The organism is Acinetobacter sp. BSP-28, assembly GCF_044130285.1.
Lineage (GTDB): Bacteria > Pseudomonadota > Gammaproteobacteria > Pseudomonadales > Moraxellaceae > Acinetobacter.
In genome coordinates this window covers 1-115,343 of the sequence record NZ_JBIQOB010000009.1, presented here as the reverse complement: position 1 = coordinate 115,343, position 115,343 = coordinate 1, and the positions used below count along the sequence as shown (strand labels likewise).

Sequence of the window (115,343 nt, the reverse complement as noted above, 5' to 3'; positions counted from 1 at the left end):
TTGATTAAAGTCCGTTAAATTGGCATATTTTTGATCATGATTGAAATTAATTAACGCATTTGCGGCATAGAGTTGTTTGGATGAATGGGTAGTAATGAATAAGTAACAGAGTGCTATGAAAAAGGAAACTACAATTGCAAAAAGAATAGTTTTCCATTGAGAAGCTAAGATGTAAAATAATTCTTTTAAATCAATAGTATCTTCGGTTGGAGTTGTTGGGTTCATGTTGCTCTTAAAATAATAAAAAAATTTTTCATATTGTCTATGAAAATATTGTTCATATCAATTGTAATAAAATCAAAACCTATTTAATTAGAGCCTGTCATCAATTAGGTTGAGAAAATCTAACCTGTCTTCATTATTTTTTATGACTAAACGCTATGCATTAAGAGATGATCAGTGGGAACAGATTAAGGATCTGTTACCCGGACGAGCGAGTACTGTTGGCGTAACTGCCAAAGACAATAGGCTATTTGTTGAAGCAGTATTGTATCGGTATCGTTCAGGTATTCCGTGGCGAGACTTACCAGAACGCTTCGGGGATTTTAGAGTCGTACACACTATTCATGCCCGTACTGATGCTTTAGGCAACCCAACAGGATTTTATCTCACTGCTGGGCAGACTCATGACTTAAATGGTGCTGACGTGCTGCTGGACTTATCGTTATGTCAGACTTGGCTCATGGATAAAGCCTACAATTCCAAGGATCGGGTGATTGATCCTATCCATAAGATCAATGGTCAGATCGTGATGCCGTCTAAAAGTAACGCGATTGATCAGCGTGATTATGATCAACATCTTTATAAGGCAAGACATCTGATCGAGAACTTTTTCGCCAAGCTCAAGCAGTATCGTGCTATTGCCACACGTTATGATAAATTGGCTCAAAACTTCCTGTCAGCGATCTACCTTGCCTCAATCATGATAGGGCTTAATTGATGACATGCCCTAATTTCATTGAAATAATGGTAACTTGAGTTTAGGTAGGGGCTGTCATGAATTAGGTTGATAAAATCTGATGAGCTATCATTTCCTTTTATGACTAAACGTTATGTATTAAGAGACGATTTGTAGGAAAAAAATGAAAGATCGGTTACCTGCTCGAGCGGGTATTGTTGGAGTAACTACCAAAGAAAACCGAATATTTTTTAAAGCAGTATTGTATCGATATCGTTCAAGTATCACTTGGCGAGACTTACCCGATGCTTTGGTGATTTTAGAGTCGTGTACACTCGCTTTAGCCATTGGGCTAAAGTGGACTGCTCCTCATATTCTAGACGTAAGGACAGTCGATCCCATAAAAAATAGCTAAACATACCGTTCATGATTTTATGCATTTAAGTAGGATTCGAGTTCTGTAAATTAATAACAGAAAGAATTTGATTTTCTGCTATAATATAAGCCGTTTTATTCATAGATTATACAAATAAGCAAGGCTCAAAATGCTAACTCTGTCAGAACTCAAGATTGCCGTTATTGGTCTAGGATATGTAGGTTTACCCTTAGCTGTAGAGTTTGGAAAACAGGTTTCTGTTGTTGGTTTCGATATTCATCAAAAGCGTATTGATGAATTAAAAAGCGGTCAAGACCATACCTTAGAGGTCTCGCCTGAAGAATTAAAACAATCTACTCATTTAACCTATACTGCAAATTTAGAGGATCTAAAAGACTGCAACTTCTTTATTGTGACGGTGCCGACCCCGATTGATGAATATAAGCAGCCGGATCTGACACCATTGGTCAAAGCCTCGAAAAGTATCGGTAAAGTGCTAAAAGACGGCGATATTGTTGTTTATGAATCAACGGTTTATCCGGGAGCCACTGAAGAGGTGTGCATTCCTGAACTGGAAAAAGTTTCAGGCTTGAAATTTAATCAGGATTTCTTTGCCGGTTATAGTCCAGAGCGTATTAATCCGGGTGACAAATTGCACCGCGTGACCAATATTCTCAAAATCACTTCAGGTTCTACTTCAGAAGTCGCTGATTTTGTTGATCAGGTTTATAACCTGATTATTGAAGCCGGAACCCATAAAGCGTCTAGCATTAAAGTTGCTGAAGCGGCAAAGGTGATTGAAAATACCCAGCGTGATGTCAATATTGCGCTGATTAACGAGCTGGCCTTGATCTTCAATAAAATGGGGATTGATACCGAAGCGGTGCTTGAGGCTGCAGGCACGAAATGGAACTTCCTGCCGTTCCGTCCGGGTCTGGTCGGCGGACACTGTATCGGGGTGGATCCGTACTATCTCACCCATAAAGCACAAGCGATTGGTTATCACCCTGAAATTATTTTGGCCGGCCGCCGTCTGAATGATGGCATGGGTGCCTATGTGGTGACTCAGTTGGTGAAAGGCATGCTGAAAAAACGCATTCAGGTGGAAGATGCCAAGGTGCTGATTCTGGGTTTAAGTTTTAAAGAAAACTGTCCCGATATCCGTAACACCCGCATTATTGATATCGTCAATGAACTGAAAGAATATCACGTGAATGTGGATGTTTATGATCCATGGGTAGATTGTGCCGAAGCCGAGCATGAATATGGGATTGATCCTGTTTCGACATTAACAGACCACAGCTATGACGCCATCATTTTGGCGGTGGCACATCATCAGTTTAAAGAGATGGGCGTAGAGAAAATTCGTGCCTTGGGCAAAGCAGAACATGTTTTATATGATTTGAAATATGTACTTGCACAGTCTGAATCTGATCTTCGTTTATAATTGATAAGGATATTATAAAGATGAGCCAATATCAGACAGTATGCGAGCAATTAAAGCAGAGCCCTAAAATCTGGCTAGTGACGGGGGTTGCCGGTTTTATTGGCTCCAATCTGTTAGAAACACTGTTGAAACTCGATCAAACGGTTGTCGGTCTGGATAACTTCGCTACCGGTCATCAACATAACTTAGATGAAGTACAGTCATTGGTCAGTGCGGCGCAATGGGCAAAATTCACCTTTTATGAAGGCGATATCCGCAATCTGGAAGATTGCCAAAAAGCCTGTGCCGGTGTGGATTATGTCTTGCATGAAGCTGCGTTGGGCTCAGTGCCACGATCAATCGCAGATCCAATACTAACCAATAGTGCAAATATTACTGGTTTTTTAAATATGTTGGTGGCTGCACGTGATGCCAAAGTCTCCAGCTTTACCTATGCAGCCAGCAGCTCAACATATGGCGACCATCCGGCATTGCCGAAAGTGGAAGAAAACATTGGCAAGCCTTTGTCGCCTTATGCCGTGACCAAGTATGTCAATGAGCTCTATGCCGATGTTTTTGCTAAAACTTATGGCTTTAAAGCGATTGGTTTGCGCTATTTTAATGTTTTTGGCCAGCGTCAGGATCCGAACGGAGCCTATGCCGCGGTGATTCCGAAATGGACCGCAGCCATGATTGCCGGTGATGATGTCTTTATTAATGGTGATGGCGAAACCAGCCGTGATTTCTGCTTTATCGAAAACACGGTGCAAGCCAACATTCTGGCAGCAACCACAGTCGATGATGCCGCAAAAAATCAGGTCTATAACGTCGCAGTGGGTGACCGCACCACATTAAACGATTTGTATCGTGCGATTCAGGCTGCACTGGCTGAAAATGGCGTGAACTATACGAAAGATGCCGTATACCGTGACTTCCGTGCCGGAGATGTACGCCACTCCCAAGCCAGCATTGCCAAAATTGAGCGAGCCTTGGGTTATGCACCTGAGTTTCGAATTGATGCCGGCATTCAGTTGGCTATGCGTTGGTACGTTAAAAATCTGACATGATTGCGCGTATTTTCGCCAAATATCAGTCGATTGGCTTAATCACGTCGAGTTTATTGGTAGGTGCGATAATTACATTTATCGCACTTCCTTTTTTAACGCGTCTTTATTCGGTGCAGGATTTTGGTGAATATGGCATCGCATTGGCTGTGGTCAGCGTTTTATCGACCATTGCCAATTTGCGTCTCGATCAAGCCTTACTGGTCGCGGAAGAGCAGGATAAAAAAAGCCTGATCTTTGAAGGAGCGATGTTCTCTACAGGTATTGTGGCGGTCAGTGCCATCATCTTAAGTTTTATTTTTGATGTTGCTGTGGTCGCTGCCATTTGCAGTGGTGTGTTGGCCAATACCCTGATTCAAACTATCTATAATTATAAATTTGCCGCGCATGCCGAATATTTCTGTGCCGGACTGAATATTTTGCGTAGCCTGATTGTGGTGCTGGTACAGCTGGGCTTGCCCTTGTTGATGAGCATCAGCCTGGTCAACAGTTACAGTGTCAGTTCAGTGCTGATGCTGCTGTTTATATTGATTTATATTGTAAAAAATCAGCTCTATCAGGTCAGTTGGCAGGCGTTTAAGCACTATCAAGATTTTATTTATTCCAATACCCCGCACGCCTTGCTGAACAGCTTTTCGCATAACTTGCCTTATTATGTGGTCTCGCATTTTGTCGGTGTGCAGGCGATGGGCTTCTATGCCATTGTGGAGCGGACTTTGCGGGTGCCGATTAATTTAATGTCGCAAACCATTCGCCAGTTCTTTATCCGCAAATTTAAACATCTGGAAAATAGTCAGGAAGCCCTGAAAAGCAGTGTACTGCTCAGCCTGCTGTCTTTGCCCTTATTTGCTGCATTCTTTGTGCTGCCAGAGTCGCTGTATTTATGGGTGTTTGGCAAAGACTGGGTCGGCATCTCTACCTATTTCCAGATTTTGGCCTTGGGCTATTGGGCCATTTTTTGTAATCCGCCCAGTTCGGCCTTCCTGATTGCACAGCGTAGTAGCCATGTGCTGTTTAGATTGCAGATTATTGAGTTATTGATTAAATTCGTTTTATTTTTCGGCCTGTATCTACTGGTAGAAGATAAAATCTATATGCTGCTTGCCGTGCCGGTTGCCCTGATTTTTTATAACTTTGCCATTTTATTCTCTGTGTGGAGTAGCAAAAAGTGATGTTTTTTAAAGCTTTAAAACTCATGAACTGGTTCACTGCACAATGCCGCAAGGTGCTTTATAATCAGGCCTTTGCTACCCGGTTTAAATATTTTGGCAAAAGCACTACGCTTGAAATTGCAGGTCAGGTGCGTATGGGTAAAAATGTCTATATCGGCGATCAGGTCAGCCTGATTGTGGAACCAGGCGCAACGCTCAGCATTGCCGACAACAGCTTTATTGGTGAAAGTTGTTATATCAAATGTTTTGGTGGCAATATCAGTATTGGTCAGGATGTCAGCATCAATTCCAAGTCATTTATCAATGGCTGTGGTGGAGTCAGTATTGGCGACAATACCCGTATTGGCACGCAAAGTATCATTATTGCCAGTAACCATAAATTTGATGATCCGGATATCTTGGTGAAAGACCAGATTACCAAGCAGGGAGTCAGCCTGGGGGAAAATATCTGGTTGGGTGCCCGGGTGACGGTTCTGGATGGCGTCAATATTCCGGACAATAGTGTAATTGGAGCGTGCAGTCTGGTTTCCAAAACGCTTGCCGAGCCGGGAATATATGTCGGCATTCCTGCCAGAAAAATCAAATAAGCCTGGCAATGCAATTATATGCCTGAAGCCAATTTAGGCGTAAAATAGCCCACTTCTCGCATTTTTTGTTTTGCTGCTCTAAAGGTCATGCGCATGGCATTGATAAAATCCGTCTTCAATACACTCTTTGACCTGGTCTATTTTATGGCCAAAGGCAGTGTGGCTTATGCGCGGAAAAAAGGGGTCAGCGTAGGTGAACATTGCCGCATTTATATTAAAAGCTGGGGCTCGGAACCCTTTCTGATTGCTATTGGCGATCATGTTACCGTAACTTCCGGGGTGAAATTTATTACCCATGATGGCAGTACCTGTCTGGTTAAAGACCAGCAAGGCAAACGCTATCAACGCTTTGCCTCGATTCAGGTCGGTTCGCATGTGTTTATCGGGGTCAATACGATTGTTATGCCGGGGGTGAAGATTGGTTCCAATGTCGTCATTGGTGCCGGTTCGGTAGTGACCAAAGATATTCCGGATAACAGTGTGGCGATTGGTGTGCCCGCCAAGGTGGTTTCAAGTTTTGCGGACTACGCTGCCAAGATTCAAGCCAGCTGTGCCAGCGATTCGGAACTGGCCGGCATCCATGATTATCAGCAGCGTGTGCAACGTGCAATGGCTCTGCAAGCTTCTAAAAGCACCGATTAATTTTTTCCATTTTTAGGTATTGTTATGCTCAATAAAATCATGTTTTTTTTGCCGAGCTTAGGGGGTGGTGGGGCAGAACGTACCGTGATTCAATTGGCCAATAACCTGGTCCAGCTGGGACGCAAAGTGGATGTGGTGGTTTGTGACATCAGTGGGGTAAAAGGCAAACTCCTATCCGAGGTTGATCCGCAGATTCAATTGATTGATTTAAACTGTGGCCGTGTTGCCAATGCCATTTTCCCACTGAAAAAACTGTTGCAGGCGGTGGATTATGATGTGCTGGTGGCGACCCAGACCCATACGAATATTATTGCTGCCTTGGCCAGAGGTTTAGCCAAAAGTCAGGTCCGGTTGATTTTACGCGAGGTTTCCACCCCTTCAAAAAATTTGAAATTGCAGGGCATGGCAAAGTGGCTGCTGAAAACCCTGGTCAAAATGACCTACCCATCTGCCAGTCAGGTGGTCTGTGTGTCCAATGGCGTGCTGGATGATTTTCGTGAATATTACGCCTATTCCAAGAACAATTTAGTCACCATTTATAACCCGGTGATTGACGAGACCTATGCTAAAAAACTGCAAGTGCCCGTTCAGCATCGTTTCTTCCAGCCAGAACATACAGTCATTCTGGCAGTCGGGCGTTTAACCGAAGCGAAAAATTTCGGCTTCCTGATTCGTTCTTTTCATGCCTTGTATCAACAGCACCCGGAAACCCGCTTGATTATTCTGGGAGAAGGGGAATTACGCGGTGAACTAGAGCAATTGGTTCATGACTTAAGCTTAAGCAATGTGGTCGATCTGCCCGGCTTTGATCCCAATCCCTATGCCTATTTTAAATATGCCGAGCTGTTTGTCTTGAGTTCCAACTGGGAAGGCTTGCCCGGGGTGCTGATTCAGGCTTTGGCCTCGAAAATTAAAGTGGTGAGCACCAATTGCCCCAGCGGTCCAAAGGAAATTTTGGCGGATGCTAAATTTGGCTTGCTGGTGGAATGTAATGATCAGGCGGGCATGACTGCGGCAATGCAACAGGCAATTTTCGGTGAATATGTCACGTATGATGATACGGAGTTAACCGAACATTGTATGCAATTTCATAAACATACCGTGCAACAGCGTTATCTGCAGCTGATGGAGCCCTCCGCATGAATCAGCCGAAACCAGTCATGGTACATGTGATTACCAACTTTGCCGGAGTGGGCGGGGCAGAGATGATGTTGGCACGCCTGATTCAGCAGACCCGCGACCAGTATGCGCATGTGATTATCGCATTGATGAAAACATCAAAAGTGTATGCCGAAACCCTGGCGCAGTGCCAATCCTATTATGCATTGGGCTGGAATGGACTGAATACGCTGGGGACGATTGCTAAGCTGCGGCATTTGCTCAAGTCTATCGCGCCAAAAACGGTGCAATGCTGGATGTACCATGCCAATGTATTGACTAGTTTAAGTTGCATCGGTCTCAGCCCAAAAACCGAGATTTTTTGGGGCATTCATCATTCGCTGGCCTCTCCCAAAGAAGAATCGCTGAGTACCAAAGTCGCCCTGGTCATGAGCAAAGTTCTCGCTGCGCAGCCCCAAGGCGTGATTTATTGTGCGCATTCATCTTTGCAACAGCATCAAAGCTTTGGCCTGAAAAATAACAATGCTCAGGTGATTGCCAATGGCGTGTTTCTGGACAAGTTCCAGCCCAATCCTGATTTACATGAGCCGTTGGTGATTGGTTTTGCAGGGCGTTATCACACCGCAAAAGGCTATCCCTATTTATTTGCGACTCTGGCAAAACTGAATGATCAGCCGATTATTTTTAAAATTGCCGGCAGTGGGGCAAGCTTGAATAATCCCGAAGTAAAAGTTTTATTCGAGCAATATCAACTGGATAAAAATAAAGTCCATTTGTTGGATCAGGTTTCTGACATGCCGGCATTTTATCAGTCGGTGGATGCCTTTTTGATGACCTCGATTACCGAAGGCTTTCCCAATGTGCTGGTCGAAGCCATGGCATCCGGTCTGCCCTGTATCAGTACCGATGTCGGCGATGCCAAATATATAGTCGATGAGCTGGGTGCCATTGTGCCGCCACGTGATCCGGGGGCGCTGGCCAATGCCATTTTGGATTATGTCCATTCCAGCCAGGCGGAAAAATTACAGTTGAAACAAGCCAGCCGTGCACGGGTGGAACAACATTTTAGTATTGAGAGCGTGAGTCAGCAGTATCTGGACATGTGGAGACAAGGTGCATGAAGTTTTTGATGATTTGTAGCTATCTGCCTTCAGCCCTGAACTTTAGGGGTAAACTGTTGGAAGCGATTCATGCTCAGGGTTATGAAATTCATGTGTTTGCACCGGACCTGACGGATTTTCCCGATGAATTAAAGCAGTTGCAGCAGTTGGGCTATCAGGTGCATGGCATTCCCATGCAGCGAGCAGGCACCAATCCATTGGCCGATCTTAAGCTGCTGCAAACCCTGTATCAGATGATCCGCCAGATTCAGCCGGATATGGTGCTGAGCTATACCATTAAACCTGTGATTTACGGTACTTTGGCGGCATGGCTGGCGCGGGTACCGCAGCGTTTTGCCTTAATCACCGGACTGGGTTATGCCTTTCAAAATATTGAATCGGGCAAACGCAGTTTTTTTCAAAAACTGGTGCATGGCTTGTATACCCAGGCTTTAAAACATGCCCATAAAGTGTTTTTCCAGAATCCGGACGATTTAAAGCTGTTCCAGCAGATGCATTTGCTTGATTCAAGCAAGCCGACTGTGGTGGTCAATGGTTCAGGGGTGAATGTGCAGGATTTTGAGCTCATGCCTTTACCGCTCAATGAAGACGGGCAGGTAAAAGCTTCTTTCTTGCTGATTGCCCGATTGCTCGGTGATAAAGGCGTGCGTGAATATGCCGAAGCGGCACGCATTGTCAAAGCGCAATATCCTGAAACGGAATTTCATCTGGTTGGCTGGATTGATGACAATCCTTCTGCAATTTCACAAGCCGAGCTGGATCGCTGGGTAGCGGATCATACCCTCAAGTTTTGGGGTAAACTGAGTGATGTACGTCCGGCCATCGCGGCAAGTTCGGTCTATGTATTGCCTTCTTACCGGGAAGGAACCCCGCGTACGGTCCTGGAGGCCATGGCGATGGGGCGAGCCATTATTACCACCGATGCCCCGGGCTGCCGTGAAACGGTGAGCAATGGCGTAAATGGCTATCTGGTGGCGGCCAAATCGGTCGAAGATCTGGTGCAGAGCATGCAGTACTTTATTGAAGATCCCCAGCTGATTGTCTATATGGGACAGCGTTCCCGTGAAATGGCACTCAATAAATATGATGTGCATCAAGTGAATAAACACATGATGACGGAAATGCAGATCATTACTAAGCCATGACCGAGATGAATCGGCTGGACAGGATAAATCATTCAGAGATGGTCTTATGATCGTGAAATACATTAAAAGTGACTTGTATCGCTATACCGGAAAGATCAGCTTTAAGCTCTTTTTAAAAAACTATTTGTTTAATCGCGGTTTTAACTTTTCAGTCTGGTTGCGACTCGCCAGCGCAAAATCCATTTGGGCAAAATTTGCCTATCCCATTTATTATTACAAGAAAAAGCAATACGGCATTGATATTCACATCACCACAAAGATTGGCTATGGCTTGTATATCGGTCATGGTGGGCCATTGGTGGTCAATCCTTCAACCGTCATTGGGAATAATGTAAATTTATCGCAATTTAGTACCATTGGTGCGAATGGGGGACGTCAGGCTGCCGAAATCGGCGATAATGTTTATATTGGTCCTCAGGTCTGTATTGTGAACCAGGTTAAAATTGGCTCTAATGCAACGATTGGCGCGGGCAGTGTCGTCACCAAAGATATTCCAGAAGGTGCCACCGCTGCAGGCAATTATGCAAAAGTGTTGCATATGAACAATCCGGGTGGATTAGTGAATAGACGTTGGACTGATCTTTAATATATATATAATGAGTGAAATGAATGTTAAAGCGTGTTCTGGATGTGGTGATTGCTTCGACGGCCTTGCTGCTGCTGTCTCCAATCTATTTTTTTGTGGCCTATAAGGTGCGTAAAAACTTAGGCTCACCGGTCCTGTTCCGTCAGCTGCGTCCGGGTCTGCATGGCAAACCCTTTGAAATGATCAAGTTTCGCAGCATGAAAGATGCAGTGGATAAAAACGGAAATCCATTACCCGACAGTGAACGTTTAACGCCCTTTGGTCAAATGCTGCGTGCCACCAGTCTGGATGAAATGCCGGAACTGTGGAATGTGATTAAAGGTGAGATGAGTATCGTTGGACCACGGCCACTGTTAATGGAATATCTGCCTTTATACAATAGCCAACAGGCCAAGCGCCATAACGTACGTCCCGGCATGACCGGACATGCACAGGTGAATGGGCGTAATGCCATCAGCTGGGAAGAAAAATTCAAGCTGGATACCTGGTATGTGGAAAATCAGTCGCTGTGGCTGGACTTTAAAATTATGCTGAAAACCGTAAAAAGAGTGCTTGCCAAGGATGACATCAGTGCCGAAGGCGAGGCAACCATGACAAAATTTACCGGCACACCGGAACAGAAAAATGACTAAACTCTATGCCATATATGGGGCTTCGGGCTGTGGGCGTAGCCTGATGCCGGTGGCGCGGCAGCAACTGGTCCGTGAACAGGACCGATCTGAAATTGTCTTTATTGATGATGCACAGACTGCCATCACCACGGTCAATGCTCATCGTGCCATGAACTATGCCAGCTTTCTGGCTGAACCCGCTGCGCAAAAACAGGTGCTGATTGCAATTGCCAATAGCCAGGTGCGTGAAAAAATCGCCAATCGCCTAGAAGCGGATGGTATTCAGCTCTGGTCGGTTATGGCAGATAATGTGGTGCTGATGGATGATGCCCAGATTGCAGCTGGCGCAGCGCTGAGTCCATTTGTGACTATTACCTCGAATATTAAAATTGGAAAATGCTTCCATGCCAATTTATACAGCTATGTCGAGCATGATTGCGTGATTGGGGATTTCGTTACCTTTGCGCCAGGGGTAAAATGCAACGGCAATATTCATATTCAAGACCACGCCTACATTGGTGCCGGTGCCATGATCAAGCAGGGCACCCCTGAACAACCTCTGGTTATCGGTCGAGGTGCGATTGTCGGTATGGGTGCCGTGGTGACCAAAAGTGTGCCGGCTGGCGTTACCGTGGTGGGCAATCCGGCGCGTATCGTTGAATCCAGATAGAATTTAAAGCTAGGAAAATTCCATGTTAAACAGTGCATTTGAGCCGTGGCCAAGTTTCACGCAAGCAGAGGCAGATGCGGTTTCAAAAGTCCTTTTATCCAATAAAGTGAATTACTGGACCGGTCAGGAATGTCGTGAATTTGAAAAGGAATTTGCACAATTTGCCGGAACGGATTATGCCGTGGCTGTGGCGAATGGCACCGTAGCGCTGGATCTGGCTTTAAAAGCACTGGGCATTGGTCAAGGTGATGATGTGATTGTCACCTCACGCACCTTTTTAGCTTCGGCAAGTTCAATTGTGACAGCCGGGGCCAATCCGGTTTTTGCCGATGTTGAACTGGATTCACAAAACATTTCACGCCGTAGCATTGAAGCCGTATTAACCCCAAAGACCAAAGCGATTATCTGCGTGCATCTGGCCGGTTGGATGTGTGATATGGACCCGATCATGCAATTGGCCGAGGAAAAAGGCCTTTATGTAATTGAAGATTGTGCCCAGGCGCATGGCGCAATGTACAAAGGCAAATCTGCCGGCTCGATTGGCCATATTGGCGCATGGTCCTTCTGTCAGGACAAGATTATGACCACGGGCGGTGAAGGCGGTATGGTCACCACCAATGACGAAACGCTTTGGAAAAAAATGTGGTCATACAAAGATCACGGAAAAAACTTTGACAGCGTCTATAACACGCAACATCCACCGGGCTTCCGTTGGTTGCACGATTCCTTCGGCACTAACTGGCGCATGATGGAAATGCAAGCGGTGATTGGTCGTTTGCAGCTGCAACAAATGCCGGAATGGACGGCAAAACGTAATGCCCATATGGCACGCATCCAAGCGGAATTTGAAAAGAGTCCATATTTTACTGTACCAAAAGCATCTAACGATTATGTACATGCTGCTTATAAATGCTATGTACAGGTCAATGTTGATGCCTTACCTGAAGGCTGGTCACGTGATCGCATCATGGCAGAAATTAGCGCACAGAATGTTCCATGTTTTAGCGGTTCATGCTCAGAAGTCTATTTAGAAAAAGCCTTTGAGGGTACACCATGGCGTCCAAATGAACGTTTAGCCAATGCAAAAGCTTTAGGTGAAAGCAGTCTGATGTTCTTGGTGCATCCAACTTTATCTGAACAAAGTCTGCAAAAAACCGTCGATGCCATTCAAAGCGTGATTATGCAGATTCAAACTGAAAACAGCGTATAATCACGCCGTGCTATTTCAGCAGATATAACCGAGCTTCAATGAAAGATTTTATTCGTTCCATTGCCTCCTTACCGCGTCGCCAAAAACAAGTGGTTTTGGTGACCATGGATGTGTGCATGTTGCCACTGATGATGTGGCTTGCCTACGCCATTCGTTTGGCACGTCCAAATGTCACGGTGATGCAAGGGCTTGAGGCTTGGTATATCTATGTGGCGATCTTTGGCGTATCGGTTTTTACTGTGCTGGGGATTTACCGTGCCATTGTGCGCTCATTTAACGAAGATTACTTACTGCGTATTTCAATTGGGACATTCGTTCAAATTGTCGCTTTGTATGCCATTAAAAAGTTAGATATAGCGTTTATTCCCATGAGTATTCCGCTCATGTATGGCTTTATGCTGTTTTCATACATGTGGTGGAGTCGAGCAGTCATTCGCTATGCGACCTTAAAAACTTTTGCCAAAAAACAAATCCGTAAACGTGTGGCAATTTATGGGGCAGGGCTAGCAGGACAGCAAATTTCAGCGGCTTTAAATCGTTCCGATGATTATCTGCCGATTTGTTTTATTGATGATAAAGCCTCGCTGCACGGTCAGTCTCTCAGCGGTTTAAAAATTTATGCGCCGAAAAAAGCCTTGGGTAAATTAGGCAAATTTCATATTGAAGAAATCTTGCTGGCCATGCCTTCGGTCAGCCGGGCACGTAAAAAAGAGATCATCGAATCTTTTGAGCTGGCTGATGTCAAAATTATGGAATTGCCGGGCGTGACCCAACTGGTCGGGGGGCAGGTACAGGTTTCCGATATCCGAGAGGTGGATATTATTGACTTGCTGGGTCGTGATCCTGTACCGCCAAAGCCTGAGCTTTTAGAAAAAAACATTAAAAATAAAGTGGTGATGGTGACTGGGGCAGGGGGCTCGATTGGTTCGGAACTATGTCGTCAGATTGTCAAGCATCAGCCGAAGTTGTTAATTTTATTTGAAATGTCAGAGTTTGCGCTGTATTCGATTGACCGTGAGCTACAAAATTCCGGTATTCAGGTTGTTCCTGTTCTGGGGGCTGTCACCCATCAGGCCAAATTAGAACGTATTATTGCTGAATATCAGGTACAAACAGTCTATCATGCCGCAGCCTACAAACATGTACCATTGGTGGAAGCCAATCCGTTTGAAGGTATTTATAACACCTCGATTGGCACTGCACGCAGTGTGGATGCAGCGGTGAATCAGGGTGTGGAAACTTTTGTTTTGATTTCCACCGATAAAGCGGTGCGCCCGACGAATGTTATGGGGGCGTCTAAACGGATGGCAGAACTGTACTGTCAGGGGTTGGCTGCAACAAAACCGCAAACACAAATCAGTATTGTACGTTTTGGTAATGTATTGGGATCTTCGGGTTCAGTGGTTCCCTTGTTTAAAAAGCAGATTGCCCAAGGTGGACCGGTTACGGTGACCCATCCGGAAGTGACACGCTACTTTATGACCATTCCTGAAGCAGCCCAGCTGGTGATTCAGGCAGGGGCCATGGGTACAGGCGGTGACGTATTTTTATTGGATATGGGTGAACCGGTAAAAATTGTCGATTTGGCCAAGCAAATGATTCGCTTAAGCGGTTTCCGTCCCATCGATGAAAATGGCCTAGGTGATATTGAAATTCAGTTTACCGGATTGCGTCCCGGTGAGAAATTGTATGAAGAGTTGTTGATTGATCAGGAAAATGTAGAGAAGACCGATCATGAGAGGATATTAAAATCTTATGAAAAATATTGGAATTTTGAAGAGATATCTGAAATTTTTATAAATTTGGTAAACATTAAATCTAATGCTGATGATTTATTGAAGTTATCTAATATATTAGTTAAATATGTAGATGGATATAGAGTAAAGATATAGAATAGGCGTCTTTCATAATTGTTGATACCCTCTTTATTTTCTTCTATATGGAGCAATAAAAGGAAATTATGAAAGAAATTTAATATAGAAAACTTATTGTAAAAAGTAAATATATATTAATTGGTGCAAAGTCAAAATACGATTGTGAGCTCAACTTTGTGATGAATTTTTCAAAAATTTCAAATTTTATAACAGAATATAAAAAAGTAATTGAAAATTATTTTTTTATGACTTTTTTGCAGTTTTTGAATTCATTTTTTTATTTAGCAATTTATCCATATTTAATTCTAAAATTAGGTGTAGTTCAATATGGTGTTTATGTATTTTGCCTTTCTATCGTAACTTTTTTCATTTTCTTGGTTAATTTTGGATTTGATATTCCTGCTTTAAAAATAATCGCAGAAAACTCTCAAGATAGTCGAGTTAAATCTAAAATAATGTCAGAAGTATTTTTTTCTAAATTATATTTAGCATTATTATCTTCAGTTATATTTTTATTGATTATATCTGCAATATCAATATTTAGAATTCATTTTAATATGATGTTGATGACTTATTTACAAGTAATCGGTGCAGTATTCTTGCCATTATGGTATTTTCAAGCGTTACAAAAGATGAAAATTCTTACTATTATTCAAGTTTTGATTAAAGTTTTGACTTTGCCTTTTATCTTTCTTTTTGTACAAGATAAATCAGATGTATGGGTATTCTCGCTGATATCATCTTTAGGTGTCTTATTTAGTTCTTTTATAGCACTAATTTACATTTTAAGGTGGGATAAAATCAAAATTGAGTATAAAAAAATAAAAGAAGTATTTCATTTATACAAAGAAAGCTTACCTTACTTTTTTAGTGTGATTGCTGGGGTTACTAAAGAGCAATGTGTTGTTGTACTATTGGGTACTTTTTTTGGTATGAAAGAAGTTGCTTTGTATGATTTGGCAATGAAAATTATTTCTATACCAAGAACTATATTTGTAAGTTTAAATACTGCGATTTTCCCAAAAATAATTAATTCGCTGAATAATAAAATAATAAAAAGAATTATTAAACTAGAATTTTTAATGGGTATTATAGCGGTTTTTACTGTAGCTATCCTGGGAGAGCATGTTATAAAATTATTAGGTGGAACTGCTATGCTACAAGCATATGATTTAATTTTGATTCTAAGCTTAACTACAATTGTGTGGTTGGTGGTTGGTTGTTTTATCTATTTTATATTTGTACCAAACAATAAGAGTGATTTTGTTTTTAAAAATCAACTTATTGCTTTATTTTCACTGTTAATATTTTTAGTAATTGGTTTATTTTTTATTAAAGATATAAGAGTATTTGCGTGGGCAATTAGTTTGTCTGGGCTTTGTGAAATTATGTATTGTTATTATATTTCTAAAAAACTAAGGTTATTATGAGTTATTTAGTTTTAATTAATTTTCCTATGTATAGTGTTGAAAAATTTGCTGATTCATTATTTTTGAAAACTTATAAAAATATTGAATATTTGTTAATTGATGGTTGTTCACCAGATCAACCAGTTGATATTGGGCGAAAAATAGTTTCTAAATATAATTTATCATATCCGCAGTTTAGAATAATTCGACATGAACTTAATAAGAATAAAATTGACTACTTTGAAACTATTTTTATTTCTTTAACTGGTATATGGAAAAATAAATGAATAATGTATTTTTTAATAATAAATTAATTTATTCTTTATTTTTTATAACTTATAATTTAATTTGTTTTATTATTTATTATTTGGGATTAGGTGAAGGATATGTTGATAATATTTACTTAAAGTTATGTGAGTTTTTATATGTCATTAATTTCATTTTATCCTTTTTTTTATTGAGAATTTATCGGATTGATCTATTTTCACCTCAGGGATTATTTTTAATTTCTTTTTCTATTTTTACCTTGGGGCGTGTTTTTTTAAGCCTATTTGATTTATATCATAATTATTATGAATTAATTTGGGGGGAATTATTTTATTTTAAAAGTGATGATTATTTTTTGAGTTTTTTGTTTTGGCAAATATCGCTATCATCATTTTTATATGGAAGTGTTTTATTTTCTTCTTTAAAAACTTTTAATTTTAGCAATAGGTATTATAATGTTTATAAATTTATAAATTTATTTTGTATTTTGGTTTTACTTTTAATTTTTTATCCTATTTCATTTGACTTGATTTCGATTTTTTTTAAATATGGTTATGAGGGTTTATATACAGGGCAAATTAATTATGATTTTGGGTACACAAGGATAGCTAGTTTGCTTTTGCCAATCATGATAGCAAGTTCTGTTGTATTAAATAATAAAAAAATAATATATATTTCTCTTTTTGTTTTAGGTTTATATATTTTAATAAATTTATTAGTAGGGCAACGTGCTTTACTGTTTATGTGGGTATTAATTTTATTGTGGCTATATAGTGTAATTCATGGAAAGACATTACCTGTATTTAGAATTGTATTGTTAGGAACAGTGCTAATATTTTTTGCACAATTTTTAGAAAGCTTTAGAGGGGGGAGAGATGATTTTCTTCAAGACAATCCATTAATTAAATTTATTTATGTGCAGAGCTTAACTTATACTTTACCTTCAATAGTTATTAATAATTTTGGCACTAGTTGGCCTATACTAACTTATATTACAATGTTCATTCCTATTGCTGGTTTATCATCTATTTTAGGTTTAGTGAATGGTACTCATAATTTTAGCAGTGGTTCTTTTTTTGCATATAGTTTGAATAAAAATTTATTTGAAGAGGGTTATGGTTTAGGTTGGTCTATTTTTTTAGATTTACTAATATTAGGCAACATGAATTATTTTATTTTATCTATTTTTTCATTTATACTAGGCGTTTTTTATTGTTTTTTGATTGAGAAAGCAAAAAACAATATAATATATTTCTATGTATTAATTGCTTCTTTGCCAGCATTCATGTTTGGTCCAAGGAGTTTATTATATTCGATTTCATCTAGCATCATATATTCATTGATAGTTTTTTTTCTTTTTCTTTTTCTTTTTTATAAAAAAAGGATGTAATACATGTTGTCTAACCCATTAATAAGTATTGTAATACCGGTCTTTAATGTAGAGAAATATGTGGAAAAGTCTATTTTATCTATAGTAAATCAAACATATAAAAATTTACAAATTATAGTTGTAGATGATTATTCAACGGATCAAACATTTAAAATTGTTGAAGAGTTAGCAAAAATAGATTCTAGAATTTTAGTATTAAGAAATAATGTGAACTCTAAAATTGTTAAAACATTGAATTTAGGGCTAAAATATGCAGTAGGTGATTATATTGCAAGAATGGACGGGGATGATATTAGTTCTCCAGAACGTATAGAAAAGCAATTGGATTTTCTAATCAATAATCCTGAATATAGCTTAGTAGGAAGTCATGTTTATACAATTAATGAAAATGATAAAGTTATTGGAAAACTTGAGTTACCAAATAATTTTTTTAAAATTAAAAAAATTATAAAGTATTCCTCACCAGTACTTCATATTTGGTTAGCTAAAGCTGAAGTTTACAAAAAATTAAATGGTTATCGAGAAATTCCTGGCGCTGAAGATTATGATTTTTTATTGAGAATGTATTCTAAGGGGATGTTATTTACAAATATTGATAGTTATGAATATTCTGTACGGATTCGTAATGGTAACACAACGTCAACGATTGGATTTAATCAAAGACTAATGTCTAATTATGTGATCGAACTCTATAATATGCGAAAAAAAAGTCAATTTGATAATTATAGTTTAGAAAATGTAAAAAATTATATAGTCAATCATGAAAAGTATAAGGTGAATTTTGATAAATCAAATGAATTTTTAAGAATTGCTTTTATGGCTAAAGCTCAAAAAAATTTTTTTAAAATGTCGGTATTTATTTTTTTATCAATCTTTAAGTCAAAGTTTCAATTTCAATATCTTGTTAAACGTTTATTTTTTAAAATGCTTTCAAAAGGTTAATTAGCTTGAAAATCGCTTTTATTATCAACTCCTTAAAGAGTAAATCCGGATCAGAGCGTGTTGCAATTGAGTTGGCAAATAAATTATCTGCTATTAAAATTTATGATGTTTCTATAATTAATAGAGAGTCTTCAAGATTAAATTGTGCCTATCCATTAGCTCCTGATGTTAATGTTATTACACTAAAGGGAAATATTTTTTCATTCATTTCTCAATTAAGTCAAAGTTTTATTAAAGAAAATTATGATGTTGTTATTATTCATAATATGGGTAAATTATCCCTATTAGTTAGCCTTTTACCTAAAGTGAAAAAATTAGTCTCTCTTGAACATGTATCTTTTGTTAGTAGACCTAAAATTATTCAAAATTTAAGTAAATTTTTATATAAAAAAATTGACCAAATTATTTGTCTAACAAATAATGATAAAAAACAATTTTCTGAATTTCATTCAAATGTTTTAACTATACCAAATTTTTCACCATTTACAATCGTTTCTTCACCTCGTAATAGGAATAAAAAAATTGTAACCATTGGGCGTCTAACTGATCAAAAAAATTATATTCATCTGCTACAAGCATGGAAGAAAATATATCAATCTATTCCTGACTGGCAGCTCAATATTTATGGTGACGGTGAGTACAAAAAATTACTACATGATTATATTGAGCAAAACTCACTAAAAAATGTGAGTTTGAAAGGCACTACTTCAAATGTAAAACAGGTCTATGAGCAATCTAGTTTTTTCGTGATGTGTTCGAAATATGAGGGCTTGCCAATGGTATTAATAGAGGCTCAAAGTTTCGGTTTACCTATTGTGTCATATGATTGCCCCTATGGTCCAAGTGATATCATACAAGATCATAAAAATGGATTATTAGTAAGTAACCAAAATGTTAATGAATTGGCTGCAGCAATTCTAAAATTGACTTTATTTCCTGATTTATTGGATGAATTCGCTAAAAACTCATTGTTAAGTGCTCAAAAATATCAGCCTGAACAGATTTTAAAAATCTGGATTGAAAAAGTTTTATAAGGATCAAATTTCATGTTTTCTGTTTTAAGTTCTATTTATCATAAAGAAAATCCATTACATTTTAATGCTTGTATGGAAAGCATTTGGGATAGACAAACTTTAAAGCCTACAGAAATTATTTTAGTTGAAGATGGCCCTTTAACGCCTGAATTAGATCAGGTTATTATACATTGGAAAAATAAGCTTAGAAATATTTTAAAGATTATAAAACTTGAAAAAAATGTTGGTACTGGAAAAGCAAAAAATATAGGCTTGCAGCAATGCAGTAATGAAATTGTATGTATTGTTGATACTGATGATATTAGTGTATCAGGTCGGTTTGAAAAGCAAATCAGGGTTTTGTCTGAGGATCCCGATTTGGTGATCCTCGGAGGGCAAATTACAGAATTTATTGATAATATAAAATCACCTACTGGAATGAGAAAAGTTCCGTTAGAAAATTTAGATTTAAGAAATTATGCTAAACGTCAAAGCCCATTCAATAATATGACAATTGCTTATAGAAAAACAAAAATTTTAGAAGTTGGTGGTTACAAACATCATTTATTGATGGAAGATTATAATTTATTCTTAAGAGTAATTGCTAAAGGTTATAAGATTCAAAATTTGCAAGATATATTAGTGTATGCACGTATTGATAATGGTATGCATGCGCGACGTAGAGGTTTAAAATATATTAGAAGTGAAAAACAGTTACTTGATTTAAAAAAAGAACTTAAGTTACAAAATCCAATTTATGCTAATATGCTGTTTCTTATAAGGTCAGTATGTAGACTTATGCCTAGGTCTTTATTGGGTAAGGTTTACAATACTTTTCTTCGAAAAAAAAATCATAGATAGCTTGGGAAACTTGGCGATGAAACGTTTCATAGACATCATTATATCACTTATTGCATTAATAATTTTGTCACCTGTTTTCTTGTTTGTTGCCTATAAGGTTCGTAAAAATTTAGGATCTCCTATCTTTTTCTTACAAGAGAGGCCGGGTAAAAACGGTAAACTTTTTAAAATGATCAAGTTTCGTTCTATGAAGAATGGCTTTGATAAAGAAGGGAATTCTTTACCAGATGATCAACGTATTACACCTTTTGGTCAAAAACTTAGATCTACCAGCTTAGATGAAATGCCACAATTAATTAATGTGCTTAAAGGCGAAATGAGTATTGTTGGACCCCGTCCTATGCTAAAAGAATTTGTAGAACTATATTCACCCGAGCAGGCTCGCCGTCTTGAAGTACGCCCAGGTATGACTGGCTTAGCACAGGTAAGTGGTCGTAACGAATTGGATTATGAAGAGCGCTTTAAATGTGATGTATGGTATGTCGATAATCACTCATTATTGGTTGATTTTAAGATCATGTTCAAAACAGTATCTGTTATGACCAATAAAGAAGGTATTAATGCTCCTGGTCATGTCGGTCCATCATTATTTAAAGGTAATGACCCTCAAGTTCAGTCTGAAAAAGTAGAATCTTAAACTTCACATCAAAAGTTATATTTAAAATTATGATCAAAAAAGCCATTCTCCCAGTCGCAGGCCTAGGCACACGTTTTTTACCGGCCAGTAAATCTATTCCTAAAGAAATGGTCACTGTGGTTGACCGTCCAGCCATTGAATATGTGGTACGTGAGGCTGTTGCAGCAGGCATTGAACAAATTATCCTGGTGACCCATTCATCTAAAGCATCGATTGAAAACTATTTCGACCGGAACTTTGAGCTGGAAACGACGCTTGAAAACAAAAAGAAATTCGATTTGCTGAAAGAAATTACTGAAGTTCTCCCTCCCCATATCAGTGTGATCAGCGTACGCCAGCCACAACCCTTGGGTTTGGGTCATGCCGTGCTTTGTGCCAAAGATGTTATTGGTGATGATGACTTTGCAGTCTTACTGCCCGATGTACTGGTAAAAGATTCTGATCCGGTCAATGACCTAAGTTTGATGATTCAACGTTTTAAGGCATCTCAAGCTTCACAAATTATGGTGGAAGCTGTGCCGGATCATCTGGTCGATCAATACGGTATTGTAGATGTTGCAAGCTCACCTTTAGAAGGTGAAAGTAGCGTGATGCAAGGGATCGTTGAAAAACCGGCAGTCGGTACGGCACCTTCCAATCTTTCCGTCGTAGGGCGTTATGTGTTACCTGCCAAGATTATGCAGTTATTGGAAAATACCCCCAAAGGTGCAGGCAACGAAATTCAGCTCACCGATGCGATTGCGGAATTACAAAAGACCGAAACAGTTGAAGCCTATCGCATGAAAGGTCAAACCTTTGACTGCGGCAGCAAACTGGGTTATCTCAAAGCCGTGTTACATTATGGTGTAGATCATCCTAAATTGGGTGAGGACTTTAAAGCACTCATCCGGGAAATTGCATTATAAGGCGGTGAATGATGAAGGTTACAGTATTTGGACAAACCCTGTATTCAGGTGTTCTTTCAGCATTGTTGGCCGAATGCGGTCATCAGGTGTACTGGTGTGATTTTTTAAAAAAAAGTGCTTTAGAACACGCCTATGCCCAAGATGATGCGGTCAAACAGTTACTGGATAAACAGGAAAAAAATGGGTTTTTAAAATACTGTCACCTGAATGATATTGCTCTGGATATCGATGCCTATTTCTTTAGTTTTAATCCGACTGAAGAAAATTTAGGCATTGAAATATTAAAAGAAATCGGTCAGCGTCAAATTATTCATCCTAAACTGATGATTAATGCGTCCACGCTAGGCTTGCATGGTACGGACAAATTGCAAAAGTATTTACCTGAAGATGACTGGGTGTATTTACCCGATATTATTCAGGAGGGGAATGCTTTGGCCAGCATGACTCAAGCCGAACAGTTGATTGTGGGCTGTGAGCAAAGCAAGGTTCAACACAAAATCCAGGAATTATTGCGGCCACTATTTCCGCGCCATCAGCAATATTTATTTATGCCCATTTTAGATGCTGAATTTACCAAACTCAGCATTTCAGGCATGTTGGCGACACGCATTAGTTATATCAATGATTTGGCTGTCGTGGCTGAAAAACTGGGGATTGATATCGAGCATGTGCGGCAGGGCATGGCAGCGGATAGCCGGATCGGGTCGTCGTATCTGTATCCAGGTGCAGGTTTTGGGGGAGAGAACTTCTCACATGATATTCTCACTTTGGCCAATACCGTTTCCGGTACAGGGGCGAAAAGTCAGCTATTGGCGCAGGTCTGGGAAATCAATGAACAGCAAAAAGAGCTGCTGTTTAGAAAACTATGGAATTATTACCATGGTGATTTAAAAGCTAAAACGGTGGCAATTTGGGGTGCCTCTTTTAAAGAAAATACGGCACGTATCCAGCAATCCCCCATTCATACCATGCTGAAAGCCTTATGGGCGCAAGGCGTGACGGTCAAACTGCATGATCCGCAAGCATTGGCGGAAATTGAGAAAGTCTATGGACATCGTGCGGACCTGATTTATTGTACAGACCAGTATGAAGCCGTAAACGGCGCACATGCCTTATGCCTGTTAACTGCCTGGAAACAATATTGGAGTCCCGATTACCCGACTTTATTAAAAATCATGCAGCATCCGCTGATTCTGGATGGTCGAAATATTTATAATCCAGATTATGTGAAAGCGCAGGGATTTGCCTATATGGGGGTAGGACGTTAAATGATGACTCAAGCACAACCTTATCCAGTAGAAGAGATTGATAGTGTTCTAAACAAGCTGCTGAACTTGAAAAATGAATTGAAAAATAAACATTTAAGCGATTACTTTGCAGAAGATCATGAGCGTTTTCAAAAATTCTCTGTAAATTTAGACAATGTGATTTTTGATTTTAGCAAGCATCGGATCAATCAGGCGGTACTTGACCATTTGGTTGAATGGGCTAATGCACAAGAGCTCAAGCCCTGGATTAAACGGCTATTTTCCAGTGAAGCCATTAACTATACCGAACAGCGTGCGGCGATGCACTGGGCATTGCGTTTGCCTCCGTATGATCAACAGCATGCTGAAGTTACAGCACAGGTTCATCAGCAACTTCAGCGCATGTATGCCCTGGTGGAAAAAATTCATGCCGGTCAGTTTCGCGGTGCAACCGGGGAAGTGATTCAGGATGTGGTCAATATTGGTGTTGGAGGGTCAGATCTTGGGCCATTAATGGTTAGTCATGCGCTATCTGATTTTAAAAAACAGACCACCAAGCCTTTAGATGTGCACTTTGTCTCGACCATAGATGGCAGCCAGCTTTCAGCATTGCTGCATCAGCTGCGCCCCGAGACCACTTTATTTATTATCTCATCCAAGTCTTTTGGTACCATTGATACTTTATCCAATGCGCAAACCGTGCGTTTGTGGCTGGAAAAAGCACTTGGTCAGCATCCGCATATTCTCAAGCACCATTTTATCGGAGTATCCACCAAACCCGAGAAAATGACCGAATGGGGCATTGCGCCTGAAAATCAGTTGTTGCTCTGGGACTGGGTCGGCGGGCGCTATTCGCTCTGGTCGTGTATTGGCTTGCCGATTGCATTAACCATTGGGGTTGAAGGCTTCAAGCAGCTGCTGGCCGGGGCTTATGCCATGGATCAGCATTTCCGGAATGCCCCTTTTGCACAGAATATTCCGGTGTTGATGGGTTTGCTGGGTGCCTGGAATACCAACTTTCTAGATATCCAGACCCATGCCATTTTGCCTTATGATGGCCGTTTAAAATATTTTGCTTCGTATTTACAACAACTGGAAATGGAATCGAATGGCAAATCGATTCAACGTACAGGTGAGCATGTTGAAACCAATACTTGCCCGATTGTGTGGGGCGAGGTTGGACCGAATGCCCAGCATGCTTTCTACCAGTTATTGCATCAAGGCACACAAGCGGTCAGCTGTGATTTCATTGCTCCGGTAAAACGCTATAATGCCCAGGCCTTGATTGAGCAGCATCATTTGGCACTGTCCAACTGTCTGGCACAGTCGCGCTTGCTGGCATTTGGCAATCAGGCTTTGGATCAGGCTGAACTCAATGATTTACCTGCCTATAAACAATATGCAGGCAATCAGCCCAGTAGCACCATTTTACTCAAAGAGCTGACACCCTATAGCCTGGGGATGCTGATTGCCATGTATGAACATAAAGTGTTTGTGCAGTCTGTACTGTGGAATATCAATCCCTTTGACCAGTGGGGTGTTGAAAAGGGCAAGGAAATTGCCAATCAGCTGTTGCCGATTTTAAGTGGCGAAAGTCAGAATATTTCAGAGCTGGATGCCTCGACTCAAGGTTTATTAAAGATACTATTAGGAAAAACCCATGGCTAAAATTTTGGTGACTGGCGGTGCAGGCTATATTGGCTCGCATACCTGTGTGGAGCTGTTAAATTCAGAGCATAATGTCATTGTGCTGGATAATCTCTGCAATAGTTCGGAAGAATCTTTAAACCGTGTACAACAGATCTGCGGAAAAACCCTGACTTTTGTGCAAGGTGACATTCGCGATGCCCAGGTTCTAGATCAGGTTTTTCAGCAGCACCACATTGATGCGGTGATTCATTTTGCCGGGCTAAAAGCGGTAGGGGAAAGCCAGCAAATTCCACTGGCATATTTTGACAATAATATTTCTGGCTCCATTCAACTGGTACAGGCCATGCAGCGCGCAGGGGTATTTAATCTGGTCTTCAGTTCATCGGCCACCGTGTATGATGAGGCCAATGTATCGCCTTTAAATGAAGACATGCCTACAGGTATGCCAAGTAATAACTATGGTTATACCAAACTGATGGTTGAACAGCTTTTACAGAAATTGTCCCTGGCAGATGAGCGCTGGTCGATTGCTTTGTTACGTTATTTCAATCCGGTCGGTGCGCATAAAAGTGGCCGTATTGGGGAAGACCCGCAAGGCATTCCGAATAACCTGATGCCATTTGTTACTCAGGTGGCAGTGGGCCGCCGTGAAAAACTGGCGATCTTCGGCAATGATTACGATACCGTTGACGGAACTGGGGTGCGCGATTATATCCATGTGGTAGATTTGGCGAATGCGCATTTGTGTGCCTTGAATAATCGCCTTATGGCAAAAGGCTGTCGTGCCTGGAATATTGGAACCGGTCAGGGCTCATCGGTTCTGGAAGTGGTCAAGACGTTCGAACGGGTCAACCATGTGCCGGTCGCCTATAGCATTGAGCCGCGTCGTGAAGGCGATGTAGCGACTTCATTTGCAGACAATAGCCGTGCTGTGCAAGAGTTAAGCTGGAAACCGCAATATACTCTGGAAGATATGCTGGCAGACAGCTGGAACTGGCAAAAGCAGAATCCGAATGGTTATCGCAACCAGTAGATATAAAAAAGGAGCTTTCGATCAAGCTCCTTTTTAATACCAGCGATCCTTAGCCTTGAATCAATTGGGTCAGCTCATCGACATAGTCCTGCATCGGTCGTGGATTTTGGTCACGACGGCTTTCAATATTCAGGCGTAATAATGGTTCGGTATTGGATGCACGAACATTGACACGCCATGCGCCAAAATCCAGGCTCACACCGTCCGTTTGATCAATGGCGGGATTTTGATCGGCATAGTGATCAAAAATCTTTTGAATGGTCGTTTGGGTATCTGCCACTTTGAAGTTGATTTCACCTGAGCATGGGAATTTTGCAATCATTTCTTCTACTAGGTCAGACAACGGTTTTTGGGTTTCAGACAATACTGACACCGCTAACAGCCATGGAATCATGCCGCTGTCGCAATAAGCAAAGTCACGGAAATAATGGTGTGCACTCATTTCTCCGCCATACACGGCATTATGCTCACGCATTTTTTCTTTAATGAAAGAATGACCGGATTTGGACTGGATCGCTTCACCCTGGTATTGTTCAACAATGTCAAAGGTATTCCAGACCAGGCGAGGGTCATGCACAATTTTCTCACCTGACTGTTTCAGCAAGAACGCTTGTGCCAATAAACCGACAATATAATAGCCTTCAATAAACTGGCCTTTTTCATCAAACAGGAAGCAGCGGTCAAAGTCGCCATCCCAGGCAAGGCCCATGTCAGCCCCATGCTCAATAACGGCTTTACGTGTACTGTCACGGTTTTCAACGAGCAGCGGGTTAGGAATACCATTCGGGAAGGTGCCATCGGCTTCATGGTGAATTTTAATAAATTCTACCGGTACATTCAGGACTTTGAATTTTTCTTCAATCGCATCAATCACATGACCCGCTGCACCATTACCCGCGTTTACCACCAATTTCATTGGTGCAATTTTTGAGGGTTCGATGTAAGTCATGAGATGATCTACGAATTCAGGCAGGATATTATATTTTTCGGTCGTCCCTTTTTGCTCGACCTCTTTAAATACTCCCGATTCTGCTAAAAGCTGAATGTCTTTTAGACCGGTATCTGCACTGATTGGACGTGCATTTTCACGCACCAGTTTCATGCCGTTGTAATCCATCGGATTATGACTGGCAGTGACTTCAATACCGCCTTGAACGTCCAGGTGGAATGCTCCAAAATAAACTTCTTCCGTACCGGTCATGCCTAAATCCAAGACATTCACACCTGCATCATTTAAACCGCAAATAATGGCCTGTTTCAGGCCCTCACTGCTGAGACGGATATCACAACCGATGACCACTGTTTTAGGTTGATAAATTTGGCCATAAGCCCGGCCAATTTTATAAGCAATTTCTTCATTTAGTTCAGTGCCGAGTTTGCCGCGAATATCATAAGCTTTAAAACAATTGAGTTCTGTCATCTGAATTCTCGAAATAATTCCTGAGAAGTAAGGGATGTATAATTATAGGAGGAAAATAGTTCCTATATGCTAAGTTACTGTTTAACTTTTATATCTTCTGTAAAAAAGAGATGTTTAAGCGGATAGAGTGCTTTTTAATCTAATTTTTAAAGTTTAGTATTCTAGCATGCTGTTTTATATGTCAGCTCTTAATAAAATTTATATCGATTTTACCTTTTCTAAGATCCGTTGAGCCCAGTCAGTGTAATAATTCAGTTCTTCTACCTGTTCCTTTTTTGAAGGATGATTAATTGTAGTAAACATAGTAATACCTCTTACTTCAGATAGAAATTTTTTAGGCCAACTTAGTGATTGAGAAAGTATAGAATTATTTAATTTTTCCAACTCTGTTTCGATTAATAATCGAGTTTTTTCCTCATATTTAAGTAATAGCGTAGATATGTTCTTTTTGCCATCTGACGTATCAATTTCACATAGATAGAATTGCTCATCATTTTGTATATTTAGAATTTTATATACATAAAAGTATCGTGGTTGAGTATTGGCAAACTTGTGTCCTCTAAAAAGCTTATATTTTTTAAAAGGTGAATTTTTGATCTCTTGAACTTTGTATCCCTTTTTCTTGATTTCCTCTAGTACCTTAATCAGATCTTCATGAGTAATTCGCTCTAGTTGAATTTCTGATTCTGTTGTAAATCCAGGCACCGTACCCTCTATATCTCCTTCGCCTCCAGCAAATCCTTCTTCTTGATTTTGATCTTTATCCATTTGTTTTCGTCTTTTCCGTACTACAGTTTCAGCAGGAGGTGTCTCTAAAGAAATTTTTAATTCTTCTATCGTATAAATTTCTCCAGGTAGGTTTCTTAGCTTGGTCAGTAATTTATCAGTATCAGCCTCAGCATTTTTATTCAATTTCTCTTTAGGTTGACTCGCTGGTTTTGGTTTATTTGAACCTGATCCTTGAGCATTTTTGATCTGTTGTATAATTTTTTTTGAAGTGAAATGAAATTGAATAGGGCGGTTGATTGCTGTATCAAGATTTTTGAAAGATGTTATGCGCTCAATTCTGTAAATACCTGTTTCTTTATCATAAATTCCATCTACTGTTAGATCAATATTTTTGATCTCAGGAGCCTCCATGTCAAAATTAAAATCTTTAGTATTGTTTTGATCAGTAATTGTTTTCTGATAAATGCTAAGGAAGGCTTTATTTAAATCAGGTTGTAATAGAATTAAAGCCAATTTTTTCAAAAAATGAGGATCAGAAATATCTGCTTTCATAATTTTTTTGTTTTGTGCGACAGTAATATGGATAGCCTTTTCATCATTTGTATCCACTAAAATATCTGTGGAATAGTTTTCTGCAAAAAGTGCTGCACGTAAAAGATAGGGGTGTGAAAAAAATAGATCCCGAGCAAGAATGAGCTTAGGTAAAAGAATCGTAATACTTTTATTTAATATCGGTGAATCATAATTAAATTTAAAGCATAACCGATCGGTATGAATTTTCTGATTACTGTTCTCTGATAAATCCAAAGCGTTGAGTGCTGAAAAATCTATTGCTTTCAGTGTATGGTTAAATAATTTCTTTGGATAGTAATCAGCAATTGGAGTGTTATAGTAATAAAGAAGAATACTCTCAATCGGTAATTTAAGCTGAATAGAGCGCTTAATAATAGGGTTAAACAAACGAGTATCAATATCAAACCGAGTTTGACCACGTCTACTAATTTTTGTCGCAGTATAATAAATTATATCATCCGGTAAATACTCAATTGGACAATCACTCATTCTTTATTTCCCCATAATATTATCAAAAAATCGACGTGCTTCTGGCGTTAAGCGTTCTGGGCTTAATCCGGATAGGCGTAGAAAGACACTCGGTGAATAGTACTTATTCTCAGTCTGTTGATGAATAAATGTCCGAGTAAGACGACGTATTTGATAACAGTCGACTGACTCAGCGTAGCGCTCCAAAAATGTTTTGGTCAACGGCATAAGATGCCAGTTTTTTTCAATCAGGCTGACATGACCTAGTTGTTTGATCAAAAATTTTTTAGTCCATTGTGGTGAGTCGATGTCTTCTAATAATTCATCACGTATCTTAATCAGTTGTTTCATAAACTGACGATCCCGAGTATTCCAGTCCACACGTGGCTTGGGTGGGGAGAGTGGTGCCATGACAGCGGTTTGATTGATCTTTAATAGCCATTCTTTTTGGCTACGATACAAACGAGCATACAGTGCACCATTTTTTTGGCGGGCTGATTTGACTGGTAATTCCTGAATTAACTGTATCCATTTGATTTGATCATCCGAAAATATTTGATTAGTCTCAGATTTCACATTGACTGGGATGGTTTGTTCTTCTATAGCTGTGGCCGCCATATCAAGGTATTGTTGATACGTGTGAATTGGGCTGCATGTGGGAACCAGAGCCCTTATCAGGATCAAATGTTCGAGATATGAAAAAGCTTTTCGGTGTTTTCTGCAGATATTCTTGAGCCAGCAATTCTCAGACCGCAGATCACCTAGGTGATAGTATTGAAGAAAACTTTCACCCCAATAATCGACAACAAGTTGACGGACTTTTTCATAGTTGACATTTTTTTGACCTGATAGTAAATCCCTGTCTTTCAAGAGATTGAAATAGGCATTCGATAAAGTCGAAAAATCTTGTACAGTGATGCAGGTTGAATGAGTGAGTAGCTCTTCGATTAGTTCTGCAAGCTCGATATGGTGATGTAAGTCCTGTGGATTAAATTCGAACTGTGAAGAATCCTTAAGAGCATTTAAATGAGCAACATAGTACCTTCGGTCTAGTCCATTACACGAGACAGAGCTTACAAAAAGGGGAGACGTATGCCTTGTACAATATTCATATCCTGTAATCTGCCAGCTACGTTTCCAATAAACTTCACCATGTTGTTCCATCTGCTCTTGCCAGCAATGAGGGCAGAACCGAAAAAAATTTACGGATTTGATTCGTGACGCATTTTTTCCCAGCTTGGTATGCAGTGATTGGTTCTCTTCACCTTGTAATACCTGTACAGCATAAGTCATCACAGCTTTAGGTTGAAACGGTTGATAAATTGGCAGCAATGTGTGCTGGTTAATTAAACGGAGTGCATCAAAGTAATCTGGTAAATAACTAGCCAATCTGCCTAGATGACATGGTAAATCGTAAGTTGGTGTTAAGTTCCTATTGTCGAATAATTCTTCTGTGAGATATTTTGGACTCAGAATTCCATGGTGAACGGCATAACGTGCAATCACACTGTAAATTAATTCATCCTGATATGGGGTGGGAAAATTCGAAATCATGATGCCTTGGTCTCCCCACTTTTCACTTAATGTAGAATTGGTTGTATAGGATTAAACAGGTAGTTAGATGATTTTAATAGCTCATAGACATCTACTTCCTGTTCCTGTGCTTGACTGAAAAAATTCCGTAAATCACAGGCTTCTGTATTTTTCCACTCGTCTTCTTTCATGACTTTGCGTGATTTTCTTGGCTTTTTGATAAGAATGGAATTCTGATGGTGCTCACGCAGATCTTCAGTTAAAGAGCTATCTAATATCTCCAAAATATGCTGGAGTAATACCTGTAAGTTTTCGTTCGGATATTGTTTTAGTGTAGAAGTGACATGTGGCTCAATTACAGTAGGAGAGTGACCTAAGGCTGTCAGCATACCAATGAGGGTAGAATAATGCGGTCCTAAATCTTTATGCTGTTTTTTCATTTTTAATTCAGATTTAAAACGTTGTTTTTCAACATATTCTTCAATTTGAACTTGAGGGATGGTTAGGTCAGAATACCGTGCAATACGTGTGGGATTACCTGAACGCAGTGCATCTAAAATGTCATGGACTGGCTGTAATTGTTCTTCATAGACCTTTTTAAATAATTCTGAGGTGATTTTTTCCAGGCCGATGGTGATGGCGTGAATTTGTACTAGACAGAACAGCTTAACCACTAGATCTGGAATACCCTGCGTATAATAATACCAAGTGTTTCTTAATTCATTGGTCAGTTCAGCTGGTTGTTGAACCCATTGATATTGCCACAGCTTGTTGGTAAAGGCATACCATTCAGAAATGATCATTTGATCAGGGTCGCCAGGATCGGGAATAGGCGCTTCATTTCGCATAGGTTCCCAGATTAAAGAGCCTAATCCTGCACTGCGTCTAGCTGACCTTAAGTCTTCTTGCAGGATTTCATTGGCTTTAGGTGTCCCAATCATCACGATAGGGATGGATGCCACATTCACCAGCGTGACAAAGAAATTAAGAATGATCTCAGCCCCGCCAGATTTTTTTGTATTCAAATGCTGGATTTCATCAATGATTAAAAGTCCAATAGAATAATTATTTGCGATAATTTTCATCTGTTGCAGCATGGCATTCACATTTAAGCGGCTTCTGGTGAAACGATGCTCAAAGTTAGTATCTCCTAACGCTAAATCTACTGCTCTAAAAAAGTTTGAACATAAGTTTTTTAAAGAGCTGTCATGCGGGCAATCAATTTTAAGGAAAACAATTTGTTTTAATCCTAGCTCTTTATGCCCAATCACTTGCGGGTAATAACGCAAAATCTTGTTCATCGTCGTTGTTTTGCCGCTTCCTGAGCATCCTATAATTGACATGCTGGTCGCAGTTGATTCTGGAGGTGCATATCGGTAAGAACTTTCATTTGATGGTTCAAGTTGTTGAAAAGCGGCGTGCAAATGCCTTTGTCTATCACCATTATTGATGTTTCTACTCACGTAACCTTGCCGGATCATGATAGAAATTTTTTGTTCCAGTGATAGATGTTTGGTCAGTGGTTGAAAAAAATCATGAGGCAGCTGAGCAATCAGATGGATTCTTTCTGGTTGAGGTAAGAAACGCTGCTCCGGAATAAATTTCAGTTTTCCTCGTAGGTGTTTAATGACTGACTTCGTATCAAGGATAGGCGGTAATTTAGTAATGAGAGGATTATCCCCATAGATGTCTTGTATCGATGTATTAACTACTATTTCATTATTATTCATTCTTCATCGTCCTCTTCAAATAATTGTCTCATTAAGTCTGGTTGACTGGTTAAATCCAGATTACTGCTGTCAGATTGGGATATTTGAGAATTGTCTTGGTTGGGATGGATAGTCCGGATAGAATTGCTGGGTCTGTTCTGGAGATGTTCCGCACGTTCCACTTGGATAGCTTCTTGTTTATTCTGACGGATATCCCGAGTACGTTGTGCTTTAGAAAGTTGGTGAACTCCTACTTGAGCCTGCCGACTCTGTGCTGCATGAATGATTTTGTCAGTAAAATCCTGCAATTCACTGATGGCTACAGACTTTAGTTGCGAATGCTGTTTTTCAACAGTTTTGATCGCTTTTTGAATTTGTTCAGCTTCCCACCAGGTCAGATGCTGATATTGACGTGAGGCATCACTTAAGTGGGCTTCCCAGTATTCCAATTTATTTTCATCAAAGAAAACATAAATGGTATTTACTGAGTATGGGTCAAAACCAATCCGCAACTTTTTCGGGCGGGATTTGGTCGTGTTACGAATAAACCAGCCTTGTTGATGCATTTCCAGACATTGATAGACTAATCCTTTGACTTTAAGTCCTTTATCACTTAAGGAGGCATCGATCCTAGGTAGCAAGCCAACATATAGTGATTTGTTATCCACTTGTCTCAACATCCCAGTACGGTGCTGTAGGCCCCACTGCCAGAGTTTAAGAGGGATAGAAGGCAGGTCAGTCGGCATATCGGCACTGCGATCATATTTCGTCAAAACATCAAAATTATTGCGTAATAAGACGCAACTTAATATGATTTTTCTGAACTCTTCCAGAGTCAGACAAGCTTCTAGCCGATAATCATGTCCACCTTTCTTTTTTTCCTTGAATCCAGAAACAACACCGATATTCTCGTAGGATTTAAAGCGTGACTGAATGATTCCGAAAGCCCTCTCCACAATACCTTTGGCATCGCTTCGATACGGTGGAGCATTTTCAATTCGAACAGAAAAGTTTTTTTCAAGAAGTTCAATTTGATATCCAATTAGTTCACCTCGGTCTGCAAGTATGGCACCAGGTAAACCATAAATAGGCCAGTCTTCCGATTGTATTTGCAAGCCGTAACTCTGACAGAACGTCACTTTATCTTGGATTGCGACGCTGAGGCATTGTATGGCTGTGTTAAATGAACTATTTTCCATACCGACATAAAGCCCGGTAATCATCCGGCTGAATACATCGATAACAATATATACAGTAGGTCTGCCAATAATCTGTGATGGATCTCGTGATGATACAAGGTAGATATCAGCAATTGTTGAATCTATTTCATAACGCGCACCAGGACCATTTGCTTGCTTGGTTGCTGTTGAAGTCAGAGGTTTGTGATCTTTCAGGGTTTTCTGATTCGTCAGAATTTCCTTGGAGTTGTTCTTATTTCTGTATCGCGTATTATAAAAATAATAGAATTGAGCATACGTTGGAATATCTGCAGCTTGCACTTGATGAAAGTGCTTAGAAAATGAATTTTTAAACCGAAGATAAGTTTCGTTAATGGATTGTTTTTTGATAGGGATTAAATACTCTTCGATGGCTTTCTTAAAATACAATTCAACCTGTTCAGTGACATTCTTACCTTCACTTGATTCATAGATTCGTGGTCTGCCAATCTTTTTATTACCTATAACTCTTTTTTGGCCTTTTCCACCTGAGTTTTCATAGTCAGGTACCAAAGCATTTATAGTTTGCCCACGTTGCCAGTAACGTCTTAGTAGTCGTAGAATTTTATTAATTGATACCTCTTTTTCCAGATGTATCATTTTAACTTTTGCTGTTCTTATTTTTGCATTGATAAGAACTTGTTCATCATTAATTAGCTCTTGAATAATTGAAAAGTTTTCCTCTCTTTTTTTGAGTTGAATAGAATCTTTACTCAAGTTTAATCGTTTTAAGTATTCATAAGGATCTTGTGCTGGTATCAGGCTTTGATCATCTGAGAGAGTTTGAAGCTCCTTGGACAAAATGAGTTCAGGGAATGCATTTTTATTATCAATAGAAATCCATACCGTATACTGCGGTAGGAATTTGAGTATTCGGTATTGTGTTGAATTCAAGATGTAAACTGAATTAATTAGTTGCATGGACTGTATTCTCATTCTGGAGCAAATTACTTGCATGAATATCAGAGAGTTTAAGCTCCAAGTACGAAATTTCTAGATTAAATTGCAGTATTCGCAGTGCAAATAGTTTTCTGAACAATGCGAGCGTCGTTCCGATATCCAGTTTTTGAGTTTGATCAATATGCTTGCAGAAGGTGATTAAGGAGCTTTGAGGATACTGGCTAATTTCTTCCATAAAATAAACTGCTTGATCAATCATGTGATTCGTTATTTCAAGATCATTTTTTTCTACATACAGCCATTTAATGTTCTCTAGTACCGTCGCAGGAATGTCTTTTTCAGTAATCAGCTTGAACGGAGTATTGTGTTCTTCTTCCCAGTAACGACGTTTAATTTCTAATGACTCAATAATATGGGCTTTATTCAGATCCTTGCTGTAAAGAGTGTCAAGTGCTATAGAAAACTTGCCAAAATCAACTAAAAAATCTGAAGATAGGGTAAACGGTATATAATCAACCGATACCTTTTTCATCCGATAACGAGAACATATAGAGTTAAGATCATAAATATCTAAAGGATAATGTTCGCGAATATCTGTAACTTTCTGATTCCAATCAAGTAGTAAAAAAGTGGATAGCTCTAGATCAGAAAATAAGTGATGAAGACGTTTACTGACACGACCTTGTACTCTGTGAGAGCGACCAATTGAACTGAAGTTTTGAACAGTTTTGCAAGGTTTATAATCGCGTCCATGGCCTTGGCCATATCCTGCTGTTACTAATTCTTCATAGTTTTTTATAATTTTTGCCATACAGAAGACCTGTGAATTTTGGTTGATAATTCATCATATCTGAAGGTAGCTAATTTTGTATTTGGCAAAAATATACAAACTTAAATATATTCATATACAAACAAAATTCTATAATTTTAACTATATTATTCATATAATTTAATAGCTTAAGTTTTAATTGAGTATTTTAATACTCAATTAATAGACTTTGGAAACATTATTGATAGGCTAAATCATTCATAACACGTCTTAGTGAGCATAGTTCCTTCCTAATCTAATACTTTTATGACTAAATACTATGCCTAATTATGGGAATTTAATTAAGTTTGTTTTATTTTTTACCCTAAGTTATTGATATTTTGAATTCATTATTTTTTAATTTTAAAATTAAGTTTGTATGTAAATTTTATATATTAAATTATGAGCAAAATTAAGTTTGTTTGCAGATTTCCATCATTTGAAACACTATTTTTTGCTCAGAAAGGCAAAGATCAGCTTAAATAAGAATGATATTTTCAAGATAAATTTAAAAAATTGATACTTATTGAATGTTAAATAAGAGTTTTATGTAGATATATACTATTGAATATATTGTATTTTAATAAAAACTTATTTTTGTAGTATGGGTTTTAATTTAGATTGCATTATATTAAAAAACCCTTTAGATTTGGCAGAGAACTACCATACCTAAAGGGTTCGATTTGCTGTTTGCTTACTTTATCAATATACAAACTAAAATAATTAAATCTAAACTTAATTATTTGATACAAACTTAATTATACAAACACAGCCTTTTTATGCATCTCTATCTTTATTCAACAGTGACCGACTTCGCCAGATTACGTGGCTGATCGACATCGGTACCTCGTAATACTGCTACGTGGTAAGACAGGAGCTGCACAGGAATGCTGTAAACAATCGGAGCAAGGATCGGACTGATTTCTGGTATATGAACCACATGTTGACGGTCTTTGCCTTTAATGCCGCTGTTTTCATCGGCAAAGACAAACAGTTCACCACCACGGGCCTGAACTTCTTCCATATTGGATTTGAGCTTGTCGAGCATGTCGTCTTGCGGAGCAAGAATCACCACAGGCATGTCATTGTCTACCAGTGCCAATGGACCATGTTTCAGTTCACCAGCTGCATAACCTTCGGCATGAATATATGAAATTTCTTTCAGTTTCAACGCACCTTCAAGGGCAATCGGAAACTCGGTACCACGACCTAAAAACAGGCAGTGCTGCTTTTCTACAAACAGTTCAGATAAACGTAAAATGTCTTTATCATGTTGCAAAGTATCTAAAATGACTTTCGGGGTATGCCATAAATCAGCAATAATCGCTGTCATCTGTTCAGCAGAGATACTTTGCTTCACTTGACCAATCTTGAGTACCAACAGCATGAGTGCTGCAAGCTGGGTGGTGAAAGCTTTGGTTGAAGCAACGCCAATCTCAGGTCCAGCCAAGGTTAACAGGCTATGATTGGTTTCACGTACCATAGAAGATGTTGCTACATTACAAATGGTCATGGTTGTAATGTTTAAATTTTTTGCGGCAGCGCGTTTTTGGGTATCACGCAGCGCAGCCAAGGTATCGGCAGTCTCGCCTGATTGAGAAATACATACATAAAGTGTGTTATTGACAATCACAGGGGTGCGGTAACGGAATTCGCTGGCAATTTCGACCTGGCAAGGCAGATCAATCAGTTGCTCAAACCAGTATTTTGCAATCATGCCGGCATGATAACTGGTACCACAGGCAATAATTTGCACCTGTTGAATTTTTTCAAAATCAACAACCGCATTTTGCAAGAAATCTTCACGTAGATCGTTGCCGTTCAATGCCTGTGAAATGGTCTGCTGAATCGCTTCAGGTTGCTCATAAATTTCTTTGAGCATGTAGTGCTTATATTCACCTTTAGACGCAGTGCTGACTGTTGCATCCAGTTCTTTTACTGGACGATTCACCAATTGTCCATCCACAAACACTTCAATGCTGTTGCGTGTTAAACGCGCAATATCACCTTCTTCCAGGTAAATAAAACGGTTGGTGATTGGAAGCAGGGCCAATTGATCCGAACTGATAAAGTTCTCGCCAATGCCTACGCCAATCACTAAAGGCGAACCTTCACGCACAGTAATCAGTTCATCAGGATGATCTGTATGTACGATACCCAGTGCATAAGCCCCTTTGAGCTGAGGAACAACCTGTTGAACCGCTTCTAGAAGGCTAGAGGTAGATTTCAATGCATCATTCACCAGATGCGCAACCACTTCGGTATCCGTTTGTGAAGTAAACACATAGCCCAGTGCTTCAAGATCATCTTTCAGTTCTTGATAGTTTTCAATAATACCGTTATGCACTACAGCAACCGTACCAGAAACATGCGGGTGAGCATTATTTTCAGTCGGTTTGCCATGTGTTGCCCAACGGGTATGTGCAATACCCAGTGAACCTTGGATATTCGACTCATTCACCGCCTGTTCCAGATTGATCACTTTACCCACGCGACGTTCGCGTAGTACATGACCGCCATTGATCAGCGCAACACCTGCTGAATCATAGCCACGGTATTCCAGGCGCTTTAGGCCTTCAATTAAAATATTGCTAATATTACGTTCTGCAACGCCACCGACAATTCCGCACATATTTATAATCCTCTTATTTTTTCAATTTTTGGGGGCGTTGATAGTTTTCTTTAGCCACTTGTTTTGATCGCTCAAAGGCCAAACTATTTTCTGCTACATCGCGTGTGATGACTGAGCCAGCACCCACAGTCGCACCATTGCCGATACAGACCGGGGCAACCAGTGAACTATTGGATCCGATAAAGGCGGAATCACCAATAATGGTTTTAAATTTATTCGCGCCATCATAGTTACAGGTAATGGTGCCGGCACCAATATTTGAACCTGCGCCAACTTCGGCATCACCTAAATAAGTAAAGTGATTGGCTTTAGAACCGAGTCCAATACTTGAATTTTTAACTTCAACAAAGTTGCCAATATGGACTTCATTGGCCAGTTTGGCACCTGGACGTAAACGGGCAAATGGTCCAATTTGCGTATCTTCACCCACCACGGCATTGTCAAAGATACTGTAGGGTTGTACTTTGGTGCCTGCGGCAATCTTGGTATTCTTAATTACGCAACCCGCACCAATTTCAACATTGTTGCCGAGTTCGCAGTTACCTTCGATGATCACGTTGATATCAATCCGCACATCTTGACCGACTGTAAGATTGCCACGCAGGTCAAAACGGCTTGGATCAATGATATGCACACCTTGCTGCATCAGCAGTTTGGCCTGGTAGGCCTGGAATTCGCGTTCTAAAGCAGCCAATTGGATGCGGTCATTTACCCCTTCAACTTCAAAGGCACGTTCCGGTTCAACTGAAGCCACTTCAAGACCATCGGCAATCGCCATGGCCACGATGTCGGTCAGGTAATATTCGCCTTGGGCATTGTTGTTGCTTAATTTTGGCAACCATTGATGCAGTTTGGCATTGCTGACACAGTAAATACCGGTATTAATTTCCTGAATTTGACGCTGTGTATCATTTGCGTCTTTATGCTCGACAATAGCTTGAATTTTCTTGTTTTCACGCACGATACGGCCATAACCTGTTGCATCGGCCAAGGTTAAGGTTACCAGACCAATTTCCGTTTCACGTGAAACAGCCAATAGTTTTTCTAAGGTTTCTTGGCTAATGCAAGGTACGTCACCGGAAAGGATCAGTGAAACGCCATCAGTAGGTAGCACCGGTAAAGTCACTTTTACCGCATGACCGGTACCGAGCTGCTCGGCTTGTTCAACCCATTGTACATTTTCCTGTGCAAAAGCTTGTTGAACTAGATCACCGCCGTGTCCAAAAATAGTAATAATATTTTTGGCATTTAATTTTTTAGCAGTTTCAATGACATGACCGAGTAGAGGGCGTCCTGCGAGCGGCTGCAATACTTTGGGTAAGCTCGAACGCATTCGAGTTCCTTTACCTGCAGCAAGAATAATCACAGAAGTTGACATAATACACCTTAAAAACTTGGCTTAAGCCATTGAAATGTTGAGGTACACGAGAATACAGATTGCGGCCCAAATGCCGGCAATAATATCGTCAAACATAATGCCGAAACCGCCACCGACTTGACGGTCGATGACATGAATAGGCCAGGGTTTCCAGACATCGAATAAGCGGAACAGGGCAAATCCAATCAGTACCCAAAGCCAGCTCATTTGTCCGAAGTAAATCAGTGGCAGGAAGGTAATCGATTGTCCGGCAAACTCATCCCAAACAATACGGCCATCGTCATGCACACCCATGACTTTAGCGGTTTGCCCGCAAATATAAATGCCTATAAGTGACATTAAAACCATGGCAATAATGGAGTTGGTAAAGCCAATTGCAAGCCAGGCAGGAATAAACAGCAATGCAAAGGCTGAACCAAAAGTGCCTGGTGCTTTGGGTGCCAACCCAGAACCAAATCCGACACCGCAAAAAACGATAAAGCGGTTGTACCAGGACATGTCTTTAAAGTGAATCGCAGGTTTATGCAAAGTGTTGATATCCATGAAATTGCAGCGAATGATCTACGCCATTCTGCACAAAAGTTAATTCAGTTTGTTGGGTAATTTGTCCAAGCTTGCTAATGTTGACATCTAATTGTTGTTGCAAAAGCTTTTCATAATTTTGCGGGCTTATTGTAAAGCATAACTCATAGTCATCGCCACCCGCGAGGGCATATTGCCATTGCTGTTGTTGAGTTAAATTTTGTAAATCTGGACTGATCGGTAACTGACTTAATTCAAGTATTGCACCTACTTTTGATGCTTTTAAAATATGGCCTAAATCTTGGGCTAAACCATCAGACACATCAATCATGCTCGAAGCTAAGCCTTTCAGCTGTTGTCCTAGCTGACAACGGGGCGTTGGATAATCCAGACGTTTTTGTAGCGGATGTCCTAAGTTTTGCAAAGCAAATGCAGCATCACCGACTGTTCCGCTGACGCAGACATAATCGTCGACTTGTGCGCCTGAACGTGTGACGGCTTTGCCTGTTTCTATCCAGCCAAGCGCAGTGACAGAAATGGTCAGATGAGGACTTTGGGTGGTGTCACCACCAATTAAACTCACACCAAATTGATCGCAACAATCATATAAACCCTGACTAAAGCCTTGCAGCCAGTCATGATCAATTTGGGGTAGGCTCAATGCCAGTAAAATGCTGTGCGGTTTGGCACCCATGGCCGCAATGTCAGATAAATTGACCGCGACAGATTTCCAGCCGATGGCATGGGGATTTGTATCTAAGGGGAAATGTCGTCCGGCAACTAGCGTATCGGTACAGATAACCAGTTGTTGCTGTGGAGGAGGGGTGAGCAAGGCTGAATCGTCACCGACGCCTAAATCGACAGAATTGGCATTCTTGCGATTGAAATAGGTGTCGATAATCGAAAATTCAGCCATACAACAAATCTACTTTATTTAGTTGGCTTGTTGCTTTTCTGCTGCACGCAAAGTTGTCGCTAAACGATCCAATACACCGTTGATGTATTTATGGCTGTCTGCACCGCCAAAATGTTTAGCCAGCTCGATCGCTTCATCTAAAACGACGCGATATGGAATTTCAAGATGTTCTTTCAATTCATAAGCACCAAGACGAAGGGTTGCGAGTTCAACGCCGTCAAGCGCATCAATTTCGCGATCAAGGACAGGGATTAGGAGCGCATCCAATGCTTCATGATTGGCAACCACTTGAGTCAACAATTCATGATAATAGCCGAGATCCACTTTGTGCATGGCATTTTCCACACGTGTACGTGCTTCAATCTCATGTACCGGATTGTGGCTCATCTGCCATTCATAAATTCCTTGTACAGCAAAACGACGTGCTTTGCGTTTTGCTGCATAAGTTGCTTGAAGTGTTTGCGACATAGCGTTAAATAGCCTTTAACAAGTTAACCATTTCAATTGCAGTAAGGGCAGCTTCACCACCTTTATTACCTGCTTTTGTTCCAGAGCGTTCAATCGCTTGTTCAATACTATCCGTAGTTAATACACCGTTGATCACTGGCAAGCCTGTGTCTAGACCAACTACGCCTAAACCTTTAGCACATTCACCAGCAACGAAATCAAAGTGAGGCGTGCTACCACGAATCACCGCGCCAAGGGCAATAATCGCATCAAAACCATTTGAAGCAGCCAATTTTTTAGCAACCACTGGTAGTTCCCAAGCGCCAGGTGCGTGAACAACAGTAATATTATCCTCTGATACACCATGACGTTTCAATGTATCAATTGCACCTTCTAATAGATGTTCGACAACAAAACTATTAAAACGACCCACTAAAATCGCGTAACGGCCTTCGCTCGCGAGATGTAACATACCTTCAATACGGCGAACTGCCATAGCAACCTCGATTATTTCTCTGTTGTTTGATGTGCGGTGATGTATTCCACCACTTCTAAATTAAAACCTGATAATGCATTAAAACGTAATGGAGAGCTGAGCAGTTTCATTTTCTCAACCCCTAAATCACGTAAAATCTGTGCGCCCACACCAATGGTTTGATACTGCTGAGACAGTGCAGCACTTGATTTGGTTGGTTTGGGTGCAGTCAAGCTTTCGAGAGCAGGACCTAAATCTTGTAAATGACGTTGACCAATCCAGACTAAAACACCACGCTCGCTAGATGCAATTTCTTTCAGCGCTTTGTCCAGATTCCAGGCAGGTTCGCCATCCTGCTTGTTAATTTTCAGCAAGTCTCGTGCCGGGCTAAAACCATGTACACGCACGGTAGTGATGCCGTCTTTAGGCTCACCTTTGACCAGTGCCAAGTGAATGTCCGGATTACCAATTTCACGGTAACGGAACAGTTCAAAGGTACCATATTCAGTGTTGATGGTTTGTTGATCCAGACGCTCAACGGTTTGTTCATTGGTCATGCGGTAATGAATCAGGTCTGCAATGGTACCAATTTTCAGGCCATGCTTTTCTGCAAAAACTTCAAGATCAGGACGGCGCGCCATGGTACCGTCTTCATTAATAATTTCACAAATCACGGAAGCAGGTTCGAGTCCTGCAAGACGTGATAAATCACAGCCGGCTTCGGTATGGCCGGCACGATGCAATACACCACCTGGCTGAGCCATCAACGGGAAAATATGACCCGGTTGTACAATGTCTGCAGGTTTGGCATGCGCTGCCACGGCCGTCTGAATGGTATGTGCTCGTTCAGCCGCAGAAATACCTGTGGTAATACCGTTGGCGGCTTCAATTGAAAGCGTAAAGTTAGTCCCATGTTGGGCGCCGTTGGCATCTACCATGAGGGGAAGATTTAACTGTTGGCAACGGTCACGGCTTAAGGTTAGGCAAACAAGACCACGAGCATGCGTAATCATGAAGTTGATGTCTTCAGGACGCACGTGTGTTGCAGCAATGACCAAGTCGCCTTCATTTTCACGATCTTCATCATCCATCAGGATAACCATTTTTCCTGCACGGATATCTGCTACAAGCTCTTCAACTGTATTGAGCGGCATCAGCCTTCACCTTCTTGTTTGTCTCAAATGACATTCTGATTGCATTGATTGTTGCATAGTCTACCGTTTTTTTACGATGTTTGCCTATGCTTATTGGTTTCCCTTACCGGTTCATTGTTATACACAGTCACCGTAAACTTGAAAAGAGGACTTTATTTTAAAAAGTAGCGATTATGATGAATGTTTAAACAGTTGAAATACATAAATAATGACAAGCTTATGCAAAATGCTGCTGATTTATGCGGTTTTTAACAGGAATGGTATAAAAAAAGCCCCATCTTTCGATGAGGGCTTTTTGAATCTGGAGCGGGAAAGGAGACTCGAACTCCCGACCCCAACCTTGGCAAGGTCACCGACATAAATTACATTAAATGTATTAAAATGATATTAATTTAAATATATATAAAACATATATTTATGGTTTTAATATTTTGGGTTGTCATTTAAGGTAGGGTAAGAAGAAGTTGGTCACTTTGAAAGTTATATAGATTCAACAATAATTACCAACATAAATATTTTACTATTTTTATTTTTACTGATTGATAAATTAAATTTGATTGTATTGTACTTTGAGTAATGGACTGCCACCACTCTCCTGGACAAATTTAGTCTTTTGGACATCATGTTTATGGCCTTAGATACTTTTATAGACACTAAACAAAGTAATACGCTGGTCAATTTACCTTATGTCATTACGGGATTGGCAGAAACATTGTCGATGCCAGAATCTGAATTGTCGGCAACTCTCTGGCAAAATTCCCTGGCAGCCCTGCATTTAACTGCCTAGCGCAATCCGATAATAAATAATAACAAACCCGCCGCGCAGTTGGCATACAGTAAGTAAAGAAGTGGTTGACTGTGATCATAAAAATAACATCTCACGCCGGAGGGAAACTAGATGGCTAAGTATAGTGATATCAATAGTTTTAATACCTTAGAAACATTAACCGTCGGTTCAGAACACTATCAGATTTTCAACCTGTCCAAATTGCAAGTGCAGTTGGGAGACCTGTCCCGGCTGCCAAAATCCTTAAAAGTCTTGCTGGAAAATTTACTGCGTTTTGAAGATCAGCTCACGGTGAAAACCGAGCATATTCATGCGTTGGCAGAGTGGCTAAACAACCGAACCTCAGAACAGGAAATCCAGTATCGTCCGGCACGGGTACTGATGCAGGATTTTACCGGTGTTCCCGCTGTGGTTGATCTTGCCGCAATGCGTGCAGCTGTGGCTAAAGCCGGCGGTGATCCGGAAAAAATTAATCCGTTGTCACCGGTGGATTTAGTCATCGATCACTCGGTGATGGTCGATTACTTTGCCAGCCCGCAAGCTTTTGAGCAGAATGTCGCAATTGAGATGCAACGCAATGGCGAGCGCTACCAGTTTCTGCGTTGGGGACAGGCGGCGCTCAATCAGTTTCGCGTGGTGCCGCCAGGAACCGGGATTTGCCACCAAGTCAATCTGGAATATCTGGCACAAGTGGTCTGGAGCAATGAGGTCGATGGGCAGCGCTTTGCCTTTCCTGATACATTAGTCGGGACCGATTCACATACCACCATGATCAATGGCTTAGGCGTGTTAGGTTGGGGAGTAGGCGGCATTGAAGCGGAAGCGGCTATGCTGGGCCAACCGATCTCCATGCTGATTCCGGAAGTGATCGGCTTTAAGCTCACCGGGAAACTCAAAGAAGGTATTACAGCAACTGATCTGGTGCTGACCATTACCCAGATGCTTCGCCAAAAAGGCGTAGTTGGAAAATTTGTCGAATTTTATGGCGATGGCCTGGCCGATTTACCCTTGGCTGACCGTGCCACTATTGCCAATATGGCACCCGAATATGGCGCTACCTGTGGCTTTTTCCCGGTTGATGAGGTGACGCTTTCCTATTTACGTTTAACTGGACGTCAGCCCGAAAGAATTGCCTTGGTAGAGGCCTATAGCAAGTTGCAAGGATTGTGGCGCAATCCGGGGGATGAACCCGTCTTTACCGACACTCTGGCTTTAGATATGTCGACGGTAGAAGCCAGTCTGGCGGGTCCGAAACGTCCGCAGGATCGTGTGCTATTGTCGCAAGTGCCAAAAACCTTTCATGCCTTCATGGATCTGACCTTGAAACCGGTCAAAGAAGAAAAAGAGCGTCTGGAAAATGAAGGGGGAGGAGGCACAGCTGTTGAAGCGAAACAGGCCAACCTGCCACATGAAAATGCTTTTTGTATGATTGAGGGTAAAAAATATCCGTTGCAGCATGGTGATGTGGTGATTTCAGCCATTACCTCCTGTACCAACACCTCGAATCCCAGTGTCATGTTGGCAGCAGGGCTATTGGCTAAAAAAGCACTCGAAAAAGGTTTGCAGCGGAAACCTTGGGTGAAAAGTTCACTGGCTCCAGGTTCCAAAGTAGTTACCGATTATCTCAATGCAGCAGGGTTGACGCCTTATTTGAATCAACTGGGTTATAACCTGGTGGGTTATGGTTGTACCACCTGTATTGGTAATTCGGGACCTTTACCTGAAGCGATTGAAGAAGCGGTGCAATGTTTCGATTTGAATGTAGCCTCAGTGCTTTCCGGAAACCGTAACTTTGAAGGACGGGTGCATCCTTTGGTGAAAACCAATTGGTTAGCATCTCCACCCTTGGTTGTTGCCTATGGTTTGGTCGGGAATATTCGAACTGATCTCACTGCTGAGCCGATAGGTGAAGGCTTTAATGGCCAAGCGGTTTATTTAAAAGATATCTGGCCGACACAGGTGGAAATCGATGCCGCACTGCAGAACGTGAATACCGAGATGTTTCATAAAGAATATGCGGAAGTGTTTGAAGGCGATGCCAAGTGGAAAGCGATCCAGATTCCACAAAGTCAAACCTATGCTTGGGATGAACAATCGACCTATATCCGACATCCACCCTTTTTTGCAGAAATTGATCAGCCGGTGCGACCAATTCAGCAGATCAAATTGGCACGGATTTTGGCTGTATTGGGAGATTCAGTCACGACGGACCATATTTCCCCTGCAGGCAATATCAAAAAAGATAGTCCTGCCGGACGATATTTGCAGCAACAGGGGGTTGATGCAAAAGACTTTAACTCTTATGGATCCCGCCGTGGCAACCATGAGGTGATGATGCGAGGCACCTTTGCCAATATCCGCATCAAAAACGAAATGCTGGGTGGGGAGGAAGGTGGCAATACTCTGCATATTCCAAGTGCAGAAAAACTCTCGATTTATGATGCGGCAATGCGCTATCAGGCAGAACAAACCCCGCTAGTGATTATTGCCGGGAAAGAATATGGCACTGGTTCTTCACGTGACTGGGCGGCCAAAGGCACCAACCTATTGGGGGTGAAAGCGGTGATTGCTGAAAGTTTTGAGCGGATTCACCGTTCCAATCTGGTCGGCATGGGGGTGTTACCTTTACAGTTTGTGGAGGGTCAGAACCGGCAGATCTTGAATCTAACCGGACATGAAACACTGTCAATTTTAGGCTTGTCGGATGATATTTATCCACATCAAATGCTGGAAGTAGATGTGCAACATACCGATGGTACGTGTAACCATTTTCAAGTGTTGTGTCGCATTGATACCTTGAATGAGGTGGAATACTTTAAGGCGGGTGGTATCTTGCACTATGTCTTGCGCAATTTGCTCGCTTCCTAAATTTAATCATGAAAAAGCCCGACACCTGCCGGGTTTTTTGTGTCTGTAAAGACAAGATGGCTGCGGAGAAAAATTGCATTGAAGAAAAGCAAAAGAGAGATTTTCAAAAATTATAATAAAATCAATAATAAAAAAAGCCCCCATCTTTCGATGAGGGCTTTTTGAATCTGGAGCGGGAAAGGAGACTCGAACTCCCGACCCCAACCTTGGCAAGGTTATGCTCTACCAACTGAGCTATTCCCGCGGAGTCTATAAAGTTTTTTAAGTGAAAAAACTAAATGAAAAAATTTTGAGCGGGAAAGGAGACTCGAACTCCCGACCCCAACCTTGGCAAGGTTATGCTCTACCAACTGAGCTATTCCCGCATGCCGTGTATAATACAGTATGCAAAAATAGGGTCAATAACTTTGTGAAAAAACTTGTATCGATTGCATAAAATAAAAGCATTTTTGGCCAAAGTGACGCTTTTATAAACAGGAATAATCTTTGAAAAGAAAAAATGCTGTGGAATCCAATAAAGGATTTATAGGATATGCACAAAAGATTGAACAGGAACACGGTATACTGAAGCCAGAGATTGAGCGATTTGGGAGCATCTTCATGAATTTAGAACAACAGTTGATTCAACGCCTGCAAGAGTTATCACCAGTTCATTTAGAAGTGGTAAACGAATCATCAGGTCATGGGGGCTATTTCCCGGGTAAAGAATCGCATTTTAAAGTGATTGTGGTCAGTGACGCGTTTGACGGCTTACGTTTGGTGCAACGTCATCAAAAAATATATGCGGCTGCCGGCGATTTGCTTGCACCAAGCCGTATTCATGCTCTCGCTATTCATGCTTTTGTTCCTTCAGAATGGCAAGGCCAAGCGACTCCAAGCCCTGAATGTGCACATGCGCCAAAAGCTGAATAAAAGGAAGATTAAACAATGGATATGCAGCTGACGGTAAAAATTGTGCATATGATTGCAGTGACCCTGTTGATGGGGGCAGTCATTGCACGTGGGTTTACTTTATTTGTTGGGGTGAAGGGCAATCAGCCCAATCCGGTCGCACGGAAATTTTTGGTGGCGTGGCAGCATCTTGCCATGACGATTATTATTTTGACCGGGTTGACCTCATTAGTGATCAAAAATTTTGAAGTACAATCGTGGTTTTATGCCAAGATCATCTTGTTTCTGGTGTTATTTTCTTCCTTGATCAAAGCCTATAAAAAAGATGACAGTATTTTATTGGCCCAACGTCGCGCGGGTCTGGTCATTGCTGTGGTGGCACTGATTGCCATTATTGGATTGGTAATGATTAAGCCGAATTTTGGTTGATTGTTAGACATAATTATTCTGGATGCAAGGCATGTAGGTTAAACTGCTCATAGATAACTATAAATGATAGGGGGTTCCCATGTTGATACGTGTGGTTTTTAATCAAAAAGGTGGGGTCGGCAAGTCCAGTATTGCGGTCAATTTGGCTGCAATTAGCGCACATCAGGGTTTGAAAACCTTGCTGATTGATCTCGATCCACAAGCCAATTCCAGTCAATATCTATTGGGGGATGATGCGACGTATACGGTGGATAAACCTGCGTTGGAACCCAATATTGAAAACTATTTTCAAGAAGTGCTGGGTGCAACCCAAAGCAAAGGACTGTTAAGCAATGCCATTGGTTCCATTTTGAAGAGCCGTGATAAAGGTCTGGAGCGTTATGTACATCAATCCCCTTTTAAAAATCTGGATGTGATTCCTGCAAGTCCCACTTTGGGGGCGCTGGCACATGCCTTAGAGTCAAAACATAAGATTTATAAATTGCGTGATGCCCTGCAACAACTGGAAGGGCAGTATGATCGGGTGTATATCGATACACCGCCTGCGTTTAACTTCTTTACCTTATCGGCGCTGATTGCAGCCAGTCGCGTGCTGATTCCTTTTGATTGTGACGTATTTTCAAAACGTGCATTGCAGACGCTAATAGAAAATGTCATCGAAACTCAGGATGATCATAATGGCCGTCTGGAAATTGAAGGAATTGTGGTCAATCAGTTTCAGGCACAGGCTAAATTACCGCGTGAAGTGGTACAACAGTTAAAAGATGAAAGCTTGCCTGTATTAGACAGTATGCTGCCGCCGTCGATTTTAATGAAGGAGTCCCATCTGAAAAATCAGCCTTTAATTCATTTGGCAACCGATCATAAATTGACGCAAGCCTATCAATCGTTGTTCAATGAAATTGAGCATATATAAGTATTGAGATTTCTCATGAAAACGATTTATTTAAGCCTCCTTTTGGGAAGTACGGTTTTATTGGGTGCATGTGCAACGACGGTGAAACCGAGTTATGTTTCTCCGACCCAGTATCAAGCGCTCAATTGCCAGCAATTGCAAAGTGAATATAACCGTATTCAGCAATATATCGACAATGGTGTGCAGGCACCAAAACGCACTGGCGTCGGTGTGGGTGTCGGTGTTGGCGGTGGTTGGGGTAGTCATGGCGGCTGGGGAATTGGACCTAGTGTTTCAGTCAATATGGGACAATCTTCAAATACTAAAAAAACTGAATTATCACGTTTATTGGGTGAACAGGAAGCGGTGGTTCAGGCGGCAAAATTCAAAAGCTGCCCAATTATTGTTCGTAATAAAGCTCAATAATTCATCAATTTATCACCCTGTTGTTGTGCTGTACCTGACAGCAGGGGGATAAAATATTAGCAAAATGTTTCAAGTTAAATAATTTTAATATCAACTAGTTATTGTTTTTTAATGTAATCTTTAAACGCATCAGGTGATGTTTTTTTATCGAGAAATACTTGTTATTTTTTATCGGTTTCATATAAGGTGTGCCCCATCAGGATGGTGATATCAGGTATGTATGATCGAGAGTTGGCTTTTTGTATTGGCAGTGATTGCGGTATTGATGATTCCGGGTCCAACCAATGCATTACTTGCAAGCTCGGCTTATCAACAAGGCATTGCTAAAACCAGCCTGTTTATTCCGGCAAAAATGCTTGGCTATTTTTATGCCATTAATTTGTGGGCATTACTTATTCATTTGTGTGATCCAGTATGGCCGAACTTTATTCATATCCTGCATTTTTGCAGCGCTATTTATGTGGGCTGGATGGCCTTCCATTTATGGAAAGCTTCAGATTTAGAAAAGCATAATCAACATCATCGTTCTATCCGACCGCGCCAACTGTTCTTTTCTACCTTTAAGAATCCTAAAGCCTTATTATTTGCTGCGGGTGTTTTACCGATTGAAACCTGGAGCAATCCCACCAATTTTATTTTAGTATTTGCAATGTTCAGTCTGGTCCTGTTACCTGCGGTGGTGTTCTGGATGTTTTTTGGGCGGGCAATGCTGGCGGGTCAGTCCAGGCAAATAAAAGCCGATCTGTTATATAAAGGATCGGCCATGTTACTGATTATGTGTATGTTACCCGTTGTTATTCGCTTCTTTTAAGGCGCCTTTTTGAGTTTCTGGCGAATAAAACCAATGATACCCGGCAAAACACTAATAATAATGATACCAAAAATCAGATGGGTAAAATTGTCTTTAACAATCGGCATATTGCCAAATAAATAGCCCAAAATTACAAAAGAACCCACCCAGCAAATGGCACCAATGACATTAAAACTTAGGAAATATTTATAATTCATGTGACCTGCACCTGCGACAAATGGGGCAAAGGTACGGGCAAAAGGAACAAAACGTGCGAAAATAATGGTTTTACCGCCATGTTTTTCAAAGAATTTTTGCGTATAGGTTAAATGCTTTTTATTAATGAAACGTGATTCAATTTCAAATACACGCGGACCAATAAATTTACCAATATGATAATTCAGCGTGTCGCCCAATACTGCCGCAGTAAACAGCAAAATGATCAGAATATAAGGATTCATTGCGCCTGTGGAAGCTGCTAACGCGCCTGCTGCAAACAGCAAGCTGTCACCCGGCAGAAAAGGCATCACCACCAAACCGGTTTCCACAAAAATAATCAAGAAAAGAATGGCATAAATCCACACGCCGTAATCGGTGATAAATTCGAGCAGATGGGCATCAACGTGTAAGATAAAATCAAGCAGTTCCATGGCGCTACAGACAGCAAAAATGTGCTGAAATCCTAGCAGTCTGGGGCATGAAAGTCAGTATCAAAAATAAAATTAATTGCGTTTTCATCTTTTCCTTTTTTTGCCACGATTTATCTTACAAATTATTTATTGATCCTGATTAAAACAGGCTTAGGATGAAAAGGTCATTAAAACAAAAAATCAAAAGGTGACCTCATGTTTAATCCGAATACTTCTATAAAAAATCTGCTGCAAGGTCCGCAGACCGATGCTTTTATTGCTCTGGTTGCACGTGTATTGATGGCTTATATTTTTCTGATGTCTGGCTGGATGAAAATCAATGCTTATGCTGCAACGGCCGGCTATATGGAATCTAAAGGTGTACCGGGCAGCCTGCTGCCTTTGAGTATCCTGGTCGTCGCTGGTGGTGGTCTGGCCTTGTTCTTTGGTTTCCAGGCCCGCTTGGCTGCCTTGGGACTGGCTATTTTTACCTTTATTTGCGGCTTTATTTTCCACGGTACTGGAACTCCAGATGATGCCATTCACCTGATGAAAAATATTGCCATGACTGGTGGACTATTGTTCCTGATGCTGCACGGTGCAGGAAAATTCAGTGTGGATGACATGCTAGAGAGACCCTCACCAGAATTGAGGAAAATAGAAGGCTGATTTTAGTCAGTACAAGTTTTTTTGTAATTACATAAAACCTGTGCACACTACATAAAAGCTGCGTACAAATTGCCCGTATTTTGTTTCAATAAAGATTGATGAAGCTACCATAGTGGAGTCATTCATGAAAAAAATGTTATGGGTAATTTTTGTCTCTGGTTCAATGTTTTCTACAGCATCCTGGGCGGGTAAAAGTGATCAGATGATCGTGAATGAAGCTGCCCAAAACGCGGTAACAATTGCAGAAGCAAAACAACTGGCAGATGAAACTGCAGTGACCTTGTCCGGAGTCATTGTCAAACGAATACGGGGCGATCATTTCGAACTGAAAGATGGTTCCGGTTCAATTGACATTGATGTAGATGATGATTTTTGGAAACCGATGGGCTTAAAGGCTGGTGATCAGGTGAAGGTGATGGGTGAAGTGGATACTCAAAGTGATCAATCCAGCAACATCGATGTCGTTAAAATAGAAAAACTGGTAAATCCAAAGGATAAATGGCTTTGGTATCATCAGAATTAAGCTGCAAGATTTGACTTAATAACCAAAGTCCTAGAGAGCATACGACAAGGTCTAGACAGATGAAGCAGGTTGATATCCATCATGATGAAATTGAAGGATATTCAAATCGTTAAAATAGAAAAATGGCAACATAAACAAGGCATCCGGATGGATGCCTTGTGGTGCCAGAAATATAATGCAATCAACGAATTGAAAGCCTTGTGCGAATAGTGTGCTTAATGCGCCGAAAAATGATAGAATGCAGCGCTTATTTCGTTTGCCTTGCATAGTTGTTTGTCATGACTACCAATACTCAAATCACTGAAGACCGCATCCTGATCCTGGATTTCGGTTCTCAATACAGTCAGCTTATTGCACGTCGTGTACGTGAAGCTGGTGTATATTCTGAAATGTATGCCTATGACATGTCTGAAGAAGACATTCGCGCATTTAAACCAAACGGTATCATCTTGTCGGGTGGTCCGGAAAGTGTTCATGAAGAAGGTAGTCCACGCGCACCTGAAGTTGTATTCAACTTGGGCGTACCTGTACTGGGTATTTGCTACGGCTTGCAAACCATGTCTGAACAGCTTGGCGGTAAAGTAGAGCCAGGTACCGTGCATGAATTTGGTTATGCTGCGGTTGATGTTTTAGTCCGTGACCAGCTTCTTGGTGATTTAAACGATGGCGAAAACAAACTCAATGTTTGGATGAGCCATGGTGATAAAGTCAGTGCAATTCCTGAAGGTTTCCAAGTGACTGCAAGTACACCAAGCTGTCCATTTGCAGCTGTAAGCGATGAAAAACGTCGTTTCTACGGTGTACAGTTCCATCCAGAAGTGACCCACACTGCTAAAGGTGCCGAGTTATTATCTAACTTTGTCCACAGCATTTGTGGATGTCGTAATCTTTGGAACTCTGAAAATATTATCGACTTGCGTGTTGAACAGTTACGTGAACAAATTGGCGATCAAAAAGTATTGCTTGGTCTTTCAGGTGGCGTAGATTCATCTGTAGTGGCAGCTTTGCTACATAAAGCGATTGGCGATCAATTGACTTGCGTATTTGTAGACAACGGTTTACTTCGTTTGAATGAAGGCGAGCAAGTGATGGACATGTTTGCCAAAAACATGGGTATCCGCGTGATTCGTGCCGATGCTGAAGATCGTTTCTTGTCTGCGCTTGCAGGTGAAGTTGATCCTGAGAAAAAACGTAAAATCATTGGTCGTGAATTCATTGAAGTCTTTGCTGAAGAAGCACGTAAGCTTGATGGCGTAAACTTCCTTGCTCAAGGTACGATTTACCCAGACGTGATTGAATCTGCTGCAACCAAAAATGGTAAGGCACACGTAATTAAATCACACCACAACGTGGGTGGTTTACCGGAAGATTTAGCCTTTGAATTGGTTGAGCCAATTCGTGACTTGTTTAAAGATGAAGTACGTCGTTTAGGTACCACTTTAGGTTTGCCACACGAAATGCTTTATCGTCATCCATTCCCGGGTCCAGGTTTGGGCGTGCGTATTTTGGGTGAAGTGAAAAAAGAATATGCCGATATTCTTCGTTTGGCTGATGACATTTTCATGCAAGAACTTCGTGCCAGCGGTTGGTATGACAAAACTGCGCAAGCCTTCGCTGTATTCCAACCGGTTAAATCTGTAGGTGTGGTAGGTGATGGCCGTCGTTATGCATGGGTGATTGCACTTCGTGCCGTTGAAACTGTTGACTTTATGACAGCACGTTTTGCGCATCTTCCATATGAATTGGTAGACAAGATTTCGACTCGTATCATGAACGAAATCAAAGATGTTTCACGTGTGGTTTATGACGTGTCATCTAAGCCACCAGCAACGATTGAATGGGAGTAACTTTCAGCATAGCTGAAAGTCTTGCGAGGTGACAAAGCAGTGCTTTGTTATTTCACCTCTCAGGGTTTCAGGAAGCATTGCTTCCTGCCTAAATTACGCCATGAGCAAAATTAAAAGCATTGCTTTGAATTTTGTGCAAGATGCGCACGGCAGTTTAGGAACCTAGAATTATTCAAATAAAAAAAGAGCGCTTAGGCGCTCTTTTTTTATATTTAAAAAAATTAATCTTTGGAGAATAGGCATAAATATTTTGAGCCACTAAATTCGGCTTGAGTGTGCAAGTCGAGTGAAGTTTTCATATTTATAAAATCGCCCAAAATCGTTTCGATGAGGATAATTTTTAATTATTCATGGGTATAAATCGCCACCTGATTGCGTCCATTTTTCTTGGCTTGGTAGAGTGCAATATCGGCATTTTTAATCAGCAGGTTTAAATCACTTTGATTCGGCTGCAGTTGAGATACTCCAATCGACACACTGAAATTAAAGAAGCACTTATCTTTAACACAAATTTGATGGCTTTCAATTTTTTGACATAAGCGGTTGGCAATGTTCATCGCATCTTCCAGTGTGGTATCGGGTAGCAAAGCAATAAATTCTTCCCCCCCAAAACGGGCCAGTACATCGCTATGACGCATTTCCCGGCGAGTAATATCAGCTAGTACCTTCAGCACTTCATCTCCCACATCATGACCATAGGTATCATTAATATTCTTAAAAAAGTCGATATCAAACATCAACAAGCAGGTCAAATTATATTTGGGCCATTGCTGTATGCTCTGTTCGGCCAATTGTAAAAATTGTCGGCGGTTATACAGCTGGGTCAGTTCATCCGTATGCGCCATTTCAGTTAAGGTGTAATAGTTCCAGTCATTGAGTAACACCCGCAAAAAATTACGTTTTGAATTTAATGTGTTATTCCAGCTGATATACATGCTGAGCAATAAAACCGGCGCGTAAATGAGTGAAAATAAAATCAGTTCCTGGACGCTGACTAACCTGAATACGCCATTAAAAATCACCGCACTAATCAGCAGGGAACTAAAAATGGAATTACGAAAAGATACTTGTATGCATAAATTGCCCAATAAAATAAAAATGATGCTGGCGTAGAGATACGTATTCACAACGGGACTATGTGATAAATACAGTAGTTCAAGCCATATTGCTGCTGCAGCTGCAACAGAAGCCGGTAGCAGGCTATCCAGAATTTTAATATTCTTGCAGTAGCGGAAAGCCAGCCAGTTGACCAATATGGCCAAGACCACAAGACTGAGCCTTGCAATACCGGAAAGCATGCCAATCTCGGGTAATAAAATCCAATCGACAAAGAAATAGCTTAAAAAAGTCAGTTGACCAATAAAATTGACACATTTTAAAAATTGGCGTTGGTGCTTATTTTGATAGTCCAGATAGTATTGTTGAAATTGCTCCGGAATACAGGTTCTAGGATGTTCTAATTGTTGTTTTATCTGTTTTTTATTGTCGAGTGTACACAGCTGCTTGGGTAAAATTGCAGATCCGACATTTGAATATGTATTTTCATTGTCCCCAATATGATTATGTTCTTGATTGTCGGGGTAATGATAATTTTCCTGCTGTCCTTGGGACATGATTATCCTCTTCTATAGCAAGATTGGTCAGAAGGAAATAGTAAGCTGAGGAAAAATATCTGTATACAGAAGACTCGGTAAGTCGTCGTTATAATTGTGACAAAAAATTTTTTTCCTATAAAATTCATATGAATAGGGTGCAAATAGCCAATAACTTATCGCGTTTAAGCCTTGTTTTATGAAGAAAATTTCAAAAATAATATTGTCCTATACTTGGTATTCAGCGTATTAACTTAGCTATAGGCTGAATGACGAAGAATCTATATGATTTATGACAATAGCTTAAAACTTACAACAACAGTCGAGTTCATGAAATTCAGGATAGTCATATGACCAATAGCAGCTATACAGAGCTTTCCAATTCGGACGATTGTGAAAAATACATAAATCAGTTTATTCAGGAATTCCCTTTGCGTAGTGCAGAAATTGGACAGGGCACCGTGATTAAGCGCGCCTTGCCCAGTCGGCATAAGCGTTTAATTGGGGCCTGGTGCTTTCTGGATCATGCCGGTCCGGTAGTTTTCCCTCAAGGTGATGGACTAGATGTCGGACCGCATCCACATATCGGTTTGCAGACTTTTACCTGGATGATTGAAGGCACCATGATGCATACCGACAGTCTGGGCACAAAGCAGCTGATTCGCCCCAAACAGGTCAATTTAATGACTGCAGGTTATGGGATATCGCATACTGAAGTGGCACCGGAAAGTGAAACCCATATGCATGCTGCCCAGCTCTGGATTGCTTTGCCGGATGACAAGATCAATATGGCGCCGCGTTTCGATCATTATCCCGAATTGCCAGTGGTGGAAAGAGATCAGGTTGAATTTACCGTATTGGTGGGGGAGTTCTTACAAACCCGGTCGCCGGTTGCAGTCCATAGCGAGTTGCTGGGTGTAGATTTAACTGCACAGGAATCCACGACTACCCGAATTCAACTGAATCCAAAATTTGAATATGGTTTTATGACACTTGGGGGTGCTGCTGAAGTCAATGGTCATGAACTGACTGAAGACAATATGGTCGTGCTGGAGCCTGGCATGACTGAAATCGAAATCCGGTTGCATAAAGGCAGTCGTGTACTGCTGTTGGGTGGTGAACCTTTTGAGTCACCGATATTACTGTGGTGGAACTTTGTCGGGCGGACTCAGGAAGAGCTTTGCCAAGCCCGTGACCACTGGATAAATCAGGATGACCGTTTTGGTACGATTCCTGACTATCCGGGACCCCGCCTGGAAGCACCCGCATTTCCCGATAAAATGCGTGCCTCAAAATAACAATAAAATTTAGGATTTTTGAATATGGCAATTATTGCAAATGCAGAAGTACAGAGCCTGGCTGAACCCTGGTCAGGCGAAGTGAAAAGCGGAAAACACCAGTTTATTACCGACAAACCCGAATTTTTTGGCGGGCAGGATCTGGGTCCTGCACCTTATGATTTGATTTGTTCAGGCCTGATTTCTTGCACCATGATTACCTTGCGCATGTATGCCAGTCATAAAGGCATAGAGCTCGGTCAATTTTCCGTAGAAGCCGATTTTAATGCCAATAAGGAAGGCAAAGAATGGATGGAGCGTCGCTTGTCCTTTGCACAGCCATTATCGGATGAACTAAAACAAAAAATTTTAGACATCAGCAGTAAAACGCCAGTCACCAAGACACTGTTACGCAGTCTGGAAATTAACACGGTTCTGCTTTAAATATATGACCCGATAGCCATGACATTGTGTGCAAAGCAAAATGTCATTTTTCAAGCCGCTCGGTCATGATCAAAATATAAAAATAGAGGTCAAAAAATAATGATTACATTGCACCATTTAGATCAGTCTCGTTCTTTTAGAGTTTTATGGGCTTTGGAAGAACTGGCTCAAGATTATCAGGTGAAGTTTTATAAACGTTTACCTACTTTGGCTGCACCGCCTGAATTAAAATTGGTTCATCCTTTAGCTAAAGCACCGATCTTGACTGATGAGGAACAAACCATTGTTGAATCGGCAGTGATTTTGCAACATCTGCAGGAAAGCTATGATACAGCGCAGAAATTTAAACCGAAGGCCAAAAAAGATCAGCAACAATACCGTTACTGGATGCACTATGCCGAAGGTTCATTAATGCCGTTATTGCTGATGCAACTGGTGATGAACAATGTCCCGAAACGTGTGCCTTGGCTGATTAAACCAGTCGCACACAAAATTACTGCGGGCGTGAAGGCGGGATTTATTCATCCGCGTTTAAAAGAGCATATTGCTTATCTGGAAGATTACTTATCCAAGCATGAATATTTTGCCGGAACATTTTCTTTTGCCGATATTCAGATGTGGTTTCCACTCGATGCCATTCAATCCAGAACATCCGGTTCATATCCACATATAACCAAGTATCTGAAACGTCTTGAGGAACGACCTGCCTTTCAGAGAGCCAGGTTTAAAGAACAAAACCTGATTTAATATAGACAGGTGGACTGCTTTAAATCAGGGTAGAACGGGGATATTTAGTTGGGTTTGTAAAGGCGCTCTTTAGGGAAAATGACTTTAAAGGTGGAGCCTTCGTTCTCTTTGGATTCAATTTCCAGATGGGCGCCGTGTTGCATTAACACATGTTTGACAATCGCCAGACCTAAGCCGGTGCCACCGGTTTGACGGCTACGCGCGCTATCAACACGATAAAAACGCTCGGTTAAACGTGGCAAGTGTTTGGGGTCAATCCCGATCCCGGTATCTTGCACAGTAAAGATGCCGTGTTCGCCATCATCATGCCATCCTATAGTGATGGTTCCGCCTTTAGGAGTGTACTTAATGGCATTGGTAATCAGGTTGCTAAAGGCACTGGATAGCTCAGTCTCGGAACCGATCAGGTCACAATGGCTGTCAATGTCGAGGTTGAGCGCATGGTGATAGTCGACATTATAGGCCTGCGCATCATCAAACAGCTGGTTCATCAGACTTGGCATTTCAATAATCTGGTTTTTAGCGATTTTTTTGTCATTTTCCAAACGCGACAATAGCAATAAATCATTCACCAGGGCATTCATGCGTTTGGTTTGCGCCTGCATCTGGTCGAAGGCACGTTTCCAGCGCGGATTTAAATCTTCCTGATCGGTAAAGGTTTCAATATAACCGCTAAGGACCGTAAGCGGCGTACGTAATTCATGGGAAATATTGTCGACAAAATCTGTGCGCATTTGTTCCAGATTATGCATGCGGGTCACGTCATAAGCGACCAAGAGGCGGCTTTCCCCACCAAAGCGGGTCATTTTGACTTGTACATAATGGTCTTCAAAGGCGGAAGATTTCATTTTCAGGCCATCGGGTGCCTCGTCAATATGGTTAAAATATTCAATAAAACTGGGCTGGCGCAGAATGGTTAAAATATTGCGACCGCGATCCAGCGGCTGAATACCGAGTAATTTTTCTGCAGCCGGATTCCACCATTCAATTTGGTGCAGTTCATCAATCAGCACCACCGCTTCAGCTAGCGCCACCAGTGAAGATTGTGCCCGATCAATCAGGCCGACCATTTCTGCCTGGACAATACGCTCCTGACGCTGGGAACGGTACACATTAAACAGCAAGGCTCCCCAGATGCCATTTAAACTGGGCGGAACATCATAAGGACGGTTGGAAATCCATTCATTGACTAGATACAGCGAACGCAATTGCAAGGCAAAAAATACTGCAAAGGCGATGAGAATAAAAATCCAGAAATACCCAATCCCTAAACCGATTAAACCCGCAATCAGCAATAAAAAGGTGAGCTGACGTAAATCTTGCTTGGCAAAAGTCCATAGACTGCTGTAACGAAAATGTTTATGTTCTCGTGCAAGTTCCGGGACGGGGTAGGGTTCATACATATAATTCAGTTGACCTAAACGACGACTAACCTAAAGCGACATCTGCGCGGGTAGAAAAACGGTAACCTGTACCACGAACCGTTTGTACATAACGGTCTGCGCCAAACGGTTCCAGTACTTTACGCAAGCGACGGATATGTACATCAATGGTACGGTCTTCAATATATACGTTACCACCCCAGACCTGGTCCAGCAATTGAGCACGGGTATAGGCGCGTTCCGGATGCGTCATGAAAAAGGCCAATAAACGGTATTCTGTAGGTCCCATCTCTAAAATATTCTGACCATGACTGACCCGCTGACTCACCGGATCCAGCACCAGACCATTGGCATCAATGGTTTTTTCACCGCTGAGGGCATTGGCACGGCGTAACACGGCTTTAATGCGGGAAACCAGTTCACGAGTAGAAAATGGTTTGGTCATGTAGTCATCTGCACCGGCATCCAGACCTTGTACCTTATGGTCTTCTTCAGCGCGGGCTGTGAGCATGATCACGGGAATTTCTGACAAGGTTTCATCACGTTTCAGACGGCGGCACAGATCTACACCGCTGACGCCACCCGGTAACATCCAATCGAGTAAAATAAGCACAGGACGTTGGTCCACAATCATTTGATGGGCCTGTTTGGCATCTTCAGCCTGTAGGCATTGGAAGCCCGCCATATCCAGCGAGGTATGGATCATCTCCCGGATCGGAAGCTCATCATCGACGATTAATATATAGTCATCTTTCACAGCGCAATACCCTATTTCACGTAAACGGTGGACCGTTTTATATTTATGACAGGCTTATTACAAAGATTAATTATGACAGTATCATTGCAGAATAGGTAGTCCGGCTGAATTTCGCAAAAAATTGTCACATTTTTGATAAGATACAATCAAGAATTTAAAATAAATCAGTTAGATAAATATATTAAATTCAAGGTGTTGAGTATTTTTTTGACAGTTTGGTGGCAAGGGCTGTGCTGGAATCATATTTTTTCTTTTTTCGAAAAAGTATCAAGCAGCGATAAAAAAACGATACTGCAAGAAGACAGTACCTCCTCTATGGAGAGCTTGAAACCACTGACCACCCAGCGGATGGCGATTTGCGTGACATAGCCATTTAAACCGGTCGAAATCATCGAAATTTCACGTTCAGAGCGGTTGATGTTCGGCATCATCAGCATTACAAAGGCATGAATCATACGGTCAAAACGCGACATGGTTTCATGGATGGTGGCCTGGTTATGCAGTTCCTGAACCAGCATGGCATCAATATAAATAATCCGCGCCATACCCGGATTGTCTTTCAAGGTGGTGAGTAGGGCAGTTAAACCGGCTTCGATCATTTTTCGTGGATCGGTCGAGGCCTGCATAATCGCCTGTGTGACATTGTGCTGCAACTGATCAATCAGCTTTAAGAAGATGGTCTGAAAGAGTTCATCACTTTTCTTAAAGGATTCATAGAAATAGCGTTCGGTTAATTTGGCTTCATTACAAATATCTTTCACAGTTACCGCAAAAAAACCATGCGTGCCATAAGCCTCAATCCCGGCTTCAATCAGTTTTTCACGACGTGCCTGTTTACGTTCGGTTAAAGACATGCCTTTAAATTGACGTTCTTTGATTTTTGCCGGTTTATTTTGATTTTCTTCGAGATTTTTGTGCTGATCAGTCATAAATGTCGTGTGCCGAATGAAATCGAGATTTTGCCTTATATTAACAATAATTTATCTTTAGACCTATGTTTAAAACAAAGCTGCAGCTTTTCCAGTACAGGGAGGAATAGACGATATATTATATTGACAATGGTTATTGTCAAAATTATATTAAATGGATGAACTGCAATCTTCCAGACAGAAAAACAATCGAGATGTTTAGATGGATGATTCAGCAAGCTGAATAAGGATAGCTCATGAAAAATTTTAAAAATAAAGTCGCAGCCATTACTGGTGCAGGGTCGGGTATTGGGCAGCAATTGGCCGTACTTTTGGCCAAGCAAGGCTGCCATTTGTCTTTAAGTGATGTCAATGAACAGGGTTTGGCGAAAACAGTTGAACTGGTCAAAGACAGTCATGTCCGTGTGACAATAAAAAAAGTCAATGTGGCCAAACTGGAAGAAGTGCGCGCCTGGGCTGCTGAAACTGTTCAGGATCATGGTTCAGTCAACATGATTTTTAACAATGCCGGTGTGGCATTGGGTTCAACAGTGGAAGGGGCGAGTTACGAAGAACTGGAATGGATTGTGAATATTAATTTCTGGGGCGTGGTGTATGGCACCAAAGAGTTCCTGCCTTTAATCAAACAATCGGGTGAAGGTCATATTATCAATATTTCCAGCCTGTTTGGTCTAACCGCACAGCCGACCCAGTCTGCCTATAACGCGACCAAGTTTGCGGTGCGCGGTTTTACTGAATCCTTGCGGCAGGAACTGGACCTGGAAAACTGTGGCGTGAGTGCACTCTGTGTACATCCGGGCGGTATTCGTACCAATATTGCCAATGCGGCAAAAATGAATGACAGTATTCGAAGCTTAGGCATGCATCCGGAAAAATCGGCCAGGTCATTCAATAAATTATTACGTTGCCCACCTGAAGAAGCTGCCCGCCAAATTTTGGAAGCGGTACAAAAAGACAAGCGCCGTCTACTGATTGGCAACGATGCCAAAACCCTGGATTTAATCCAGCGCATTTTGCCAACCGGTTATCAGCGTGTTACAGCATTTGCTACCAAATTTAGCAATAAAGGCAAAAAATCTGCTTAAAACAACACGCTTTAAAAAACCCGCGATTGGCGGGTTTTTTTATGTCTTAAAATTCAAGTTTTCGAATATCCAAAAAAATTTTTGTTAAGTTTTAACCCATCAATTGAAGTGATAGGAGAGACTCAGAAATAACTTTATATCTAAAAATAAGAAATAAAAATAAAAAAACCAGCTGAATTTAAATAAGCAAGTGTTGAATTATCAACACACATATCGCGTTAAAACCAACATATTTGGTTGGGATAATTTTAATAAATATTTATAAAACAATAACTTAAAATGTTGGCACGCTTGTTGTAATAACAGGGAGGTGTAATGATAAGAAATTAGGGAATCCTCATGACAGTTTTAAAAGATTTAAAGGCAAAACAATCGCGTGCTGCTCAAGTGCGTTCTCAGCTTGATTATCCGGTGATTGATACGGATATCCATACCAATGCCTACAGTCCTGCACTTGAAGACTATATTGCGCAGTATGGTGGTTCACGTGTGGTCGATGTATTTCGTAGCCATTTAAAAAGTAATGGTTTAAACGCATTAGCTGCAGAGTGGTACAACGCCAGCCCAGAAGAACGTAAAAACCGTCGTCTATTCCGTCCGCCATTTTGGGCACTCCCTTCAGAAAATACCTATGACTTGGCAACGGTTGCCTTACCGGGCTTATTGTATGAGCGTCTAGAAGAACTCGGTACGGACTATGCTGTGCTCTATCCAAACCTGTCTTTATTTCCAATTAATTCATCTAATGATGACCTGCGTTTGTCCTTAACTCGTGCGATTAACCATTTCCATGCCGACATCTATAAGCCTTATGCCGACCGTCTGACGCCAGTGGCTGCGATTCCGCTGAATACGCCACAAGAAGGGATTGAGGAACTGGAGTTTGCACAAAAGTTGGGATTAAAAGCTGCACTCATTCCGGGAGTCGTCCGTCGTCCAATTAAAGCCGTGGCAGATCGTTATCCTGAAGATACAGACCTGCGTCGTTATGCTTACTGGTTAGATTTCTTCGGCATTGACAGTGAATATGACTACGACCCGTTCTGGCAAAAGAGTGTGGATTTGGGGATTAACCTGTCGACGCACTCGGGCAGTCAAAGCTGGGTGGCACGTAATTCACCAAGCAATTATATGTTCAACCACATTAACCACTTTGCCGATGCCTCTGAAGCATTGGCCAAAGCCTTGTTTTTTGGCGGTGTCACTGAACGTATTCCACAGCTTCGTATTGCCTTGTTAGAAGCGGGCGCTGCCTGGGGGCAAAACGTCTTGACCCATCTGGTTGACCGTTTTGAAAAACGCGGTAATGAACATGTGCAACAGTACAACCCGGAACGACTAAATCGGGAATTGGCGCTAGAGCTGTATCGTCAGTATGGGCATACCTTATATCAAGGTCGTGAACTGAATGAAGCCGAGATTATCGAGAGTTTATTTGGTGTGGCTTCAACTTCACGTTTCCAGACGCAAAATCCAGCTGAAATAAATGATTTTGCCTTGGCCAAAATACAAAACAAACAAGACATCTGGGATCGTTGGGTACCGAACTTCTACTTTGGCAATGAAGCGGATGACCGCACGATCGTGGGTGCATTGAATCCAAAGGGCAATCCATTTGGTCAGAAAATTAATGCCCTGTATTCCTCAGATTCTGGCCATTGGGATGTGCCGGAATTAACTGAGCCTTTGGCAGAAACTTGGGACTTGGTCCAAGAGGGTGCGATTACGGCAGAAGACTTTAAGGCCCTGGTGTTTACCAACCCATACCAATTCTATACCGCCAATAATCCGGACTTCTTCAAGGGCACGCAAGTTGAACACAAACTGAAAAACAATCAGGCCGCTTAAACCTAACTACTCGGAAAATTGAAACAACCTCATGCCTTTGGCATGGGGTAGGGGAAATTTTGTATTTAAAACAATAGATGAAGTGAATGTAACAATGAGAAAGACGAGTTTAACTGTTGCGATTGGATTTATTCTGACGACGACATCGAGTTTTAGCTTTGCCCAGGATGCCACTCTCAACAAGCAATTGGAGGGACTCAAAAAGCAGATTGAAGTTTTACAACAGCGTTTAAATGCAGTGGAAGTGCAAAGTTCGACATCCACAAAAAAAGCAGTTGTTCCAACCACTGTGAATGCAGATAACAGCGAAGTGCCGACGGATCAAGACAGCGCAACTGGTGAAGAGACCGTAACGGCTGAAGCGACCCCCGCAACATCCGACGATATTGAAGGTTTGCGTGCCGATATTGAAAACTATAAATATGACCAGTCTCGTCAGTACGAACGTCAAACCGTGAAGTCGACCCGCGATACAACTTTATTCGGTACGGTGCAACTGCGTGCCAATGTGCAGGACAATAACACTGCACCCAATACGCCTAAATCGAGCTTTGATGTGGGTACGGCATTGCTGGGCGTGCGCGGTAACTTATTTAAAGATTATAACGAAGGAAAAAACCTCGATTACCAGGCTTCTTTTGGTTATTCAAAACGTAATGATGGCAGCAACAACAGTAACTTTAACTTGCTGGATGCCTACCTGCGCTATCACGTATTTTCCACCAATGGCGGTGCAGAAGTTCCCAGGCTGAACCTGACTTTGGGTCAACAACTCTTGCCATTCGGCTTGGATGTGCAATCTCCGGAAGATTTACGCCCCACCATCAGCACTGCAACTGCACCGACGTATTTGGGGTTGTTTACCCGTCAAAATGGCTTGATTGTGCGTGGCGATGTCAAGCCATTCGTGGACTATGGCGCGAACTATCGTGCACCGTTGTTTGAATACGCGCTTGGGGTGACCAACGGTAATGGCAGTAACAAGACCGATGACAACAATAGCAAAGATTATATCGGTCGCGTGGCATTTACCTTACCTGTGGATTATGCCAGCTGGCTTCGCGAGCTGAAATTCGGTGCTTCCTATATTAAAGGCGAAGCAAAGTTATCCGGTTCAGGCATTAGCGACAACAAAGCCAAACGAGATCGTCTGGGTTTTGACCTGTATTACAACCACGCACCCTTTGGCGTGACTTATGAGTATCTGCAAGGCAAAACCGATTACATCGATACGACTGTACCTGCCATAAAAGAAGCCAAAGCAGAAGGTCATACCGTCACTGCATTCTATACCTTGGGTGACCAGTTCTATAACAGCATTAAATCCAATGCCAAGTTTGATGATTTCTGGCCGAAATCGGTTCAGGGTTACTACCGTTACGACAGCTATAACCCGAATAAAAATCAGAAAGATTATCTCGATAGTGCAAGTGGCCGTATAGGTGAATATGACATTCATTCACTTGGCTTAAACCTGTTTTTTGCCCAGACCACCAAATTCCAGTTACAGCTCAATCATTACATCTATGACATTGAGACTGCCACACAAAAAGACACCAACGAATTGCAGGCGCAATTCCAGTACACCTTTTAATTTTGATTGTTAAGGAACAGATTTAATGAAACTTTTTTCTAAAAAAATTGCGGCAACATTTCTAGCCCTCTCCGCATTCGGTTTAAGTTTACACATCCATGCCGCCAACCCGAAAGAAATCCGCATTTCTATGTCGGGTGCCGGTGAAGGCGGTAAGCCAAAAACAGGCGGGAGCTTTGTTGCTTCAGCGCATTTACGTGGTGTGTTGGAACAGGAATTTAAGAAAGATGGCATTGCAGTGAAATGGTTATTCTTTCCGGGTGCAGGACCTGCCACCAATGAAGCCTTAGCCAACGGTAAAGTCGATTTTGCTTTACATGGGGACTTGCCGTCATTGGTGGGTCGTTCAACGGGCCTTAAAACCAAGGTGCTATTTTCAACTGGCCGCTTTGGCCCAACCTATGTGGTTGTTCCAGCAGGTTCAAATGCCAAGTCATTTGCAGACTTAAAGGGCAAGAAGTTTTCAATCTTTAAAGGGACAAACCAACAGATCGTTTTTAACCGTGTTCTGGCTAAATATGGCTTTACTGAGCGTGACTTACGCGTGATTTCACAAGATGGCTACTCCGCACGTACAGCACTGGCCACCGGAGATATTGATGCCGCGATTACTTCACCCTTTAGTCTGGTTTCACGTGGAGTCGCAAAGAACTTAATTGAAATTAAAGATCCGAAAGTTGCCCCACTGGCACATTTTTGGGTAACTGAAAGTTTTGAAAAACAGTATCCAGAAGTGACGCAACGTGTAGTCACCACGCTGATCAAACAGGCGAAATGGAGCTCTGAAGAAGCCAACCGTGTCAGCCAATATAAGCTGTGGTCACAAAGCGGTATTCCACTGGTCGATTACAAAAAAACCTGGGATGGCTGGAACCTGAAAGACCGTACTTCGCCATTACTGGACGAGTTTCATCGTGCACAAATTGACAGCGCATTAAAAATTGCCAAAGATGCAAAACTCATCCGCCGCGATGTCGATACCAAAACCTGGTATGAGCCTAAGTATTTAAACAATGCCTTGAAAGAACTGAATTTACAGAACTATTGGCGTGCATTTAATGCCAATGGTCAGCCGAAATAATTCAGGAACCTGGTTATGAATCCGATTGAAAGCAATGTTGTCCTTAGCCCCCTGAGTGCAAAATTCATGGGCAGTTTTGTACTTTTGACCATTATTGCCGGTTTGGGCGTCGGTGTTGCCCGTATTTTGATCTCATTGTACGCCGTGCAGCTCGAAGCAACAGAGCTTCAGTTGGGACTGATTGCAGCAGCGCAAAGTGCAGGTATTCTGCTGATGGCGCTGCCCATTGGGGTCATGGTGCAACGTCTCGGTTCACTGAAAGTTTTTAGTCTTGGCAGTGTCATGGGGGCAGTTTTATATGCTCTCACCCCACTGCAGGAGAGTGCCTGGTATTTACTGGCATTGACTGCCTTGGTGAGCTTTATTTTACCGATGCGCTTTGTCTCGATTAATACCGTTTTCCTGAGTAATTTAAAGCGTCTTGGGCCAGCCAAAGCAGGCTGGTTCCGAGGTTCACACATGATGGGATTTTTCCTGATCGCCCCGGCTTTAACCGTCTTGCTGATTCAGCAGTTTGGTTATAGCAGCAGTTTTTACTGTGTTGCCTTGATGTTTCTTGCCACGCTATTTTTTGCCCCGTTTTGCTTTCAGCAAGTGCCTCAGACTGCCACCAATGCGCCTCACTTTCAATGGCGAGATGTGGTTGCCCCACTGGCATTACTGAAAACCCATGCTGCCTTACGTATGGTCTGCGCTTTAGAGTTTTTAAGCAGTCTGGCGAATAACTATTTTGGCTTTTTTATTGTCGTTATCGCCATTCAAAGCTTCTCTATGGCTGAATCGGCGGCAGTCATGTTGTTGACGACCCAAGGCCTGGTTTTTGTCGGTTCCTTATTTACCCTGGGCGGTTGGGCCGAACTGATTGGCTACCCGAAATTTTACTGGATCGGACTGAGCTTAATGGGCAGTGCCTTACTGATTTTGGCCATCACGCCGATTACATTCTGGATGTGGCCGGCATCGCTGATGCTGGGTCTCGGTTTGGGCATGCTGCACATTGCCAACTTTATGGCATTTGCCAGGGTGGGCGAACAAACCGCAATGGCAAAAATTTCGCCGATTGTGGCGCTGGTTGGCCCAGCCGGTGGCTTGTTTGGCGGCTTTTTAGGGGCTGCATTGGGTGCCAGTGTAGGCTTGCAAAACCTGTTTTTCCCGATTGGTCTGGCCTTTATCGGACTGATTTTATTGATCTCTCGTGATCAGGCATTTATCTCTTTTTTAAAGCCTGATGATTCACAACAACCAGCAGAAGGACAAGAATCATGAGCCTTACGAATGTAAGCACACATTCGGTACAGTGGCAAAGTTACCGTAGTGCATTTGAATTTTTTAAGAAATACCTGAAAGTAACCTTGCAATTGGCTTGTGGTCTGCTGCTACCGGTGTTGTTTTTGGCGGTATGGCATGTGGCAACCGTGCAGCAGTGGTTGCCAGAGCAAATTTTGCCCGCGCCACAATTGGTGTGGAGTACCAGCGTTGAACTTTGGCAGTCTGGCGATTTGCAATTCCACTTTGCCACCAGTGCCAAACGTATTTTCTGGAGCGTGGCTTTAGGGGTGAGCGTAGGCTTAAGTTTGGGGATCTGGTTTGCATTATCACAGCGTGCGCAGCGTTTTGTCTTGCCGAGTATTCATTTACTGACGCAATTCCCGATTATTGGCTGGATTCCACTGCTGATGATTTTCCTGGGCATTGATGAAGCCTTGAAGATCGTTGCGATCTCATTAGCCGTGGTTTCACCGGTACTGATTGCGACCTTTAAAGGCATTCAACATGTGCCAAGCCGTTTACTGGAAGTGGCACAGGTCTATCAATTTTCCAAACTTCAGACTTTTTCAAAAGTGATTTTACCTGCCAGCCTCCCTGCGATTATTAGTGGTCTACGCCAAGGCGTGATGCAGGCCTGGTTGGCCTTGGTGTTTGTGGAATTACTGGCAAGCAGTGAAGGCATTGGCTTCCTGATGGTGTGGGGACGTCAACTGATGCAGATGGATATTATTTTCATGGGCATTATTTTAATTGGCATCACCGGTTTTGTTCTGGACAGTGGTTTGGCTGCCTTTGAACGCCTTGCTCGTTTTTATGCAACACGGGTAGGGGGTTAATCATGTCAGAACTCAGTCTTGAAAAATCAGCCATCCGTGTAAATTCGGGTGTAGAAAAAAGCATTAAAGTGTTGCAAGCCTTGATTTTACCCCTCGCCTTTATTGCACTCTGGGCTGTGGCGTCCGCTTTACAGTGGCTGGATGCCAAACTGATTCCATCCCCCTTGACGGTATTCAACGGGGCAATTCAGAGCTTTAGCCAAGCCGAATTTTGGCAGGGTTTTGTGGCGAGTTTAAGTCGTAATTTTGTCGGCTATGCCATTGGTGCAATACTCGGTGTTGCCTTTGGTGTGGCTTTAGGGACTACACGCTGGATCAACTGGTTATTTGCACCCGGTTTTAACGTATTGCGTCAGGTTTCACTGTTTGCCTGGTTACCATTGATCTCGACCTTTTTGGGTTATGGCAACGGCGCGAAAATTTTATTTATCAGCCTTTCGGTGTTCTATCCCGTGGCACTGCATAGCCTTGAAGGCGTGAGCAGCATCAGTGCGAAATACAGTGAAGTGGCAAGAGTCTATCAATTTCCAAAACTGTATACCTACCGCAAGCTGATTTTACCGGCAGCCAGTCCACAGATTTTTGTCGGTCTGCAACTGGGCTTGATTTTTGCCTGGCTGGCAACCGTAGGTTCAGAATTTCTTTTGGCAAATTATGGCGTTGGACTGGGTAATCTGGTCATTCGTGGTCGTGAGCAGTTTAATGTGTCCTTGATTATTTTAGGCATGCTGAGCATTGGTTTTATCGGGGTGATTTTAAACAGCATCCTTGTCCGCATAGAACGAAAAGTCCTGCGCTGGCAGCAGCGCAGTTAGGAGAAATAACAATGAAAATACTTCCTAAATTTTGGCAAAAAGCGGTCTTGGCTGCCGTGATCGGTGCAAGTGTCGTTGCAGGCTGTAGTACACAACAGCTGGAAAAAAATCCTGCCGCAGCAGTAACAAATTTGCGTTACCAAAGTTATCCCGGTCTGGTGTCCTTGCCTGAACTGGCACAAGACTTGGGTTACCTGGGCAAAATTAAACTGGATTATGTCGGCACGGTACAGGGTGGTCCGCAAGACCTGCTCACGCTGGTTGCAGGCGATGTCGATTTTGCCTCGGCCTTTAATGGGGCGGTGGTGAAAGTGATTGCTGCAGGTCTGGATGTTGTACCGGTTGTTGCCTCTTATGGCAGTGATGCGGAAATGAATGTGGGTTTCTATGTACTGGAAAATAGCCCGATTCGTAGCGCACGCGATTTTATTGGTAAAAAAGTCGCGGTAAATGCCTTTGGCGCACATTATGAATTTATCGTGAAAGATTATTTACTGCGTCATGGTTTAACCGAAAAAGAAATCCGTGAGGTGGAGCTGATTGTCTTGCCGCCAATCAGTGCCGAGCAAGCCTTACGCAATGGGCAAATTGATATTGCCGTGTTCTCGGGCATTTTGGAAAAACGCGCACTCAAGAGCGGTGGGGTGCGTCCGGTGTTTAAAGATATTGAGTTATACGGACCATTTACTGCCGGTAGTTATTCAATGCGCCGCGACTTTATTGAGCAAAACCCGGAGCTGGCCAAAACCTTTGTCAAGGGTGTGGCACGTGCACAAGAGTGGCTACACAACACACCAAAAGAACAAATTGTTGTGCGTATGGAAAGCATTATTGATAAACGTCAGCGCAACGAAACCAAAGTCCTGATCCCATTTTATACCGGAACTGGTGTACATGCAGTGGGTGGGGTGCAAAAAGACCAAGACTTCGCGCCGTGGGTCAAGGCTTTGGTACAAGAGCAGAAATTAAAGCCGCATCAGCTCAATGTCAGCACGTTGTACAGCAATGAATTTAATCCTTATGCAGCACAAAAAAATTAAGATTAAAAAAGGAATATAACCATGACCAGTGCTTTAAATTTAGATCATGTGCGTAAGGTTTTTCCCGCACAAAATCATCCTAATAGCAAAAATTACAAACCTGAATTCGTGGCGGTTGAAGATGTCACTTTAGATATTCAGCAAGGTGAATTTGTTTCCATCGTGGGTCCTAGCGGCTGCGGTAAATCGACTTTACTTGACCTGATTGCCGGCCTGACCAAACCTTCTTCGGGGCAGATTTTACTCAGTGGCAAACAGATTACCCAACCGGGTCTGGATCGTGGCATTGTGTTTCAGCAATATGCGCTGTATCCCTGGCTGACCGCTTTAGAAAATATTGAATTTGGTTTAGAGGCTAAGGGTGTCGACAAGAAAACCCGCCGTGAGAAAGCGCAGTATTATCTACAGTTGGTGGGACTTTCTGGCTTTGAAAAGCATTATCCGAACGAACTTTCAGGCGGCATGAAACAGCGTGTCGCAATTGCACGCAGTCTCGCATATGAACCTGAAATTTTACTCATGGATGAACCTTTTGCCGCACTAGATGCGCAAACCCGTGAAACCCTGCAAGAAGAACTGATTAAAATCTGGCAAAGCTCGAAAAAAACCATTGTTTTCATTACTCATAGTATTGATGAAGCAATTTTCCTGAGCCAGCGCGTGGCCATTATGACCTCCAGACCGGGACGGATTAAGGAGATCATCGACATTCCAGCCAGCCTGAAAGCCAAAGATGAGGACATTCGCTCCACGGCGGAATACGGCAAAATTCGTCATCAAATCTGGTCGCTTTTAAGCGAAGAAGTGATTAAGGCGCAAGCACTCGAAAAAGATAAACAGCTTGCTCACGCATAAATCAAATTGAGGATTATTCATCATGTCATCGACTCAACAGGCGATTCCGCATAGCGAAGCCTTTAAGCCGTCAAAACCACGCCTGGAACTAAGCTGGCTGAACACCATTTTTAAACGCAGCATTGCCATCATATTATTTTTACTGCTTTGGGAAACCTTACCTCGAACAGGTGTGGTCAGTCCGGCATTTTTACCGCCATTATCCACCGTGTTGGAAACGGCCTGGCAGCTTTATCAAAGTGGTCAATTGGGTACGCATTTCTTTGCCAGTATTCAGCGTTCAATCATTGGTTTTGCTCTGGCCTTAGCCATTGCCATTCCACTGGGTTTGGTGATCGGCTGGTACAAACTGGTCGCGGAAACCCTCAATCCATTACTGGAACTGTTTCGTAATACCACAGCGCTGGCATTAATGCCGCTGTTCATTTTATTTTTAGGCATTGGCGAAGCCTCTAAAATAAGTTTGCTGGTCTATGCCTGCACCTGGCCAATTCTCTTAAATACCATTACCGGTGTGCAAACAGTTGATCCATTGTTAATTAAATCTGCACGTACCATGGGTTTAAAACCCTATCAACTGTTCCGTAAAGTGATTTTACCGGCATCGGTGCCGACCATTTTTGTCGGCATCCGTTTAGCTGGAGCGATCTCGATCCTGGCGCTGGTGGCAGTTGAAATGTTTGGTGCCAAAGCAGGTCTGGGCTATCTGATTATGTATTCACAATTTAGTTTTGAAATTCCACAAATGTTTGTCGGGATTTTAGTGATTACCCTAGTGGGCTTATCCTTTAACTATATTTTAATTGGACTGGAAAAATACTTTACTGCCTGGAAACGTAATCCATCGGAATAATATGAAGGTATAAAAAAGCAGTGTTTTAATACTGCTTTTTTTGATCAATAAAATAAAAAATAATAATGGATGTTAAAATGTGACAATTAATATAATTTATGAATTTAAAATGTAAATTAAATTGGAATTATAGAATGCTTAATATCTGTTTTTGGGGTTGGTTTTTATATTAAAAAACTCCTCCTACTATAATAATGCATATTTCATTAAACGCGTGCGAATCACATTTCGTGTCACGCCCAGTAACCTTGCGGTATGCACCTGATTGTATTCACAATAGCTATAGGCACTGCGAATGAACTGTTCTTCAATCAGTTCATTGATATTGAGTTGCGGCAATTGCTGCGAGGCCTGAAACAGATGTTGAAAAGTCGATTGCAATAATTTTTCCGCATCGGTATGGGCCAAAATTTCCGGTAGTGCAGGGATATTCAGATCGTTTTGCTGTGTACCTGGATTTTGCCCTTTGCTGCGGCTATGTAACAGGTTGGAAAAGCGAATATCCTCTGCTTCAATCACGCCATTTTGACTGACTAAAACTGCATGATGCATGGTGTTTTCCAGTTCACGAATATTGCCGGGCCAGCGGTGCTGATGTAATTTTTTCAGCGCTAAAGACGAGATGCGTAAAGGGGTCGCATGCGGATTGGTCTGGTAGCGTTCCACAAAGAATTTTGCCAAGGGTAAAATATCATCACGGCGCTCTGCAAGCCTTGGTATACGCAACAAAGCCACATAGAGGCGGTAAAATAAATCCTCACGGAATTTGCCTTCCAGCACGGCTTTTTCTAGGTCAACATTGGTCGCTGCAATAATCCGTACGTTAATCCGAATGGGCTTGAGTGAACCAACCCGAACAATCTCGCGTTCCTGTAAAATGCGCAGTAATTTCACCTGCATAGAGAGCGATAAATCACCAATTTCATCTAAAAATAAGGTGCCATTATGTGCCGCTTCAAACCAGCCAATGCGCTGATTGATTGCACCAGTAAAAGCCCCTTTTTCGTGGCCGAATAACTCACTTTCTGCTAAGGATTCGGTTAAAGCCCCGCAATTGACGGCAATAAAAGGGCCTTTGGCACGGTGACTTAAGGCATGAATTTGTCTGGCAACCAGTTCTTTCCCAGTACCGGTTTCACCAATAATCAAGGCATTGGCATCGCTGGGTGCAATCTGTTCAATGCGCTCCAGTAGGCCCTTGGAGAGTGGATCTTCAAAGACGGTTGCTCTTGCACGTTCATAGCGAACCGTCTGACTGACGCTAGGATGCGTTAATATAGACATAAGATTTGCTTCATTATAAAAATTGAAATCATCATGAAATATTTAATATGGAAAAATAAATAATAAAACCATATTTAATTATCTGTTTTGCTGAATAAATGCTTTTTGATAAATATATCTGTTAAATAGATAAATAAAGCGTGCATAACTAAATATTAAATCGAGATAAATAATCTGGAAAAATTATTTTATATTAAGGAAATCATAAACAGAGAGTAATTATAATGACAATCACAGCCGTTAACGTACGTAACCAATTTAAAGGCGTAATTCAAGAAGTATTAGAAGGTGACGTTGTTTCAGAAATAAATGTAGAAACCAAAGCAGGTTTGTTCACTTCAATTATTAGTACCCGTTCAGTCAAAGACTTGGATCTTAAAGTCGGTTCTGAAGTGGTGGTGTTGATCAAATCGACGGAAGTGTCCCTGGCGAAGCTTTAATTCGCCAGTACCTCAAGCTTTACAGGAGAATTGAGAGATGACACAGCAAGCAACCGGCCATGTATCTATTCAGCAGCTCAGGAAAACCTATCCAACGCAAAATGATGAAACATTAACTGTGCTGGACGATATTAACTTAGACATTCAGCCGGGTGAATTTATTAGTATTGTCGGAAGCAGTGGCTGTGGTAAATCCACACTGTTACGCCTATTGGTTGGACTGGAAAATAGCTATGATGGCCAGATCCAGGTAGATGGCAAAAAGATTTTTGGTACCAGTTTACAACGCGGGATCGTGTTTCAGGACCACCGTCTTTTTCCCTGGTTAAGCGTGCGTGAAAATGTGCGTATTGCACTGCATCAAAGTAAACTGACACGGGCAGAAGAAGACAAGCTGATTGATGAACATTTGCAATTGGTCAATCTGACCAATTTTGCCAATGCCTATCCATCCCAGCTTTCAGGCGGCATGAACCAGCGCGTGGCGATTGCCCGCAGTCTGGTCAATCGTCCGGAAATTTTATTTCTGGATGAGCCTTTTGGTGCACTGGATGCCTTAACCCGTCAAAACCTGCAAGATGAATTACAGCGGATTTGGCAGGCAGAAAAAATCACCATGGTGATTGTGACCCATGACGTTGAAGAAGCGGTATTTTTAGGGGATCGTGTGGTGGTGATGCAACCCCATCCGGGCCGGATTAAACGTATTGTTGAAGTACCTGTTGCACACCCACGTAAACGTGAAGATGTCCGTTTGCACAATATTAAAAATAATATTCTGCTCGATTTTAGCGATCCGCTCAAAGACCAATTACACAGCAATAAAAAACCAGCGAAGTTTTCAGATTATCAATTTGCCTGGTAGTCCTGTTTTCTTTTTTATTCAAAAGCCTGCGTAAAGCAGGTTTTTTAAGATCTGCTGAAAAGAGCCAGAAATAAAAAATCCCTCATGAATGAGGGATATTCAACCGATTTTCAATCAAGATGCTTTCACTTGCTGACTTGCCAAAACATACTGGTTTTCAGGACGTTTCAAACCTAAGTTTTCGCGTAAGGTTTTACCTTCATATTTGGTACGGAACAAGCCACGGCGTTGTAATTCCGGCACGACTAAATTCACAAAATCATCTAGGCTTGCAGGAGTAGTGGGTGGCAGAATATTAAAACCATCCGCAGCTTCATTTTCAAACCATGTTTGCAGTTCATCAACGACTTGAGTGGGTGTGCCAATAATCGTCCAATGCCCGCGCGCACTTGCGACCCATTGATACAGTTCGCGAATAGTGAAGTTATTTTGACGGGCAATGTCTAAAATCAATTGTTGACGACTGGCACCATTTTCCAGTTGGCCAATATGCTCGGGTAAGGGCTGGTCCAAATCATATTGTGATAAGTCTTCGGTAAAACCGCCCAATTGTTTGAGTAAGGACAAACCGAGGGAAGGGTGAATATAGCTGTTCAATTCATTGTATTTGGCGCGGGCTTGTTCTTCCGTTTCTGCCACAAAAATCGAGACCCCCGGCATGATTTTCAGGTCGTCGGCGTGGCGGCCATATTTGGCCAAACGTCCTTTAACATCTTTATAAAAGGCTTGCGCATCTTCAATTTTTTGCTGTGCCGTAAAAATCACTTCTGCAAATTTAGCTGCTAATTCACGACCCTCTTCCGACTGACCTGCTTGAACAATCACCGGATAGCCTTGCGGTGGACGTGCCACATTGAGTCCGCCATGCACAGCTAAATGTTTGCCTTGAAAACGAGGGGGATGGATTTTTTTACCATCAAAGAATTGCCCTGTTTCTTTATTATATTCAAAGGCATCATCTTCCCAAGTATCCCAAAGTTTTTGTGCGACCTGAATGAATTCATCGGCACGTTCATAACGTTCTTTCGGATGTGGCGCATCGTTTAAGCCAAAGTTTTTCGCTACGATTGGACCCGAAGTGGTCACCACATTCCACGCAGCACGACCATTGGATAAATGATCGAGTGAAGCGAATTTACGTGCCAAGTTATAGGGTTGTTCATAAGTGCTTGAAGCGGTCGCGATAAAGCCAATATGTTCAGTGACTGCGGCGAGTGCCGAAAACAGGGAAACAGGTTCAAGCCCTGCGGAAAAGCCCCCTGTTAAACCGAGATTGGGCGTGGTGTCCGGATCGACGGTGACTGGAACATCGGCAAGGAAATAGGCATCGAATAATCCACGCTCAGCCGTTTTTGCCAGTTCAATAAAATATTTAAGCTGATGACTGTCTTGGGGACGGGCATCCGGATGGCGCCAGCCTGCAACGTGTTGGGATGTTCCCGGTACAAAGGCCCCTAAGCGAATTTGACGTTTAGTCATGATCATGTTTCCTGTTTTTTAAGTGTTATTAGGTTGGTTATAGAGAATGAAGAGGTGTTAAAATCTGCCTTAAATTGGCAGGTTTCAGCACAATTTATGAAGCTTTGGTTTGCTGTTTTTCTAAAACATATTGGTTTTCAGGACGTTTCAAACCTAAATTTTCGCGTAAGGTTTTACCTTCATATTCGGTACGGAACAGACCACGGCGTTGCAGTTCAGGTACAATCAACTTAACAAAGTCATTCAGACTGGTTGGGGTCGTTGGCGGTAAAATGTTAAAGCCATCCGCAGCTTCATTTTCAAACCAGTTTTGTAGCTGATCCACCACTTGTTCAGGGGTACCAATTAAAGTCCAGTGACCACGTGCCGAGGCGATATATTCATACAGCTGGCGAATGCTGAAGTTATGCTTACGCGCAATATCAATCATCATTTGCTGACGGCTAGAGAAGTTGATGTCGGCATCTTCCAGTTTCGGGAAGGGGGCATCTAGGTCGTATTTTTCTAAATTAATCCCGCCCGATAAACCTGACAGTAAACTTAAACCAACTTTTGGATGGATCAAGCTATTGAGCAATTGGTATTTTTCTTGCGCTTCCTGTTCAGTTTTTGCGACAAAAATAGAGACACCCGGCATGATTTTTAGGTCATCTGGCTGACGGCCATATTTCACTAAACGGCTTTTGACATCGCGGTAAAATTCTTGTGCATCGGCCAGGTTTTGTTGCGCAGTGAAAATTACTTCGGCATATTTCCCAGCAAGTTCACGACCATCTTCCGACTGACCCGCTTGTACAATCACCGGATAGCCTTGGACTGGACGAGAGACATTTAAAGCACCATCAACTTTAAAGTATTTTCCTTGATGTTTTGGTTCGTGGAATTTGCTGACATCAAAAAATTGACCACTTTCTTTATTGTAAATAAAGGCATCATCTTCCCAGGAATCCCAAAGTTTTTGCACCACTTCAATAAATTCATCGGCACGTTCATAACGGGTTTTCGGATCAGGATGCTGTTCGAGGCCAAAGTTACGCGCGGTATCCGCTGAAGCCGTGGTCACCACATTCCAGGCAGCGCGACCCTTGGAAATATGATCCAGTGAGGCAAACTTACGCGCCAAAATGTAGGGATCTTCATAGGTGGTGGATGCGGTGGCAATAAAGCCAATATGTTGGGTGACTGCTGAAATGGCAGCAAACAAAGTCACCGGTTCAAAACCTACTGCTTTGTCGCCTAAACCCTGTTGGCCCTCTTTTGCAGAACCCCAACTGACCGATAAGCCATCGGCAAGGAAATAGGCATCAAATAAACCTTTTTCTGCGGTTCGTGCCAGCTCAATCGCATAATCAATACTTAAATGATCTTGCGGGCGCGATTCAGGATGACGCCATCCGGCAGCATGTTGGGAGGTAGTTGGAATAAAGGCACCCAGTTTAATTTGACGCTTAGACATGGTTCTATCCTATTGATTGTATTTTTCTTAACAGGCCATGTTTCAAGATGTGTGCCAGGTATAAATATGATTAAAAACAATAATATAAAATACATAATATTTTTATGTGTTTAATAATCAACAGTAAAAAAGTTGCTTTGTTGCAAATGGAACAGTAGAAAAAATGCAGTGCTTATATGAAATGCTATTTAAGACAGGAAGGATGGTTTTTCTGAGTTTATGTTTATTAATAAGATCAAAAGTCCAAAAGGTTTTAATAGCACATAAAAAATGCCCCGTAGGGCATTTTAAATCGTTCCTGGATTAAGATGCCTGCGCTTGTTGTTGTGCTAGTACGTACTGGTTTTCAGGACGTTTTAATCCTAGATTTTCACGTAAGGTGGTTCCTTCATATGCAGTACGGAACAGGCCGCGACGTTGCAATTCAGGCACAATCAACTCAACAAAATCATTCAAGCCTGCTGGGGTAGATGGCGGCAATACATTGAAGCCATCAGCCGCTTCATTTTCAAACCAGTTTTGTAGCTCATCGACCACTTGTTCAGGGGTACCAATTAAAGTCCAGTGACCACGTGCCGAGGCAATATATTCATACAGTTGGCGAATGCTGAAATGATGCTTCTGTGCAATCTCAATCATCATTTGCTGGCGGCTAGAGAAGTTGAGGTCGGCATCTTCCAGTTTCGGGAAAGGCGCATCCAGATCAAATTTTGCAAGATCAATATGACCAGCCAGACCGGACAATAAACCTAGACCGACATCCGGATGAATTAAACTGTTTAATAACTGATATTTTTCCTGGGCTTCCTGCTCGGTTTTTGCCACGAAAATGGATACGCCAGGCATGATTTTTAAGTCATCGGCATGACGGCCATATTTGCTTAAGCGTGCTTTGACATCACGGTAGAAGGCTTGGGCATCGCTCAGACTCTGCTGCGCCGTGAAAATCACTTCGGCATATTTTGCTGCCAGTTCACGACCATCTTCCGACTGACCGGCTTGCACAATCACCGGGTAACCTTGTGGTGGGCGAGGGACATTCAGCGCACCCTGAACATTAAAATATTTGCCTGTATGTAGCGGTTCATGTTGCTTGCTGGCATCAAAAAATTGACCGCTTTCCTTATTGTAGAGGAAAGCATCATCTTCCCAGGAATCCCAAAGCTTTTGCGTCACTTGAATAAATTCATCCGCACGTTCATAACGGACTTTGGCATCCGGATGCGCAGTAAAACCAAAGTTGCGCGCGGTATCCGCTGAAATGGTGGTCACCACATTCCATGCCGCACGACCTTTAGAAATATGGTCTAAAGAGGCATATTTACGGGCCAAAAGGTACGGCTCTTCATAGGTAGTAGATGCGGTGGCAATAAAACCAATATATTGAGTGACTGCTGAAAGGGCTGCAAATAAAGTCACCGGTTCAAAACCAACCACCTTGTCACTATAACCAATACTTTGCTTGCTTTTGGAGGCACCATGACTCCAGTTCACCGACAAACCATCGGCAAGGAAGTAAGCATCAAACAAACCCTTTTCGGCAGTTTTTGCCAGTTCAATCGCATAATCAATGCTTAAATGATCTTGCGGACGAGATTGGGGATGACGCCAACCCGCAGCGTGCTGTGAAGTTGTTGGAATAAAAGCACCCAGTTTAATTTGTCGTTTAGCCATGCTGATCCCTTGTTATCATCATTGATTTTCAACAGGTTTATAACAAGGAATAGCAGGCTTGAAAAATACGATAAAATTAAATCCATATCATTTATATGGGATAAGGATTTGATTCTCTTGATCAAGTATTGCAGCAGTTTTTTAAATCGGTGAACTGTTTTCATTAATGAATTTAAATGAGGGCAGTCACGGTCTTTTTCTTCCACACCAATTGATAATACAGACCTTGAAGAATACATAAGCAGACAAATGCCAAGGCATAGGCATACCAGATACCTTGCAAGCCCCACCATTGACTGAACAGGTAAGCACAGGGCACTTCTATTGCCAAAATGGCAGCAATATTAATAATCATGGGAACAGTCACGGTACCGCTGGCACGCATGATGGATGCAAAAATGGCACTGGCACCAAAGAACAGGATCGACCACAACACAATAAATAAAAGTTGCTGTCCCAATACAACCACCGTTGGATCAGTAATAAACAAAGCCATCAGATATTTGGAGAACAGATAGGCTAAAGCCACTAATCCACCGGTAATGGCGATATTCATTCCAAGTGCGGTACGCGTCACTTTGTTCAGTAGATCCGATTTTCCTGCACCAATGGCTTGAGCAGCAAAAATAGACGCGGCAATAGAAATAGACAGGGCTGGGAACTGAATGTAATTCAGCACCTGATTGACTGCTCCATAGGCTGCGGTTGCATGTGAACCATAATGGTTGACCAGGCCGACAATCACCAGACCGGCAACGGAGGTGGTGACCATCTGGACACCGGTAGGAATACCCAAACGCAGAATAATTATACTGAGCTCGTGTTGATGGCGAATATGACTGAGCAGATGACGGTCAGGCTTAAGTGGATGATCTTTTTTATTTAAGTACACGGCCAAAAAGATCAGTACTGCAAGGTAACCGGCAATGGTGGCAATGGCAGGTGCAACAATGCCCATTTTTGGAAAGCCAAAATACCCCGCAATCAGCACAGGGGTAATCAGTACGCCAATCAGAATAGTAATGCCGGATGCAATCAGCGGGGTAGTGCTGTCACCGACACCGCGTAAAATTGAAGTATAAATAATATAAATAAACAGCAAGGGACTGCCGGCAAGCATCCACTGTACATAAGGCAATGACAGATGCATCACGTCCGGATCAGTGCCTAAGGCAAGCAAAATATATTCAGCAAAAAGTACCCCGAACAGGGCAATAATACTGCCGCCAATTAAAGTCATAAACAGGGTCGAACCGACGACAAAACGGACTTTTTCAATATTTTTCGCCCCCCACGCTTGTCCAATCAATACGGTTGCACCCGCTGAAAGACCAATCACAAAAGCCAACAAACAGAACAAAATCGGAAAGAATACAGCCACTGCTGCAATGGCATTCACCCCCATCATTTGCCCGACAAAAATGGTATTAATCGTTCCTGAAAGGTTTTGTAAAATATTGGTCGCAATCAACGGCAACAGGAAAATTAAAAAGGTTTTCCATAATTTTTTTTGATCAAGCAGTGATTGGTGTTGAGACATTGAACGTCCTGTAAAGGTATTTTTATCATTTTTTAGATTTAAAATCACACTACCTGAGTTTGCTTAAAAAAGCCTTAGTTGTTAAGTAACTAAGGCTTAAATTGACGAATAAATCATGAATTTAAACAGCAGATAAAATGGCAGATGCCTGTTCTAAGGTTTCATCTTTTTTGGCAAAACAGAAACGAATTAAACGTAAATTTTCCGGCGCTTGCTGATAAAACACAGATATTGGAATGGCAACAATCCCGTGCTTTTCAGCAAGGAACTTGCACATCTCGACATCATCCAGATCGGGACGGATGGCACTATAATTCAGGTTCTGAAAATAAGTACCCTGTGAAAGCGTGAAGTGAAAGCGTGAGTTACGCAGGCCTGAATTAAACAGATCACGTTTATCCTGATAGAACTCTGCAAGTCCTGCAATATGCTCGGGATGCTGCTGCATAAAAGTGGCCAGGGCCATTTGTACCGGTGTCACGCTACAGAAACTGGCAAACTGATAAATCTGGCGAAATACTTTCATCAGTTCTGGTGAGGCAATGCAATAACCGGTTTTCCAGCCGGTGACATGAAAGGTTTTACCAAAGGAACCGACCACAATGCTGCGGTCACGTAACTCAGGGAAAGACAGCGCCGAATAGTGCTTTTGGCCGTCATAAATCAGATGTTCATAAACTTCATCGGACAGCACAACAATATTCTTGTCACGAATCAGTTCAATTAAATTTAACCAGTCCTGACGTGACCAAATTGCACCGGTAGGGTTGTGAGGAGTATTCACAATGACCATTCGGGTCTTATCGTTGATAGCATCTTTGACCTGATTCCAGTTCACGGAAAACTCGGGTGCAACCAGAGGAATATGAATGGCTTTGCCACCCACCAGTTGCACACTCGGTCCATAGCTGTCATAGCTGGGATCAAAAATAATCACTTCATCACCAGCATGGATCAGGGCTTGAATGGCAACAAAAATCGCAATGGTGGCCCCGGGCGTAATGGTGATTTCAGTGATGGGATCAATCACCAATTGATCGCGTTTTAAAAATTGCTGCGCCACCTGTTCACGCAGTGAAATTAAGCCATCACTGGGTGCATATTGATTAAAGCCATCCAAAGCAGCTTGACTTAAAGCTTTTAACAGTGCAGGCGGGGCTGCAAAGTCTGGAAAACCTTGAGAGAGATTTAAGGCATTCAGGCGATGTGCCATGGCGGTCATCACGCTGAAAATGGTGACACCCTGTGCCGGTAGTTTGGAATGAATCTCAATCATGACCCGAACTCTTCAATATTCTTATGTTTTGCAGTGTAACAGCAAGCCCCTTACAGCAGAATAAAAGGATGACCTTAATCTCTGCACTTTTTATCTAATTTCATCCATTTAACTGAGTTGCTCATTTTATTAAAATTAACAAAAAACTCACTAGACTAAAAAACAAACATTTTTTAGAATGCAGCCACTAAAAAAATAACACTGCTAAAACAATTAATTATTATGCTGAAAACCATCCATACCCTGATTGATGCGATGGGCTTAAGTTTGCAAAAACGCGCCCTGCATTTATATTTTTCCAATGAACTACTCAATCCTCTGGTCTTTATTCAAAGAATTGAAGGACAACATCGCATTAATCATGGCTTTAAGGCTGAACTGATTTGCCTGTCGACCAACGCATATATTCCGCTGAAACAATTTATTGGCGGGCGGGTAGCTGTCGATCAGGTGACGGATTTAGGTGAATTATCCCGAATCACGGGCATCGTGACAGGTGCCAGCCAAGGTCAAAGTGATGGTGCATTAACCCTGTATAAACTGACCATTGAAGATGCGACTGCACTGTGGCACAAGCGCCGTAACAGTCGCGTGTTTATGAACAAAAGCGTTCGTGATATCAGTGAAATTCTGTTCAAAGAATGGCAGGCTAAAAGTACGTTATTTTCGGCAAGTTTAAGCTTAAATACCCAAGGTTTGAGCCGAGAATATGATGTACGTCCTTTTGTGATGCAGGCCAATGAAACGGATTATGAGTTTTTAACCCGACTATGGCGTAGCGAAGGCATTAACTGGCTGATTGATGAAGCTGAACATGTCGTTGTGAGTTCCTCGGCAGCAATTCAGCCGCAGAAATTACGGCTAATTGATGAAAATCCGCAATACAGTGCTTTAAGTAGAAGAAGTATTCGTTTTCATCGCAGTCATGCCACAGAACGCTTGGATAGTATCACCAGTTTTATTGCTGAGCGCTATTTACAGTCCACTGCGATTCAGGTTCAGCGTTGGCAAGCCAACAGTCTGTCTCAGGATCAAGCCAATCCGCTGCTTAGCCATCATCAACATAGTGATGTGCAAGACAATGAAACTTTAAGTTTAGAGCAAGCCTGGACCATCAGTCCTGCATGGACTTCAGATTTAACCGGTGCCGATCAAACTACGGCTTCAGGCAGCCAGCAATTAGACAAACTTAATCAGCAGTTGTCTCAATATCAGGATTTGCAGTCCAAATATTTCACTGCCCAGAGCAGTGTGCGTGATGCCCATGTTGGCTACTGGTTTGAGTTGCTTGATCATCCGGAAATTGATCTGCATTCAGGTTCGGATAAAGAATTCCTGATTTTGGGTAAAATCTTTTATAACCAAAATAATTTACCCAAAGATATTTTGCAGCAATTAGACAGCCTACTGAGTTTAAGTCGCTGGCAACATCAAGGTGATGAACGACAAGCCAATGAGCTATATGTAGTGCGACGTCATGTGGCGGTAGTTCCGGAATATCATCCCTTGATGCATCGACCGGCAGCCCATCCGCAACGGGCCAAAGTGGTGGGTCCAGAAGGTGAAACCATTTATGTCGATCAATGGGGGCGGATTAAGGTTCGCTTTATGTTTACCCGTAGTGATGACCATAGTCATGATGGTGGCGCGGGCAGTAATGACAATGACACCGATTCAGCCTGGGTGGATGTACTCACCCCATGGGCAGGTGAGGGTTATGGTGCTCGTTTCCATCCGCGGATTGGTGAAATCGTGGTCATCGACTTTTTTGAAGGAGATGTCGATCGGCCTTTTGTAGTGGGGCGGATTCATGAAGCGGAACGCCATCAAACCATGTTTGATGTGAAGGGGCAGTTACCCGATACCAAAAAGCTCAGCGGGATTCGCTCACAAGAAGTCGCAGGTGAAGGCTTTAACCAGCTGCGTTTTGATGACACTACAGGGCAGATTAGTAGCCAATTGCATAGTAGCCATGGCGCAAGCCAGTTGAATTTGGGGAACTTGAGTCATCCCAAAGATCAAGCAACCAGTGATGGACGTGGTGAGGGCTTTGAGTTAAGAACAGATCAATGGGGTGCTGTCCGGGCGGGTAAAGGCTTACTGATTTCGACCCATCATCAGGACCAGGCGAGCGGTCATCATCTCAGTACTCATGAAGCAAAGAATCAACTGCAATCGAGTCTGAATAATGCTCAGGCATTGAGTCAGGTTGCAGAAAATCAGCTAACGGATCCCTTAGAAGCTTTAGCAAAGCTGAAGGCTTTTCTTGAGCAAATGGAAAGTGGGGAAAAGGAGAAAGCGGACAGTTTTAAACAGGCTTTACTGCTACTCGTTGCGCCTCATTCGATTGCACTTTCCAGCAATGACAATATTTATATTTCAGCAGATCAACAGATTAGTCATAGTGCGGGAGAGAGTATTAACTTCAGTACACAGAAATCTTTGATTGGACATGCCGGTCAAAAGATTAGTCTTTTTGCGGCACAACAGGGAGCACGACTGTATGCAGGAAAAGGCAAAATTGAAATACAGGCGCAGGATGATGCCATTGAAGCCATAGCCCGTAAGGTTGTTAAGCTGATTTCGACCGAAGACAAGATTGAAATAACTAGCCCTAAAGAGATTGTACTGACTGCTGGCGGTTCACAATTAAAAATTAATGGTGATGGTATTTTTACCACTACGGGTGGGAAGTTTGAAAGTAAGGCGGGGCAGCATAGTTTTGTTGGAGGAGGGAAGGCAGTTGTGCCTCAGACCAGCCTACCAAGTTTGGAAACGCCTTATAGTAATCAGATGGATTACAGTTGGAATTGTTTTTCAGAGGGTGAAAAGGAAATTTTTATTGTTGATAAATCAGATGGAAAATTAATTAAAAATATTAAAAATGAGCTGGATAGCGAAAAAAATATGAGTTCCTTAAGGTTCTATACTCCACAACAAACAGAATTTACAGCATTGGGATTTAACTCTTTAAATACTTATTTAAGTCAGGACATATCAAATGATAATGGTGATGAGTTGATAGAAAAAATTTTAGAAGATGATGAAGTTTATACAGAAGAGGATTTTGATTAATGAGTCATTTAGTCACAATTTTTTCTAAATTCTATGATAAATCCGGTCAACGAATTATTAATCTAAATGTAAAGTCCCGTTATCAAGGATCAACCAGAGAAAACCAGCAAAAGACAAATGAAAAGGGTTTTTTCATCTTTCAGGCTTCTTCTAACAGAACAATCGAAATTTTAGCTAAACCGCCGAATGCTAAAGAATATATGGTTTTTAAAATGATGAATTCATCTGTAACTTCATCTGCCAGTAATCCCATAAAAGTTTATTTACCAAAAACTATTGAAGAATATCGAAAAGAAAATATAAAAATTCCTCAGAGTAAAACAGTAAAGAATTTTTTTAAGGTGGTTGATAGTAATGGAAAAGTGATGAGCAATTTTCCTATACAATCGCGTCCTAAAGGGAAAAAGTCTTTTGAACGTTCTACCAATGAAGAAGGACTTGCAGAAATAGAATCTTCTCCAAATCGAGACATTGAAATTTTAGTTCTGACCTCGAATGATACATTTGTTTTAAAAAAATCTGTAAATTCTGGTAATGGTTCTAAACAGCCAATTCTTATTCAATTAGATGAACCTTACGATAATTTTAAAAGCTTATCGACGATCACTTTGCTAGATAGAAATGACAATAAATATATTGTAGAAAAAACCAATGTTGAGATATTGGCTGTAGAGAGCAAAGAAAAAAATCTAATTTCTGTTTCAAATGGAAAGCTTGCGGTTCGAGGTTATATTGGAAAGTGTTTGAAGATAACAGTATATAAACCTGATGGTAGCCCGCTAAAATCTGTAGACTATTTGCCAAAAAGAATAAATGAAAGTTCAGTTAAATTGCATTTAGATGTGGATGTAACAATCGGTAGCACAGCGAAAAATGAACCGAATATTAATAAACCTATTACAGAAAGTATTACATGTATGACTTGTGGGAAGTCTTTAAAACTTGACATAGATTTTATAAAAAATATCGCTCCGAAAGCTAAAGCTGAATTTCAAGCAGCATTATTACAGTTACCTAACTTTATGAAAAAATATGGAGTAAACTCTTGTAGAGATTTAGTTAATATTTTAGCTCAGGGAAAAATAGAAACTGAGAATTTTACAAAACTAAGAGAGAGTTTGAATTATACTAAGAAAACTTTTAAGAAACCTGAAAATATTTATAGAATATCTCCAACGGCAATAAATTTAGGTTTTGAGAGACGTGGCATGGGAGAATATACTAGACAGCAGAAACTTAATTATATTTGGAATCATCTAGCCGATAATGATGCTGCATATGGTTTTCATTTATATGGAAATGATAAATATCCCAATAGAGATTATAGAGGAAGGGGGTTATTACACTTAACCCATTTTATAGGCTATGAAGATTGTGCTAAAGGAACAGGTTTAGATATTGTTAATAATCCTAATCTTTTAGAAAATAATTATAGTGTAGCCATAGAGACAGGGATCTGGTTTTGGAAAAACAAAAAAAATGGAAAAATAGTCAGTCTTACAGCAGGTGAAAGCATAAAAATTGATTCGGATAGTATAACAACTTCTATAACGCACTTAGTAAATGGTGGAGAAATGAAATTGAATGAAAGAAAAATAGCTAAAAAAGAGATAGCTAGAAAATTTATTATTAAATATGGTACATGTAAATGAATTATTTTTTTAAAAAATTAATATTTATTTTTCTATCTGTAATATTAAATTCTTCTATTTATGCAAAAAATATATTTAAATTAAATGATTATATGTGTGTGGAGTCTAGAGAGGTTGTTAATAAAATGGATGTATATATAAGTGATTGTGGAAAAAAAATAAATAAAATGGATTCTTATGAGGTTCCTGCTAATGATCTGAAAATTGATTATATATTTTCTAGCAATTTAAAAGATAAATATAATATTTTTCTTGGGATTTCATATAGTGAAGATTATAGAGACCCACTAAATAGATTTAATTATTTAAATAAATATTATATGATACGTGCCTATGAGTGTAATAAAAATAATTTTTGTAAGGAAAATGAAAAGTTATCTAATTTTTTTGGTAGTGGTGGTGATATAATAGATTATAAACACAAAAAAATAATATATAAATTTCCTTATTCTACTCAGAGTGACTTAAAAAATGAATTAAATTCAAAGTTATTTAAAGATTGGATGAATGGAAAGCTTGATAGTGGAATAGTACTTCGTAAAACATTTATTAATGATGTTAATAATTTTACCCCAGAACATATCGGATATTTGATTAAAGGCGATAAATTTAAAATAAAAGAAGTGAATTCTAGATGGTTAAATATTGTATATACAAATAAAAATGGTCGAACGACTTCAGGATGGATAGCATGTCAAGATACAACAGTATGTAATTAATTCTTTTGCCTCCTTATGGAACTATGGTGCGCTTTGAGGGGTTTAAGAAAATTCTGACTATTTGATTTTTTCTTATATAAAAAAGTAGCTACAAAGGTAGCTACTTTGAAACTTTTATCCTTCCAAAACCTCTTCCAGTAACTCTTCACTCGGTGCAAAGTAATAAGCACCGTCCATTGGCGTGACAAAGTGAAGTAGACGGTCATGTATACCATCACCTGTAGTACCAAACATATGTTTCAGCATATGGTCAATAATTTCTAAGCTCTTGGTATAAGCAATAAAGAATAAACCCTGATCACCTTTACCATCTCCATAAGGAAGAGAATGACGTAAAATTTCCATTTCTTCGCCTTTGTCATCTTCAATCACAACACGCGCAATGTGAGCATTTTTAGGCTTAACATCATCCTCTAGTTCAATCGACTCCAATTTGGTTCGGCCAATCACATGTTCTTGAGCATCAACTTTTAACTGTTTCCATTTTGCCAAGTTGTGCGCATAACGCTGTGCAAATACAAATGAGCCATCGGCAAAAATTCCGGCATCTTCACCGAGTAAAGCGACTTCGGCGCGATCATCTGGAAATTGTGGGTTTTCAGTCCCATCAATAAAACCAGTCAGGTCACGACCATCAAAATTGCGGAAGCACACGCGCTCATCCAGCACTTCTACTTTATCTTGAATACCTTCAAAGAATGACTGGCTTAAAGCAAAGCAGATATCAGTGCGTTGAGATGCAACATGAATCAATAAATCTGCCGGAGCTACAGGCATTTGAAATGAACCTTGAATCGGTTCCAATTGTTTAAAACCAGCAGGACTTTGATTATAGAGTTTTGCCCAAAGTTCAGGACCAAAGGCTACCCCGGTTTTAATCTGTGCATTTGGATGTTGCGTGATTAAACGATCACGGGTAGTAAATAAATCTTGCAGTTTTTCTTTTAACTCATCAATCGTTAAGTCTTTTAAACGTAAAACAATAAACCGAGCATGATCTGAAGGTAACGGTAAAATTACAGATTGGGCAGTCATACATGGCTCCTAACAATTTTTATCAAAGACGTGGCTGGCTTTATTGTGCCTTATCACTGCCGAGGTGAATAGCCCAATACTTATTTTTGATGATCAATTTTTCAAGCATTTAAAAGATGAAAAGTCATATAATAGTTTCAATTTTTTATCTCCTTGTATTTTATGTCTTACCAGGTTTGGCTGGCGTATATGTTGGCTTGTTGGGTGATTAGTATTTCGCCGGGTGCAGGTGCAATTGCATCCATGTCGAGTGGTCTGAATTATGGCTTCCGTCGTGGCTATTGGAATGCTTTAGGTTTACAGTTGGCATTGTTATTACAAATCGGGATTGTTGCAGCAGGGGTAGGTGTGCTTTTTGCCACCACACCTTGGGCTTTTCTGGTGGTGAAATGGTTTGGGGTATTATACTTGTTATATCTAGCTTATTTGCAATGGCAAGCACCTGCCCAGTCCATTGAGATTCAGCAAGAGCAACCCACTAAATCTATTCCTAAACTGGTTCTGTATGGTTTCTTAGTCAATATGAGTAATCCCAAGGCCATTGTGTTTTTACTTGCGGTGTTGCCACAGTTTCTAGACTTGTCTAAACCGCAGTGGATTCAATACCTGATTATGGCAGTCACCATGGTAACAATTGATCTGATTGTGATGGCAGGTTATACGGGGCTGGCAGCCAAAGTTTTACGATTGCTGAAATCTCCGAAACAGCAGAAATATATGAGCCGAACCTTTGCCGTGTTGTTTGCCTGTGCGGCCGGTTTATTAAGTTTTGTACATCAGTAAGATAACCATGAAATGATCTAAAATGAAAAAATTTAAATCTAAAATAAACTTTTGTACCGTCTTGGGTTTAATTCTTGTTATAGCTGGATTTCAACAAGTTATCGCTGAAGACCAGATAGAGCCTTTTGATAATAACTTTGTTATGCAAGATATCTATGTTGTTAAAGATGATTTTTGCGATATTGAAACTCAAATGAATTTTAAATCATTTTCTAAAAAGCAGTTTCAGCAACATTTTAATAAATTATCTGCCGATTTGATTCAGTCTGATCATGACGATTATGCAATTTTCATTAAGCCTTTTGATCTGCCATTTGAAGATTTGCTGCCATTTACTACTCTAGATAATAATTATAGTCGTTATAGACTTATCGTTATGGCGATGTATCCTGAAGTGATGGAAAATAGCTGCATGTTAGGTTTTGGCATATTTCCAGAGGCTTGGGATGGTCAGCGCTGGATTCGTTTTAAATCGAATAAGCAGTTTGAGAAAAAACTATTTAAAGATTATTTAGAAGAACAAAATAATCTTATCTTTCAAAACTAAAAAATTAATCCTTATTTCTTTATGATCTTATGCTAATAAAAAAGCCATGCAATCGCATGGCTTTTTTTATGGTATGCGCTATCAAGCCATCTTCTTCACTTTCTGCACTGCAAAAATCACGGCAAATAAAATTGCCATGGTCAGTACAATGGTTAAACCAGTCGATGTATCTAGACCTGCGCTGGACCATAGACCGACACTAATCCCAATTTGAGCAATCACAAAAGCCCAAACCACCATCTGTTTGGGTGAGTTTGCCAACAAGCGCGCTGTTAATGCCGGAATAACCAGTAAGGCACCCATCAACAATGAACCGACTGCACGTAAAGCTAGCACAGTAAATAAAGCCAGCAGTAACATAAAGACCAGACGCTGCCATTTGGCATTTACGCCTTCACTCACTGCCATATCAGGGTCAATTGCAATCTGAATCTGTGCTTGCCAGTTTTTATACAACACAGTTAAAGCCGCAATAATGACCAGGGCAAACATTGGCAAGTCTGACCAGGAAATTTGCAGCAGATCGCCAAACAAATAGCTGAGCAGTTCAGGTCTTAAACTTGGAATATGTTGAATAAACAGTAAGCCCGAGCAGAGCAGGGTGGCTGAACAAAGTGCCAGTAGGGCATCATTGGGCAGGCGAGGATCATGCAGTACCCATAAAATGGCTACCAATAGAAAAGCCAAAAAGCTCACGCCCAACCATAAAGGCAGGCTCAAAGCACCTGCAATCGCCACGCCCAATAAAGTGCCATGTGCCATGGTGTCGGCAAAAAAAGACATCCGTCGCCATAACATCAGACAGCCTAGCGGAGCCGTCAGAAACACCAACAAGGTTCCCATGGTCCATGCAGGTAACAAGAGTTGTAACCATTCCATCATGGCTTAAGCTTCCGGTTCAGGGTGAATATGTGGACGAGGATCATGCTGACACGGAGTCGCACTGTCACCATGCGCACAGTGGTCATGATGATGTTGATAGAACACCCGATTGGTGCCAAAAATAGCCTGATATTCCGGATGCTGCTGCACATTTTCCGGCAAGCCGCTACAGCAGATGTGCTTGTTTAAACAGACGACGCGATGCGTACCCTGCATGACCCATTGCAGATCGTGTGAGACCATCAAGACGGCACAGCCATATTTGATCGGCAGGCTTCTGACATATTCATACAGTTCAGCTTCGGACTGAATATCCAGACCTTGCATCGGTTCATCCAGTACCAGTACATCAGGCAAACGCAGTAAAGCCCGTGCCAATAGCACCCGTTGCCGTTCACCACCTGAAAGTTGCTGAACCTTACAATCCTGTAATTTGGTAATGCCAGTATCACGAATAATTTCTGCTTTTATATCGGCATCGCAGTGTTCTAAAGCCAATAAATCCTGCACCCGCAAAGGCAGGCTATGCGATGGACTAAACTTTTGCGGCACATAAGAAAACTTGAGTTTTTTATGGCTATGCATTTTGCCTGAATTGGCTTTTACAATTCCCAAAAGCACTTTAATCAGGGTAGATTTTCCTGCACCATTCGGACCGATCAGCGTGACAATTTCTCGCTCATGTAAAGCGAAATCCACATTTTTTAAGATGTCACGGTCGTCAATCCGCACACTGATTTTGTCCAGGGTAATCAGGGGATGGGTTGTTACTGTTTGTTGCGGCACTGCTGACATATCCCGGAAATTTCAATAATACTGTGCTGTGCAGTAAATTGATCAGATGCTGAAAGTTCATCTAATTGTGTTAATAAACCCTGAGCCGAAGCTTCTTTGACATTTTTGCACTGGGTACAGATTAAAAATGCAGCCTGATGTCCTTCGCGCGGATGACAACATGGAATATAGGCATTAATCGAAGTTAAACGATGGATTAAACCTTTTTCCAGTAAAAAGTCCAAAGTGCGATACACGGTGGGTGGCGCAGCAGGACGGTCAGATTCACTCTTGATTTTAGCCAGCAAGTCATAGGCACCCATTGGGCCAGTGGCATTCAAAATCAGTTCTAATACTTCTTTGCGTAATGGGGTTAAGCGTGCGCCAGTCGTTGCACAGAGACTTTCTGCTTCAGCAAGACGAGTTGCTATATTATGATGGTCATGTACGCCATGTAATGCATTGTGATGTTCGTGCGAACATAAGCTCATAGCAAAACCTCAAGTGCGAAATTTATAAAAACAAAAGGACATTAAATCTTAACATGAAGCAAGACCCGTTTCGATTAAACGTAGGTATTTTTGTCGATTTGTTATATTATAACACTTATTGAATATTTGGTGACCTTCTTCATGTGCCGTTTCTTTGCATTTTGTGTTCTGGCTCTATTTAGTAGCGTGGGCTGGACACAAAATCTGGTGGTTTCTACGCATCCAATTTATCTTATCGCTCAGGAAGTTACTCAGGGTGTAGAGAAGCCTGTGCTCTTGTTGCAAGATCAGTCTGGACATGACATTACCCTGACTCCAGCGCATCGCAAAGCCATTTTGGATGCCTCTTTGGTCATCTGGTTAGGTAAGGCACATGAAGCCCCATTGAACAAGCTGTTATCTGATAATCCCAAAGCGATTGCAATTTTAGATTCCGGTATTGTGCAAACCCTGCCTCAGCGTACTACCCGTGGTGTGGCGTTGAACAATACGGTAGATACGCATGTGTGGCTAGATCCCAACAATGCCGTACGTATCGGCTTTTTTATTGCAGCCCTGCGTTCACAACAATTACCAGAACATAAAGAAGCATACTGGGCCAATGCCAAACGCTTTGCTCAAGAAATGTTGCTGAGTGCACAACAATACAATAACAATGCAACAGTAAAGCCTTATTGGGCCTATCATGATGCCTATCAATATCTGGAACGCGCTTTAAACCTGAAATTTTCCGGCGCATTGACCGATGATCCACATGTTGCACCGACCATCGCCCAAATCAAGTATTTAAATGATAGCCGTCCAGCTCGCAATATGTGCCTCTTGGCAGAAGGGCATGCCAGCAAAAACCAGTACCAGAAGTTGAATCCGGTGACCTTTCAGGCTGTCGATGAGAGCATGGGCGGGGAAGGAGACTTTGTGCTGGCATGGAAGAAACTGGCCGATCAAACCTATAAGTGTGTACAAAACGCACGAAAATGATGCAAAAAATAAGCAACAATTGATGAGTTCAAAAGCGATTTATGTAATTAAAAAATCCGACTTAGGTCGGGAAAAGATTGCATGTTCAGGGGTGTAACTCTATAATGCCTGCGATTAAAAACGATCATCAGCTAAACTTGTCAAGCATGATTGCTGTGAGTGAATAAATAATGAGCCGAACTAGTCGCATGATTGACCGACGATTAGCGAAAGCTTTAGTCATCTTACAAGCATGCATGATTCCTGTTTCAGCCTTGATAGCGTGGGTCCTGAAAGACTCAACTGCAGCTTACAGCGCCGCACTTGGTGCGTTAGTGTGTTGGCTTGCAAGTTGTTATTTTTCTTGGCAATCGTTTCGAGCCGCAGGTGCGCGAGCTTCAAAACAGGTTCTTTCGAACATGTATAGAGGCTTGATGGGCAAGTTTGCAATTGTGATTGTTGGTTTCATTTTAATTTTAAGCAACGTCAAACCGTTGTCAGCGGTGGCGCTGTTTTGTGGATTTATACTTGTTCAGACGATGACGTGGGTCGCACCTTTTTGGGCGTCACGACTCCGGAAATAAGTTTAAACACAACAAAAAATTGAAAAGTTTTTTAGGAGAAGAACGAGATATCAGGCAGCACGCGATGTTCGTTCCCTCTATTTAGTATTTGACATTGACCAGGTGTGATTTATGGCTGCTGAAGAACATGCCCTTACTTCGACCGAGTACATCAAGCATCACTTGACCAATTTAACCTATGGCAAAATGCCTGATGGTTCTTGGAAATTGGCTGAGACTGCTGATGAAGCTCAACAGATGGGGTTCACTGCTATTCACTTGGATTCAATGGGTTGGTCTATCACTCTCGGTGTGGTTTTCTGTTTGTTGTTCTGGTTAGTAGCGAAAGCTGCAAACGCTGGTGTTCCTACCAAGTTCCAGTCTGCAATCGAAATGATCATCGAGTTTGTTGACTCAAGTGTCCGCGACACTTTCCATGGCAAGTCACGCTTAATTGCACCACTTGCACTGACCATTTTCGTGTGGATTTTCCTCATGAACGCAATGGACTTGATCCCGGTTGACTTTATCCCGTATACAGCTCAACTGATCGGTGCAAATGTATTTGGCATGGACCCGCATCACGTTTACTTCAAGATTGTTCCATCTACTGACCCTAACGTTACCCTTGGTATGTCATTGTCGGTATTTGTACTTATCTTGTTCTATAGCATTCGTGAAAAGGGCATCGGCGGTTTCGTCGGCGAGTTGGCACTCAACCCATTTAACCCAAGTAACCCAGTTGCAAAAGCGTTGCTCATTCCAGTGAACTTGATTCTGGAACTCGTAACATTCCTTGCACGTCCAGTTTCATTGGCTCTACGACTTTTCGGTAACATGTATGCAGGTGAGTTAATCTTCATCCTCATCGCGTTATTACCGTTCTGGATCCAGTGGGCGTTGTCTGTGCCTTGGGCGATCTTCCACATTCTTGTTATTACGTTACAAGCGTTCATTTTCATGATGCTGACTATCGTATACTTGAGTATGGCTAGCGAAAAACATTAATGGTATTGCCTGACTATCAACGGATGGTTGGGCTTAATTTTTTACTTTAATTTGGTATAAACCTAACCTCTGAGGAATTATCATGGAACTCACTTTAGGTCTAGTTGCAATTGCATCTGCTATCTTGATCGCTTTTGGTGCTTTAGGTACTGCGATTGGTTTTGGTCTTTTAGGCGGCCGTTTCCTTGAAGCTGTAGCTCGTCAACCAGAATTGGCTCCACAACTTCAAACTCGTATGTTCTTAATCGCGGGTCTTCTTGATGCTGTGCCTATGATCGGTGTTGGTATTGGCTTGTTCTTCATCTTCGCTAATCCATTTGTAGGTTAATCAGCTTAATTCCTAAATTAAACCATTGAGGAATAGCAATGAATATCAACCTCACATTGATTGGCCAAGCGATTGCATTTGCGATTTTTGTCGCATTCTGCATGAAGTTTGTATGGCCACCACTAATCAATGCGATTAGTGAGCGTCAGCGTAAAATCGCTGATGGCTTAAACGCTGCTGAAAAAGCGAAAGCTGACCTTGCCGATGCGCAAGCTCAAGTGAAAGCTGAATTAGACGCAGCTAAAGCACAAGCGGCTCAATTGATCGAACAAGCGAACCGTCGCGGTGCGCAATTGGTAGAAGAAGCGCGTACTCAAGCTGCTGCTGAAGGTGAGCGTATCCGTCAACAGGCGAAAGAAGCTGTTGATACTGAAATCAATGCTGCTCGCGAAGAATTACGTCAACAAGTTGCTGCTCTTGCAGTGATTGGTGCAGAAAAAATTCTGACCCAGCAAGTTGACGCAGAAGCTCACAATGCCATGCTGACTCAGCTGGCTGCTAAACTTTAAGAGAGGCGGATTATGGCTGAACTCTTGACGTTGGCACGCCCATACGCTAAAGCAGCATTTGCTTACGCTTCTGAGCAAGGTGCAACTGACGCTTGGTCAAATGCATTAACTTTGCTCAGTGCTGCGGTGCAAGACGAAGCATTTTCAGCTTACTTAAATCGCCCTGAGCTTACTCCTGCAGAGCAGGTGAGTCTTTTTGCTAAAGTTTTAGGTGAAGATCAAACCGCAGCAGTGTCAAACTTTTTGACATTGCTTGCTGAAAATGACCGTTTGACTCTTCTTCCTGAAATTGAAGCTGAATACGAACAGCTCAAATCACAGAATAACAACACTGTGGATGTTGTGATTGAATCAGCATTCCCATTGTCTTCTACACAAGAACAACTACTTGCAGATGCGTTGAAAAAACGCTTTAACGCTGCAGTAAATGTTTCTGTAGAAGTTAAACCAGAGCTAATTGCTGGTGTAGTTATTCGTGCAGGCGACCAAGTGATAGATGATTCTGCGCTTAACAAGCTTGAAAAAATGCGGACTCGTCTTCTTGCGTAATTATTTATAAATATTACTGCGTAAAAGAAGACTGAACTTTAAAAAGATTGAGGTATAGCGCAATGCAACAACTGAATCCATCCGAGATCAGTGCGCTCATTAAACAGCGTATCGGCGATCTGGACACCAGCGCGACCGCTAAGAACGAAGGGACCATTGTTATGGTTTCCGACGGTATTGTGCGTATTCACGGCCTTGCTGATGCAATGTACGGTGAAATGATCGAATTCGACGGCGGCTTATTTGGTATGGCACTGAACCTAGAACAGGATTCAGTGGGTGCCGTTGTCTTAGGTAACTACTTAAGCCTTCAAGAAGGTCAAAAAGCTCGTTGCACAGGTCGTGTATTAGAAGTTCCGGTTGGTCCAGAACTTTTAGGCCGTGTAGTAGATGCTTTGGGTAACCCGATTGATGGTAAAGGCCCTATTGATGCAAAACTTACTGATGCTGTTGAAAAAGTAGCACCAGGTGTAATTTGGCGTCAATCAGTGGATGAACCTGTACAAACTGGTTATAAATCAGTAGATACAATGATCCCTGTAGGCCGTGGTCAACGTGAGTTGATCATTGGTGACCGTCAAACTGGTAAAACAGCAATGGCGATCGATGCGATCATCGCTCAGAAAAACTCTGGCATTAAATGTGTATACGTAGCTATTGGTCAAAAACAATCGACTATCGCTAACGTAGTACGCAAGCTGGAAGAAACTGGCGCTATGGCGTACACAACTGTTGTAGCTGCAGCTGCAGCTGATCCTGCAGCAATGCAGTATCTAGCTCCTTATGCTGGTTGTACAATGGGTGAGTACTTCCGTGACCGCGGTGAAGATGCGTTAATCATTTATGATGACTTGTCTAAACAAGCTGTTGCTTACCGTCAAATTTCATTGCTTTTACGCCGTCCACCAGGTCGTGAAGCATATCCTGGTGACGTATTCTATTTACACAGCCGTTTACTTGAACGTGCTTCTCGTGTATCTGCTGACTACGTTGAGAAATTCACTAACGGTGAAGTTAAAGGCCAAACTGGTTCATTGACTGCATTGCCGATTATTGAAACTCAAGCCGGTGACGTATCTGCATTCGTACCAACAAACGTAATTTCGATTACTGATGGTCAGATCTTCCTTGAAACATCATTATTCAACGCAGGTATCCGTCCTGCTGTGAACGCGGGTATCTCTGTATCTCGTGTTGGTGGTTCTGCTCAAACCAAGATCATCAAGAAATTGTCTGGTGGTATCCGTACCGCTTTGGCGCAATACCGTGAATTGGCAGCGTTTGCTCAGTTCGCTTCTGACCTTGACGAAGCAACTCGTAAGCAACTTGAACATGGTCAACGTGTAACTGAGTTAATGAAGCAAAAACAATATGCTCCTTACTCAATTGCTGACCAGGCTGTTTCAATTTATGCATCTAACGAAGGCTACATGGCTGACGTTGAAGTGAAGAAAATCGTTGCATTTGATGCTGCGTTAATTGCTTACTTCCGTTCAGAACATGCTGCAGTAATGCAAAAAATTGACGAGACTGGTGCTTGGGACAAAGATATCGAAGCTGAATTCAAAGCTGGTATTGAAAAGTTCAAAGCGACTCAAACTTACTAATTTAGCAACTTGCTAAATTAGTGTTGGTTTGGTTCACGGAATCAACCTTCGAGGGCTCGAAAGAGCCTTCGAATACTAGGTTAAGCGTATGGCAAATTTAAAAGAAATTCGCGCCAAAGTAGCTAGTATCAAAAGCACGCAGAAAATTACTCGCGCGATGCAGATGGTAGCAGCTTCTAAGATGCGTCGTGCGCAAGAGCGCATGGCTCAAGGCCGTCCGTATGCCGAAAATATGCACCGTGTAATTGCTCACTTGGTCCAAGCGAATCCTGAATACAAACACCGTTATATGGTTGAACGCCCGGTTAAGCGCGTTGGCTATATCATTGTGTCATCAGATCGCGGCCTTGCTGGTGGTTTGAACATTAACTTGTTCAAGAAAGTGGTTAAACACGTCCAACAGCAACAAGAGCAGTCAATTGAAGTTCAATTTGCTTTAATTGGTCAAAAAGCGGTTTCGTTTTTTAAAAACTACGGCGGTAAAGTGCTTGGTGCAACTACAAACGTAGGTGATGCGCCAAGTCTTGAACAGTTAACTGGTTCTGTACAGGTGATGTTGGACGCTTACGATAAAGGCGAGTTAGATCGTATTTATCTAGTGTCAAACGGCTTTGTCAATGCCATGACTCAAAACCAAAAGATCGAACAGCTCGTTCCTTTAGCAGCAGCTGAAGAAAGCGAAGGTCTGAACCGTCAATACGGTTGGGACTATATCTATGAACCAGAAGCTGAAGAGCTTTTAAATGGTTTATTGGTTCGTTACATCGAGTCTATGGTTTATCAAGGCGTGATTGAAAACATCGCGTGTGAACAGTCTGCACGTATGGTTGCAATGAAAGCTGCAACGGATAACGCGGGTGAGCTGATCAAGAGCCTACAACTTATTTATAACAAGCTGCGTCAAGCCGCGATTACTCAGGAAATTTCTGAGATCGTTGGTGGTGCCGCTGCCGTTTAACATTATTAGTTTGAATTGAGGAGACAGCAATGAGTAGCGGTCGTATCATTCAGATCATCGGCGCGGTTATCGACGTCGAGTTTGAACGTAACAGCGTTCCTAAGATCTATGACGCTCTCCACGTTGATGGCACTGAAACTACATTAGAAGTTCAGCAACAACTTGGTGATGGCGTAGTTCGTACTATTGCAATGGGTTCTACTGAAGGCCTTAAGCGTGGTTTGAACGTAACTAACACTGGCGCGCCTATCTCTGTACCTGTAGGTACTGCATGTTTAGGTCGTATCATGGACGTTCTTGGTCGCCCTATCGACGAAGCTGGTCCAGTTGCCACTGAAGAACGTTTGCCGATTCACCGTCAAGCACCTTCTTATGCTGAACAAGCAGCTTCTACTGACCTTTTAGAAACTGGTATTAAAGTAATTGACTTACTTTGCCCGTTCGCTAAAGGTGGTAAAGTTGGTCTGTTCGGTGGTGCCGGTGTTGGTAAAACTGTAAACATGATGGAGTTGATCAACAACATCGCTAAAGCTCACTCAGGTTTATCTGTGTTTGCTGGTGTTGGTGAGCGTACTCGTGAAGGTAACGACTTCTATCACGAGATGAAAGACTCTAACGTACTTGACAAAGTAGCGATGGTTTACGGTCAGATGAACGAGCCACCAGGTAACCGTTTACGCGTAGCGTTGACTGGTCTTACTATGGCTGAGTACTTCCGTGACGAGAAAGACGAAAACGGTAAAGGCCGTGACGTTCTATTGTTCGTAGACAACATCTACCGTTATACACTAGCAGGTACTGAAGTATCAGCACTTCTAGGTCGTATGCCATCTGCAGTAGGTTACCAACCGACTCTTGCAGAAGAGATGGGTGTTCTTCAAGAACGTATTACATCTACTAAGTCTGGTTCGATTACATCTATCCAAGCGGTATATGTACCTGCCGATGACTTAACAGATCCATCGCCTGCAACTACATTCGCCCACTTGGACGCAACTGTAGTATTGAGCCGTGACATCGCATCTTCTGGTATTTACCCAGCGATCGATCCACTTGACTCTACTTCACGTCAGTTAGACCCATTAGTTGTTGGTGCTGAGCATTATGAAATTGCACGTTCTGTACAGAACGTATTGCAACGTTATAAAGAGCTTAAAGACATCATCGCGATCTTGGGTATGGACGAGCTTGCAGAAGAAGATAAGTTGACTGTTTACCGTGCGCGTAAAATCCAACGTTTCTTCTCTCAACCGTTCCACGTAGCTGAAGTGTTTACTGGTGCTCCTGGTAAACTTGTACCGCTTAAAGAAACTATTCGTGGCTTTAAAGGTCTTCTAGCTGGTGAATACGATCACATCCCAGAACAAGCGTTCTACATGGTTGGTGGTATTGACGAAGTTATTGCTAAAGCCGAGAAACTTTAATTAGCTACCTAATTTAGGAGATTCTCATGGCGACTATGCAATGTGACGTTGTAAGTGTTAAAGAGTCTTTGTACTCAGGCACTGTAACTATGCTAATTGCTAAAGGTGCTGGCGGTGAGTTGGGTATTATGCCTGGCCATGCTCCGCTAGTAACTTTACTCAAGCCGGGCGCAATCCGCGTTCTGCTTGAAAATGGTACAGAAGAGTTAATCTATGTATCTGGTGGTGTACTTGAAGTTCAACCGCACGTTGTTACTGTACTTGCAGACACTGCAGTACGTGCTGACAACCTTGATGAAGCAGCAATTATTGAAGCTCGTAAACAAGCTGAACAATTGCTAGCAAATCAAAAGAGCGACTTGGACTCTGCTGCTGCTTTGGCTGCTCTTGCAGAAACTGCTGCTCAGCTGGAAACCATCCGCAAAATCAAAAACCGCGCTCAATAAGACGCAGTTGGAGATTGAAAAACCACCCGAAAGGGTGGTTTTTTATTTGAAGATAGAATGCTCAAAACATTTGGTTCTTAAAAATAGGTTTTTAAAAATTGACTTTATACTATCGCCTTTCAATTTTTCCTACTTTTCCTAGGAGATGATTCATGCTTAAAAAGCGGAGTGAATTTTCTAGATTGAATTCTATTTTTCTTTAAAGAAAGCCTCTCTGAGCTGACCTAATAGCAGATAACTTACCTTGTCATCTTGTATCTTAATCAGTTGCTTTAATTTTTCAGCTTTGGGTATATCTTCCGGAACGATAATCTCTTCTCCAGATTGATCAGCATATGAAATAGGTCGAGGGCTTGCCGTGACCAGATTGGATGAAGCGGGATATTCAACATGCCAAAGCTGAGTAGAAAGAGCCATGATGTATTTATATTCATCCGTATCTGGATGAAAACGTTTATACAGTTGCAAATCTTGCAACGCTTCTAAACGATCACGTGGGGCAGTGGGGGAAGAACTTTGCCATCCGGCAATGATCGGGTGAATCTCATGTTGCATCAAATGGTAGTCAAGCCAGTCACCAAGTAGGCTGTGGTCAATATCTGCAACATAATCGCTGTCTTGCTGGATCAACTGTTGTAGCTGTTGCAATACGCTCATTTCTTGTTGCTGGAGCGCGTAACGTGCTTCAGTATCGAATTGTTCCAAATCTGCCACTGGCAGATCTAGAAAACGTTGTTGCTGTTCAAAAGCATCAACAATATTGTTTTGATGGACATTATTCCATTGTTGCAAGGTATGAATTTCAAGCTGTTGAATTTCTTTAAATGCTGTGCTTTCGTAGTGACTGAGCTTAAGGCGCTGGATATTTTGTTGATTAAATTCAATTCGTTGTTTGATGTATTCAACATAAGGACCGGTTTGTTTTGGGCTAACTGGCTGGATGACATCAACCAATAACAACTGCTGTTGTTGATTGTGTTTGAGCCAGTCCTGAATCAGTTGAACATCTTTTATGGGGTGAGAAAAAAATTGATTTAAGCGTGGGGTAGTTTTTTCAGGCATGATGAAATGCAACATGCCATATGCCATGATTGCCAAACAGACCACCACAAGAATAATTTTTTTCATGTTATAAAATATTTTTCTGTGTTTGCTATTTGTACATATTATATGAAAAATGAGAAGTGGCTAACGTTTTTTATAAAAAATATCAATTGTATATAAGGAAAAATAGAAAACAGAGCAGTGTTCATAATTTTCCACTTAAAGATTTCATCTGATCTTACTTCCAGCTTATATCTCTAATTTTTTAGATTGCTCATATTTTTTATTTCATTTCAGCAGTGCAGAAATAGCATCTAAAGTTGCATATATTTTATTCATCTCCTGTACTAAGTTAAATTCATTTCATTCACAAATTTTCTCTTATGAACCTTATCGAACACGAACCGCACTTTTGGGAACTTTACCAAGACTTTGATCATTATTATCTCAGCATTGCTGTAGATATGAGTTCCGTCGTGTCCTGCTGGGACCTGGTATTAACTCAAGATGAAATCCAAACTTATAAACAGCAAGGTCGAGTGAGTATTCAAGATCTGGCAAAATCCATAGTTGCTGCAGCTTATAAAGGTGATTTTTCCATCATGGAAAGCCGTTTAGCCTCATCCAAAGAAAAACAAGCCATGCAGGCTGCTTTTAAACAGTGGCGTGTACAGTAAGATCCATGAATCCGTAAGGATTAACCTTGCTTTGCTGTTATTTATAGCCTTACCAGAGATTTCTCAAATCGGTTTCAAAATAAGAAGCAATCATTTCAAAGCCAGCAACCATTGTATCGTTGAACGGCAAGCACATCTAAAGCGATCAAATTTCATACAAATCCACTCATTTTGATGATTTATTGTTGGATATAGTGGAGCTGAGGCTCCTCAAAAAAGAGTTTTCTCGGTATGTGTAATATGGAGAATACAAAAATGGCAAATACAATGAAAGCTGCTGTGGTGACGGCATTTAACCAACCGCTGCAAATTCAAGAAGTTGAAATTCCAAAAATCAGTCCGGGTAAAGTCCTGGTGAAAATCATAGCAACAGGCGTTTGTCATACCGATCTGCATGCCATGCATGGGGATTGGCCGGTGAAACCGACTTTACCTTTTATTCCAGGACATGAAGGCGTAGGTGAAGTCATCGAGGTGGGAGAGGGTATAGAGCATTTAAAGGTTGGTGATATTGTCGGTGTACCATGGTTGTATTCAGCATGTGGTCATTGCGATCATTGTTATGCCGGCTGGGAAACCCTATGCAAGAAACAGCAAAATTCAGGTTATTCAGTGAATGGCAGTTTTGCTGAATATTGCCTGGCCGATGGTGATTACGTCGGGGTGATTCCTGAAGGTGTCGATCTGCTGGAAATCGCACCGATTCTGTGTGCTGGAGTGACCGTCTATAAAGGCTTGAAAATGACTGAAGCTAAAACCGGGGATTGGGTGGCCATTTCCGGGATTGGTGGTCTAGGTCATGTGGCTATTCAATATGCCAAGACCATGGGGTTTAATGTGGTAGCGATTGATGTAGATGATTCTAAACTGGAATTAGCTAAAAACTTGGGTGCTGATGTGGGCATTAATGCCCTGAAAGTCGATGTCAAAGAAGAGGTCATGAAAGCTACAGGAGAAGGCTGTCATGGTGTCTTGGTAACAGCAGTATCACCGAAGGCATTTGAACAGGCGGTGGCGATTGTTCGCCGTGGCGGCACCATGGTGTTAAACGGGTTGCCACCAGGCACATTTGATTTGTCGATTTTTAATATGGTGCTGGAAGGAATTACTGTGCGTGGTTCCATTGTCGGAACGCGTCTGGACTTGAAAGAAGCGCTTGATATTGCAGCACGCGGTAAGGTGAAGGCGCATATTCATGTTGAACCGCTTGAGAATATTAACGATATTTTTGACCGCATGGAGCAGGGCAAAATTGACGGCCGTATCGTGATTGATATGAAACTCTAATCTTCAATGCTTTATATTCATTTAAACAGACCAATTCAGCCGGACTGAATTGGTTTTTATTTATAGAATTAGCCTTTATTTATCAAGTAATCAGCTTTCCTGATTGGTTTCACTTTCACTGGCATCCTTCTGACCTTCAGGAATCATCATTCCTGCCAGTTTGATCATTTCCAGCTGAATATTGCCCATCTGCTGTTCAATTTTCTTGAAATCGACCTGAGTCAAATTCACTTCGCCATTTAAAAATGGGGTAGCCAGAACTTGCTGATTGGCTTGCATCAAATTTTGACGAATGGAATCAATTTCCTGACTTTTCAGGTTCAGACTGGTCAGCGCCTGATTAAATCCCGTCAGTTGTTGTTGCAGATCTTTGGCAGTGGCTTGCAGCTGCTGTTGATCTTTATCATTGATAGCAGTTTCTAAATCAGTCTGAGTTTGCTTCAACTGTTCAACGTAATCACCCGCTTTAAGCTGCATATCGGCAACATCGCGAACGATATAAAACATGTTGCCACTTTTCAGTTCGGTTTTAGCTGCGGGTTCTGTAGCTGATTGGGTAGAGACCTGGTCGGAGGCTTCGCTGGATGTTTCATTTTCTGTTGAATCCGGAGTATTGGATTGTTCACAACCAATCAGCAAAAGGCCCGCACTAAACATCACAAAAGGAGAAACCACATTTTGGATGAATTTTTTCATATCTCTTTCATTTCAGCTTCAATCAATATTCTTCAATATAAGGGTAGAATGTGGAGAAAAAACAGATTGTTGCAAAGTGATAACAAATATTTTGAATATCAAGGATTGAGTTATGAAAAAAGAGCGCTGCAGCGCTCTTTAGATTTACAAAGCTCACTAAAATCAATCTTTCATAATTTTCACAATACTGTGATTGAGCGTATTAATCAGTACATAGTCCCCATTAACGCGAATCCAGCGCTGATTTTTGGCCGGTTTGCTCAAATTTTTATAACGCTTATGATCAATTTCGTAGCCTTTACCATAATAATGTGAAGGCAAGGCCTGACCGGCTTTCCAGTCGCGGGATGGTTTTAAAACCCGGTCTTGTACGACTTCATGATGACGCTGTTCAGCGTGCTGCTGGCCATGTGTGTTACCCGAATGCATATTTTGGGTGTGGCTGTTATTTTCATGGGCATGAGCAGGTGGCGCAGCGATTGCTGCAGGTGCTGCGAGCACGGCAGTGGTTAAAGCAAAGAGTCCAGCGTGTACTAGTTTTTTCATGGGTTTACCTACGCTTAAAATAGCTGTCAGCCAATATTTTTATTTCACCTCTAAGTTAAAGAGAAAACGTGAATAATCTATTGTATAAATGTAATTTGCCGCCTGCTCTGAAGCATTAATGGCATGGAACTCTCTGAATTCCTTCCTTGATTTGAATCTGCTAATTTCTGGATGACACGAGTGCCGATTTCTCTTTTTTTGCTGCTCAGGAATTTTCAAAGTAGTAGGACAATCGGCTTTAATTATCCGTAAGTAGCGTGTTTTGTTTGGTGATGATTTTGACCGGCATCTCATTCATGCGGCAGGTTATTTCACCGATATGATGATAAAAACCGGGGGATAGAAATAGCCTGATGTTTGTTCGGCTCTGAACCATGTTTAACAGACATCATATTTGGACAGGTTTTTGAAAAATAAAGTGATTGATAGAACAATAAAGCCGACTTCAGCCTGAATGAAACAGGCTGAAGTCGGCCGGTTCAGATCCTGCTTTTATTTGGCAAGTTCAGCATTAATTGCATCAACAATACGCGGATCATCGGCTGTGATGTCCGGGGCAAAGCGGGCTACCACTTCACCTTTTTTATTGATCAGGAATTTTTCAAAATTCCATAACACTTCAGGCTGCTCATTTGGAGTCAGGCCATAATCGACCAGATCTTTCCACCAAGGTCCTTCGCCAATACGTTCAGGAATGGCCTGAGTCAGGGTTTGATAAAGTGGATGCTTATCTTCACCTGCTACGGAAATTTTAGAAAATAGCGGAAAATCCACCTGATAATTCAAAGAACAAAATTCCTGGATTTCTGCATCAGAACCCGGTTCCTGAGCCAGGAAATTATTGGCAGGAAAACCTAAAATTTCCAGTCCTTGGTCTTTCTTTTCTTTATACAGTTTTTCTAAGCCTTCATATTGCGGGGTTAAACCGCATTTAGAGGCGACATTCACCAACAGCAATACTTTGCCTGCATATTGATTTAAGGTGATGTCCTGTCCGGCAATGGTCTTGACCGGAATATCATAAACAGATTGGCTCATGAGAAAGTCCTTGAATATTTGAATTTGAATGACTGCTTTGTTTTAAAGCTTATTGTGTCGATCGACAAGTCTTTATTGAGATCTGGATGGTAATCTTTCATGCAGGGTAAATAAAAACAGGCCAATCGACCTGTTTTTATCATGCAATGCATTATTGTGCGGTTTTGACTTTGTTTTCCAGAGCCTGCATGTCGGCGACCAGTTCTTTTTGCAATTGCGTTGCCTGGTCTCGCAGTTCAGCAATTTTTTTCATATCCGGTTTTTCGGCAATACTTTCTTCAGAAAGTTCTATACCCAGATTATTGGATTCTTTAATTTTTTCCCGTACTTTGTCTAGCTCAGTACTTTTCAGAGCTAAAGCATCCAGATCCTGGTTAAAGTTCGCAATATAGGTTTTCATTTCTGCAATGATCGTATTTAGTGCGGCTTTATCATTTTTTTGCGCAGCCTGATTGGCTTTATTTTGCAAGTCTAAAGCCTCTTTGGAACGATTTTGGGAGAGCGTTTGGATTTCAATTAAATCATTTTTAATATCTTTGATATTGTTTGTACTCAGCGCTGCGGTTGCAGGTTGTGTACTCGTAGGGGAAGCGCTGGTAGCTGCTGACGATGCGGGTGCTTCATTTGGTTTTTTATCACAGGCCGTTAATGCCAGAGTAGCAACACAGAGTGAAGCCAGTAATGGTGTTTTCATATCGCATCCTTATAGATCCAATGACAACATCAGATCTAACTATTTAAAAACATTAAAAAGTTAAGAAATATCTTCTAGAGACTCCCTTTAATAGAGTGCTGTCATCAAAATGGCATAGGACTTTAACCCCTGACTAGGGCATTTTTGTTGTTAAGCTGCTGCAAATTGCAAAGCAGGTTATTTAAGTTCATGTAAGTATTAGATATCACGCAGTTGAGCAGGTGTTTGTTCGGTATAGCGTTTAAAAAACTCAATAAAGCTGGAACTATGCTGATAACCCAGCTCATAGGCCAATTTTTTCACGGTCTTGCCTTGGCGAATTTGAGCAATCGCATATAAAATTTTAGCCCGATTGCGCCATTCGGATAAGCTCAATTGTAACTCTTGCTGGCTCAAGCGCAGTAAATGTCGTTCGCTCATAGGCGAGCCGCTGAGAAGTTGCTGCAGACTCTTGTGAAATAGCTCTGGATTGGCCAATTGCTGTAATAGCGGTTTAAGCAAAACATGGTTGGTTTGCGGTAAATAGTGATCATATGCCGCTGCAGTTTTTAGTTGATCCATCAGTACCAGTAATAAATGCTGATAATGTCGTGTGGTTATATCCTGCTGTTTTTGCTCTAGGATTTCATGCACCAAATGCCGAAGAAAGGGGCGAATACTTAAGGTTTTCGTACAAGGTGCAAAATGCTGACATAAGCAAGGATGTACTCGAATACAGATATAGTGGGTGATTTGTTCATCTAGTGCGATAGAGGTATGTGCTGTTTGTGGGGGGAGCCACAGACCATAATTGGGTGGTGACAGATAAATTTGTCCTTCAATTTCATATTCCAAAATACCATTCAAACTAAAATTGAAATCACCCCATAATGAACTGTGTGGCGCAATAATTTCATCTTTCTGATAAAAGAAATCATCCACTTCTATATAATTTTGAATCTGCTGGAGCATGTGAATGTCCTTGATTTTTATGTATGCGTATATTCATGTCTGAAAGATATTGGGTGTCATTTCAATCGTCACAACCCAATGCTTTAGTGTTCTGAGCGCAGTATTAATGTCTGAAATTCGCTATTATAATTATTTCAGACTTCAGTAAAAATAAAAACTGAACATTCAAGCAGGGTACAGGGCATGACACAGCAACACAAAACAGTCTGGTGGGCATTTGTTTTGCCATTAGTTGCAGTTTTAATCTGGTCGATGAACATTACTGTAACCCGTTATGTGGCGGACTATATTTCTCCGGTTAGCATCAGTTTCTATCGCTGGCTGGTGGCTTTTATCGTCTTAACCCCGTTTATGCTGGGCAAGGTCTGGCGTGAACGTCAGCTGGTTTTGACACACTGGAAGCAACTCGCCGTTCTTGGTGCTTTTGGTATGGTGCTGTATCAAGGGTTAGGCTATAGCGCCGCGCATTATACGACGGCCACCAATATGGGCATTATCAACGCCTTTATTCCGGTATTTACCATCTTTGTATCCATGGTCATGCTCAAGGACATTCCCAACCGTTTTGCCGTCGTAGGCAGCATCTTGTCTCTTGCCGGTTTGCTCTATGTCATGGCGCAGGGAAATTTCGCCCAGCTGGTGCAATCAGGTGGACATCTGGGTGATGTCATGATGGTGTTGGCGGTATTTTTTTATGCATTTTATGGCGTTTTCCTGAAAAAATGGCAACTCCAGATTCCCTTGCTGATCAGTCTTTATGTTCAGATTATTTTTGCCCTGCTTTACCATTTGCCCTTCGTTTTATACTTGGGGCTGGATGCAATTGATCGGCACAATTTAAGCAGTATGCTGTATGCTGGTATTTTCCCATCTTTGATTGCACCATTGGTCTGGATGCTGGCGGTACAGATGATCGGACCGAATCGCACCAGTATTTTTATGAATTTAATGCCGGTCTGTACGGCCATTATTGCCAATCTGTGGTTAGGTGAAGCATGGACCATGTATCACAGCATCGGTGGTCTGGTCATTTTATTGGGTATTTTATTGGCTCAAAAGAAAGATCTACCCGTCACAACTGCAAAATTAAATGCATAAACGTAAAAACAACAGATTAAAAAATAGACAAACGAATTGATTTTTACAATTAATTTTTATGGAAATAAAGTCTGAATGATGGTTTTAATAAGTATTTAAAATGGATGTTTAGCTAAAAGATAATTAAAAAATAGTGAGATAATTTAAATTATTAATCAAAAAATGATAACTGTTGATAGGTTTTAACTGTCTTTTAAGATAAATAATATATTTGTATAAAGAAATCAGTTATTACATAATATTTATATCGTGAATGTTTAAGTTATTCTTAACAATATTAAACTTTCGCAACCAGATTTACAGACCCTCTGGATGTGATTTATACACATCCTTTTTATGCTCAACCGTCCCTATATGGTTGAGCTTTTTTTTGCCTGAAAATAGTATTCAGCCCGTATTCTATCAAAATGACCCGCATTAAGCGCGGATCACTTCACCTGTTTCAGCATCCATAATACGGCTCGGTTCTTTACTCAGCCCCAAATCGCCATTTAAATAATTCACCTGACTGGAAAAATATTGGCTAGCTTCCTGAAGGGAACGGGCAGGATTTCCGCCAGCAGGATTGGCACTGGTCGAGACAATAAAACCGTTAAAGGCATTGCATAGCGCAACGCATAAGGGGTGGGTCGTAACCCGTACCGCTACTTTGGGATGGTTGCCTTTGATCCATGCAGGAATATGATTACCTGCGGGTAATAACCAGGTGGTTGCGCGTTCAGTGGGAGAGCGATGACTCCAGGAATCAATCACCTTTTGACGCATTTCCGCAGTTAATGGTTCTAACAGATGTTCTACCTGTGCAATTTGTGCTGCCAGTAAAATCACCCCTTTTTCAATGGGACGTTGCTTTAAACGTAAAATTTCCAAGAACGCTTGTTCGTTAAAAGGATCACAGCCTAAGCCCCAAACTGCCTCTGTAGGATATGCTAAAACCTGTCCCTGCTTTAGACATTGAGCAGCTTCGGCAACAGAGGTGGTAATCATCAGATCTTTCCCTTCATATTTGTTAAAGGGCTATTGTGAACCTTATTTGCCTGGACGACAACGTAGATACAAGCCCGCTTGCTGGGTACATAAGCCAAGTAATTCCAGTTCCATCAATTGGCTGGTCAGGGTAGCAACGTCTGACTGCTGCTGAATGACCAGCTCATCCAGATGTTGTCCGACCCAGTCCAGCTGATTGTACAAAACGCTTAAATGCGCCGGGAGCTCGGGTTGAGTATCTGGATAGTGGAGTTGGCTAGCCTGGTTGCTGTGCTGTTGAGTATGCCATTGAGTTGGCAGTGCCAGATCTTCAATCACCTGATCAGGATGATCAATTAAAATGGCACCTTCACGAATCAGTTGATGGCAGCCTTGATGGTGCTCGCTATAAATATGTCCTGGAATGGCAAAGATCAATTTGCCTTGTTCAGCCGCCCATTTCGCCGTGATTAAAGAACCACTTTTCAGTGCAGCTTCTGCAATAATGACGCCGAGGCTTAAGGCACTGACAATGCGGTTGCGCCGTGGAAAATGCTGCTGTAAAGGAGGAGTCCCGGGCAAGAACTCGGTGATTACCGTACCAGCCTGAGCAATAATCTGTTGTCGCAATTGCTGATGTCTGTTCGGATAGGTTTGGTCTAGACCTGTACCCATCACGGCAATGGTCCGATTGTGCTGCAAAGCGCCTTGGTGGGCTGCTTCATCAATGCCTTGTGCCAGGCCACTGCTGATATAAAAGCCTTTTTCACTGAGATAATAAGCAAAGTCATAGGCCACTTGTCGTCCATGACTACTTGGCTTGCGGCTACCGACAATGGCAATTTGCGGTTGCAACAGGGCTAGAGCATCGCCTTGACCAAACAGAATTGGTGGTTTATCGGCATAGGGCAGCAGTTGCTGCGGGTAGTGTGCGTCCTCCTGCAACAGCACAAAATCACTCTGTTTTTGAATCAGATCAATACAATGCTGAAATTGCCGCTGTGATTCAGTAAGATGAAAATTTCGCAGCCGTTGAATATGATTTTTGTGAATGCCAAGCTTTTGCCAGGTTTCAATTTGATCAGGCTGTGTTGCCTCGGCCAGATGGGTATAGTGTTGATGAATTTTATAAAAGCTGGTCAGCGAGTGTTGGACCAGAAACCATACGCGAATGTAATCCAGCTGCAAGGGGCTTAATGAGTTGAGCATAACGAGACCTTTAAATATGTCTTCTTTTTATTAGATAAAACTAAAATGAGGCTGAATCTCAGCCTCATTTCTACTGTTAGATTTAAAAGTTATTCATCCATCAGTGGCGGCTGAACGCCAGCACCCACTTTAATTGGTAATTCACTATCCAGTACATAAGCATAACTTAGGTTATCAAAGCTTTTGAATACCATGATATTACCAATGCGCTGACCAGGAAGCTGAACGCGTTCTTTGGTTTTTGGATCAGTGACTATTTCGCCTTTCTGATTAACCGTCAAGACTTGTCCTGCTTGAATGCCTTGTACGCTACCACGGTCAATGGTCACCACACTGTGTTTTGCAGCAGTGCCAATTGATCCCATCACGCGAACTACTTGGCCACCCGCAACCACATCTTCAGCATTGGTTGGGTAGAACAAGGTTGGAAGCATTGGATCGTATTCAGGCAATACACGGTCGCCACGACGAACTTCAGAATTATACGTATCTGTTAGTTCCAGGGTGGTGATGTCATTTTCACCACGGATGGCAACACCAGATGCAACCTGAATCAATTCAAGACCGGCATTGTATTTTTTGCCTTTGGCATCGGTAAACATGTACGGTTCACCTTCACGGTAAACAGCATAGCGTTGACCCACTTCCAGACCATTGCCGCGCGCGTATACGGTTTGACCTTGAGCAGCAAGAACACGTTGGTCCGCAGTACCTAAAATGTAAGGTGTGCCTGCAACCGATTCAGGTGCCACAATGGTGCTGCGTTCTAACCATTGCTTGATGTATTCCAGTGGAATGACAGGAATGGCATTGTTTAATGATTCAACCCGAACCTGAGGTTGTAACTTGGTACCCCCGGTATAACGACGAATAATCCCTTCACAGCCATCACCTTCATCTTTTCCGATAATCGGTTTGCCATTATAGGTACACATGAGCAGGCGGTCGCCCGGGAAAATCCAGTGTGGATTTTTCACATGTTTATTGCTGGCCCAGATTTCAGGCCAACGTACCGGATTTTTCAAAAATCTTTTGGAAATATCCCATAAAGTATCGCCTTTTTTCACCACATAAACTTGTGGTGCTCCGGCTTTTAATGCAGGTGGATTGATATTACGGGCAGGTGCGGCTTCAGCAACGCTTACCATCCCGGCCCCGACACTTACACATACGGCAAGTGCCAATAATTGTTTTTTAAACCCCAAGGCACTAAAAGTTGGCATGCCCTTCAAAACCTTTTTCATTATCATAATTCCTAAAATTATGTATGTAGTTGCGTTATAATAACGATATTACACACATTTTTTTGATGAAGCATTCCTTCATTTTGTTTTTTGATCAATGGCATAAGTGAGGACACCGTATGGCCTTATTACCTATTTTAAGTTTCCCGGATCCCCGTCTTCGTACCATTGCTAAACCAGTCGAAGAAGTCACTGATGAAATTCGTCAGCTCGCAGCCGATATGTTTGAAACCATGTATGAAGCCCCAGGTATTGGTTTGGCTGCTACACAGGTAGATCATCACATTCAGCTGATTGTCATGGATTTATCTGAAAAGAAAGATCAACCCATGGTATTTATTAACCCCAAAGTTACTCCATTAACTGAAGAAACTCAGCCTTATGAAGAAGGCTGTCTGTCAGTGCCTCAAATATACGACAAAGTTGAGCGCCCGTCACGTGTAAAAATTGAGGCAATTAACCTTGAAGGTCAATCATTTGAGCTGGAAGCAGACGAACTTCTCGCTGTTTGTATTCAACATGAAATGGATCACTTAAATGGTAAATTATTTGTCGATTATTTATCGCCTTTAAAACGTCAACGTGCACGTGAAAAAGTGGAAAAAGTGGTGCGTCAGCGCCAAAAAGAAAAAGTTGCAGTGAAGCGCTAATCCATAAAATTCCTGGACTAAATAGTTTAAAAAAAAGCCCAATTCAAATTGGGCTTTGTTATACTTGCATCCGACAAATTTTTGGATTTGCCTGTGCTTTTACGTAGTGGTCTACTGCTATCTTGTATAGCCGTATTTTTACAGATTGCTGTATTTTTACAGCCTTTGCTACCGAAGCAATATCAGGTTGCTCCGGTCTGTGAAACCATTACGCGTGCATTATTACTCGATTCTACTTCTATTCATCAAACTTCTACTTCTGAACATTCTCAGCATCAGATCCATCAAGACGCTCAAGAGTATGAACAACATGCAGGGCATGATCATGATGCCAATCATCAATGTCAGTACTGTACTGTCTACGGTAATTTGGTTTTGCCCCCTGAATTAGAAGTCAAAGAAGTTTTAGATCGTATTCAGGTTCGCTTAATTGCATTCCAGAAGACCTTTAGTCATGTCTGGTTTGTTTTGCAGCGACTCTTTCTTCTGCCCCAAGGGCGAGCCCCACCACTATTTGCATAAATCAAAAGGTATTTTCCGGGTCTTGACTGACTCTAGCCTTGCGCTGCTTTACCGCAGCTCATTATTTATGTATTAGTGAGATTGAAAAAATGGCTCAGCCTAAATTCTTTTTACAGCCTCTTGCGGCTGCGATTTGTGTTGCCAGTTATTCCGCGACTGTGTTTGCCGAGCAACAAACGAGCACCGTTCAAACGTTAGCCCCGATTGTGGTAACGGCCCATCAAGGCAATGATGCCAATGGTTTGATTGTGCATGCAGACCCTAAACAGCCCATCCAGCCTATTCCGGCCAGTGATGGTGCAGATTATCTGCAAAGCATTATGGGATTCAGTTCGATCAAAAATGGCGGCACCAATGGCGATGTGACTTTCCGTGGCATGTTCGGTTCGCGGATTAAAATTTTAGCAGATGGCACAGAAAATCTGGGTGCCTGTCCAAACCGTATGGATGCGCCAACCTCTTATATTTCACCGGAAAGCTATGACCGTATTTCGGTGATTAAAGGACCACAAACGGTGCAATATGCCAATACCGGTTCGGCTGCGACGGTGATCTTTGAGCGTGAAGCTGAAAAGTTGAGTCAAGATAAGCCTTATCGGGGGCAGGCGAGTGTACTGGCAGGTTCATATGGTCGGCTGGATCATAATGTAGAAGCAGCCGTTGGTGATGAGCAGAAATATGTGCGCCTGAATGCCAATCGCTCTGTTTCCGATAGCTATAAAGATGGTAATGGTAATACTGTTCCTTCAGATTGGGAACGCTGGAATGCAGATGTGGCATTGGGTTGGACACCGGATGAAAACACCTGGGTGGAGCTGACTGGTGGCAAGGCGGATGGTGAAGCAGTGTATGCTGGCCGCTCAATGGATGGTTCGCAATTTGCTCGTGAAAGTCTGGGACTTCGTGTAGAAAAGAAAAATGTCACCGATGTGATCAAGAAAATCGAAGCACAAGTGAACTATAGCTTTAATGATCATGTCATGGATAACTTTAGCTTACGTGAATTTAAACCTGACGGCATGATGAATATGCCGATGGCCTCCAATGTAGCGCGAGAAACCTTGAATGCACGTCTGGCTGTAACTCATCAATGGGATAAATTGCAGTTGATTAGCGGTATTGATAGTCAAAATAACGAACACTCCAAGCGCAGCGGCAGTTTAATGAAACCCTATCAAGATCAAGCGCGTAGTAAAGATATGAAATTCCGTTCCTATGGTGCTTTTGGGGAGCTCAGTTATCAGTTGAGTGATCAAAATAAATGGGTGGGTGGTGTTCGTGTAGATCAGGTCAATGTCAAGGATTTACGTTCTGAATCTGTAGACAAAGGCTATAACCGAGAGTTAGATAAAACATTGCCAAGCGCATTTATCCGTTTGGAAAACCAGCATCCAGAGCATGATGCTAAAACCTATATCGGCGTAGGTTATGTCGAACGTATGCCGGATTATTGGGAGCTGTTCAGTACTGCGCATGGCAATCCCGGAACCGTGAACTCATTTAATGGGATCGATACCGAAAAAACTTTGCAGCTGGATTTAGGCTATCAACATGAACATGGCGCACTCAATTCCTGGGTTTCTGCCTATGCAGGATTAATCAATGATTATGTGTTGATGAGTTATCACATGCATAGCATGCCTGGAATGATGAGCCATGGTAAAACAGCGGGTGCTAAAAATGTCGATGCCACGATTGCTGGTGCTGAAGCAGGAGTAGGTTATCAATTTACCGATCATCTGCAAGCCGATGTCAGCGCGATGTATGCATGGGGTAAAAATACCACTGACGATAAAGCCTTACCGCAAATTGCCCCTTTGGAAGGGCGGGTAAATCTTCGTTATATTCAGGATAAATATACCTTGGGTGCATTATGGCGAATGGTCGATCGTCAAAACCGCATCAGTAAAGATCAGGGCAATATTGTGGGTTATGACCTGGCTGAAAGCAGCGGTTTTGCCACCTTATCCTTGAATGGCACCTATCATGTTCGTGATGGTGTGGATTTGTCTGTAGGTGTAGATAATGTGTTTGATAAAACCTATAGCGAACATTTAAACAAGGCAGGCAGTGCTGGCTTTGGTTTTGCCGCCGATGAGCAATTCAATAATATTGGCCGAAATTATTGGGCGCGAATGAGTTTCAAATTCTAATTTGAATGGTTTTAATACAAAAAGCAGGGCGATTGTCCTGCTTTTTGTCTTTTAGATTTAGTTAATTTAATTAAAAACAATAACTTATAATTTATAGGTATTTCGAAAGAAAATAATCAACATTTTTATTAAAAAAATTTAATTATATAAAACATATATTTATGAAATTGTTGGTTTATAAAATAAACACACAATTCAACTCATTTAAAAAAGGTGTTGCAAGCCCACTAAAATGCTGTAGAATGCACATCCATCGGCGGTGATGAAGATTAAAACTTCTGATAAAACAGCAACTTAGCGCGAAGTGTTGAGATTGGGTTTTAGAAAGAAAGTTTAAAATAATTTGAATT

Annotated in this window: 111 protein-coding genes, 2 tRNA genes and 1 pseudogene (1 of these 114 running past the window's edge); 74 read left to right on the top strand and 40 right to left on the bottom strand. The window is 41.7% G+C overall.

Annotated features, from left to right (window positions below):
* Window positions 1-225 carry the 5' end (the start) of a polysaccharide biosynthesis tyrosine autokinase gene (locus tag ACE01R_RS08675; protein WP_395550416.1) on the bottom strand. 1,884 nt of this gene lie to the left of the window's left edge, so the window shows 225 of its 2,109 coding nt (coding positions 1-225); the start codon lies at window positions 223-225; its stop codon lies beyond the left edge, outside the window.
* A 142-nt stretch (window positions 226-367) separates the two neighbouring features.
* Here ACE01R_RS08675 and ACE01R_RS08670 point away from each other — a divergent pair, with 142 nt between their 5' ends.
* The 26 genes from ACE01R_RS08670 to galE all read left to right on the top strand — a co-directional run bounded on the left by ACE01R_RS08670 (window position 368) and on the right by galE (window position 25,855).
* Window positions 368-940, top strand: a complete 573-nt coding sequence (locus ACE01R_RS08670; protein ID WP_395550412.1) for an IS5 family transposase — start codon at window positions 368-370, stop codon at window positions 938-940.
* A gap of 142 nt (window positions 941-1,082) precedes the next feature.
* Window positions 1,083-1,313: a hypothetical protein gene (locus ACE01R_RS08665; protein ID WP_395550409.1), complete on the top strand. Its 231-nt coding sequence runs from the start codon at window positions 1,083-1,085 to the stop codon at window positions 1,311-1,313.
* Between the two features lie 130 nt (window positions 1,314-1,443).
* Window positions 1,444-2,721, top strand: a complete 1,278-nt coding sequence (gene tviB, locus ACE01R_RS08660) for a Vi polysaccharide biosynthesis UDP-N-acetylglucosamine C-6 dehydrogenase TviB (RefSeq protein ID WP_395550406.1) — start codon at window positions 1,444-1,446, stop codon at window positions 2,719-2,721.
* Window positions 2,722-2,741: 20 nt separating this feature from the next.
* Window positions 2,742-3,767 carry an NAD-dependent epimerase/dehydratase family protein gene (locus tag ACE01R_RS08655; protein WP_395550404.1) on the top strand — a complete coding sequence of 342 codons (1,026 nt, stop codon included), beginning with the start codon at window positions 2,742-2,744 and terminating at the stop codon, window positions 3,765-3,767.
* Window positions 3,764-4,936 carry a lipopolysaccharide biosynthesis protein gene (locus tag ACE01R_RS08650; RefSeq protein WP_395550403.1) on the top strand — a complete coding sequence of 391 codons (1,173 nt, stop codon included), beginning with the start codon at window positions 3,764-3,766 and terminating at the stop codon, window positions 4,934-4,936. The genes ACE01R_RS08655 and ACE01R_RS08650 overlap by 4 nt, the downstream gene beginning before the upstream one ends.
* Window positions 4,936-5,523, top strand: coding sequence for an acyltransferase (locus ACE01R_RS08645; RefSeq protein WP_395550543.1), 588 nt, complete (start codon window positions 4,936-4,938; stop codon window positions 5,521-5,523). The genes ACE01R_RS08650 and ACE01R_RS08645 overlap by 1 nt, the downstream gene beginning before the upstream one ends.
* 93 nt (window positions 5,524-5,616) lie before the next feature.
* Window positions 5,617-6,165 (top strand): acyltransferase, encoded by a 549-nt coding sequence (locus tag ACE01R_RS08640; RefSeq protein WP_395550402.1) that lies wholly within the window; start codon window positions 5,617-5,619, stop codon window positions 6,163-6,165.
* A 24-nt stretch (window positions 6,166-6,189) separates the two neighbouring features.
* Complete coding sequence (locus ACE01R_RS08635; protein WP_395550401.1) at window positions 6,190-7,308, top strand: glycosyltransferase; 1,119 nt, start codon at window positions 6,190-6,192, stop codon at window positions 7,306-7,308.
* Window positions 7,305-8,405, top strand: a complete 1,101-nt coding sequence (locus ACE01R_RS08630; protein ID WP_395550400.1) for a glycosyltransferase — start codon at window positions 7,305-7,307, stop codon at window positions 8,403-8,405. The genes ACE01R_RS08635 and ACE01R_RS08630 overlap by 4 nt, the downstream gene beginning before the upstream one ends.
* The gene (locus ACE01R_RS08625) at window positions 8,402-9,550 is read left to right on the top strand and encodes a glycosyltransferase family 4 protein (RefSeq protein WP_395550399.1); all 1,149 of its coding nucleotides are present in this window, start codon (window positions 8,402-8,404) and stop codon (window positions 9,548-9,550) included. Before ACE01R_RS08630 ends, ACE01R_RS08625 begins: the two co-directional genes overlap by 4 nt.
* A gap of 46 nt (window positions 9,551-9,596) precedes the next feature.
* Window positions 9,597-10,136 (top strand): serine O-acetyltransferase, encoded by a 540-nt coding sequence (locus ACE01R_RS08620; RefSeq protein WP_180042672.1) that lies wholly within the window; start codon window positions 9,597-9,599, stop codon window positions 10,134-10,136.
* A 23-nt stretch (window positions 10,137-10,159) separates the two neighbouring features.
* Window positions 10,160-10,768, top strand: a complete 609-nt coding sequence (locus tag ACE01R_RS08615) for a sugar transferase (protein ID WP_395550398.1) — start codon at window positions 10,160-10,162, stop codon at window positions 10,766-10,768.
* Window positions 10,761-11,417 carry a NeuD/PglB/VioB family sugar acetyltransferase gene (locus tag ACE01R_RS08610; protein WP_395550397.1) on the top strand — a complete coding sequence of 219 codons (657 nt, stop codon included), beginning with the start codon at window positions 10,761-10,763 and terminating at the stop codon, window positions 11,415-11,417. The genes ACE01R_RS08615 and ACE01R_RS08610 overlap by 8 nt, the downstream gene beginning before the upstream one ends.
* A gap of 22 nt (window positions 11,418-11,439) precedes the next feature.
* A complete protein-coding gene (locus ACE01R_RS08605) occupies window positions 11,440-12,627 on the top strand; it encodes a DegT/DnrJ/EryC1/StrS family aminotransferase (RefSeq protein WP_395550396.1) in 1,188 nt (395 codons plus the stop codon).
* A 38-nt stretch (window positions 12,628-12,665) separates the two neighbouring features.
* Window positions 12,666-14,519 carry a polysaccharide biosynthesis protein gene (locus ACE01R_RS08600; RefSeq protein ID WP_395550395.1) on the top strand — a complete coding sequence of 618 codons (1,854 nt, stop codon included), beginning with the start codon at window positions 12,666-12,668 and terminating at the stop codon, window positions 14,517-14,519.
* A 161-nt stretch (window positions 14,520-14,680) separates the two neighbouring features.
* On the top strand, window positions 14,681-15,931 hold the full coding sequence (locus ACE01R_RS08595; protein WP_395550542.1) for an oligosaccharide flippase family protein: 1,251 nt from the start codon (window positions 14,681-14,683) through the stop codon (window positions 15,929-15,931).
* A complete protein-coding gene (locus ACE01R_RS08590) occupies window positions 15,928-16,197 on the top strand; it encodes a glycosyltransferase (protein ID WP_395550394.1) in 270 nt (89 codons plus the stop codon). Before ACE01R_RS08595 ends, ACE01R_RS08590 begins: the two co-directional genes overlap by 4 nt.
* Window positions 16,194-17,567: an O-antigen polymerase gene (locus ACE01R_RS08585; protein ID WP_395550393.1), complete on the top strand. Its 1,374-nt coding sequence runs from the start codon at window positions 16,194-16,196 to the stop codon at window positions 17,565-17,567. Before ACE01R_RS08590 ends, ACE01R_RS08585 begins: the two co-directional genes overlap by 4 nt.
* 3 nt (window positions 17,568-17,570) lie before the next feature.
* Window positions 17,571-18,509 carry a glycosyltransferase family 2 protein gene (locus ACE01R_RS08580; protein WP_395550392.1) on the top strand — a complete coding sequence of 313 codons (939 nt, stop codon included), beginning with the start codon at window positions 17,571-17,573 and terminating at the stop codon, window positions 18,507-18,509.
* 5 nt (window positions 18,510-18,514) lie between these two features.
* Window positions 18,515-19,543: a glycosyltransferase family 4 protein gene (locus ACE01R_RS08575; protein ID WP_395550391.1), complete on the top strand. Its 1,029-nt coding sequence runs from the start codon at window positions 18,515-18,517 to the stop codon at window positions 19,541-19,543.
* A gap of 12 nt (window positions 19,544-19,555) precedes the next feature.
* Window positions 19,556-20,383, top strand: a complete 828-nt coding sequence (locus tag ACE01R_RS08570) for a glycosyltransferase (protein ID WP_395550390.1) — start codon at window positions 19,556-19,558, stop codon at window positions 20,381-20,383.
* A gap of 16 nt (window positions 20,384-20,399) precedes the next feature.
* Window positions 20,400-21,020, top strand: coding sequence for a sugar transferase (locus ACE01R_RS08565; RefSeq protein ID WP_395550389.1), 621 nt, complete (start codon window positions 20,400-20,402; stop codon window positions 21,018-21,020).
* A 29-nt stretch (window positions 21,021-21,049) separates the two neighbouring features.
* Complete coding sequence (gene galU / locus ACE01R_RS08560; protein WP_395550388.1) at window positions 21,050-21,925, top strand: UTP--glucose-1-phosphate uridylyltransferase GalU; 876 nt, start codon at window positions 21,050-21,052, stop codon at window positions 21,923-21,925.
* A gap of 11 nt (window positions 21,926-21,936) precedes the next feature.
* On the top strand, window positions 21,937-23,193 hold the full coding sequence (locus ACE01R_RS08555; protein ID WP_395550525.1) for a nucleotide sugar dehydrogenase: 1,257 nt from the start codon (window positions 21,937-21,939) through the stop codon (window positions 23,191-23,193).
* A gap of 3 nt (window positions 23,194-23,196) precedes the next feature.
* On the top strand, window positions 23,197-24,840 hold the full coding sequence (gene pgi / locus ACE01R_RS08550) for a glucose-6-phosphate isomerase (protein ID WP_395550521.1): 1,644 nt from the start codon (window positions 23,197-23,199) through the stop codon (window positions 24,838-24,840).
* The gene (galE, locus tag ACE01R_RS08545) at window positions 24,833-25,855 is read left to right on the top strand and encodes a UDP-glucose 4-epimerase GalE (protein ID WP_395550387.1); all 1,023 of its coding nucleotides are present in this window, start codon (window positions 24,833-24,835) and stop codon (window positions 25,853-25,855) included. The genes pgi and galE overlap by 8 nt, the downstream gene beginning before the upstream one ends.
* 49 nt (window positions 25,856-25,904) lie before the next feature.
* On the opposite strand, the gene ACE01R_RS08540 is transcribed toward galE, so the two are convergent.
* The 13 genes from ACE01R_RS08540 to ribBA form a co-directional block, all read right to left on the bottom strand.
* The gene (locus ACE01R_RS08540) at window positions 25,905-27,275 is read right to left on the bottom strand and encodes a phosphomannomutase CpsG (protein WP_395550386.1); all 1,371 of its coding nucleotides are present in this window, start codon (window positions 27,273-27,275) and stop codon (window positions 25,905-25,907) included.
* A 198-nt stretch (window positions 27,276-27,473) separates the two neighbouring features.
* Window positions 27,474-29,066: a Tn7-like element transposition protein TnsE gene (locus ACE01R_RS08535; RefSeq protein ID WP_395550385.1), complete on the bottom strand. Its 1,593-nt coding sequence runs from the start codon at window positions 29,064-29,066 to the stop codon at window positions 27,474-27,476.
* Window positions 29,067-29,069: 3 nt separating this feature from the next.
* Entirely contained in the window at window positions 29,070-30,599 is a 1,530-nt protein-coding gene (locus ACE01R_RS08530; RefSeq protein ID WP_395550384.1) for a TnsD family Tn7-like transposition protein, read from the bottom strand.
* Window positions 30,600-30,625: 26 nt separating this feature from the next.
* On the bottom strand, window positions 30,626-32,308 hold the full coding sequence (locus ACE01R_RS08525; protein ID WP_395550383.1) for an ATP-binding protein: 1,683 nt from the start codon (window positions 32,306-32,308) through the stop codon (window positions 30,626-30,628).
* Window positions 32,305-34,425: a Mu transposase C-terminal domain-containing protein gene (locus ACE01R_RS08520; protein WP_395550382.1), complete on the bottom strand. Its 2,121-nt coding sequence runs from the start codon at window positions 34,423-34,425 to the stop codon at window positions 32,305-32,307. Before ACE01R_RS08520 ends, ACE01R_RS08525 begins: the two co-directional genes overlap by 4 nt.
* Complete coding sequence (locus ACE01R_RS08515) at window positions 34,412-35,215, bottom strand: TnsA endonuclease C-terminal domain-containing protein (protein ID WP_395550381.1); 804 nt, start codon at window positions 35,213-35,215, stop codon at window positions 34,412-34,414. Before ACE01R_RS08515 ends, ACE01R_RS08520 begins: the two co-directional genes overlap by 14 nt.
* Before the next feature lie 790 nt (window positions 35,216-36,005).
* A complete protein-coding gene (gene glmS / locus ACE01R_RS08510; RefSeq protein ID WP_395550380.1) occupies window positions 36,006-37,844 on the bottom strand; it encodes a glutamine--fructose-6-phosphate transaminase (isomerizing) in 1,839 nt (612 codons plus the stop codon).
* A gap of 13 nt (window positions 37,845-37,857) precedes the next feature.
* Window positions 37,858-39,222 carry a bifunctional UDP-N-acetylglucosamine diphosphorylase/glucosamine-1-phosphate N-acetyltransferase GlmU gene (glmU, locus tag ACE01R_RS08505; protein ID WP_395550379.1) on the bottom strand — a complete coding sequence of 455 codons (1,365 nt, stop codon included), beginning with the start codon at window positions 39,220-39,222 and terminating at the stop codon, window positions 37,858-37,860.
* A gap of 21 nt (window positions 39,223-39,243) precedes the next feature.
* Window positions 39,244-39,765, bottom strand: coding sequence for a phosphatidylglycerophosphatase A (locus ACE01R_RS08500; protein ID WP_395550378.1), 522 nt, complete (start codon window positions 39,763-39,765; stop codon window positions 39,244-39,246).
* Window positions 39,743-40,660 (bottom strand): thiamine-phosphate kinase, encoded by a 918-nt coding sequence (thiL, locus tag ACE01R_RS08495; RefSeq protein ID WP_395550377.1) that lies wholly within the window; start codon window positions 40,658-40,660, stop codon window positions 39,743-39,745. Before thiL ends, ACE01R_RS08500 begins: the two co-directional genes overlap by 23 nt.
* An 18-nt stretch (window positions 40,661-40,678) precedes the next feature.
* Window positions 40,679-41,128 (bottom strand): transcription antitermination factor NusB, encoded by a 450-nt coding sequence (nusB, locus tag ACE01R_RS08490; protein ID WP_086200061.1) that lies wholly within the window; start codon window positions 41,126-41,128, stop codon window positions 40,679-40,681.
* A 4-nt stretch (window positions 41,129-41,132) separates the two neighbouring features.
* Entirely contained in the window at window positions 41,133-41,603 is a 471-nt protein-coding gene (ribE, locus tag ACE01R_RS08485; RefSeq protein WP_174560379.1) for a 6,7-dimethyl-8-ribityllumazine synthase, read from the bottom strand.
* 11 nt (window positions 41,604-41,614) lie between these two features.
* Window positions 41,615-42,736, bottom strand: coding sequence for a bifunctional 3,4-dihydroxy-2-butanone-4-phosphate synthase/GTP cyclohydrolase II (gene ribBA, locus ACE01R_RS08480; protein ID WP_395550376.1), 1,122 nt, complete (start codon window positions 42,734-42,736; stop codon window positions 41,615-41,617).
* A 628-nt stretch (window positions 42,737-43,364) separates the two neighbouring features.
* Here ribBA and ACE01R_RS08475 point away from each other — a divergent pair.
* Both ACE01R_RS08475 and acnA read left to right on the top strand, forming a co-directional pair.
* Window positions 43,365-43,523 carry a hypothetical protein gene (locus ACE01R_RS08475; RefSeq protein ID WP_395550375.1) on the top strand — a complete coding sequence of 53 codons (159 nt, stop codon included), beginning with the start codon at window positions 43,365-43,367 and terminating at the stop codon, window positions 43,521-43,523.
* 111 nt (window positions 43,524-43,634) lie between these two features.
* Window positions 43,635-46,391 carry an aconitate hydratase AcnA gene (gene acnA / locus ACE01R_RS08470; protein ID WP_395550374.1) on the top strand — a complete coding sequence of 919 codons (2,757 nt, stop codon included), beginning with the start codon at window positions 43,635-43,637 and terminating at the stop codon, window positions 46,389-46,391.
* Window positions 46,392-46,559: 168 nt separating this feature from the next.
* Here acnA and ACE01R_RS08465 read toward each other — a convergent pair.
* Together ACE01R_RS08465 and ACE01R_RS08460 are read right to left on the bottom strand one after the other, a co-directional pair.
* A tRNA-Gly gene (locus ACE01R_RS08465) sits at window positions 46,560-46,635 on the bottom strand.
* Between the two features lie 48 nt (window positions 46,636-46,683).
* A tRNA-Gly gene (locus tag ACE01R_RS08460) sits at window positions 46,684-46,756 on the bottom strand.
* 235 nt (window positions 46,757-46,991) lie between these two features.
* Here ACE01R_RS08460 and ACE01R_RS08455 point away from each other — a divergent pair.
* The 5 genes from ACE01R_RS08455 (at window position 46,992) to ACE01R_RS08435 (ending at window position 49,843) form a co-directional block, all read left to right on the top strand.
* Complete coding sequence (locus ACE01R_RS08455) at window positions 46,992-47,303, top strand: BolA family protein (RefSeq protein ID WP_395550373.1); 312 nt, start codon at window positions 46,992-46,994, stop codon at window positions 47,301-47,303.
* Window positions 47,304-47,318: 15 nt separating this feature from the next.
* Complete coding sequence (locus ACE01R_RS08450) at window positions 47,319-47,711, top strand: SirB2 family protein (protein WP_395550372.1); 393 nt, start codon at window positions 47,319-47,321, stop codon at window positions 47,709-47,711.
* 79 nt (window positions 47,712-47,790) lie between these two features.
* Window positions 47,791-48,627, top strand: coding sequence for a ParA family protein (locus ACE01R_RS08445; protein ID WP_395550371.1), 837 nt, complete (start codon window positions 47,791-47,793; stop codon window positions 48,625-48,627).
* A gap of 15 nt (window positions 48,628-48,642) precedes the next feature.
* Entirely contained in the window at window positions 48,643-49,032 is a 390-nt protein-coding gene (locus ACE01R_RS08440) for a hypothetical protein (protein ID WP_395550370.1), read from the top strand.
* Window positions 49,033-49,252: 220 nt separating this feature from the next.
* Window positions 49,253-49,843: a LysE family translocator gene (locus ACE01R_RS08435; RefSeq protein WP_395550369.1), complete on the top strand. Its 591-nt coding sequence runs from the start codon at window positions 49,253-49,255 to the stop codon at window positions 49,841-49,843.
* On the opposite strand, the gene ACE01R_RS08430 is transcribed toward ACE01R_RS08435, so the two are convergent.
* Window positions 49,840-50,472: a DedA family protein gene (locus ACE01R_RS08430; RefSeq protein WP_395550368.1), complete on the bottom strand. Its 633-nt coding sequence runs from the start codon at window positions 50,470-50,472 to the stop codon at window positions 49,840-49,842. The two genes, ACE01R_RS08435 and ACE01R_RS08430, sit on opposite strands and share 4 nt — an antisense overlap.
* A 195-nt stretch (window positions 50,473-50,667) precedes the next feature.
* On the opposite strand from ACE01R_RS08430, the gene ACE01R_RS08425 reads away from it, so the two are divergent.
* The 5 genes and pseudogenes from ACE01R_RS08425 to ACE01R_RS08405 form a co-directional block, all read left to right on the top strand.
* Window positions 50,668-51,120: a DoxX family protein gene (locus ACE01R_RS08425; RefSeq protein ID WP_395550367.1), complete on the top strand. Its 453-nt coding sequence runs from the start codon at window positions 50,668-50,670 to the stop codon at window positions 51,118-51,120.
* Between the two features lie 124 nt (window positions 51,121-51,244).
* Window positions 51,245-51,643, top strand: coding sequence for a NirD/YgiW/YdeI family stress tolerance protein (locus tag ACE01R_RS08420; RefSeq protein WP_395550366.1), 399 nt, complete (start codon window positions 51,245-51,247; stop codon window positions 51,641-51,643).
* An 81-nt stretch (window positions 51,644-51,724) separates the two neighbouring features.
* Window positions 51,725-51,853: a hypothetical protein gene (locus tag ACE01R_RS08415; RefSeq protein ID WP_395550365.1), complete on the top strand. Its 129-nt coding sequence runs from the start codon at window positions 51,725-51,727 to the stop codon at window positions 51,851-51,853.
* A gap of 68 nt (window positions 51,854-51,921) precedes the next feature.
* Window positions 51,922-53,490 (top strand): glutamine-hydrolyzing GMP synthase, encoded by a 1,569-nt coding sequence (gene guaA / locus ACE01R_RS08410; protein ID WP_395550364.1) that lies wholly within the window; start codon window positions 51,922-51,924, stop codon window positions 53,488-53,490.
* Between the two features lie 260 nt (window positions 53,491-53,750).
* Window positions 53,751-53,834, top strand: a pseudogene (locus tag ACE01R_RS08405) (restriction endonuclease); the annotation flags it as partial.
* On the opposite strand, the gene ACE01R_RS08400 reads toward ACE01R_RS08405, so the two are convergent.
* A complete protein-coding gene (locus ACE01R_RS08400; RefSeq protein ID WP_395550363.1) occupies window positions 53,835-55,103 on the bottom strand; it encodes a GGDEF domain-containing protein in 1,269 nt (422 codons plus the stop codon). It abuts the pseudogene before it with no gap.
* A 329-nt stretch (window positions 55,104-55,432) separates the two neighbouring features.
* Here ACE01R_RS08400 and ACE01R_RS08395 point away from each other — a divergent pair, with 329 nt between their 5' ends.
* The 3 genes from ACE01R_RS08395 to ACE01R_RS08385 all read left to right on the top strand — a co-directional run bounded on the left by ACE01R_RS08395 (window position 55,433) and on the right by ACE01R_RS08385 (window position 57,550).
* Entirely contained in the window at window positions 55,433-56,380 is a 948-nt protein-coding gene (locus ACE01R_RS08395) for a pirin family protein (protein WP_395550362.1), read from the top strand.
* Between the two features lie 24 nt (window positions 56,381-56,404).
* Entirely contained in the window at window positions 56,405-56,803 is a 399-nt protein-coding gene (locus ACE01R_RS08390) for an OsmC family protein (RefSeq protein WP_395550360.1), read from the top strand.
* Between the two features lie 99 nt (window positions 56,804-56,902).
* Window positions 56,903-57,550 carry a glutathione S-transferase gene (locus ACE01R_RS08385; RefSeq protein ID WP_395550358.1) on the top strand — a complete coding sequence of 216 codons (648 nt, stop codon included), beginning with the start codon at window positions 56,903-56,905 and terminating at the stop codon, window positions 57,548-57,550.
* 44 nt (window positions 57,551-57,594) lie between these two features.
* Here the strand turns inward: ACE01R_RS08385 and phoR are convergent, their stop codons facing one another.
* From phoR to ACE01R_RS08370, 3 genes are all read right to left on the bottom strand, one after another.
* Entirely contained in the window at window positions 57,595-58,953 is a 1,359-nt protein-coding gene (phoR, locus tag ACE01R_RS08380) for a phosphate regulon sensor histidine kinase PhoR (protein ID WP_395550357.1), read from the bottom strand.
* A gap of 25 nt (window positions 58,954-58,978) precedes the next feature.
* Window positions 58,979-59,689 (bottom strand): phosphate regulon transcriptional regulator PhoB, encoded by a 711-nt coding sequence (phoB, locus tag ACE01R_RS08375; protein WP_395550356.1) that lies wholly within the window; start codon window positions 59,687-59,689, stop codon window positions 58,979-58,981.
* A gap of 239 nt (window positions 59,690-59,928) precedes the next feature.
* Window positions 59,929-60,618, bottom strand: a complete 690-nt coding sequence (locus ACE01R_RS08370; RefSeq protein ID WP_395550355.1) for a TetR/AcrR family transcriptional regulator — start codon at window positions 60,616-60,618, stop codon at window positions 59,929-59,931.
* A 236-nt stretch (window positions 60,619-60,854) separates the two neighbouring features.
* Here ACE01R_RS08370 and ACE01R_RS08365 point away from each other — a divergent pair, with 236 nt between their 5' ends.
* From ACE01R_RS08365 to ACE01R_RS08320, 10 genes are all read left to right on the top strand, one after another.
* Window positions 60,855-61,703: an SDR family NAD(P)-dependent oxidoreductase gene (locus ACE01R_RS08365; RefSeq protein ID WP_395550354.1), complete on the top strand. Its 849-nt coding sequence runs from the start codon at window positions 60,855-60,857 to the stop codon at window positions 61,701-61,703.
* Window positions 61,704-62,042: 339 nt separating this feature from the next.
* Window positions 62,043-63,551, top strand: coding sequence for an amidohydrolase family protein (locus tag ACE01R_RS08360; protein WP_395550353.1), 1,509 nt, complete (start codon window positions 62,043-62,045; stop codon window positions 63,549-63,551).
* A gap of 94 nt (window positions 63,552-63,645) precedes the next feature.
* Window positions 63,646-65,145 (top strand): DUF3138 domain-containing protein, encoded by a 1,500-nt coding sequence (locus ACE01R_RS08355; protein WP_395550352.1) that lies wholly within the window; start codon window positions 63,646-63,648, stop codon window positions 65,143-65,145.
* 25 nt (window positions 65,146-65,170) lie between these two features.
* Window positions 65,171-66,226: an ABC transporter substrate-binding protein gene (locus tag ACE01R_RS08350; protein WP_395550351.1), complete on the top strand. Its 1,056-nt coding sequence runs from the start codon at window positions 65,171-65,173 to the stop codon at window positions 66,224-66,226.
* A 15-nt stretch (window positions 66,227-66,241) separates the two neighbouring features.
* Window positions 66,242-67,492 carry an MFS transporter gene (locus ACE01R_RS08345; protein WP_395550350.1) on the top strand — a complete coding sequence of 417 codons (1,251 nt, stop codon included), beginning with the start codon at window positions 66,242-66,244 and terminating at the stop codon, window positions 67,490-67,492.
* Entirely contained in the window at window positions 67,486-68,331 is an 846-nt protein-coding gene (locus ACE01R_RS08340; RefSeq protein WP_395550515.1) for an ABC transporter permease, read from the top strand. The genes ACE01R_RS08345 and ACE01R_RS08340 overlap by 7 nt, the downstream gene beginning before the upstream one ends.
* Before the next feature lie 2 nt (window positions 68,332-68,333).
* Window positions 68,334-69,146 (top strand): ABC transporter permease, encoded by an 813-nt coding sequence (locus ACE01R_RS08335; RefSeq protein ID WP_395550349.1) that lies wholly within the window; start codon window positions 68,334-68,336, stop codon window positions 69,144-69,146.
* 11 nt (window positions 69,147-69,157) lie between these two features.
* Window positions 69,158-70,186: an ABC transporter substrate-binding protein gene (locus ACE01R_RS08330; protein WP_395550348.1), complete on the top strand. Its 1,029-nt coding sequence runs from the start codon at window positions 69,158-69,160 to the stop codon at window positions 70,184-70,186.
* A 21-nt stretch (window positions 70,187-70,207) separates the two neighbouring features.
* Complete coding sequence (locus ACE01R_RS08325; RefSeq protein WP_395550347.1) at window positions 70,208-71,041, top strand: ABC transporter ATP-binding protein; 834 nt, start codon at window positions 70,208-70,210, stop codon at window positions 71,039-71,041.
* A gap of 22 nt (window positions 71,042-71,063) precedes the next feature.
* Window positions 71,064-71,894: an ABC transporter permease gene (locus ACE01R_RS08320; RefSeq protein ID WP_395550346.1), complete on the top strand. Its 831-nt coding sequence runs from the start codon at window positions 71,064-71,066 to the stop codon at window positions 71,892-71,894.
* Window positions 71,895-72,080: 186 nt separating this feature from the next.
* Here the strand turns inward: ACE01R_RS08320 and ACE01R_RS08315 are convergent, their stop codons facing one another.
* Window positions 72,081-73,178: a sigma-54 interaction domain-containing protein gene (locus ACE01R_RS08315; protein WP_395550345.1), complete on the bottom strand. Its 1,098-nt coding sequence runs from the start codon at window positions 73,176-73,178 to the stop codon at window positions 72,081-72,083.
* A gap of 224 nt (window positions 73,179-73,402) precedes the next feature.
* On the opposite strand from ACE01R_RS08315, the gene ACE01R_RS08310 reads away from it, so the two are divergent.
* Together ACE01R_RS08310 and ACE01R_RS08305 are read left to right on the top strand one after the other, a co-directional pair.
* A complete protein-coding gene (locus ACE01R_RS08310; protein WP_086193917.1) occupies window positions 73,403-73,618 on the top strand; it encodes a molybdopterin-binding protein in 216 nt (71 codons plus the stop codon).
* A gap of 37 nt (window positions 73,619-73,655) precedes the next feature.
* A complete protein-coding gene (locus tag ACE01R_RS08305; RefSeq protein WP_395550344.1) occupies window positions 73,656-74,483 on the top strand; it encodes an ABC transporter ATP-binding protein in 828 nt (275 codons plus the stop codon).
* 114 nt (window positions 74,484-74,597) lie between these two features.
* On the opposite strand, the gene ACE01R_RS08300 is transcribed toward ACE01R_RS08305, so the two are convergent.
* The 5 genes from ACE01R_RS08300 to ACE01R_RS08280 all read right to left on the bottom strand — a co-directional run bounded on the left by ACE01R_RS08300 (window position 74,598) and on the right by ACE01R_RS08280 (window position 81,908).
* Window positions 74,598-75,962, bottom strand: a complete 1,365-nt coding sequence (locus ACE01R_RS08300; RefSeq protein ID WP_395550343.1) for an LLM class flavin-dependent oxidoreductase — start codon at window positions 75,960-75,962, stop codon at window positions 74,598-74,600.
* 94 nt (window positions 75,963-76,056) lie between these two features.
* On the bottom strand, window positions 76,057-77,418 hold the full coding sequence (locus tag ACE01R_RS08295; RefSeq protein ID WP_395550342.1) for an LLM class flavin-dependent oxidoreductase: 1,362 nt from the start codon (window positions 77,416-77,418) through the stop codon (window positions 76,057-76,059).
* A gap of 303 nt (window positions 77,419-77,721) precedes the next feature.
* Window positions 77,722-79,092 (bottom strand): LLM class flavin-dependent oxidoreductase, encoded by a 1,371-nt coding sequence (locus ACE01R_RS08290; RefSeq protein WP_395550341.1) that lies wholly within the window; start codon window positions 79,090-79,092, stop codon window positions 77,722-77,724.
* Between the two features lie 172 nt (window positions 79,093-79,264).
* On the bottom strand, window positions 79,265-80,632 hold the full coding sequence (locus ACE01R_RS08285; protein WP_395550340.1) for an MATE family efflux transporter: 1,368 nt from the start codon (window positions 80,630-80,632) through the stop codon (window positions 79,265-79,267).
* A gap of 121 nt (window positions 80,633-80,753) precedes the next feature.
* Complete coding sequence (locus ACE01R_RS08280; protein ID WP_395550339.1) at window positions 80,754-81,908, bottom strand: methionine aminotransferase; 1,155 nt, start codon at window positions 81,906-81,908, stop codon at window positions 80,754-80,756.
* 222 nt (window positions 81,909-82,130) lie between these two features.
* Between ACE01R_RS08280 and ACE01R_RS08275 the strand changes: the two genes are divergently transcribed.
* From ACE01R_RS08275 to ACE01R_RS08265, 3 genes are read left to right on the top strand one after another with little or no spacing between them, the layout of a single operon-like run.
* Window positions 82,131-84,983, top strand: a complete 2,853-nt coding sequence (locus ACE01R_RS08275; protein ID WP_395550338.1) for a type VI secretion system Vgr family protein — start codon at window positions 82,131-82,133, stop codon at window positions 84,981-84,983.
* Complete coding sequence (locus ACE01R_RS08270) at window positions 84,983-86,635, top strand: glycoside hydrolase family 19 protein (RefSeq protein WP_395550337.1); 1,653 nt, start codon at window positions 84,983-84,985, stop codon at window positions 86,633-86,635. Before ACE01R_RS08275 ends, ACE01R_RS08270 begins: the two co-directional genes overlap by 1 nt.
* Window positions 86,632-87,354: a hypothetical protein gene (locus tag ACE01R_RS08265; protein WP_395550336.1), complete on the top strand. Its 723-nt coding sequence runs from the start codon at window positions 86,632-86,634 to the stop codon at window positions 87,352-87,354. Before ACE01R_RS08270 ends, ACE01R_RS08265 begins: the two co-directional genes overlap by 4 nt.
* 114 nt (window positions 87,355-87,468) lie before the next feature.
* Here the strand turns inward: ACE01R_RS08265 and ACE01R_RS08260 are convergent, their stop codons facing one another.
* Window positions 87,469-88,389: a Dyp-type peroxidase gene (locus ACE01R_RS08260; protein WP_395550335.1), complete on the bottom strand. Its 921-nt coding sequence runs from the start codon at window positions 88,387-88,389 to the stop codon at window positions 87,469-87,471.
* 162 nt (window positions 88,390-88,551) lie between these two features.
* Here ACE01R_RS08260 and ACE01R_RS08255 point away from each other — a divergent pair, with 162 nt between their 5' ends.
* Window positions 88,552-89,172 (top strand): LysE family transporter, encoded by a 621-nt coding sequence (locus ACE01R_RS08255; protein ID WP_395550334.1) that lies wholly within the window; start codon window positions 88,552-88,554, stop codon window positions 89,170-89,172.
* A 22-nt stretch (window positions 89,173-89,194) separates the two neighbouring features.
* A complete protein-coding gene (locus ACE01R_RS08250; RefSeq protein WP_395550333.1) occupies window positions 89,195-89,719 on the top strand; it encodes a hypothetical protein in 525 nt (174 codons plus the stop codon).
* An 81-nt stretch (window positions 89,720-89,800) separates the two neighbouring features.
* On the opposite strand, the gene znuB is transcribed toward ACE01R_RS08250, so the two are convergent.
* Genes znuB through ACE01R_RS08235 form a run of 3 tightly spaced genes read right to left on the bottom strand, consistent with a single transcriptional unit; the run spans window position 89,801 to window position 91,866 of the window.
* On the bottom strand, window positions 89,801-90,601 hold the full coding sequence (gene znuB / locus ACE01R_RS08245) for a zinc ABC transporter permease subunit ZnuB (RefSeq protein ID WP_395550332.1): 801 nt from the start codon (window positions 90,599-90,601) through the stop codon (window positions 89,801-89,803).
* 3 nt (window positions 90,602-90,604) lie between these two features.
* Window positions 90,605-91,396 (bottom strand): zinc ABC transporter ATP-binding protein ZnuC, encoded by a 792-nt coding sequence (gene znuC, locus ACE01R_RS08240; RefSeq protein ID WP_395550331.1) that lies wholly within the window; start codon window positions 91,394-91,396, stop codon window positions 90,605-90,607.
* Window positions 91,369-91,866: a transcriptional repressor gene (locus tag ACE01R_RS08235; protein ID WP_395550330.1), complete on the bottom strand. Its 498-nt coding sequence runs from the start codon at window positions 91,864-91,866 to the stop codon at window positions 91,369-91,371. The genes znuC and ACE01R_RS08235 overlap by 28 nt, the downstream gene beginning before the upstream one ends.
* Before the next feature lie 141 nt (window positions 91,867-92,007).
* Between ACE01R_RS08235 and ACE01R_RS08230 the strand changes: the two genes are divergently transcribed.
* From ACE01R_RS08230 to ACE01R_RS08185, 10 genes are all read left to right on the top strand, one after another.
* Entirely contained in the window at window positions 92,008-92,847 is an 840-nt protein-coding gene (locus ACE01R_RS08230; RefSeq protein WP_395550329.1) for a metal ABC transporter solute-binding protein, Zn/Mn family, read from the top strand.
* Between the two features lie 170 nt (window positions 92,848-93,017).
* Window positions 93,018-93,410, top strand: coding sequence for an ATP synthase subunit I (locus ACE01R_RS08225; RefSeq protein WP_086196642.1), 393 nt, complete (start codon window positions 93,018-93,020; stop codon window positions 93,408-93,410).
* Window positions 93,411-93,521: 111 nt separating this feature from the next.
* A complete protein-coding gene (atpB, locus tag ACE01R_RS08220; RefSeq protein WP_092820018.1) occupies window positions 93,522-94,397 on the top strand; it encodes a F0F1 ATP synthase subunit A in 876 nt (291 codons plus the stop codon).
* An 82-nt stretch (window positions 94,398-94,479) separates the two neighbouring features.
* The gene (atpE, locus tag ACE01R_RS08215; RefSeq protein ID WP_000424060.1) at window positions 94,480-94,725 is read left to right on the top strand and encodes a F0F1 ATP synthase subunit C; all 246 of its coding nucleotides are present in this window, start codon (window positions 94,480-94,482) and stop codon (window positions 94,723-94,725) included.
* A 38-nt stretch (window positions 94,726-94,763) separates the two neighbouring features.
* Window positions 94,764-95,234 carry a F0F1 ATP synthase subunit B gene (locus ACE01R_RS08210; protein ID WP_086196641.1) on the top strand — a complete coding sequence of 157 codons (471 nt, stop codon included), beginning with the start codon at window positions 94,764-94,766 and terminating at the stop codon, window positions 95,232-95,234.
* Window positions 95,235-95,246: 12 nt separating this feature from the next.
* Window positions 95,247-95,783 (top strand): F0F1 ATP synthase subunit delta, encoded by a 537-nt coding sequence (locus ACE01R_RS08205; protein ID WP_395550328.1) that lies wholly within the window; start codon window positions 95,247-95,249, stop codon window positions 95,781-95,783.
* Window positions 95,784-95,845: 62 nt separating this feature from the next.
* Entirely contained in the window at window positions 95,846-97,390 is a 1,545-nt protein-coding gene (atpA, locus tag ACE01R_RS08200; protein ID WP_086196639.1) for a F0F1 ATP synthase subunit alpha, read from the top strand.
* A gap of 88 nt (window positions 97,391-97,478) precedes the next feature.
* Entirely contained in the window at window positions 97,479-98,348 is an 870-nt protein-coding gene (atpG, locus tag ACE01R_RS08195) for a F0F1 ATP synthase subunit gamma (RefSeq protein ID WP_086196638.1), read from the top strand.
* Window positions 98,349-98,377: 29 nt separating this feature from the next.
* On the top strand, window positions 98,378-99,772 hold the full coding sequence (atpD, locus tag ACE01R_RS08190; RefSeq protein WP_086196637.1) for a F0F1 ATP synthase subunit beta: 1,395 nt from the start codon (window positions 98,378-98,380) through the stop codon (window positions 99,770-99,772).
* 26 nt (window positions 99,773-99,798) lie between these two features.
* On the top strand, window positions 99,799-100,218 hold the full coding sequence (locus ACE01R_RS08185; protein ID WP_086196636.1) for a F0F1 ATP synthase subunit epsilon: 420 nt from the start codon (window positions 99,799-99,801) through the stop codon (window positions 100,216-100,218).
* 189 nt (window positions 100,219-100,407) lie between these two features.
* On the opposite strand, the gene ACE01R_RS08180 is transcribed toward ACE01R_RS08185, so the two are convergent.
* Window positions 100,408-101,346 carry a hypothetical protein gene (locus ACE01R_RS08180; protein ID WP_395550327.1) on the bottom strand — a complete coding sequence of 313 codons (939 nt, stop codon included), beginning with the start codon at window positions 101,344-101,346 and terminating at the stop codon, window positions 100,408-100,410.
* 299 nt (window positions 101,347-101,645) lie between these two features.
* Between ACE01R_RS08180 and ACE01R_RS08175 the strand changes: the two genes are divergently transcribed.
* Both ACE01R_RS08175 and adhP read left to right on the top strand, forming a co-directional pair.
* On the top strand, window positions 101,646-101,939 hold the full coding sequence (locus tag ACE01R_RS08175; RefSeq protein ID WP_395550326.1) for a hypothetical protein: 294 nt from the start codon (window positions 101,646-101,648) through the stop codon (window positions 101,937-101,939).
* A gap of 255 nt (window positions 101,940-102,194) precedes the next feature.
* Window positions 102,195-103,226 (top strand): alcohol dehydrogenase AdhP, encoded by a 1,032-nt coding sequence (adhP, locus tag ACE01R_RS08170; RefSeq protein WP_395550325.1) that lies wholly within the window; start codon window positions 102,195-102,197, stop codon window positions 103,224-103,226.
* 90 nt (window positions 103,227-103,316) lie between these two features.
* Here the strand turns inward: adhP and ACE01R_RS08165 are convergent, their stop codons facing one another.
* The 5 genes from ACE01R_RS08165 to ACE01R_RS08145 form a co-directional block, all read right to left on the bottom strand.
* Entirely contained in the window at window positions 103,317-103,922 is a 606-nt protein-coding gene (locus tag ACE01R_RS08165) for a hypothetical protein (RefSeq protein WP_395550324.1), read from the bottom strand.
* 162 nt (window positions 103,923-104,084) lie between these two features.
* Window positions 104,085-104,468 (bottom strand): RcnB family protein, encoded by a 384-nt coding sequence (locus tag ACE01R_RS08160; RefSeq protein ID WP_395550323.1) that lies wholly within the window; start codon window positions 104,466-104,468, stop codon window positions 104,085-104,087.
* Window positions 104,469-104,960: 492 nt separating this feature from the next.
* Window positions 104,961-105,506 (bottom strand): glutathione peroxidase, encoded by a 546-nt coding sequence (locus ACE01R_RS08155; protein ID WP_395550322.1) that lies wholly within the window; start codon window positions 105,504-105,506, stop codon window positions 104,961-104,963.
* Between the two features lie 151 nt (window positions 105,507-105,657).
* Window positions 105,658-106,200, bottom strand: a complete 543-nt coding sequence (locus ACE01R_RS08150; RefSeq protein ID WP_395550321.1) for a hypothetical protein — start codon at window positions 106,198-106,200, stop codon at window positions 105,658-105,660.
* 198 nt (window positions 106,201-106,398) lie between these two features.
* Window positions 106,399-107,151 carry an AraC family transcriptional regulator gene (locus tag ACE01R_RS08145; RefSeq protein WP_395550320.1) on the bottom strand — a complete coding sequence of 251 codons (753 nt, stop codon included), beginning with the start codon at window positions 107,149-107,151 and terminating at the stop codon, window positions 106,399-106,401.
* 183 nt (window positions 107,152-107,334) lie between these two features.
* Between ACE01R_RS08145 and ACE01R_RS08140 the strand changes: the two genes are divergently transcribed.
* Window positions 107,335-108,249 carry a DMT family transporter gene (locus tag ACE01R_RS08140; protein WP_395550319.1) on the top strand — a complete coding sequence of 305 codons (915 nt, stop codon included), beginning with the start codon at window positions 107,335-107,337 and terminating at the stop codon, window positions 108,247-108,249.
* A gap of 417 nt (window positions 108,250-108,666) precedes the next feature.
* On the opposite strand, the gene ACE01R_RS08135 is transcribed toward ACE01R_RS08140, so the two are convergent.
* From ACE01R_RS08135 to ACE01R_RS08125, 3 genes are all read right to left on the bottom strand, one after another.
* Window positions 108,667-109,236, bottom strand: a complete 570-nt coding sequence (locus ACE01R_RS08135) for an L-threonylcarbamoyladenylate synthase (protein ID WP_395550318.1) — start codon at window positions 109,234-109,236, stop codon at window positions 108,667-108,669.
* Window positions 109,237-109,278: 42 nt separating this feature from the next.
* Window positions 109,279-110,424: a DNA-processing protein DprA gene (gene dprA / locus ACE01R_RS08130; RefSeq protein ID WP_395550317.1), complete on the bottom strand. Its 1,146-nt coding sequence runs from the start codon at window positions 110,422-110,424 to the stop codon at window positions 109,279-109,281.
* An 89-nt stretch (window positions 110,425-110,513) separates the two neighbouring features.
* Complete coding sequence (locus tag ACE01R_RS08125; protein ID WP_395550316.1) at window positions 110,514-111,668, bottom strand: LysM peptidoglycan-binding domain-containing protein; 1,155 nt, start codon at window positions 111,666-111,668, stop codon at window positions 110,514-110,516.
* A 119-nt stretch (window positions 111,669-111,787) separates the two neighbouring features.
* Here ACE01R_RS08125 and def point away from each other — a divergent pair, with 119 nt between their 5' ends.
* The 3 genes from def to ACE01R_RS08110 all read left to right on the top strand — a co-directional run bounded on the left by def (window position 111,788) and on the right by ACE01R_RS08110 (window position 114,993).
* A complete protein-coding gene (gene def, locus ACE01R_RS08120; RefSeq protein WP_395550315.1) occupies window positions 111,788-112,318 on the top strand; it encodes a peptide deformylase in 531 nt (176 codons plus the stop codon).
* A 93-nt stretch (window positions 112,319-112,411) separates the two neighbouring features.
* Window positions 112,412-112,840: a DUF2946 family protein gene (locus ACE01R_RS08115; RefSeq protein WP_395550314.1), complete on the top strand. Its 429-nt coding sequence runs from the start codon at window positions 112,412-112,414 to the stop codon at window positions 112,838-112,840.
* Window positions 112,841-112,929: 89 nt separating this feature from the next.
* The gene (locus ACE01R_RS08110; RefSeq protein ID WP_395550313.1) at window positions 112,930-114,993 is read left to right on the top strand and encodes a TonB-dependent copper receptor; all 2,064 of its coding nucleotides are present in this window, start codon (window positions 112,930-112,932) and stop codon (window positions 114,991-114,993) included.
* Window positions 114,994-115,343 lie beyond the last annotated feature (350 nt).

Excerpts from the sequence above, each read along its gene's own strand:
- ACE01R_RS08670 (WP_395550412.1), top strand. The coding sequence starts at position 368 with ATGACTAAACGCTATGCATTAAGAGATGATCAGTGGGAACAGATTAAG.
- ACE01R_RS08665 (WP_395550409.1), top strand. The coding sequence starts at position 1,083 with ATGAAAGATCGGTTACCTGCTCGAGCGGGTATTGTTGGAGTAACTACC.
- tviB (WP_395550406.1), top strand. The coding sequence starts at position 1,444 with ATGCTAACTCTGTCAGAACTCAAGATTGCCGTTATTGGTCTAGGATAT.
- ACE01R_RS08655 (WP_395550404.1), top strand. The coding sequence starts at position 2,742 with ATGAGCCAATATCAGACAGTATGCGAGCAATTAAAGCAGAGCCCTAAA.
- ACE01R_RS08650 (WP_395550403.1), top strand. The coding sequence starts at position 3,764 with ATGATTGCGCGTATTTTCGCCAAATATCAGTCGATTGGCTTAATCACG.
- ACE01R_RS08645 (WP_395550543.1), top strand. The coding sequence starts at position 4,936 with ATGTTTTTTAAAGCTTTAAAACTCATGAACTGGTTCACTGCACAATGC.
- ACE01R_RS08640 (WP_395550402.1), top strand. The coding sequence starts at position 5,617 with ATGGCATTGATAAAATCCGTCTTCAATACACTCTTTGACCTGGTCTAT.
- ACE01R_RS08635 (WP_395550401.1), top strand. The coding sequence starts at position 6,190 with ATGCTCAATAAAATCATGTTTTTTTTGCCGAGCTTAGGGGGTGGTGGG.
- ACE01R_RS08630 (WP_395550400.1), top strand. The coding sequence starts at position 7,305 with ATGAATCAGCCGAAACCAGTCATGGTACATGTGATTACCAACTTTGCC.
- ACE01R_RS08625 (WP_395550399.1), top strand. The coding sequence starts at position 8,402 with ATGAAGTTTTTGATGATTTGTAGCTATCTGCCTTCAGCCCTGAACTTT.
- ACE01R_RS08620 (WP_180042672.1), top strand. The coding sequence starts at position 9,597 with ATGATCGTGAAATACATTAAAAGTGACTTGTATCGCTATACCGGAAAG.
- ACE01R_RS08615 (WP_395550398.1), top strand. The coding sequence starts at position 10,160 with ATGTTAAAGCGTGTTCTGGATGTGGTGATTGCTTCGACGGCCTTGCTG.
- ACE01R_RS08610 (WP_395550397.1), top strand. The coding sequence starts at position 10,761 with ATGACTAAACTCTATGCCATATATGGGGCTTCGGGCTGTGGGCGTAGC.
- ACE01R_RS08605 (WP_395550396.1), top strand. The coding sequence starts at position 11,440 with ATGTTAAACAGTGCATTTGAGCCGTGGCCAAGTTTCACGCAAGCAGAG.
- ACE01R_RS08600 (WP_395550395.1), top strand. The coding sequence starts at position 12,666 with ATGAAAGATTTTATTCGTTCCATTGCCTCCTTACCGCGTCGCCAAAAA.
- ACE01R_RS08595 (WP_395550542.1), top strand. The coding sequence starts at position 14,681 with ATGAATTTTTCAAAAATTTCAAATTTTATAACAGAATATAAAAAAGTA.
- ACE01R_RS08590 (WP_395550394.1), top strand. The coding sequence starts at position 15,928 with ATGAGTTATTTAGTTTTAATTAATTTTCCTATGTATAGTGTTGAAAAA.
- ACE01R_RS08585 (WP_395550393.1), top strand. The coding sequence starts at position 16,194 with ATGAATAATGTATTTTTTAATAATAAATTAATTTATTCTTTATTTTTT.
- ACE01R_RS08580 (WP_395550392.1), top strand. The coding sequence starts at position 17,571 with ATGTTGTCTAACCCATTAATAAGTATTGTAATACCGGTCTTTAATGTA.
- ACE01R_RS08570 (WP_395550390.1), top strand. The coding sequence starts at position 19,556 with ATGTTTTCTGTTTTAAGTTCTATTTATCATAAAGAAAATCCATTACAT.
- ACE01R_RS08565 (WP_395550389.1), top strand. The coding sequence starts at position 20,400 with ATGAAACGTTTCATAGACATCATTATATCACTTATTGCATTAATAATT.
- galU (WP_395550388.1), top strand. The coding sequence starts at position 21,050 with ATGATCAAAAAAGCCATTCTCCCAGTCGCAGGCCTAGGCACACGTTTT.
- ACE01R_RS08555 (WP_395550525.1), top strand. The coding sequence starts at position 21,937 with ATGAAGGTTACAGTATTTGGACAAACCCTGTATTCAGGTGTTCTTTCA.
- pgi (WP_395550521.1), top strand. The coding sequence starts at position 23,197 with ATGACTCAAGCACAACCTTATCCAGTAGAAGAGATTGATAGTGTTCTA.
- galE (WP_395550387.1), top strand. The coding sequence starts at position 24,833 with ATGGCTAAAATTTTGGTGACTGGCGGTGCAGGCTATATTGGCTCGCAT.
- ACE01R_RS08540 (WP_395550386.1), bottom strand. The coding sequence starts at position 27,275 with ATGACAGAACTCAATTGTTTTAAAGCTTATGATATTCGCGGCAAACTC.
- ACE01R_RS08535 (WP_395550385.1), bottom strand. The coding sequence starts at position 29,066 with ATGAGTGATTGTCCAATTGAGTATTTACCGGATGATATAATTTATTAT.
- ACE01R_RS08530 (WP_395550384.1), bottom strand. The coding sequence starts at position 30,599 with ATGATTTCGAATTTTCCCACCCCATATCAGGATGAATTAATTTACAGT.
- ACE01R_RS08525 (WP_395550383.1), bottom strand. The coding sequence starts at position 32,308 with ATGAATAATAATGAAATAGTAGTTAATACATCGATACAAGACATCTAT.
- ACE01R_RS08520 (WP_395550382.1), bottom strand. The coding sequence starts at position 34,425 with ATGCAACTAATTAATTCAGTTTACATCTTGAATTCAACACAATACCGA.
- ACE01R_RS08515 (WP_395550381.1), bottom strand. The coding sequence starts at position 35,215 with ATGGCAAAAATTATAAAAAACTATGAAGAATTAGTAACAGCAGGATAT.
- glmS (WP_395550380.1), bottom strand. The coding sequence starts at position 37,844 with ATGTGCGGAATTGTCGGTGGCGTTGCAGAACGTAATATTAGCAATATT.
- glmU (WP_395550379.1), bottom strand. The coding sequence starts at position 39,222 with ATGTCAACTTCTGTGATTATTCTTGCTGCAGGTAAAGGAACTCGAATG.
- ACE01R_RS08500 (WP_395550378.1), bottom strand. The coding sequence starts at position 39,765 with ATGGATATCAACACTTTGCATAAACCTGCGATTCACTTTAAAGACATG.
- thiL (WP_395550377.1), bottom strand. The coding sequence starts at position 40,660 with ATGGCTGAATTTTCGATTATCGACACCTATTTCAATCGCAAGAATGCC.
- nusB (WP_086200061.1), bottom strand. The coding sequence starts at position 41,128 with ATGTCGCAAACACTTCAAGCAACTTATGCAGCAAAACGCAAAGCACGT.
- ribE (WP_174560379.1), bottom strand. The coding sequence starts at position 41,603 with ATGGCAGTTCGCCGTATTGAAGGTATGTTACATCTCGCGAGCGAAGGC.
- ribBA (WP_395550376.1), bottom strand. The coding sequence starts at position 42,736 with ATGCCGCTCAATACAGTTGAAGAGCTTGTAGCAGATATCCGTGCAGGA.
- ACE01R_RS08475 (WP_395550375.1), top strand. The coding sequence starts at position 43,365 with ATGGCCTTAGATACTTTTATAGACACTAAACAAAGTAATACGCTGGTC.
- acnA (WP_395550374.1), top strand. The coding sequence starts at position 43,635 with ATGGCTAAGTATAGTGATATCAATAGTTTTAATACCTTAGAAACATTA.
- ACE01R_RS08455 (WP_395550373.1), top strand. The coding sequence starts at position 46,992 with ATGAATTTAGAACAACAGTTGATTCAACGCCTGCAAGAGTTATCACCA.
- ACE01R_RS08450 (WP_395550372.1), top strand. The coding sequence starts at position 47,319 with ATGGATATGCAGCTGACGGTAAAAATTGTGCATATGATTGCAGTGACC.
- ACE01R_RS08445 (WP_395550371.1), top strand. The coding sequence starts at position 47,791 with ATGTTGATACGTGTGGTTTTTAATCAAAAAGGTGGGGTCGGCAAGTCC.
- ACE01R_RS08440 (WP_395550370.1), top strand. The coding sequence starts at position 48,643 with ATGAAAACGATTTATTTAAGCCTCCTTTTGGGAAGTACGGTTTTATTG.
- ACE01R_RS08435 (WP_395550369.1), top strand. The coding sequence starts at position 49,253 with ATGATCGAGAGTTGGCTTTTTGTATTGGCAGTGATTGCGGTATTGATG.
- ACE01R_RS08430 (WP_395550368.1), bottom strand. The coding sequence starts at position 50,472 with ATGGAACTGCTTGATTTTATCTTACACGTTGATGCCCATCTGCTCGAA.
- ACE01R_RS08425 (WP_395550367.1), top strand. The coding sequence starts at position 50,668 with ATGTTTAATCCGAATACTTCTATAAAAAATCTGCTGCAAGGTCCGCAG.
- ACE01R_RS08420 (WP_395550366.1), top strand. The coding sequence starts at position 51,245 with ATGAAAAAAATGTTATGGGTAATTTTTGTCTCTGGTTCAATGTTTTCT.
- ACE01R_RS08415 (WP_395550365.1), top strand. The coding sequence starts at position 51,725 with ATGATGAAATTGAAGGATATTCAAATCGTTAAAATAGAAAAATGGCAA.
- guaA (WP_395550364.1), top strand. The coding sequence starts at position 51,922 with ATGACTACCAATACTCAAATCACTGAAGACCGCATCCTGATCCTGGAT.
- ACE01R_RS08400 (WP_395550363.1), bottom strand. The coding sequence starts at position 55,103 with ATGTCCCAAGGACAGCAGGAAAATTATCATTACCCCGACAATCAAGAA.
- ACE01R_RS08395 (WP_395550362.1), top strand. The coding sequence starts at position 55,433 with ATGACCAATAGCAGCTATACAGAGCTTTCCAATTCGGACGATTGTGAA.
- ACE01R_RS08390 (WP_395550360.1), top strand. The coding sequence starts at position 56,405 with ATGGCAATTATTGCAAATGCAGAAGTACAGAGCCTGGCTGAACCCTGG.
- ACE01R_RS08385 (WP_395550358.1), top strand. The coding sequence starts at position 56,903 with ATGATTACATTGCACCATTTAGATCAGTCTCGTTCTTTTAGAGTTTTA.
- phoR (WP_395550357.1), bottom strand. The coding sequence starts at position 58,953 with ATGTATGAACCCTACCCCGTCCCGGAACTTGCACGAGAACATAAACAT.
- ACE01R_RS08370 (WP_395550355.1), bottom strand. The coding sequence starts at position 60,618 with ATGACTGATCAGCACAAAAATCTCGAAGAAAATCAAAATAAACCGGCA.
- ACE01R_RS08365 (WP_395550354.1), top strand. The coding sequence starts at position 60,855 with ATGAAAAATTTTAAAAATAAAGTCGCAGCCATTACTGGTGCAGGGTCG.
- ACE01R_RS08360 (WP_395550353.1), top strand. The coding sequence starts at position 62,043 with ATGACAGTTTTAAAAGATTTAAAGGCAAAACAATCGCGTGCTGCTCAA.
- ACE01R_RS08355 (WP_395550352.1), top strand. The coding sequence starts at position 63,646 with ATGAGAAAGACGAGTTTAACTGTTGCGATTGGATTTATTCTGACGACG.
- ACE01R_RS08350 (WP_395550351.1), top strand. The coding sequence starts at position 65,171 with ATGAAACTTTTTTCTAAAAAAATTGCGGCAACATTTCTAGCCCTCTCC.
- ACE01R_RS08345 (WP_395550350.1), top strand. The coding sequence starts at position 66,242 with ATGAATCCGATTGAAAGCAATGTTGTCCTTAGCCCCCTGAGTGCAAAA.
- ACE01R_RS08335 (WP_395550349.1), top strand. The coding sequence starts at position 68,334 with ATGTCAGAACTCAGTCTTGAAAAATCAGCCATCCGTGTAAATTCGGGT.
- ACE01R_RS08330 (WP_395550348.1), top strand. The coding sequence starts at position 69,158 with ATGAAAATACTTCCTAAATTTTGGCAAAAAGCGGTCTTGGCTGCCGTG.
- ACE01R_RS08325 (WP_395550347.1), top strand. The coding sequence starts at position 70,208 with ATGACCAGTGCTTTAAATTTAGATCATGTGCGTAAGGTTTTTCCCGCA.
- ACE01R_RS08320 (WP_395550346.1), top strand. The coding sequence starts at position 71,064 with ATGTCATCGACTCAACAGGCGATTCCGCATAGCGAAGCCTTTAAGCCG.
- ACE01R_RS08315 (WP_395550345.1), bottom strand. The coding sequence starts at position 73,178 with ATGTCTATATTAACGCATCCTAGCGTCAGTCAGACGGTTCGCTATGAA.
- ACE01R_RS08310 (WP_086193917.1), top strand. The coding sequence starts at position 73,403 with ATGACAATCACAGCCGTTAACGTACGTAACCAATTTAAAGGCGTAATT.
- ACE01R_RS08305 (WP_395550344.1), top strand. The coding sequence starts at position 73,656 with ATGACACAGCAAGCAACCGGCCATGTATCTATTCAGCAGCTCAGGAAA.
- ACE01R_RS08300 (WP_395550343.1), bottom strand. The coding sequence starts at position 75,962 with ATGACTAAACGTCAAATTCGCTTAGGGGCCTTTGTACCGGGAACATCC.
- ACE01R_RS08295 (WP_395550342.1), bottom strand. The coding sequence starts at position 77,418 with ATGTCTAAGCGTCAAATTAAACTGGGTGCCTTTATTCCAACTACCTCC.
- ACE01R_RS08290 (WP_395550341.1), bottom strand. The coding sequence starts at position 79,092 with ATGGCTAAACGACAAATTAAACTGGGTGCTTTTATTCCAACAACTTCA.
- ACE01R_RS08285 (WP_395550340.1), bottom strand. The coding sequence starts at position 80,632 with ATGTCTCAACACCAATCACTGCTTGATCAAAAAAAATTATGGAAAACC.
- ACE01R_RS08280 (WP_395550339.1), bottom strand. The coding sequence starts at position 81,908 with ATGATTGAGATTCATTCCAAACTACCGGCACAGGGTGTCACCATTTTC.
- ACE01R_RS08275 (WP_395550338.1), top strand. The coding sequence starts at position 82,131 with ATGCTGAAAACCATCCATACCCTGATTGATGCGATGGGCTTAAGTTTG.
- ACE01R_RS08270 (WP_395550337.1), top strand. The coding sequence starts at position 84,983 with ATGAGTCATTTAGTCACAATTTTTTCTAAATTCTATGATAAATCCGGT.
- ACE01R_RS08265 (WP_395550336.1), top strand. The coding sequence starts at position 86,632 with ATGAATTATTTTTTTAAAAAATTAATATTTATTTTTCTATCTGTAATA.
- ACE01R_RS08260 (WP_395550335.1), bottom strand. The coding sequence starts at position 88,389 with ATGACTGCCCAATCTGTAATTTTACCGTTACCTTCAGATCATGCTCGG.
- ACE01R_RS08255 (WP_395550334.1), top strand. The coding sequence starts at position 88,552 with ATGTCTTACCAGGTTTGGCTGGCGTATATGTTGGCTTGTTGGGTGATT.
- ACE01R_RS08250 (WP_395550333.1), top strand. The coding sequence starts at position 89,195 with ATGAAAAAATTTAAATCTAAAATAAACTTTTGTACCGTCTTGGGTTTA.
- znuB (WP_395550332.1), bottom strand. The coding sequence starts at position 90,601 with ATGATGGAATGGTTACAACTCTTGTTACCTGCATGGACCATGGGAACC.
- znuC (WP_395550331.1), bottom strand. The coding sequence starts at position 91,396 with ATGTCAGCAGTGCCGCAACAAACAGTAACAACCCATCCCCTGATTACC.
- ACE01R_RS08235 (WP_395550330.1), bottom strand. The coding sequence starts at position 91,866 with ATGAGCTTATGTTCGCACGAACATCACAATGCATTACATGGCGTACAT.
- ACE01R_RS08230 (WP_395550329.1), top strand. The coding sequence starts at position 92,008 with ATGTGCCGTTTCTTTGCATTTTGTGTTCTGGCTCTATTTAGTAGCGTG.
- ACE01R_RS08225 (WP_086196642.1), top strand. The coding sequence starts at position 93,018 with ATGAGCCGAACTAGTCGCATGATTGACCGACGATTAGCGAAAGCTTTA.
- atpB (WP_092820018.1), top strand. The coding sequence starts at position 93,522 with ATGGCTGCTGAAGAACATGCCCTTACTTCGACCGAGTACATCAAGCAT.
- atpE (WP_000424060.1), top strand. The coding sequence starts at position 94,480 with ATGGAACTCACTTTAGGTCTAGTTGCAATTGCATCTGCTATCTTGATC.
- ACE01R_RS08210 (WP_086196641.1), top strand. The coding sequence starts at position 94,764 with ATGAATATCAACCTCACATTGATTGGCCAAGCGATTGCATTTGCGATT.
- ACE01R_RS08205 (WP_395550328.1), top strand. The coding sequence starts at position 95,247 with ATGGCTGAACTCTTGACGTTGGCACGCCCATACGCTAAAGCAGCATTT.
- atpA (WP_086196639.1), top strand. The coding sequence starts at position 95,846 with ATGCAACAACTGAATCCATCCGAGATCAGTGCGCTCATTAAACAGCGT.
- atpG (WP_086196638.1), top strand. The coding sequence starts at position 97,479 with ATGGCAAATTTAAAAGAAATTCGCGCCAAAGTAGCTAGTATCAAAAGC.
- atpD (WP_086196637.1), top strand. The coding sequence starts at position 98,378 with ATGAGTAGCGGTCGTATCATTCAGATCATCGGCGCGGTTATCGACGTC.
- ACE01R_RS08185 (WP_086196636.1), top strand. The coding sequence starts at position 99,799 with ATGGCGACTATGCAATGTGACGTTGTAAGTGTTAAAGAGTCTTTGTAC.
- ACE01R_RS08180 (WP_395550327.1), bottom strand. The coding sequence starts at position 101,346 with ATGAAAAAAATTATTCTTGTGGTGGTCTGTTTGGCAATCATGGCATAT.
- ACE01R_RS08175 (WP_395550326.1), top strand. The coding sequence starts at position 101,646 with ATGAACCTTATCGAACACGAACCGCACTTTTGGGAACTTTACCAAGAC.
- adhP (WP_395550325.1), top strand. The coding sequence starts at position 102,195 with ATGGCAAATACAATGAAAGCTGCTGTGGTGACGGCATTTAACCAACCG.
- ACE01R_RS08165 (WP_395550324.1), bottom strand. The coding sequence starts at position 103,922 with ATGAAAAAATTCATCCAAAATGTGGTTTCTCCTTTTGTGATGTTTAGT.
- ACE01R_RS08160 (WP_395550323.1), bottom strand. The coding sequence starts at position 104,468 with ATGAAAAAACTAGTACACGCTGGACTCTTTGCTTTAACCACTGCCGTG.
- ACE01R_RS08155 (WP_395550322.1), bottom strand. The coding sequence starts at position 105,506 with ATGAGCCAATCTGTTTATGATATTCCGGTCAAGACCATTGCCGGACAG.
- ACE01R_RS08150 (WP_395550321.1), bottom strand. The coding sequence starts at position 106,200 with ATGAAAACACCATTACTGGCTTCACTCTGTGTTGCTACTCTGGCATTA.
- ACE01R_RS08145 (WP_395550320.1), bottom strand. The coding sequence starts at position 107,151 with ATGCTCCAGCAGATTCAAAATTATATAGAAGTGGATGATTTCTTTTAT.
- ACE01R_RS08140 (WP_395550319.1), top strand. The coding sequence starts at position 107,335 with ATGACACAGCAACACAAAACAGTCTGGTGGGCATTTGTTTTGCCATTA.
- ACE01R_RS08135 (WP_395550318.1), bottom strand. The coding sequence starts at position 109,236 with ATGATTACCACCTCTGTTGCCGAAGCTGCTCAATGTCTAAAGCAGGGA.
- dprA (WP_395550317.1), bottom strand. The coding sequence starts at position 110,424 with ATGCTCAACTCATTAAGCCCCTTGCAGCTGGATTACATTCGCGTATGG.
- ACE01R_RS08125 (WP_395550316.1), bottom strand. The coding sequence starts at position 111,668 with ATGAAAAAGGTTTTGAAGGGCATGCCAACTTTTAGTGCCTTGGGGTTT.
- def (WP_395550315.1), top strand. The coding sequence starts at position 111,788 with ATGGCCTTATTACCTATTTTAAGTTTCCCGGATCCCCGTCTTCGTACC.
- ACE01R_RS08110 (WP_395550313.1), top strand. The coding sequence starts at position 112,930 with ATGGCTCAGCCTAAATTCTTTTTACAGCCTCTTGCGGCTGCGATTTGT.